Annotated in this window: 83 protein-coding genes and 10 pseudogenes; 50 read left to right on the top strand and 43 right to left on the bottom strand. The window is 60.0% G+C overall.

Features of this window, described 5'->3' with window-relative positions:
- Positions 1 to 81: 81 nt before the first annotated feature.
- Positions 82 to 447, bottom strand: coding sequence for a type IVB secretion system protein IcmH/DotU (icmH, locus tag AACY42_RS21590; RefSeq protein WP_339482169.1), 366 nt, complete (start codon positions 445 to 447; stop codon positions 82 to 84).
- Between the two features lie 134 nt (positions 448 to 581).
- Between icmH and AACY42_RS21585 the strand changes: the two genes are divergently transcribed.
- From AACY42_RS21585 to AACY42_RS28785, 4 genes and pseudogenes are all read left to right on the top strand, one after another.
- Complete coding sequence (locus tag AACY42_RS21585; protein WP_339482161.1) at positions 582 to 965, top strand: hypothetical protein; 384 nt, start codon at positions 582 to 584, stop codon at positions 963 to 965.
- A 344-nt stretch (positions 966 to 1,309) separates the two neighbouring features.
- Complete coding sequence (locus AACY42_RS21580; protein ID WP_339482168.1) at positions 1,310 to 2,134, top strand: EAL domain-containing protein; 825 nt, start codon at positions 1,310 to 1,312, stop codon at positions 2,132 to 2,134.
- An 84-nt stretch (positions 2,135 to 2,218) separates the two neighbouring features.
- The gene (locus AACY42_RS21575; protein ID WP_339482160.1) at positions 2,219 to 2,704 is read left to right on the top strand and encodes an AAA family ATPase; all 486 of its coding nucleotides are present in this window, start codon (positions 2,219 to 2,221) and stop codon (positions 2,702 to 2,704) included.
- Positions 2,705 to 3,269: 565 nt separating this feature from the next.
- A pseudogene (locus tag AACY42_RS28785) lies at positions 3,270 to 3,676 on the top strand (LysE family transporter).
- A 38-nt stretch (positions 3,677 to 3,714) separates the two neighbouring features.
- On the opposite strand, the gene AACY42_RS21565 reads toward AACY42_RS28785, so the two are convergent.
- Positions 3,715 to 4,167, bottom strand: coding sequence for an Lrp/AsnC family transcriptional regulator (locus tag AACY42_RS21565; protein ID WP_339482158.1), 453 nt, complete (start codon positions 4,165 to 4,167; stop codon positions 3,715 to 3,717).
- Positions 4,168 to 4,265: 98 nt separating this feature from the next.
- Here AACY42_RS21565 and AACY42_RS21560 point away from each other — a divergent pair, with 98 nt between their 5' ends.
- The 5 genes and pseudogenes from AACY42_RS21560 (at position 4,266) to AACY42_RS28770 (ending at position 10,008) form a co-directional block, all read left to right on the top strand.
- Positions 4,266 to 4,877 carry a LysE family translocator gene (locus AACY42_RS21560; RefSeq protein WP_339482157.1) on the top strand — a complete coding sequence of 204 codons (612 nt, stop codon included), beginning with the start codon at positions 4,266 to 4,268 and terminating at the stop codon, positions 4,875 to 4,877.
- Between the two features lie 210 nt (positions 4,878 to 5,087).
- On the top strand, positions 5,088 to 6,260 hold the full coding sequence (locus AACY42_RS21555) for an ABC transporter substrate-binding protein (RefSeq protein ID WP_339482156.1): 1,173 nt from the start codon (positions 5,088 to 5,090) through the stop codon (positions 6,258 to 6,260).
- A gap of 31 nt (positions 6,261 to 6,291) precedes the next feature.
- Positions 6,292 to 8,604, top strand: a pseudogene (locus AACY42_RS28780) (sensor histidine kinase); the annotation flags it as partial.
- Positions 8,605 to 8,655: 51 nt separating this feature from the next.
- A pseudogene (locus AACY42_RS28775) lies at positions 8,656 to 9,151 on the top strand (response regulator transcription factor); the annotation flags it as partial.
- The gene (locus tag AACY42_RS28770) at positions 9,151 to 10,008 is read left to right on the top strand and encodes a sensor histidine kinase (protein ID WP_445261755.1); all 858 of its coding nucleotides are present in this window, start codon (positions 9,151 to 9,153) and stop codon (positions 10,006 to 10,008) included. The pseudogene AACY42_RS28775 and the gene AACY42_RS28770, both read left to right, overlap by 1 nt.
- Positions 10,009 to 10,028: 20 nt before the next feature.
- Here the strand turns inward: AACY42_RS28770 and AACY42_RS21545 are convergent, their stop codons facing one another.
- The 4 genes and pseudogenes from AACY42_RS21545 to AACY42_RS21530 form a co-directional block, all read right to left on the bottom strand.
- Positions 10,029 to 11,102 (bottom strand): DUF2955 domain-containing protein, encoded by a 1,074-nt coding sequence (locus AACY42_RS21545; RefSeq protein ID WP_339482153.1) that lies wholly within the window; start codon positions 11,100 to 11,102, stop codon positions 10,029 to 10,031.
- Positions 11,092 to 12,222, bottom strand: a complete 1,131-nt coding sequence (locus tag AACY42_RS21540; protein WP_339482151.1) for an HlyD family secretion protein — start codon at positions 12,220 to 12,222, stop codon at positions 11,092 to 11,094. The genes AACY42_RS21545 and AACY42_RS21540 overlap by 11 nt, the downstream gene beginning before the upstream one ends.
- Positions 12,223 to 12,295: 73 nt before the next feature.
- Positions 12,296 to 12,814, bottom strand: a complete 519-nt coding sequence (locus AACY42_RS21535) for a transporter suffix domain-containing protein (protein ID WP_339482150.1) — start codon at positions 12,812 to 12,814, stop codon at positions 12,296 to 12,298.
- A 139-nt stretch (positions 12,815 to 12,953) separates the two neighbouring features.
- Positions 12,954 to 13,079, bottom strand: a pseudogene (locus AACY42_RS21530) (Lrp/AsnC family transcriptional regulator); the annotation flags it as partial.
- A gap of 129 nt (positions 13,080 to 13,208) precedes the next feature.
- Here AACY42_RS21530 and AACY42_RS21525 point away from each other — a divergent pair.
- The 3 genes from AACY42_RS21525 (at position 13,209) to AACY42_RS21515 (ending at position 18,222) form a co-directional block, all read left to right on the top strand.
- Positions 13,209 to 13,799, top strand: a complete 591-nt coding sequence (locus AACY42_RS21525; protein WP_339482149.1) for a TetR/AcrR family transcriptional regulator — start codon at positions 13,209 to 13,211, stop codon at positions 13,797 to 13,799.
- A 128-nt stretch (positions 13,800 to 13,927) separates the two neighbouring features.
- Entirely contained in the window at positions 13,928 to 15,115 is a 1,188-nt protein-coding gene (locus AACY42_RS21520; protein ID WP_339482148.1) for an efflux RND transporter periplasmic adaptor subunit, read from the top strand.
- Positions 15,112 to 18,222 carry an efflux RND transporter permease subunit gene (locus AACY42_RS21515; RefSeq protein WP_339482146.1) on the top strand — a complete coding sequence of 1,037 codons (3,111 nt, stop codon included), beginning with the start codon at positions 15,112 to 15,114 and terminating at the stop codon, positions 18,220 to 18,222. Before AACY42_RS21520 ends, AACY42_RS21515 begins: the two co-directional genes overlap by 4 nt.
- A gap of 103 nt (positions 18,223 to 18,325) precedes the next feature.
- On the opposite strand, the gene AACY42_RS21510 is transcribed toward AACY42_RS21515, so the two are convergent.
- The 5 genes from AACY42_RS21510 to AACY42_RS21490 form a co-directional block, all read right to left on the bottom strand.
- Positions 18,326 to 18,511: a hypothetical protein gene (locus tag AACY42_RS21510; protein ID WP_339482145.1), complete on the bottom strand. Its 186-nt coding sequence runs from the start codon at positions 18,509 to 18,511 to the stop codon at positions 18,326 to 18,328.
- A gap of 72 nt (positions 18,512 to 18,583) precedes the next feature.
- Positions 18,584 to 19,942 carry a hypothetical protein gene (locus AACY42_RS21505; protein WP_339482144.1) on the bottom strand — a complete coding sequence of 453 codons (1,359 nt, stop codon included), beginning with the start codon at positions 19,940 to 19,942 and terminating at the stop codon, positions 18,584 to 18,586.
- On the bottom strand, positions 19,939 to 26,247 hold the full coding sequence (locus tag AACY42_RS21500; RefSeq protein WP_339482143.1) for an AAA domain-containing protein: 6,309 nt from the start codon (positions 26,245 to 26,247) through the stop codon (positions 19,939 to 19,941). The genes AACY42_RS21505 and AACY42_RS21500 overlap by 4 nt, the downstream gene beginning before the upstream one ends.
- A gap of 14 nt (positions 26,248 to 26,261) precedes the next feature.
- Positions 26,262 to 26,906 (bottom strand): 4Fe-4S single cluster domain-containing protein, encoded by a 645-nt coding sequence (locus AACY42_RS21495; RefSeq protein ID WP_339482142.1) that lies wholly within the window; start codon positions 26,904 to 26,906, stop codon positions 26,262 to 26,264.
- Positions 26,907 to 26,908: 2 nt separating this feature from the next.
- Positions 26,909 to 28,741 carry an AAA family ATPase gene (locus AACY42_RS21490; protein WP_339482140.1) on the bottom strand — a complete coding sequence of 611 codons (1,833 nt, stop codon included), beginning with the start codon at positions 28,739 to 28,741 and terminating at the stop codon, positions 26,909 to 26,911.
- Between the two features lie 429 nt (positions 28,742 to 29,170).
- On the opposite strand from AACY42_RS21490, the gene AACY42_RS21485 reads away from it, so the two are divergent.
- Positions 29,171 to 29,536 (top strand): histone-like nucleoid-structuring protein, MvaT/MvaU family, encoded by a 366-nt coding sequence (locus AACY42_RS21485; RefSeq protein WP_339482139.1) that lies wholly within the window; start codon positions 29,171 to 29,173, stop codon positions 29,534 to 29,536.
- Between the two features lie 141 nt (positions 29,537 to 29,677).
- Here the strand turns inward: AACY42_RS21485 and AACY42_RS21480 are convergent, their stop codons facing one another.
- Positions 29,678 to 30,181 carry a MarR family winged helix-turn-helix transcriptional regulator gene (locus tag AACY42_RS21480; protein ID WP_339482137.1) on the bottom strand — a complete coding sequence of 168 codons (504 nt, stop codon included), beginning with the start codon at positions 30,179 to 30,181 and terminating at the stop codon, positions 29,678 to 29,680.
- Positions 30,182 to 30,569: 388 nt separating this feature from the next.
- Between AACY42_RS21480 and arsQ the strand changes: the two genes are divergently transcribed.
- Positions 30,570 to 31,793, top strand: coding sequence for an arsinothricin export permease ArsQ (gene arsQ / locus AACY42_RS21475; RefSeq protein ID WP_339482135.1), 1,224 nt, complete (start codon positions 30,570 to 30,572; stop codon positions 31,791 to 31,793).
- 247 nt (positions 31,794 to 32,040) lie between these two features.
- On the opposite strand, the gene AACY42_RS21470 is transcribed toward arsQ, so the two are convergent.
- The 4 genes from AACY42_RS21470 to AACY42_RS21455 all read right to left on the bottom strand — a co-directional run bounded on the left by AACY42_RS21470 (position 32,041) and on the right by AACY42_RS21455 (position 36,438).
- Positions 32,041 to 32,973 carry a bifunctional 5,10-methylenetetrahydrofolate dehydrogenase/5,10-methenyltetrahydrofolate cyclohydrolase gene (locus AACY42_RS21470; RefSeq protein WP_339482134.1) on the bottom strand — a complete coding sequence of 311 codons (933 nt, stop codon included), beginning with the start codon at positions 32,971 to 32,973 and terminating at the stop codon, positions 32,041 to 32,043.
- Between the two features lie 646 nt (positions 32,974 to 33,619).
- The gene (locus AACY42_RS21465) at positions 33,620 to 34,546 is read right to left on the bottom strand and encodes a sugar ABC transporter substrate-binding protein (protein WP_339482132.1); all 927 of its coding nucleotides are present in this window, start codon (positions 34,544 to 34,546) and stop codon (positions 33,620 to 33,622) included.
- An 81-nt stretch (positions 34,547 to 34,627) separates the two neighbouring features.
- Complete coding sequence (locus AACY42_RS21460) at positions 34,628 to 35,419, bottom strand: TIM barrel protein (protein ID WP_339482130.1); 792 nt, start codon at positions 35,417 to 35,419, stop codon at positions 34,628 to 34,630.
- Entirely contained in the window at positions 35,416 to 36,438 is a 1,023-nt protein-coding gene (locus tag AACY42_RS21455) for a Gfo/Idh/MocA family oxidoreductase (protein ID WP_339482129.1), read from the bottom strand. Before AACY42_RS21455 ends, AACY42_RS21460 begins: the two co-directional genes overlap by 4 nt.
- Positions 36,439 to 36,629: 191 nt before the next feature.
- On the opposite strand from AACY42_RS21455, the gene AACY42_RS21450 reads away from it, so the two are divergent.
- Positions 36,630 to 38,621: a sigma-54 interaction domain-containing protein gene (locus AACY42_RS21450; RefSeq protein WP_339482128.1), complete on the top strand. Its 1,992-nt coding sequence runs from the start codon at positions 36,630 to 36,632 to the stop codon at positions 38,619 to 38,621.
- A 26-nt stretch (positions 38,622 to 38,647) separates the two neighbouring features.
- On the opposite strand, the gene AACY42_RS21445 is transcribed toward AACY42_RS21450, so the two are convergent.
- Genes AACY42_RS21445 through AACY42_RS21435 form a run of 3 tightly spaced genes read right to left on the bottom strand, consistent with a single transcriptional unit; the run spans position 38,648 to position 40,386 of the window.
- Positions 38,648 to 39,892, bottom strand: a complete 1,245-nt coding sequence (locus tag AACY42_RS21445) for an MFS transporter (RefSeq protein WP_339482126.1) — start codon at positions 39,890 to 39,892, stop codon at positions 38,648 to 38,650.
- Between the two features lie 48 nt (positions 39,893 to 39,940).
- Entirely contained in the window at positions 39,941 to 40,252 is a 312-nt protein-coding gene (locus AACY42_RS21440; protein WP_339482125.1) for an ester cyclase, read from the bottom strand.
- Entirely contained in the window at positions 40,192 to 40,386 is a 195-nt protein-coding gene (locus tag AACY42_RS21435) for a hypothetical protein (RefSeq protein ID WP_339482123.1), read from the bottom strand. The genes AACY42_RS21440 and AACY42_RS21435 overlap by 61 nt, the downstream gene beginning before the upstream one ends.
- Positions 40,387 to 40,455: 69 nt before the next feature.
- On the opposite strand from AACY42_RS21435, the gene AACY42_RS21430 reads away from it, so the two are divergent.
- From AACY42_RS21430 to AACY42_RS21420, 3 genes are all read left to right on the top strand, one after another.
- Positions 40,456 to 40,881 carry a YciI family protein gene (locus AACY42_RS21430; protein WP_339482121.1) on the top strand — a complete coding sequence of 142 codons (426 nt, stop codon included), beginning with the start codon at positions 40,456 to 40,458 and terminating at the stop codon, positions 40,879 to 40,881.
- Positions 40,882 to 40,904: 23 nt separating this feature from the next.
- Positions 40,905 to 41,312 carry a VOC family protein gene (locus tag AACY42_RS21425; protein ID WP_339482119.1) on the top strand — a complete coding sequence of 136 codons (408 nt, stop codon included), beginning with the start codon at positions 40,905 to 40,907 and terminating at the stop codon, positions 41,310 to 41,312.
- Between the two features lie 199 nt (positions 41,313 to 41,511).
- Positions 41,512 to 43,254 (top strand): OPT family oligopeptide transporter, encoded by a 1,743-nt coding sequence (locus AACY42_RS21420; RefSeq protein WP_339482117.1) that lies wholly within the window; start codon positions 41,512 to 41,514, stop codon positions 43,252 to 43,254.
- Between the two features lie 109 nt (positions 43,255 to 43,363).
- On the opposite strand, the gene AACY42_RS21415 is transcribed toward AACY42_RS21420, so the two are convergent.
- Positions 43,364 to 43,501 (bottom strand): hypothetical protein, encoded by a 138-nt coding sequence (locus AACY42_RS21415; RefSeq protein WP_339482116.1) that lies wholly within the window; start codon positions 43,499 to 43,501, stop codon positions 43,364 to 43,366.
- A gap of 224 nt (positions 43,502 to 43,725) precedes the next feature.
- Between AACY42_RS21415 and AACY42_RS21410 the strand changes: the two genes are divergently transcribed.
- The gene (locus AACY42_RS21410) at positions 43,726 to 44,088 is read left to right on the top strand and encodes a hypothetical protein (RefSeq protein ID WP_339482115.1); all 363 of its coding nucleotides are present in this window, start codon (positions 43,726 to 43,728) and stop codon (positions 44,086 to 44,088) included.
- On the opposite strand, the gene AACY42_RS21405 is transcribed toward AACY42_RS21410, so the two are convergent.
- On the bottom strand, positions 43,983 to 44,432 hold the full coding sequence (locus tag AACY42_RS21405) for a substrate binding domain-containing protein (RefSeq protein WP_339482167.1): 450 nt from the start codon (positions 44,430 to 44,432) through the stop codon (positions 43,983 to 43,985). The two genes, AACY42_RS21410 and AACY42_RS21405, sit on opposite strands and share 106 nt — an antisense overlap.
- Positions 44,433 to 44,508: 76 nt before the next feature.
- A complete protein-coding gene (locus AACY42_RS21400) occupies positions 44,509 to 45,483 on the bottom strand; it encodes a quinone oxidoreductase family protein (RefSeq protein ID WP_339482114.1) in 975 nt (324 codons plus the stop codon).
- A 461-nt stretch (positions 45,484 to 45,944) separates the two neighbouring features.
- On the opposite strand from AACY42_RS21400, the gene AACY42_RS21395 reads away from it, so the two are divergent.
- Positions 45,945 to 46,964, top strand: a complete 1,020-nt coding sequence (locus AACY42_RS21395) for a substrate-binding domain-containing protein (RefSeq protein ID WP_339482166.1) — start codon at positions 45,945 to 45,947, stop codon at positions 46,962 to 46,964.
- Positions 46,952 to 49,972 (top strand): EAL domain-containing protein, encoded by a 3,021-nt coding sequence (locus tag AACY42_RS21390; RefSeq protein WP_339482113.1) that lies wholly within the window; start codon positions 46,952 to 46,954, stop codon positions 49,970 to 49,972. Before AACY42_RS21395 ends, AACY42_RS21390 begins: the two co-directional genes overlap by 13 nt.
- A gap of 387 nt (positions 49,973 to 50,359) precedes the next feature.
- Here the strand turns inward: AACY42_RS21390 and AACY42_RS21385 are convergent, their stop codons facing one another.
- From AACY42_RS21385 to AACY42_RS21375, 3 genes are all read right to left on the bottom strand, one after another.
- Positions 50,360 to 51,160: a helix-turn-helix transcriptional regulator gene (locus AACY42_RS21385; protein ID WP_339482111.1), complete on the bottom strand. Its 801-nt coding sequence runs from the start codon at positions 51,158 to 51,160 to the stop codon at positions 50,360 to 50,362.
- Between the two features lie 79 nt (positions 51,161 to 51,239).
- Positions 51,240 to 51,824 (bottom strand): anthranilate synthase component II, encoded by a 585-nt coding sequence (locus AACY42_RS21380; RefSeq protein ID WP_339482110.1) that lies wholly within the window; start codon positions 51,822 to 51,824, stop codon positions 51,240 to 51,242.
- A complete protein-coding gene (locus AACY42_RS21375; RefSeq protein WP_339482165.1) occupies positions 51,821 to 53,302 on the bottom strand; it encodes an anthranilate synthase component I family protein in 1,482 nt (493 codons plus the stop codon). Before AACY42_RS21375 ends, AACY42_RS21380 begins: the two co-directional genes overlap by 4 nt.
- 645 nt (positions 53,303 to 53,947) lie before the next feature.
- Here AACY42_RS21375 and AACY42_RS21370 point away from each other — a divergent pair.
- The 8 genes and pseudogenes from AACY42_RS21370 (at position 53,948) to AACY42_RS21335 (ending at position 60,401) form a co-directional block, all read left to right on the top strand.
- Entirely contained in the window at positions 53,948 to 55,300 is a 1,353-nt protein-coding gene (locus AACY42_RS21370; RefSeq protein WP_339482109.1) for a phenylacetate--CoA ligase family protein, read from the top strand.
- Between the two features lie 8 nt (positions 55,301 to 55,308).
- Positions 55,309 to 55,854 carry an acetyltransferase gene (locus AACY42_RS21365; protein ID WP_339482108.1) on the top strand — a complete coding sequence of 182 codons (546 nt, stop codon included), beginning with the start codon at positions 55,309 to 55,311 and terminating at the stop codon, positions 55,852 to 55,854.
- Between the two features lies 1 nt (position 55,855).
- Positions 55,856 to 56,539 carry an iron-containing redox enzyme family protein gene (locus AACY42_RS21360; protein ID WP_339482107.1) on the top strand — a complete coding sequence of 228 codons (684 nt, stop codon included), beginning with the start codon at positions 55,856 to 55,858 and terminating at the stop codon, positions 56,537 to 56,539.
- Positions 56,540 to 56,542: 3 nt separating this feature from the next.
- Positions 56,543 to 57,154, top strand: a complete 612-nt coding sequence (locus AACY42_RS21355; RefSeq protein WP_003200650.1) for a flavodoxin family protein — start codon at positions 56,543 to 56,545, stop codon at positions 57,152 to 57,154.
- A gap of 5 nt (positions 57,155 to 57,159) precedes the next feature.
- The gene (locus AACY42_RS21350; RefSeq protein ID WP_339482099.1) at positions 57,160 to 58,065 is read left to right on the top strand and encodes a DMT family transporter; all 906 of its coding nucleotides are present in this window, start codon (positions 57,160 to 57,162) and stop codon (positions 58,063 to 58,065) included.
- The gene (locus AACY42_RS21345) at positions 58,052 to 58,933 is read left to right on the top strand and encodes an alpha/beta fold hydrolase (RefSeq protein ID WP_339482097.1); all 882 of its coding nucleotides are present in this window, start codon (positions 58,052 to 58,054) and stop codon (positions 58,931 to 58,933) included. The genes AACY42_RS21350 and AACY42_RS21345 overlap by 14 nt, the downstream gene beginning before the upstream one ends.
- 139 nt (positions 58,934 to 59,072) lie before the next feature.
- Positions 59,073 to 59,243: pseudogene (locus AACY42_RS21340) on the top strand (DSD1 family PLP-dependent enzyme); the annotation flags it as partial.
- A gap of 108 nt (positions 59,244 to 59,351) precedes the next feature.
- Entirely contained in the window at positions 59,352 to 60,401 is a 1,050-nt protein-coding gene (locus AACY42_RS21335; protein ID WP_339482164.1) for a M28 family peptidase, read from the top strand.
- A gap of 9 nt (positions 60,402 to 60,410) precedes the next feature.
- On the opposite strand, the gene AACY42_RS21330 is transcribed toward AACY42_RS21335, so the two are convergent.
- Positions 60,411 to 61,052 carry a LysE family translocator gene (locus tag AACY42_RS21330; protein WP_339482096.1) on the bottom strand — a complete coding sequence of 214 codons (642 nt, stop codon included), beginning with the start codon at positions 61,050 to 61,052 and terminating at the stop codon, positions 60,411 to 60,413.
- Between the two features lie 210 nt (positions 61,053 to 61,262).
- Here AACY42_RS21330 and AACY42_RS21325 point away from each other — a divergent pair, with 210 nt between their 5' ends.
- Positions 61,263 to 61,532, top strand: a complete 270-nt coding sequence (locus AACY42_RS21325; RefSeq protein WP_339482095.1) for a YceK/YidQ family lipoprotein — start codon at positions 61,263 to 61,265, stop codon at positions 61,530 to 61,532.
- A gap of 49 nt (positions 61,533 to 61,581) precedes the next feature.
- Here AACY42_RS21325 and AACY42_RS21320 read toward each other — a convergent pair whose 3' ends face one another.
- Positions 61,582 to 62,499, bottom strand: coding sequence for an EamA family transporter (locus tag AACY42_RS21320; RefSeq protein ID WP_339482094.1), 918 nt, complete (start codon positions 62,497 to 62,499; stop codon positions 61,582 to 61,584).
- A 108-nt stretch (positions 62,500 to 62,607) separates the two neighbouring features.
- Here AACY42_RS21320 and AACY42_RS21315 point away from each other — a divergent pair, with 108 nt between their 5' ends.
- Positions 62,608 to 63,390 carry an AraC family transcriptional regulator gene (locus AACY42_RS21315; RefSeq protein ID WP_339482093.1) on the top strand — a complete coding sequence of 261 codons (783 nt, stop codon included), beginning with the start codon at positions 62,608 to 62,610 and terminating at the stop codon, positions 63,388 to 63,390.
- A gap of 113 nt (positions 63,391 to 63,503) precedes the next feature.
- Positions 63,504 to 64,118 (top strand): LysE family translocator, encoded by a 615-nt coding sequence (locus AACY42_RS21310; RefSeq protein ID WP_339482091.1) that lies wholly within the window; start codon positions 63,504 to 63,506, stop codon positions 64,116 to 64,118.
- 207 nt (positions 64,119 to 64,325) lie between these two features.
- Here the strand turns inward: AACY42_RS21310 and AACY42_RS21305 are convergent, their stop codons facing one another.
- The gene (locus AACY42_RS21305; RefSeq protein WP_339482090.1) at positions 64,326 to 64,784 is read right to left on the bottom strand and encodes a winged helix-turn-helix transcriptional regulator; all 459 of its coding nucleotides are present in this window, start codon (positions 64,782 to 64,784) and stop codon (positions 64,326 to 64,328) included.
- Between the two features lie 311 nt (positions 64,785 to 65,095).
- Between AACY42_RS21305 and AACY42_RS21300 the strand changes: the two genes are divergently transcribed.
- A complete protein-coding gene (locus AACY42_RS21300) occupies positions 65,096 to 66,337 on the top strand; it encodes an MFS transporter (RefSeq protein WP_339482089.1) in 1,242 nt (413 codons plus the stop codon).
- Here AACY42_RS21300 and AACY42_RS21295 read toward each other — a convergent pair.
- Positions 66,262 to 66,797: pseudogene (locus AACY42_RS21295) on the bottom strand (LysR substrate-binding domain-containing protein). The gene AACY42_RS21300 and the pseudogene AACY42_RS21295 overlap by 76 nt on opposite strands.
- Between AACY42_RS21295 and AACY42_RS21290 the strand changes: the two are divergent.
- Positions 66,789 to 67,279: pseudogene (locus tag AACY42_RS21290) on the top strand (OprD family outer membrane porin); the annotation flags it as partial. The pseudogenes AACY42_RS21295 and AACY42_RS21290 sit on opposite strands and share 9 nt — an antisense overlap.
- 435 nt (positions 67,280 to 67,714) lie before the next feature.
- Here AACY42_RS21290 and AACY42_RS21285 read toward each other — a convergent pair.
- The 6 genes from AACY42_RS21285 to AACY42_RS21260 all read right to left on the bottom strand — a co-directional run bounded on the left by AACY42_RS21285 (position 67,715) and on the right by AACY42_RS21260 (position 74,005).
- On the bottom strand, positions 67,715 to 68,638 hold the full coding sequence (locus tag AACY42_RS21285; RefSeq protein ID WP_339482088.1) for a fumarylacetoacetate hydrolase: 924 nt from the start codon (positions 68,636 to 68,638) through the stop codon (positions 67,715 to 67,717).
- On the bottom strand, positions 68,638 to 69,903 hold the full coding sequence (locus tag AACY42_RS21280; protein WP_339482087.1) for an MFS transporter: 1,266 nt from the start codon (positions 69,901 to 69,903) through the stop codon (positions 68,638 to 68,640). The genes AACY42_RS21285 and AACY42_RS21280 overlap by 1 nt, the downstream gene beginning before the upstream one ends.
- A gap of 132 nt (positions 69,904 to 70,035) precedes the next feature.
- Positions 70,036 to 71,085, bottom strand: a complete 1,050-nt coding sequence (locus AACY42_RS21275; RefSeq protein WP_339482163.1) for a type III polyketide synthase — start codon at positions 71,083 to 71,085, stop codon at positions 70,036 to 70,038.
- A 158-nt stretch (positions 71,086 to 71,243) separates the two neighbouring features.
- Positions 71,244 to 71,684 carry a Zn-ribbon domain-containing OB-fold protein gene (locus AACY42_RS21270; RefSeq protein ID WP_018600485.1) on the bottom strand — a complete coding sequence of 147 codons (441 nt, stop codon included), beginning with the start codon at positions 71,682 to 71,684 and terminating at the stop codon, positions 71,244 to 71,246.
- Positions 71,685 to 71,694: 10 nt separating this feature from the next.
- Positions 71,695 to 72,891, bottom strand: a complete 1,197-nt coding sequence (locus AACY42_RS21265) for a thiolase family protein (RefSeq protein WP_339482085.1) — start codon at positions 72,889 to 72,891, stop codon at positions 71,695 to 71,697.
- Positions 72,892 to 72,922: 31 nt separating this feature from the next.
- Positions 72,923 to 74,005 (bottom strand): hydroxymethylglutaryl-CoA synthase, encoded by a 1,083-nt coding sequence (locus AACY42_RS21260; protein WP_339482084.1) that lies wholly within the window; start codon positions 74,003 to 74,005, stop codon positions 72,923 to 72,925.
- Between the two features lie 424 nt (positions 74,006 to 74,429).
- Here AACY42_RS21260 and AACY42_RS21255 point away from each other — a divergent pair, with 424 nt between their 5' ends.
- The gene (locus AACY42_RS21255; RefSeq protein WP_339482082.1) at positions 74,430 to 75,056 is read left to right on the top strand and encodes a TetR/AcrR family transcriptional regulator; all 627 of its coding nucleotides are present in this window, start codon (positions 74,430 to 74,432) and stop codon (positions 75,054 to 75,056) included.
- 19 nt (positions 75,057 to 75,075) lie between these two features.
- Here AACY42_RS21255 and phlG read toward each other — a convergent pair whose 3' ends face one another.
- Entirely contained in the window at positions 75,076 to 75,957 is an 882-nt protein-coding gene (gene phlG, locus AACY42_RS21250) for a 2,4-diacetylphloroglucinol hydrolase (RefSeq protein WP_339482081.1), read from the bottom strand.
- Between the two features lie 214 nt (positions 75,958 to 76,171).
- Here phlG and AACY42_RS21245 point away from each other — a divergent pair, with 214 nt between their 5' ends.
- A complete protein-coding gene (locus AACY42_RS21245; RefSeq protein WP_339482079.1) occupies positions 76,172 to 76,663 on the top strand; it encodes a TetR/AcrR family transcriptional regulator in 492 nt (163 codons plus the stop codon).
- 210 nt (positions 76,664 to 76,873) lie between these two features.
- Here AACY42_RS21245 and AACY42_RS21240 read toward each other — a convergent pair whose 3' ends face one another.
- The 6 genes and pseudogenes from AACY42_RS21240 to AACY42_RS28760 all read right to left on the bottom strand — a co-directional run.
- Entirely contained in the window at positions 76,874 to 77,092 is a 219-nt protein-coding gene (locus tag AACY42_RS21240; RefSeq protein ID WP_339482077.1) for a tautomerase family protein, read from the bottom strand.
- A gap of 138 nt (positions 77,093 to 77,230) precedes the next feature.
- Positions 77,231 to 77,644, bottom strand: a pseudogene (locus AACY42_RS21235) (dihydroxy-acid dehydratase); the annotation flags it as partial.
- A 119-nt stretch (positions 77,645 to 77,763) separates the two neighbouring features.
- Positions 77,764 to 80,859, bottom strand: a complete 3,096-nt coding sequence (locus tag AACY42_RS21230) for an efflux RND transporter permease subunit (protein WP_339482076.1) — start codon at positions 80,857 to 80,859, stop codon at positions 77,764 to 77,766.
- 3 nt (positions 80,860 to 80,862) lie between these two features.
- Complete coding sequence (locus AACY42_RS21225; RefSeq protein ID WP_339482075.1) at positions 80,863 to 82,032, bottom strand: efflux RND transporter periplasmic adaptor subunit; 1,170 nt, start codon at positions 82,030 to 82,032, stop codon at positions 80,863 to 80,865.
- A 95-nt stretch (positions 82,033 to 82,127) separates the two neighbouring features.
- Positions 82,128 to 82,724: pseudogene (locus tag AACY42_RS28765) on the bottom strand (methyl-accepting chemotaxis protein); the annotation flags it as partial.
- A gap of 261 nt (positions 82,725 to 82,985) precedes the next feature.
- Positions 82,986 to 84,179, bottom strand: a pseudogene (locus AACY42_RS28760) (PDC sensor domain-containing protein); the annotation flags it as partial.
- A 517-nt stretch (positions 84,180 to 84,696) separates the two neighbouring features.
- Between AACY42_RS28760 and AACY42_RS21215 the strand changes: the two are divergent.
- The 4 genes from AACY42_RS21215 (at position 84,697) to AACY42_RS21200 (ending at position 90,420) form a co-directional block, all read left to right on the top strand.
- Entirely contained in the window at positions 84,697 to 86,145 is a 1,449-nt protein-coding gene (locus AACY42_RS21215; RefSeq protein WP_339482073.1) for an APC family permease, read from the top strand.
- An 84-nt stretch (positions 86,146 to 86,229) separates the two neighbouring features.
- Entirely contained in the window at positions 86,230 to 87,651 is a 1,422-nt protein-coding gene (locus AACY42_RS21210) for an aldehyde dehydrogenase family protein (protein WP_339482072.1), read from the top strand.
- An 11-nt stretch (positions 87,652 to 87,662) separates the two neighbouring features.
- The gene (locus tag AACY42_RS21205; protein WP_024619773.1) at positions 87,663 to 89,012 is read left to right on the top strand and encodes an aminotransferase class III-fold pyridoxal phosphate-dependent enzyme; all 1,350 of its coding nucleotides are present in this window, start codon (positions 87,663 to 87,665) and stop codon (positions 89,010 to 89,012) included.
- A gap of 82 nt (positions 89,013 to 89,094) precedes the next feature.
- A complete protein-coding gene (locus tag AACY42_RS21200; protein ID WP_339482070.1) occupies positions 89,095 to 90,420 on the top strand; it encodes a hypothetical protein in 1,326 nt (441 codons plus the stop codon).
- 178 nt (positions 90,421 to 90,598) lie between these two features.
- Here AACY42_RS21200 and AACY42_RS21195 read toward each other — a convergent pair whose 3' ends face one another.
- On the bottom strand, positions 90,599 to 91,351 hold the full coding sequence (locus tag AACY42_RS21195) for an IclR family transcriptional regulator (RefSeq protein ID WP_339482069.1): 753 nt from the start codon (positions 91,349 to 91,351) through the stop codon (positions 90,599 to 90,601).
- Positions 91,352 to 91,626: 275 nt separating this feature from the next.
- Between AACY42_RS21195 and AACY42_RS21190 the strand changes: the two genes are divergently transcribed.
- The 10 genes from AACY42_RS21190 to AACY42_RS21145 all read left to right on the top strand — a co-directional run bounded on the left by AACY42_RS21190 (position 91,627) and on the right by AACY42_RS21145 (position 102,061).
- Positions 91,627 to 93,168, top strand: a complete 1,542-nt coding sequence (locus tag AACY42_RS21190) for an acetolactate synthase large subunit (protein WP_053187581.1) — start codon at positions 91,627 to 91,629, stop codon at positions 93,166 to 93,168.
- 10 nt (positions 93,169 to 93,178) lie between these two features.
- Positions 93,179 to 94,669: an aldehyde dehydrogenase family protein gene (locus AACY42_RS21185; RefSeq protein WP_339482067.1), complete on the top strand. Its 1,491-nt coding sequence runs from the start codon at positions 93,179 to 93,181 to the stop codon at positions 94,667 to 94,669.
- Between the two features lie 26 nt (positions 94,670 to 94,695).
- Entirely contained in the window at positions 94,696 to 95,490 is a 795-nt protein-coding gene (locus AACY42_RS21180) for an SDR family NAD(P)-dependent oxidoreductase (protein ID WP_339482066.1), read from the top strand.
- Positions 95,491 to 95,502: 12 nt separating this feature from the next.
- Positions 95,503 to 96,543: a YCF48-related protein gene (locus AACY42_RS21175; RefSeq protein ID WP_339482064.1), complete on the top strand. Its 1,041-nt coding sequence runs from the start codon at positions 95,503 to 95,505 to the stop codon at positions 96,541 to 96,543.
- 11 nt (positions 96,544 to 96,554) lie between these two features.
- Positions 96,555 to 97,004: a VOC family protein gene (locus AACY42_RS21170; RefSeq protein WP_339482063.1), complete on the top strand. Its 450-nt coding sequence runs from the start codon at positions 96,555 to 96,557 to the stop codon at positions 97,002 to 97,004.
- 13 nt (positions 97,005 to 97,017) lie between these two features.
- Positions 97,018 to 97,620, top strand: a complete 603-nt coding sequence (locus AACY42_RS21165; RefSeq protein WP_339482062.1) for an amino acid synthesis family protein — start codon at positions 97,018 to 97,020, stop codon at positions 97,618 to 97,620.
- 27 nt (positions 97,621 to 97,647) lie between these two features.
- Positions 97,648 to 98,511, top strand: a complete 864-nt coding sequence (locus AACY42_RS21160) for an alpha/beta fold hydrolase (RefSeq protein WP_339482061.1) — start codon at positions 97,648 to 97,650, stop codon at positions 98,509 to 98,511.
- Positions 98,512 to 98,513: 2 nt separating this feature from the next.
- Positions 98,514 to 100,121: a bifunctional 3-(3-hydroxy-phenyl)propionate/3-hydroxycinnamic acid hydroxylase gene (locus AACY42_RS21155; protein WP_339482060.1), complete on the top strand. Its 1,608-nt coding sequence runs from the start codon at positions 98,514 to 98,516 to the stop codon at positions 100,119 to 100,121.
- Entirely contained in the window at positions 100,118 to 100,882 is a 765-nt protein-coding gene (locus tag AACY42_RS21150) for a 2-keto-4-pentenoate hydratase (protein ID WP_339482058.1), read from the top strand. The genes AACY42_RS21155 and AACY42_RS21150 overlap by 4 nt, the downstream gene beginning before the upstream one ends.
- Before the next feature lie 237 nt (positions 100,883 to 101,119).
- Positions 101,120 to 102,061: a helix-turn-helix domain-containing protein gene (locus AACY42_RS21145; RefSeq protein WP_339482056.1), complete on the top strand. Its 942-nt coding sequence runs from the start codon at positions 101,120 to 101,122 to the stop codon at positions 102,059 to 102,061.
- Positions 102,062 to 102,435 lie beyond the last annotated feature (374 nt).

Here is a 102,435-nt window from a genome sequence, read left to right as displayed (position 1 = left end):
GCTTTATTGTTTTTTAGGCAAGTTTTGGCTGAATTAATAATGTCTGGGGATTACGGAAAACAGCGAATTGGTGTACAGCTCTCAACGTAACAAGATGGCTTCCAGCGATTGCATGACTTGCTGGGTCATGGTGTTCAGGCGTATGGCAAAGAATCCATAGGCCCCCAGGCAAATCGCCCCGGCTGCCGCCCAAGGCGTCCACCACGGCCATTGCCGGTTCATCTGGTAGTGGCGCGGCGCAACATTGTCCAGCGGGCGGGTCAACTGCGCAGGCACCGGGTCGTGCAGCGTGCCGATCACGCCCTGCAATCGGCTGATCAACTGCTGCAAGACCTTGTCGCCCTGGGTTTGCACGCTGTACTGGCCCTTGAAACCCAGGCACAAGCACAGGTACATGAGCAGCAGCACGTCGCGGTATTGCTCCGGGTGTTGACGCCGATGCCGAATAGCTCCACGTGCCGATGCAAGACTGACCCATCTTCAAATCCGCACAAATCCAACACAGTATTGGTTCGCGAGGAATCAGGCTGGGTCAGTGACATCTCGGTAACTGGGTCAATTCGGAGTCGGCGCCAACAATCTTGTCGCTTTTTGACCTCTCGGTTTCAGCTTTTGGCGAATTGGTGCGTGCCACCGATCCGGACTTTCATTACTTTGCCTTGCCCGGCATGCAGACCGACCGCGGCGACGATACGTTTCTCCTGAGTCTGCCGATTGATCCGGCGCGTCGGGAACTTCTCTTGGCGATCTCGTCCGATCTCGTGCTGCCTCTTATGGATTGGGCCGAGCAGAGCGTTTACGACATTTTGCGCTGGGTGTGGGAGACGGATGGTGTGCTAGCTCCCGCGGCGTCGTTGCATGCGGTGGCCTTGCAGCGGTTGAGTCGCTCCGATCCGGTTGCACGACGTTTGCGCGCCGCCGCCCTCCCAAGGCCGCCTCCTTCATGGGCGAGGAAGACGACTTGAAAAACGGGCGCATCGGTCGCGGTATAGAGAACGTTAACGATTCGCCAGGTCATCTCGGCCTGCCAAATGTGGCGGCGACATTTACCTGGGCGCGTCTTGCGCAGCGGCTCCCGGTTCGTATCCCTATCGATAGGGTGCCACCGGCGTTGAACGGGCGGCAGGCATGAGCGCGAGTGTTGAGATCATCCCCCCCAACACAGTTCGATAAGCATTCCGTACCGCCCAGGATGAGCGTTGGGGGCCGAGAGCGCTTCAGAAACTTCGGCCCGCGCCGACTCAGATGGTGTCGGCTACAGTTCCTTGTAACCGCAGGAATGTATCACGACCGCCACGGAATATTGATCATGACGAAACGCCCTCCGTTCCAATCGCTTGGCTGCGCCGAATGCCGCAACCATGAGGCGTTGGGGTTTGATTTCACCATGGCCTTCCAACCTATTTTCAACGTCCGGACACGCGCTGCGTTTGCTTATGAGGCGTTGGTCAGAGGCGTCAATGGCGAGTCGGCTGGCCACATCCTAGGGCTCGTGAACGACAGCAATCGCTATCGATTCGACCAGGCTTGCCGGGTGAAAGCTATCGAGGAAGCCGCAAGGCTGGGCCTGCTGGACATTCCCGATTGCTTGCTGAGCATTAATTTCCTGCCTAACGCCGTATACCGGCCAGAGACGTGTATCCGGGCCACCCTGGAAACGGCGCGCCTGACCCATTTCCCGCCAGAAAGGCTCATGTTCGAAGTGACCGAAGGCGAGAAGGTGGTAGACCCTGAGCACCTCAAATCGATTTTCGTGGAGTATGAGCGCCAGGGTTTCATTACCGCCGTCGACGATTTTGGCGCGGGCTATTCGGGCCTCAACCTGCTGGCCATGTTCCAGCCGCAGGTGCTGAAGATTGACATGGCACTGACCCGAGGTATCGATCGAGACTCGGTCAAACAAGCAATCGTCGAAGGCATCATCCTGGTTGCCAGGCGCTTGAATATCCTGGTCATCGCCGAAGGTGTCGAGACCCGTGAAGAAAGCTCGACGCTTCTAGGCATGGGGATCGAGCTGATGCAGGGATATTTGTATGCAAGGCCCGAGGTCGGTCATCTCCCGGCTGGATGCTTTGACTGGGGGGATGTATCCAAGCCCTTCATCATGTCTCCTGATGGGTGTGAACACTGCTAGTCCGTTGCCCATCTGCCATTCACCGCATTGTGTCCATGATATTCGATGGGCCATTATCGGGCCTCGACATTAAGGACACGTCCCATGCCCACGCCTGTACTCCACCTCTTGTGCGGTAAGATTGCTTCGGGAAAATCCACGCTGGCCCGATCGTTAAAGGCTGAGCATTCAGCCATTTTGTTGAGCGAAGATCACTGGCTTTCAAAGCTTTACCCTGATCAGATCAAATCGGTAGCGGACTACATCCTGCATGCGCACCGGATCCGGGATGTCCTGGGGCCGCTGGTCATCGATATGCTCTCGACGGGGACTTCGGTGGTTCTCGATTGTCCTGCCAACACCCCAGCAGATCGTCATTGGCTACGCAGCCTGGCTGACGCTGCGAAAGTCCCTCACCGTGTTCACTACATCGAAGTGGAAGATGACATCTGCCGTCAAAGGCTGCACCACAGAAATGCGCGTGCCGAGCATGATTTCGCAGCCACTGATGCTGAATTCGACCTGATCACGAGCTACTTTCGTGCACCAGACCAAGCGGAAGGGCTAGATATTGTCATACACCGAACGTGATCCGTTGAAAATATCGGGGCATTAAAGGCGGGCTTGCAGCTCGCAAAATACGGGGCATCGAATCCGTGGGGTCACTACGACAGGAGCGCCTCTGATCCCATCCAGTTATCCAAGAAATCCGTGAGTATGTCTGTGGATAACCACGCCGATGCCAGGTAGGCAGAGCGTTTTAACGGGCGCTCAAAAAATGTACAGGCAGGTTGGCATCACCGCCCGCCGTAGGTCATTGAATTTAAACAGGGCGCTGAAAGTCGGGTTCACCTTGCATGCAAGTTCCTCATGTCGAAGGCGATCAATCCTGTTAACCGTCGACTACGTTATGACGCAGGCTGGAGGGGCGGCGTCAGGTTCTCATCACGCTGACCAAGATCCGGGAGGAGGCAAGGGATATGGAGAGACCTAAAGAAAAGAGCAGGGACTATCGATTTGGAGGGCGGGTTAAGGCTTTCCCCTATGCACGGTACTGAGCAACTGATGTCTGGCCTAGGCTGAGTAGAACCAGACATTCCGAAGTCGCTAATGAGAGTGAATAGCCGTACGGCTGCCGACTGCCATGGAAATCCAAATGAGCGACTTATCCCTGCTGCTTGCCTTCATCGCTGCTGCGTCAGTGCTCACGGTTACCCCCGGCGTGGACACAGTCATAGTGCTTCGCGCTACAGCGACTGTGGGACGACGTTCGGCGGCGATGGCCTCTATCGGTATTGGGCTTGGGTGTCTGGTGTTAGGTGTCTTCTACATCACGCTCCTCCCCCAGTTTGTCCCGAGTGGCGCGAGCGTGGCCGTTACTCCTTCTTCCTTGCGGTGTTACACGTGCTGTTGACGCTGGCCTGGTTCGGCATTCTGATAGCGGCGACGGTGCCGCTGAGCAATTTCCTGAAGCGCCCGGCGGCCCTGAAGGCCCTTGACCGGCTCACGGGCGGTGTTTTTGTCGCGTTTGGGCTCAAGTTGGCTGTTTCCAATCCGGCTTGAGCCGACGCTCTATGTATGGCCGCCCGCGGTCTCCAAGCTTAGGCACGGTCGTTCTTTGGTGTGTCCATTACGATGTAGCTCGTAATCGACGAAACATGCGGCTGCGTACCCAAGACCTCACTGTGGAATGTCTTGTAAGCCTTCATATCCGCCAGCTCGACACGCAGCAGATACTCAAACGTCCCGGTGACAGTGTGAAACTCAACCACATCCGGACAGGCGCAGATCGCTTTTTCAAAAGCCCGAAGGGTGTCCTTCGTGTGGTTGGAGAGGCCTACGGTCACGTAGGCCACAAACCCTGCTCCCAGGCGAGATCTATCGATGACTGCTCTATAGCCTGTGATGACCCCAGATCGCTCTAGTTCTTGAACCCTTCTCAGGCAGGCGGAGGGAGACAGCCCGACTCGTTCGGCCAGCTTCAAATTGGTCTGGCGAGCGTCTCGCGAAAGCTCGCGCAATATCCTCCTGTCAATTTGATCGAGTTCGGTCATTAGTTGTGTTTGTCCTGAATTTGTTCGTCATTATGCAACCATTGTGCGTGCGCGGCGCTATAAGATTTCCGCACTTCCCAACCAGGCTTACCCTTTTCATGACCGATCTCACGCTCCTCATTCCATTCATGATTTTTGCCATAGTAATGACCGGTACACCGGGCCCTAATAACGCCATGGTGCTGGTTTCAGGTGCGAAGGTTGGCGTGATGCGAACGATGCCCTTGGTCAGTGGTATCGCCCTTGGAGTCAGCTTGCAGTTCGTGCTGCTTGGACTGGGGCTAGGTACCCTATTTGACGCGGCGCCAGGTTTTCATACAGCGCTTGGCGTTGTCGGCGCAGGCTATATTCTTTGGCTGGCCTGGAAAATTGCAACCAGCGGCCCGCTGGAAATCGGTCAAGACAGCCGGCCTCCAATGGGGCTATTAGCGGGTGCGGCATTTCAGTGGATAAATCCGAAAGCGTGGGCGCTTTCAATTAGCGCATCTGCAACGTATATACCCGTCGAAAACCATGTCCTGAACCTATGCATAGCAGGTGCTCTATTGGCGGCTCTGTCGATGCTATGCGTGGGAATCTGGGCAGTGGGTGGGGCTGCATTACGCCAGGTGCTAACGCGCCCCAGCTATTCGTTAGCCTTCAACGTCTCTATGTCCATCATTTTGATACTGACTACGATGCCTGCGATTCTGCGGTTGGCCCTTTCATAACCGTAGCGGATGGGCTTGTGCGCAATGTGTAGGCATGCGTTCAGATACCACGCCTCCCACCCAGGTGTCGTAGCCGATGTGACCTTGTGTATCGCTCAGCTGGTGAAATCCTTCCATGGCCGCGCGAAGCGGGCACGTTGAGACTATGCTCATTGCCACTGCAGGCAATGTACTGGTTTCACTTGTCGCCCACCAAGGAAAGGAGTCTGTATGTGTCTGGTTCTTAATGTCCGGTTCCATTATTTGAATGGTCGAATACGCAGTCTGGTAGCGCGTGTCCATCGGCGTATTTCGATCACCCAAAAAATCTTCTGGCGCTTGGCCGGCTGCGCGACCGGGCTGGCGCTGGTTGCTGTCAATCCAGCCCACGCTGTCGACGGCGGCATCGCCAGCGGCCCTACCGCAAGCTATAGCATTGCCTTCAGCAACTCCTACGCGGGCAGCGATTTTCGCAAGGTAATGGTGCGCAACTGGCAGGAGATTGCGGTCCAGGCGCAAAGGGATGGCTTGATCCGCGAGGCGCCGGTGGTCAGCGCCAATAACTCGGCGTCGGAACAAGCGGCCCATATCCAGCAGATGATCGTTCAGGGCGTCAACGCCCTCGTCATCCTGGCCGCGTCCGACACGGCCCTCAACGGGGTGATCCGCGATGCTTGCAACGCCGGCATCGTGGTGGTCGTCATGGCCAGCCTGGTCACCGAACCCTGCGTCTATACCGTCGACTACAACTGGTCCGCTATGGGCCGCGTGGAAATGGACTATATCGCCGAACGCCTCAAGGGGAACGGGACGCTGCTGGAGATCCGCGGCATTGCCGGTGATGCCACCGATAAGAACATCAGCGACGGCATTCGCAAGGCCGCCAGCGACTATCCGGACCTGAAGTTCGCCAAGACGGTATACGGGAGCTGGACGGCTTCTGTCGCACGCAAGGAGGTGGCCCTGGCGCTGCCGTCGCTGCCCAGCATTGATGCCGTCGCGACTCAGGGCGGCGACGGTTATGGCGCGGCCATGGCCTTCAAGGCGGCGGGACGCCCTTTGCCAATCATCGTGATGGGGAACCGTCAGGACGAACTCGCCCTGTGGAAACAGGAGCGCGATGCCAATGGCTACGAGACGGTCTCTGTCTCCGCTTCCCCGAGCGTCTCCCAGGTGGGTTTCTGGGTGGCCCAGCAGATTCTGGCGGGCAAGCAGGTGCCGACGTTCGTCGAAGTGCCGCTGGTGCGTATCGATTCGAAAGACCTGGACACCTGGCTCGCCACGATGCCGGTGGGCGGCGCTGCCAATCCTCTCTACAGCCAGGCTTCCGTTGCGGCGATGATCGACGCGGCCGCCAGCAATACGGCGTCGCCGACGCCTTTGCCGGAGGTGACGAAGCCGTAGTGGCAGGCGTGGAGCGAGGAGGCGAGGCACCATGTTGACATTCAAACCCTCCACGGACAGGCCCATTGCCGTCAGGATTGGCCTGGCGGTCGCCGCACTCGTGTTCCTGATGCTGGTGGTATCGCTGGTGAACCTCTATGGCCTGCGAGGCATGGTGCGTGCGGTGGATTCCGCCAGCCATTCCGCGGAAATTCTGGCCTCGGTCAACGGCGCCACGGGGCGGGTGGAAAACTTCATCGCCACCCGCGACCAGGAAAGTCTGTCCCAGGCCGAAGGCATGGTGGCGACGGCTATCGCCGGCCTCACCACCATTGCGGTGGCAGAAGCGCAATCGCTCAAGGGCAGCCTGGAAAGGCTCGCCGCGGCGATCGCTGCCTTGCGGGTGGCGACCCTGACCATGGATGGTGAAACGGAGAACATGACATCCCATTACAGCCGGATGCGAGAGGCGACGATCCTCGTCGAACAGGGCATCGCCGATGGGCTGAAGGGGGTTGATGTCCGCGCCGCTGAGCACGAGGCGCGGGAGAGCAACATCGAAAGTGCTCATCGCATTCTGGATATCCTGCGCAACGGCGAACGGATCATCATCGCCAATGTGGCCAAGATGCTGGTGACCGGTAATGGGGCGGCCGCCATCGCGGCGCGGAACGCCAGCGCGGCACTCCCGCCCGTGGTCGAGCAATTGCGCGAGTTGATGACGGCGCCGCAGGAGCGAGAGAACGTGGGCCAGTTGGCGACGGCGGTCGCGGCGGTCAGCCTGGCGGTCGAGCACCTTGGCGAGGCGCCCAAGCTCCGGGGAGACGAGGCTTTGCGGCAGCTCGTCACCGTCGGGGATGTGGTCGAGCGCCTCGAGGCAATGCTGGCTGAAGTGGACGGGCAGGTTGTCCATGACGCAAGCGACATTCAGGCTGCAACCGGTTTGCTGCACAATGCCGCCGCGTTGTCCAAGCGTTTTGCCGAGCGTGTTGCCACCCTGGAGGCGCAGACCCTGTTGTTTCGCCTGTCACCCTCGGCCGAGGTCGCCGGCTCGGTCGGCGGCATCCTGGACGAGCTTACCCGTCTCTCTCGTGTTCTCCCGTCGTCCGTGGGGTTGCAAGCCAAGGTCACACCCCTGACTGTCACCGATCAGGTTGCCGGCTACCGGGCGGCATTCGCCAGGTTCCATCAGGCGAGCAGCGCCTTGATCGGCGCGCGCGACCAGGTTCGCAACGAGGCACGGAGCGCCGGTCTGTTGGTGGCGCGTTTCGCTGGCCAGGCGCGCGCCGACGCCTTGGTCCACAATGATCGCGGCATGCTTGCGACGATACTTGCGGGTAGCGTCGCAATCCTGTTGGCCGGCGCCATCGCCTGGAGCACGTCGCGATTCATCGCCCAGCCCATCGTGGCGCTGGCCTCGGCCATGCGCCGGCTTGCGGCCGGCGACCTGAACGCCGAGATCGCCAGCGCCGAACGCGGCGACGAGATTGGCATCATGACCCGCGCCGTACGGGTGTTCCAGGAGAATGCCCAGCGCCTCCGGGTGCTGGAGGCCGAGGCCGAAGCCGAACGACAGCAAGTCCAGGCCTCTTTGGAGAGAATGGTCGCCGAGCGGACCGACACGCTGCATCACCAGACCGAAGTGCTGGAGGCGCAGGCCGTCGAACTCATTCAGGCGCGCAACCAGGCCGAGACTGCTAACCAGGCAAAGAGCGATTTCGTGGCCACGGTCAGCCACGAACTGCGCACCCCCCTGACCCTGATTCTCGCTCCCCTGGAGCAACTCTCGGCGGCGACCATCCCGCCTGCGGACTGGCATGTGCAAGTCGATCGGGCTCAACGCAACGCGCTGCGCCTGATGAACCGGGTGAACGACATCCTCGATTTCTCCAAGGCCGAAGCGGGCAAGTTCGAGTTGTGTCCGATGCCAGTTGACTTGAACAAGACGGTGGGTGTGTTGGCCGAGGATGCCGCCATGGTCGCCGAGGGCAAAGGCTGCACCTTGACCTGCAGCATCGATCCCACGCTTGGTACGGTGTTCCTGGACCCCCGACATTTCGAGAAGATTCTCCTCAACCTAGTGAGCAATGCCATCAAGTTCACGCCCGCTGGCGGCACCGTGCACCTGGCAGTGACCGCGATTGATGGCGAGCGATTCGAGCTCGCGGTGCAAGACTCGGGGATTGGCATTGCGCCTGACAAACTGCCGCTGCTGTTCCAGCGATTTTCCCAGATCGATAATTCCGCCACGCGCCATTACAGCGGCACCGGCATCGGCCTTGCCCTGGTCAAGGATCTGGTCGAACTGATGGAGGGCGAAGTCGGCGTCAACAGCGAGCCCGGACGGGGTTCGTGCTTCTTTGTTCGACTTGCGCTGGGGACTGAGCAAAACACTGTACCGACCGAAGTCAGCAATATGCACGAGCGATCGTCACCGAGCACAGCAAGCACAACCGAGCAGCGCCACCTGCGTTTCGACGACGGTCGCCTTGGCAGTCGCAATGACCGGGCGCCGATGGACGACGCGGACGAGCAGCACTCGGAACACGCTTTGCGATCCAAAGTGCTCGTGGTAGATGACAGCCCGGAAATGCTTGGCTATCTCCGCGAGCTGTTGCGCGACGACTACAGCGTCGCCACCGCAACTGATGGAGAGCAGGCCTGGGCACTCCTGCAGCGTCGGCCCATCGATGTTGTCGTCTCGGATGTGATGATGCCGAAGCTCGACGGCTTCGGCCTGACCGCCAGAATCAAAGCCAGCGCCGGTTTTGCCCATTTGCCCGTGATCCTGGTGACCGCCCGCGGCGGTAGCGAGGCCTGCGTCTCCGGGCTGGAGAGTGGCGCCGACGACTATATCGCCAAACCCTTCTCGCCGCTGGAACTCAAGGCACGCGTACGCGCGGCGCTGCGCATGAGCCGGGTGCAAACTGAACTGAATGTAAAATCCCGTCAAGCGGGTATGGCCGAAATCGCCACGACTGTGTTGCATAACGTCGGCAACGTCCTCAACAGCGTGAACGTATCGGCAGAACTGGTCAGCAGCCAGATGCGCACCTCCAAAGCCCAGGGGCTGGGCAAGGTGGCGCAAATGATGAACGATCACGTCCATGACCTGAGCGATTTTCTCACCAAAGACTACAAGGGAAAGATGCTGCCCGACTACCTGCTTAAGCTGGCGAAAGTGGTGGCGCAAGAGCAGCAGGGCATCATCGAAGAACTCGAACAGCTCACCAAGGGCATTGACCACATCAAAACCATTGTCGCTGCCCAGCAGTCCTATGCCGTCGCCGTCAGTATTGTTGAGACAGTGCCGGTCGCAGAGTTGATCGACGATGCCTTGCGCATGAGTGCTGGATTACTGGCGCGCGAGGAGGTGACGGTGGTCAAGGACATTGCCGATTTGCCCCTGCTGCCGCTGGACCGGCACCGGATGCTGCTGATTCTGGTGAACCTGATCAACAATGCCAAGCAGGCGTTGGACGGCGTGATCGATCGCAGCCGATGCGTGACGTTCGGCGCGTCTCTCGCTGACGGGTCAATATTGCGTATCACGGTGGCCGACAACGGCAATGGGATTGCGCCTGAGCACATGGGGCGCGTCTTTTCCCATGGCTTCACGACGCGCAAAGACGGTCACGGTTTCGGCCTGCACAGTTGCGCGCTGGCCGCACAGGAAATGGAGGGCAGCTTGAGCGTGCGCAGCGACGGGGCAGGACAGGGCGCAACCTTTATCCTCGATATTCCCCTTGATGCTCCGCTGAGTAAATGATGAACAGTGGACCTCGGATGCTACTGGTCGACGGACGATAGGTTGCGATGGGCGTTGGCCGCCTCGGCCGGCATAACGCCCGCCCTTGGCCACAGCAGCGCGGCCAGGCCAATAGCATAGACAACCGCAAACAGCACGTAGGCGATACGGGTGGAAAACAGCTGGGGCGTTTCTGTGGGCAACGGTGATACACCAAGCCCGAACAGAATAAGGAAGGTCATGAGCCCCCCGCCGAATACTTTGCCAGCGGTGTTGCCGATGGCGGCTTTGCCGGCAAACAGCAGGCTTACCAGCAGCAGGATCAGCGCCACCAGCCACAAGGTCGGCCGCAGTTCGAACAGGGTAAAGGCCAGGGAAGCCACCACCCCGCCCAGTAGGTTGATCATCACCAGGCCAAGGGCGGTGCGGCTGCTCATGCCTAGCGAAAACTGGCTAAGCAACGAGGCCACCGTGATGGGGACGACCATCGCCGTGGCCAGCCGCGGGTCGCTCAGGCACAGGGCAACCATGGCCAGCAGAATCGCCGCGCTGGACATGGCCTGGTGAATCACCAGAGTCAGCTCGCGCGGCTGTGCGATTTGCTGGTCGGTGTATTCACCAGCAGGGTCGGGCAGCAGCGCATGGGCGCCCCAAGTCAGCAGCAAACCCAGGCTGACCGCCTTGACCAGCACTAGCACGATGGACTCGCCCAGATCGCGCTGCACGATATCGAGCATCGGTACCACAATGGCAATGACCAGCATCAGCGCCGGCCCCGCGCCGCCCAGCTGTTGGCCTTGCGCGGTAAAACAGGCGAAATAAAACAGCCACAGCACTGTCAGGAGCACCCACGGCCGCTCACCGAGCATGCCGGTCATACACACCAGCAGTGCGCCGGTCAGCATACTCACCAGCAACGTTATCAATCCCTGAGACAACGCTGGTGCGCGGCGGCTGGCCAAGAGGAACTGGATGGCGAACAAGGGCGCGAGAAAAGGCAGGATGTTGCCCAGGGCCAGACCCGTGCACAAGCCCACGGTCGCTGCCAGGGCGACGCGCAATCCCTGGCGTTTTATTCGCAGCAGCTCCAGCGCAGCTTGCCCATCAATTGACATAATTCAGCCAGGCGCCCAGGCGTGTCATAAATGCCCCCAGCGCGTTCGTCATGCGGTTGTCATCGGTGTAGATCACCACGGTCACTTGCGAGCCGTAGCGCGGGCCGATCGGGTGCGGTTCCTCCACGAGCAGGCGCACCGGAAAGCGCTGCGGATCGCGCACCCAACCACTCTCGTTGCGCACCGAGGGCAGGGCGGCGTTGCTGCTATCCTGTTGCGCGACACCCCAGCCGACGCTTTCAACGCGGCCCTTGAACACGCGACCTGGCAATACATCGAACACCAGTTCCGCCGGGTCGTCAGCCTGCACATGCTCCAGGCTGTTTTCCTTGAAGGCGGCAGACACCCATACGGTGCCACTGTCGATGAAGGTCAGTGCCGGTTGGCCAGCGCTGACGACCTGACCCACGGCGAGCTGGAGATGGGTGATCACGCCATCGGCGGGGGCAATGACTTCGGTACGCACCAGGTCGAGCCGGGCTTTTTCCAGTGCGGCCAGGGCTTGCTTGAATTGCGGGTTGTCGTTGCCTTTGGGCCCTAACTGCTGACGCGCCCGTTCCAGGTCGGCTTGGGCTTTGCTCACGGCCGCCTCGGCGGAGCTCAGCGAGGCCTTGGCTTCATCCTGGCGCGCCGGGGCGAATACACCGCGCTCGACCAATTGGTTCACCCGCCGGGCTTGCTCGCGTATGTTGTCACGCTGCGCGCGCGCCGACACCAACTGTGCCTGGGCGGCATCCACCGAGGCGGTGCTGGCACCTAATGCCTGTCCGGTTTCTTCCAGCCGCGCTTCGGCCTCGCTGACGACAAGCTTGTAGGGTTGCGGGTCGATACGAAACAGCACCTGGCCAGTCTTCACCCGGGCATTGTCGAGCACCGCAACTTCTGTCACACGACCACCCACCTCGGCAGCCATTTGCACGACATAGGCTTGCACCACGGCTTGCGACGTCGAGGGCGTGCGTCGTTCCATAAAAATGGAGAGGGTGAACAGCACGGCGATCAAAACCGCCACACCTAGTGCAATGCGCCGCAGCGGATTGGCTGGCGCAGGCTTCTCAAGAGGCGGTTCAGTTTGGCGCTCAGGCTCGACGGAAACGGGAGAGTTCTGTGTTTCGGGCATATCGGCACCTGTAAGTCATGGCGCTTCAAGAACAACTGACAGCGCGCCGGGGGGAGGCGATCCGGGCGTTGGCTCAGACCGGGTCGGAGGCAGTGACCCGTGCGGTTCGGATAAAAAGCGCGCGCAATTTCTCCCAGAAATTGCCACCCAGTACAAAGAAGCTACCAACCAACAGTGCATCGCCCAGCAGTTGCAATGCCCAGCTATTGGGGCGCAGACCGGGCGCAAGGGTGTCGACATAGGGTTCGAGAAAGGAACACACCAACGGTAAGCAGAACATCACCAGGCCAATACGGTGGCGGGTGACGCTTACCTCTTGCTCAGCGCTGGGCACAAGGCCCGACACATAGCTGAACACATGCTGCTTGAGCTCTTGGAAACCCGCCTTGCCCATCACGGCGATCACCAGCAGCAACAACACCTTGTTGACGATGAACAGGGCGCCGGTGATAGCGGCGATGGTGGAGCGGGGCACATCCGCGGCCGCTGCCAGCGGCACCAACAACCACAACGTGAGCATTAGACAAAGAATGGCGATGCCTAATTTGAAGCGCCATTGCGCGGACGTTGCCGGAGACTGTGTCGTGGCCATGCTGTCTTACCTTTCTTTTACGTTGGTATTGGTTAGAGGCTGGAGCGAAATTGAGCTTAGCAGCTGGATTGCCAACGCACTCAGTCCTGTCAGGCTTTCTGCGCATGCCCCCCGATGCCTGCTCGCTCTGAGTGGAGCCTCAAAGGGGGATGTGGGGTGTCGACAAGACCTGGCGCAAACCCATGAACGAGCGAATCTGACGAACCCCGGGCAGGTCAAGCAATTGCTCGGCGTGGAGCCGGTTGAAACTGTTGCTGTCCTTGGTGTGTTGGCGCTGATTGAAAACTGACCTTTCGTATTGTCGCTTGACTGTGCCTGGGGTTTTTTAAATACTAGACTAAGTAGTCGGTCTAATGAAGGGGCGAACATCAACACCTGCCTCTACGGAGAAAAAATGAGAAAAGTTGATCCTGAGAAGCACCAGGCCAAGCTGCACCAAATCCTCGAAGCAGCGATCATGTGCTTTGCCGAAAAAGGCTTTCGCGGCACATCGACCAACGAAATCTGTGCGGCAGCGGGCATGAGCCCTGGCAACCTGTTTCACTATTTCCCCAATAAGCAGGCGGTGATTGAGGCCATTGCGGAGGAGGACCGGCGCGAAATGAGTGAGCGCTTTGCTCAACTGGCCGATGAACCCGATGCCATTGTGGCGGTTGAGCGGTTGGTAAAAGACCTCTTGAAGCAGTGCGCCGATCCTATCTACGCCAAGATCGGCGTTGAAGTGGTTGCCGAGTCCATGCGCAACCCTGAAATGGCAGCCTTGTTTGCTGTCAGCGAGGCTTCGATCAAGGGTGATCTGGTCGCGCTTCTCCAGCGTGGGGTCACCCAAGGTCAGATCGATGCGACCTTGGATCCGAAAGTCGCGGCAACCTGGCTAATCGCGCTGATCGACGGCGCGGTCTCTCGTTCTGTGCTGGACCGGGATTTCAAGCTCAAAGCTTATACGCCGACGCTGATGCGCATGATCCGGCGATTTCTTGAATAGATCGCTTCACTCAGCCCATTGCCTATGGGTCGTCCCTTCTCCAGTAAAAGCTGGGGCCGTGGGGGGGCAGGCTCACGGTTCTCCTGTGTTCCGACACGCTTTTTCGGACGACCTCAATGAACTCTCCGATGAACCCGAACCTCGCCTTTGCGGGGGCGCAACGATCTCACCGCCTGTGGCTTGGGGCGGGTGTATGCCTGCTGCTGGTCAGCTTGGGAGCATTGCTGCTTTGGCCTTCCGACGAGCCCGCAGCCTCCGTTGTACCCCCGCTGCGTGTCAGCACAGCCACGGCAGGTCCAGCGATGCTCAATCGTTCTGTACAGGTGAATGGAACACTGGTTGCCCGCGAGGAAATCGCGATCAGTTCATCTGTGCCGGAACAGCGTGTGGCAGAGGTAAAAGTGGAGGAGGGCGACAGCGTCGAGTCTGGACAGTTGCTGGCGCGACTGGAAACTCAAGGGCTGGACGCGCAGATTCGCCAGGCGCAAGCGGCATTGGCACGTGCGCGTGCTGCAGTCGGCCAACAGGAAGCTGTCACTGTTGAAGCCCAAGCCACCTTCAAACGCATCGAGTGGCTGGGGGGAAGTGGGGCGGTCAGTGAGCAGCAGGTCGATGAACGTCGTGCTCAGGCGGACTCGGCAGCTGCCAGCCTGCGTGCTGCGCTTGCAGAAGTTGAGCAGGCGCTCGCGCAATTTGCCGAAGCTCGCCACCAGCGCAGCAAAGCTGATATCCGGGCACCTTTTGCAGGTGTCATTGTGGAGCGTATGGCACGTACCGGCGCGTTGAGCGGTGGCGAGCCCATGTTCCGGCTGATTCGAGAGGGGGCCATCGAGTTTGAAGGGGAGGTGGCGGAAACCGACTTGGTCGACATCACACCCGGGCAAACGCTCAGGGTCCGGATTGCCGGGATCTCTTCTCCCATGAAGGGCACGATTCGACGGGTGGGCCCCAAGGTTGATGCACGATCCCGACTCGGTCGTGTGCGCATTGAGTTGGACTATTCGCCTCTGCTTCGCGTTGGCACCTATGCCCACGGGACGTTGGTCCTTGCGTCGCGCAAGCTCGACGTGACGCTGCCAGCTCGGGCGTTTTCTATCATCGACGCCCATCGGGCCTGGGTGATGCGTATCAATGATCAGGGAGTCATCGCTCGTCAAACAGTGGCAACCGGTCGGCGTAGTGGCGATTTATTGGAGATTACCTCGGGCTTGCAGGCCGGCGAGCGTGTAGTCGCTAATGCATCTGCGTTTGTGCGCGAAGGCGACGTGGTGGCCGTCTCCGCCGCTCCTGCGCCGCTGATTGAGGAGGCGCCATGAGTTTCCAGATATCATCGTGGGCGATTCGACGGCCCATTCCTACGCTGGTTCTGTTCTTCCTGTTGGCTGTTGTCGGTATCAGTGCATTCGTGCGCCTGCCCATCAACGCGAACCCGCGCGTGGACTTTCCGGTCGTCACGGTTGCCGTCACCCTACCGGGAGCCGCGTCGAGCGAGTTGGAAAGCTCCGTCACCCGTCGCGTGGAAAACGCCATTGCCGGGCTTGCCGGTATCCGGCACATGAGTTCAACACTGAGCGACGGCACGTCTCTGACCACAGTTGAATTTCAGCTCGGCGTCGATCCCGACCGCGCAACCAATGACGTACGGGAGGCCGTCACCGAGGTGCGCGTCGAATTGCCGCCAGCCGTGCTGGAACCGCGCATTTCACGGGTAGATGTAGAAGGGGGCGCGATCGTCTATTACGCAGTCGACTCCGCTGAACGCAGTACCGTGGAACTTTCGTGGTTCGTGGACGATGCCGTCAACCGAGCCTTACTCGCGACACCTGGCGTACAGCACGTTCAGCGCATGGGGGGAGTGAATCGTGAAATCCGGATTGAACTCAAACCTGATCGGCTTGCTGCATTGGGCATCAGTGCCGAACAGGTCAACACACAATTGGTGCAGAGCAATGTGGATGTGCCTGGCGGGCGTATTGTCCTCTATGGCCGCGAACAAGCCATCCGAACCCTGGGGAGCGCCGCAAGCGTAGAAGCGCTCGCGGCTCGTCCGATTGCCCTTCCGGGGGGGCGGTGGGCCACGTTGGCCGACTTGGCGACCGTGCGCGATGCCAGTAGCGAGAGTCGGGAGCTTGCCCGGTTGAATGATCGGGACGTTGTTGGTTTTGCCGTTTATCGCGCCAGGGGCTCCAGTGACACTGTGGTAGCTCAGGGTGTTGAAGACACCATCGCCGGTCTCCAACGGAGCTATGGCGATCTCAAGATCCAACAATTCGCCTCCACGGTGGACTACACCCGTTCCAGCTACAAAATGTCGATGATGACGTTGTTGGAAGGCGCAGGCTTGACCGTCATCGTCGTGTTCTTCTTCTTGCGCAACTGGCGCGCCACCCTGGTCGCGGCCATTGCGCTCCCGTTGTCGATTCTCCCGACATTCGCCGCCATGGTATTGCTGGGCTACACCCTGAACAGCATCACCTTACTGGCCTTGACCTTGGTTATCGGTATTCTGGTCGATGATGCGATTGTCGAAATCGAGAACATTGAGCGTCATCTGGACATGGGCAAACGCCCGTTCCGTGCCGCGATCGATGCCTGCGATGCGATCGGCTTCGCAGTCGTTGCCATCACCGCGACCATAGTGGCCGTGTTTCTTCCGGTCAGTTTTATTGGTGGCTACATTGGACGTTACTTCACACAGTTCGGCATCACGGTTTCCGTGGCCGTGCTGGCCTCTATGTTGGTTGCAAGGCTGGCAACACCGCTTCTCGCCGCCTATCTGATGCAGCCGAAGGCAGGTGTGGGTTCAGTCGGTCATGGCCCGCACGCCCAACCAGGCAAGTTGATGGCGCGCTATCTAAGATGGTTGGACTGGTCACTTCGGCATCGCCACATAGCATTAGGGAGTGGGGTGGCGTTCCTTATCAGCTCGTTTCTTTTGATTCCTTTGCTCCCCACGGGGTTCCTGCCCGTTAGCGATCTGAGCCTTACGCAAGTCAACGTCGAGCTGACCCCGGGTACACCACTGGCTCAGACCGACCAGAAGCTGCGAGAAGCCGGCAACCAGATCGCCCTGCGCCAGGAAGTGAATGCGGTATTCACGCTGGCCGGAGGACAAGATGCTGCGGGCGCGAACGATGTCACCAAAGGCATGCTTCTGGTCCGCCTCAAGCCCCCGGGCGAACGGGAACTGGATCAAAAAGGGTTCGAGCAATTGTTGCAGCAAGATCTGAATCAGTTAGATGACATACGATTCACATTCCAGGGGGAAAACGATGTACGTGATGTTTCCATCATCCTTCTCGGCGCGGATCCCGCAAAACTATCAGAGACAGCGAACGAACTTCAGCGACAAATGCGTGGAGTCGCAGGCATTGCCAACGTTCAGGTCAACGAGCCGCTTGCTCGCCCGGAATTGTTGATCCAGCCGCGTCTCCACGAAGCAGCACTGGCGGGAGTCTCTGCGTCCAGCATCGGCAACGTCATGCGCATCGCCACACTCGGCGAAGTCGATGCGAGTTCTGCTCGATTCGACCTGACGGATCGACAGGTACCTATTCGCGTCATGCTGGATGAGCGCTCACGCAGTGACCTGGAGACGCTTCGAAATCTGAGCATTCCAACCGATGACGGCAATAGCGTTCCGCTCCATGCCGTCGCCACTCTCGGATTCGCGGATGGGCCTGCTCGCATCGAACGCTTCGACCGTCTTCGACGGGTGTCGGTGGACGCGGACCTGCGTTCTGGCTCCACCCTCGGCGATGCCCTCGACAACATCAATACCTTGTCTGTACTGCAGACGTTGCCTGAAGGCGTGCGTCGCGTTGAATATGGTGACGCCGAGTACATGAACGAGATGTTCGACAAGTTCGGTGTGGCTATGGGGTTTGGCATCCTGATGGTGTACGCCGTCCTGGTGCTGTTGTTCAAAGATTTTCTGCAGCCCATCACGATCCTCGTCGCGCTCCCTCTGTCCATCGGCGGCGCCATTGCAGGCCTGCTGCTCTATGGCGCAGCACTCGATCTTCCCGCGATGATCGGCATCTTGATGCTGATGGGCATCGTCACGAAGAACTCTATTCTTCTGGTCGAGTTCGCCAATGAAAAGCGCCGGGAAGGGGTTTCGCGTCGGGACGCATTGCTGCGGTCGGGAGCAGAGCGTGCCCGCCCGATCATCATGACCACCATCGCCATGGTCGCCGGCATGGTGCCCGCGGTTCTCAGCAGCGGTGCCGACAGTGGTTTTCGGGCGCCCATGGCGATCGCTGTGATCGGGGGATTGCTAACGTCGACCGTCCTGAGTCTGGTTTTCGTGCCGGTCGTATTCACTTATATGGACGACTTGCGAAGGTATCTCGCCCAAAGATTAATGCGATTGACCTCGGTCACCGAGATGGATAGGAAGGAAAGCGATTCCCTGGTGTGATGTCAGAGCATTTCCACAATGATCGGCACCATGCCACTAGAGGAAACTTCCATAGCGTTCTTGCGGCGCATGTCAGCCTGGGATGTGGTCAGCCGCATGAACATCATGCTGCCAGGACAACGCCCCTTGATTCACTGAACAACTGATCGGCACCACGCTCGATCATTCTTTGACGCTGCTCGATCGTGGCTTTAACTCCTTGGGATTGCTGCATCAATGGCAGCAGGCAGGCACTGAGCGTCATTTGCCGCAACAGCGCCTTGAGGTGATGGCATAAGACCCGATACACGCTCGTCGCAGTCCTGAACCCCAGGCGGCAGAGCATGTTGGCAATAGCTTGCGGTGGGATGGAGTTAGCGGTTCATTTATGAAGTGTCTTTTGCTGACCAGCGATTGTTTCTACGCCCGGCTCGGCAATATTCGTTTCTTTAAGTGGAACCTCACCTACCGAAAGTGCTCGTTCGATGAGTAACTCGCTGCCCTTATCTTTCAATAAGGCCTGCAGCCGCTGGAATTCGCCGCACCAGATGGTCTCAATGTCGCGATCGCGCGCCTTGTCGCGATCGCTGCTGAGGGCTATGGCGCGAACCTGCAGACGGCCATTGTCGGCTTTGCCACCCACCTCCACGCCATAGCCGGGGGTGGCGGTTTTGCGTAGCACGACCTTGCCGGTTTCTGCCCAGGCGGTCACCATGCCTTCGCGCACTTCGTAGCCGAGGCTGGCCAAGCCGCCGAGCACGGCTTCGCGGCGGGCGAGGGCGGCCTGCTCTTGCAAGTGGGCAGTGATAAGCGTTTTACACTGTTCGATCAGTCCGGTGGTTACCGAGAGCTCGGTGTCGGTTGTACAAGCGCCAATATGATCGAGCAAGGTCGCGTGTTCGATGCCTGTGTAGGTTTTGACTTCGCTGGCCAGGTCCTGCAATTGTTCGAGACATTCGCGCTGTCTCTGGAAGTTTCGGGTGGACGTGGCGAGGTCGAGTACAAGGCTGTCGAGCAGCAAGTTGCGTCGCTTGGCATCGGTTTCCGTTTCCGCTCTTTGCAGTGCGAGGAGGAACGGTGCGGCGTGCTCTTCGCCTTGCAGCAACTGCAGCTCCACGATGTGGCGATCGATGCGTAGCAGACGTACGTCCCGCATCGAATCGGGCTCCCGGGCCGCTATCCATTCGCGCAGGGAAACCTCGGGTTCGTCGACCTTGAGTTGCTGCGCCAGGGCGCGCTGGGTATCGCTCAGGGTTGGCTTCTCGTTTGCCTCGCTCAAGTGGGCGAAACCCTTGGCCAGCAGACGTTCGGCATCTTCCCGACGGGCACCGCAGGCCAATCGTGAGAGCGACTTCAGCAAAGCTTGATCGACGCTTGCTGGGGTGGCTTGCAAAGCGTCAAGCAGGGTTTGTGCGTTGTCCTGGATGCGTCGGTCGCGTTGGCGCCGCTCGGCGGCACGGATGATCGCGCGTTCTTCGCGGTCTTCCAAGTCACGGCGCAAGTGCTCGATCTCCACGGGCACGGCCTTCTGCAGTTCCGCCAATCGGTCTTCTGCCAGCAGAGTGCGAAGGCGAGCGTGTCGCTCCAGGGAGGCAGAGCGCTCTTGTTCACTGAGCTCACCAAGCCTTGTGGCCTGTGTTTGCCAGCGCTGCGCGGCACGCTCCAGGCGTTGCAGGTGGCCTTCACACAGGGCGATGATTTCTTCGCGGGTAACAATGCGAACGACCTTGGGACCACTCATTGGCAGATTTCCGTATCAACTGAAGTAGGGGTGGGTGGCAGCGGCTGCTGGACTTGCATGGCCTGTTCGATTGCTTCACGCAGCCGCGTGCGCTCGCTGTCGCGGTTGTGATACCAGGCTTGTGACGACACACGGTGGATGTGCGGGATGGCGCGGTGCAGCACGGACGGGCGCCAAATTTCCCGGGCGCGGGCACGTTCCAGCAGATTGTGGCAAGGCGCATCGCACTCGATGCCGATTGCGTAGAGGCCCGTGCCTGGATTCTCGATGGCGAAGTCGAGACCGAAAGCGTCGCCTTCACTGGCGGGAGCGGCCTGCCATCCCAGGGAATGAATGAATTCACCGACCAGCCTGACAAAGCCATCACGTTGCTGACCTTGCTCACGATGCTGGCTGCTGCGGTCGGTCTGCAGGCGTTCCAGCAACTTGGTGCTGTTGCTGAACTCGCCCGAGGACAGCGCGCGAGCATATTCCAGATAGCCTTGCAGATAGTCTCGCGGGCTGTTGGGGGCACGGTGTGTGTTGAGCATGTCGGAAATATCGGCGATCGGCATCGACGTGATCATCACCACCTTGCGCCGCGCGCGGGTCACCGCCACGTTCAGGCGTCGTTCGCCCCCCGTCTGTCCCAGCACGCCGAAGCTACGGCGGAATGTGCCTTGGCTGTTGCGGCCGAAGGTGGAGGAGAAGACGATGATGTCGCGTTCATCCCCCTGCACGTTCTCCACGTTCTTGACGAACACCGACATGTCCTCGCCGTCTTCGCTGCGCTCGCGCTCTTGGGCGTAGGCGGCGCGGAACAGCTCATCCTGCTCTGCACGCTGCTCCAAATGCTCCTCGATGAGGTCGGCCTGCTTGCGGTTGAAGGTGACGACACCCACCGAGGGGCGCTGCTCGTAGGGCTTCTGCCACAATTCGCTGAGGTACTCGACGACCCGCTCGGCTTCCTGGGCGTTACTCTGGTTCTGATACAGCCCGCCGACCTGGATCAGCTCCAGCGGCTTAATGCGCTGGATGCTCGCCTGCGGGTGACGGACCGGAACGTTCAGGCGATTGCCATAGAACGAGGCGTTGGAAAAACCGATCAGTTCACGGTAGGCCGAACGGTAGTGGATCTGCAATGTGGTGCTGGGCAGGGCGTTGCGCGCCAGTTGCAGCAGGTCGGGGCAGTCCTTGATCTCACGACGGTTCCAAGTGTCTTCGAACGCTTCGCGCTGTTCCTCATCCGCGTCTTCATCCGGTTCGTCGCCGTCGAACACTTCGGCTTCGTCGCTTTCGATACGACTGGAAAAGAATGCCGTCGGCGGCATTTGCTTCTCATCGCCGCTGACAACCGTGACCTGGCCGCGGAACAGGGTCGGCAGGGCGAACTCAACCGGCATCTGTGAGGCTTCGTCGTAGATGACGGTATCGAATAGGCCGGCCTTGAGCGGCAGCACGCGGCTGGCCACGTCCGGGTTCATCAGCCATACCGGGCGTAGGTTCATCAGTCCGAGGTTATTGCCCAGATCGATGAATTCGCGCAGACGTCGAGAGCGTTTGCCAGTCAGGCGGGTGACATCTTCCCATTGCTTGCGACTACCCAGCTGAGCAAGGTTGATGTCGTTGCCCAGTAGCTCGCGATTGAGCAGCCGCATCTGCGCATCGGCTTGCGCGAGGCTGGCGACTTTGGCGCGGGCTTCGTCCTGGCTGAACAGCAGTTCAGGATTGGTTTGCTCGACGCGGTGTTTCCAACCCAGTCGAGCTTCGCGGTTGAGCAGGCGCCGCACCGCGGCTTCAAGGTGTTCGGGCGCAATGCTGTCCAGCTGCTCCTGGCGTTGGCGCAGCAGTGCGAGCAACTCCAGGTCGGCTGTCGTCAACTGACCGGCGCGCCCGCGGAATGTCTGGTAGGCGGCCAGGAAGGGCAGCGCTTCATGCAGCCGATCAAGAGGCAGTTGATTGCTCAGATTGTGCTCGATGGCGTGCTGCAGTTGCTGCACCAGTTCTTCGCCCAGCCAGTCGCCAAGTACCTTGAGTTGCTCGAGGCTGGATTGGCGAACGCCATGGCGCATCAGCGAAGCATCGAGATCGCCGAGCAGCGCCTCGAGATGCTGTTTATCGCCGGCGAGAGCGGCCTCGTCTGCCTGCCGGGCGCGGGGTGATTGCGCCAAGGCCAGGGCCAGTGCCTGGATCTCCAGGAGGTGGCGGATGTCGCTCTTCACGAAGCTGATCAACTCCAGGCAGGCTTGTCTACCCACCGTTTCCAGCTCCAACGCCTGATGCTGGGTACTCAGCTCGGCGCGCAATGGTCGCCACTGGCTTTCAAGGCGGATGGCTGCCTGCAGGGTCGGCAGCGCTTCAATAACACGGCTTTCCCCCTGACCTTGAAGGAAGTTGCGCAGTCGCTTGCGCCGCAACAGATGCAGCGGGTTGATGTTCGCCAACCAGGACCGGGCGGCCATGACCTTGGTGCAGTCTTGATCCAGATGCCTGAGGGCCTTGTTTTCGAGCAGGCAGAGGGCCGGTGACAAGGCGGGGGCGTAGTGGTCCTGATCCAGTTGGTCGAACTGCTGATCCAGTTGCTGTAGTTCGCCGAGAATCGACTCTCCCCGTGGGGATTGGCCCGCTTCGCGGCTGCGGAAAAGCGGTAGCCACCGCGCAAGGCGCAGACGTTGCTCTTGCTTCAGGTCGAGCAGGGCAGCGACATGGGCCGCTATCCAGTTACGGTACGGCACCGGGTCTTCGATTTCGAAGCTGGCAGGGTGTGCTTGCAGCGTGGCCTGACGGTTGTGTTCGGCTTGGGTGAAACTGTGCAGATTGTCGGTGAAAACCTGCAAAGTCGCCCGGTCGGCGGCGAACGACTGCAACTGGGCCAATGGACTGCCTTCGTAGCGTGCGGGCAACCACAGGCGAATCAGAGGGGCGCAGCTTTCCTCCAAACGGGTCAGGCTAGCGAGGTCCAGGGAGGCCAGGCGTTGGCGCAGGGCCGGAAACTCAAGCGGGGCCGGGCCGGATTCCAATTCAATCAACTCGCCGAGCAGCCTGCGATAACTGAGGCCGGTATTTTCATCCAGGCGATGCAGGCTCTGGTGAAAGCGGTCGAGTTCGCCCTCCAAGGTTTCGATGCGGGCCGCGACCTGTTCGCGCTGGCGCTGCCAGCCCTGCGCCTGGCTGCCGTTCGTGAACAGGCTTTCCAGTTGTTCGCGAATGCCGCGGATGACGGGCTCCCGGTCGCGGTTGACGTCGTTGAGCATGACGATGCGCTGGCCAAGGCCTTCGGCGACCAGGCGTTTGTACACCACCTCCAGCGCCGCATGTTTCTGGCAGACGATAAGCAAGCTGCGCTGGCGGCCGATGGCGTCGGCGACCATATTGACGATGGTCTGGCTCTTGCCGGTTCCGGGCGGTCCCTCGACCAGTAATCCCGGACTTTGTCGGGCCTGGATCACGGCCGCTTCCTGGGAGGGGTCGCTGGCTACAGTGAAGTAGCGTTGCAGTTCGCCTGGCGGGGCCTCGTGCTTGGTTTCGTCGGCGGTCTTAAGACGCAGCGCCGTTTCCAAGCCGGTGCCGGCGGGCGAGAGGGTCTTCAGTTGGCGCAGGTCTTCACCGATGGCTTGCCCCATGAAGGTCACGTGAAACAGCACCGCCGCGCAGTCCAGCTCGTCTTGGTAGGGCGCGATCTCCACGGTGCTGGCGGGCAGGTTGCCAAGGGCGCGTGAGCGAATGGTGGCGAGCATGCCGAAGGCGTCCATCACATCCGCCGCACGAATTGACGAGCGGCCCAGCAGTTCATCGGCGGTCTTGCGCCAGCGTTTGCAGGTTTCGGCGCCGAGCACGCTTTCCAGCGCGGGGTTGAGCCGCACTTCCTCACGCTCACTGTCAAACGCCAAGGCGGCGTGACCACGAGAACCCAGCTCCAGCAGTAGCTTCACTGGCCACAGTAGGAGCGGGATGATCCGTGTACGCGTGGTGCCGCGAGGGTCGCGATTGAGCAGGAAAGGGAAGCCCAGGTACAGGCCGTCGATGCCGGTGTCGCGTTTGTACAGCGCGCTTTGCCGGTACAGGGCATGCAGGCGCGATTCCAGCTGGCCGTTGAGCTGAAAACACTCTGGGTCGAGGCTCACTGCCCGGGCATTACGTTGCAGCAGGTGATCGAGCAAAGCCGCGGCCGGACTGCGCTCGCTGTTCAGTTCACTGATGTCGACGCGTGCGGTGGTCTTGCCGATGCTCATACGCACCAGTGGCCCGCGCATCACTGCGGTCACCACCTTCTTCTCGAAGAAGTCGAGGATCTGTGAGACGTACTGTTGTTTTTGTGGTTCCAGCCAGTGACTGGACGGGATGGCCAGCAACACCAGTGCCTGGGCCAGCGGCATTCGTCGCTCCAGACGGAACTGCTCGGCCCACTCGTCCACTACCGGCACGCCACAACGGGCAAAGCCTTGGATGCGCTCATCGACACTGCGGTACAGCTCAAGTCGTGAATGCAACAGCAGTTGAGTCGCTTCTTCGGCGTCGAACCAACCGACATCGGCAGCCCTGGCCAGCTCGGCGGCGGTCTCTACAATCGAGGCCGCCGAACGGAACTGACTGAATGCCGCGCTGAGCAGCACGATCAGATCTTCTTCGGCGATCACCCGGCGCTCCGACAGTGAGGTCAGTCCCGGATGGTCGGTGTCTGGAAACAGGCGTTGGCGCTCTTGCCATTGCGTGGACAGCTTGGCTCGCGAGGTCGATAGCAGGAAGATCCGCAGTTGCTCTTCGACCAACTCGATGTGTTGGTGCAGGGCACGCTGACGTACGTTTTCGGCGCGGGATTTGAGACGCGACAGCCAGTTGTCGGTCTGCAATTGCTCAAGCAGGTCCGGGACCGACCCGCTGATCAGGCGATAGCCTTCCAGTGGGTGCTCCAGTAGCCATCCTGGTGTGACGATGTCGCCACGGTGAATCAACGGGATTTCCGGATTGAGGATTCTCAGTGCCAGCATGAGACGGAAGTCGTCCTCAATCCCTTCGTGCTGAACGACCTGACGCAGGCCGGCGACCAGAGCAGGGGCGAGGCCGACCTGCTCGGCCCACGTCACGATCACACCGCGCAGCAAATGGTCCAGGGCCTGTTGCCAGTTATCCGCCTGGGCTGCCGCCAGGGCGAATACCCCGGGCTTGTGGAAGCAGCGCTCGCCCAGCAGTAGGGTGGCGCCTTCACCTTCGTCCGTTTGCTGGACGGAAGAGGCTGGAGCCTCGACCGTAATACCGTTGAGCCAGTCTTCGACCTGCGACCATTGCCAGCGCTGATGACGGTCGCGTGCCAGCAGACCTCGCAGCAGCAGGTTCAGACGCGGGTCGAGGTCGTCGGGAATCGGTACCCCGTTGGCCAGCACGTGAATAAGAAATGCATTGGCATTGATGCCGTCGAAGCAGGCGCCTTGGGTCAGTTGCTCGAGCAGGATCATGCCCAGGCTCCACCAGTCCGAGGCCGCCGCAACGCCGCCGGCGATGGCTTCGGGTGCCATGTAGCGGCTGGTTTCCAGTGGCGACACGATGTCCAGGTCGAACTCGGACAGGCGTGCCGAGCCGAAGCCGCTGATGACCAGGTCCAGTGGCTCGCGGGAGCGTACCAGCAGGCTGGCTGGGCGCAGGTCACGATGGCGCAGGCCGGCCTCGTTGAAAGCATGCAGCGCCAGGCCCAGTTCGTTGACCACATAGTGCACGCTGTCACTGTCGCGGATCACGCTGCCCAGTTCTGCCAGGGTCCCGCCGGTGAGTTCTTCAATGACCTCATAGGCACGGTCATCCCAGCGGCCGGTGGCAATGATTTCGGGTACGTGCTCGCGTGGCAGTCGGCGGATCACATCATAGATCGCCGGGTCCGGTTCGGCGCCGGGTCGATACAGGGTCAGGACCGCCTGTTGCGCGGTTTCCTCGTGCTCGGCGAGGTAGCGTTCTCGCACACCGTCGGTGCTGCTGATCTGACGGATCAGGCGCCAACCATCGATCAGGGTCTGGGGGATACCCTCTGGTTCGCTGCTGTCTGGCCGGGCGTCGCCGGACGTTGCTCGCGCAGGTGAGCTGCCACATTCAAGGCACATCAGGTCGCCATCGACCATCGGGTGCCCATTTTCGCAGAGCAGCTCGGGGGCATTCCCCTGAGTCGTACTGACCGGCGGGAGGGTTTGCTCAGTGACGACGGCTTGCGGCCGCCAGCCGTCGGCATGAATGGGTTCGCCAGCGAGGTCCCAGCCGCAGGGTTGTTCCTGAACGAGCCCTTCGCAGAACATTTCCTGGAGGGTGCGCTCGGTTTTGCAGTTGGGGCAGAAACGTATCATGGGGTGTGCTCCACTCAGCGGCGTCGCGACGCGTGTGCGCTGATCTGTAAATGATGGCCTTGTTCATGCAGCAGATCGCGTAAGCGCAATAGGTCGTCACGTCGTGGGATGCCGGCCATCCAGACGCTGCCACTTTCGTCAAACATCAGGTCGAGCGCCTTGTCGGCGGGTTCGAGCAAGCGTTCGTAACGACCCAGGCGTGCCCGGCCCAGTGGCGTGAGCAGGCTCAGGCGTTGATTGTCACTGCCGCGCAAGGCCTTGGTCTGGCTGAGTGCTTCGACATAGGGGTCGCTGATCAAGGCATCTATCAAGCCCTTGGTCTGGAGCAGCGGCTCGTCGAGTTGCTCCAGGGAGTAGCCGCTGTAGACCAGGATGTCGAGCTCGCTGAGACCACGCAGGCCTTCGAGCAGCGATCGCAGGGCGTCGAACTGGTCGAACGGTTCCCCTCCGGAAATGGTGATTCCGTCGGCCTCGTGCAGCCAGGGGGTTATCTGTTCAAGCAGTTGCTCCAGTGACAAGCGCCGGTGCCCCGGCCCCCAGGTATCGGCAGAGATGCAGCCTGGACAGCGGATGCTGCAGCCCTGGAACCAGATACCAATACGCCGCCCCGGGCCGAGTGTGGTGACCGGAAAATGCATGCGCGACAGGCTAAGGTCCATGTTCAGCGACGTTCCATCTTCAGTCCGGTGATGTCCAACTCGGTGATCGTGAAGTGCTCGCCCGGTTGCGCGTCCTGATCGAACAGTGCCCGCGACAGGGGATTGAGCAGGCGTGCCTCCAACTGGTTACGAATGCCCCGGCCACCGTTGGACAGATCCTGCAGGCAGAGGTTGTGCAGTGTCTGGCGTGCCTGAGGGGCCAATTCGATAAACAGGTTCTGTCCCAGCAGGTCGTCGAAGGTGGCGTTGACCATCTGCTCGAAGATCTGCACTGCAACGCCTTCGCGAATGAAGTCGAAGACGATGATGTTCTCGCCGATTCGATTGAGGATTTCCGGCCGATTGAGCACGAGCTTGAAATACCGGTCAATCTCGCTGTGCACCTTGTTTTGGACTTGCTCGAAGGCTTCGCCTGGCAGGACGTTGGCAACGCGTTCGCCATTGTCGCCCTGGCGATAGATCCCCAGGTTGGACGTGAACACGATCAGGGCTTCCGAAAAGTACACCCGATCACCGCGGCCTGAAGTCAGCACTCCGTCGTCGAGGATCTGGAGGAACTTGTCGAGAATCCGTGGGTGGGCTTTTTCGATTTCATCGAATAACACCACGCTGAACGGTTTCTCGCGGATAGCATTGGTCAGCTCACCGCCGACGTCGTAGCCGACGTAGCCGGGCGGTGCGCCGATAAGGCGTTGATCGGCATGCTCGGCGCTGAACTCCGACATGTCGAAGCGGATGTATGCACTTTCGTCGCCGAACAACAGGCTGGTAATGGTTTTGGCAAGTTCGGTCTTGCCCACCCCGGTCGGCCCCGCGAGAAAGGCTACGCCCCGTGGACGGTTGCCCTTGCGACTGGCGCCGACGCCTGTCATCGCACGCTTGACGATGTCGAGCATGTGCGTCACCGCATGCTCCTGGCCTTTGACCCGCTGGTGGACGAGCGCGTCGGCATGCCGGATACGCTGACGGTCGATCTTCAGCCACGGGTCCTCGGTGACACCGATCTTGTAGCGGCGCACCGCATCGGCAATCTGCTCCATGGCTACACCCTCGACCCGCGCCAGTTGCGCAATGGCACTGAGATCGAGCAGCAGCAATCCCTCGGTGTTCTGGACAAAAGCTTCCACAGCCTGATGCATCGCCACTTCGCTGGCGCCCTGGTTGCCACTGAGCCCTTTGAGCAGCGCCGGTGCTAATGCTCGGCGGGACAATTGATCGGGTTTGGATACGGGAATGTGGCGCAGGCGCGGATTGTCGACCAGCAACCAGTCGGGTAAATCGCCTTCTTTTTCCACCAGCCATAGCAGGGTATTGAAGAACGGTTTGCGCAGCTCTGTGGCCGGACGGCTGCGAGCCTGATGGGATTGCACCAGGGCCTGGGTGAAGAGCTGGTGTTCAGCCGCGCTGAGGGAGTCGTTGCGAACCACCAGGCGTGAGGCGAAATCGATGATCAGCGCGATAGGTTCGCCAGCACGACCCACCAGCCGTGGCAGGGTGGCGCCCAACAGGTCGATACCTGCGGGTGCTACGCCATTTACCGGAGTCAGGCCAAGCTCCTGAAGTAACGTCTGGCCGGCTTCAGGGGCGGAGCCGGGTTTGTCGACTACCCGGAAACCGGACACGGGATCCCAGGCGATGACCTGGGTGTAGCCGGCATCGAGCAGGGCATTGCAGAGGGTTTGGTTGAAGCTCTGCGCCGTCACCGTGCCGGGTGCCACTTCACTGGCCTGCAGGTCGCGGATGTTGCCTGACAGGACGAATTGGCTCTTCAGCGGCAAGAAGCGCAGAAGATCTCGTAGCCAACGTGGGCTTTCAAATATGGCAATCCCTGACATGTTTCAGCTCGTAACGTTGGGTCGGGACGGGCAGGGTATTGCTCAATGCGTCCATTTGCCAGTGCGCGGCTACGAAAAGTTGTGTTGAGAGAGTGCTTCTGAGGGCGCTCGTTTCACAGGAGGGGTTATGCAACTTGATCGAGGATTCGAGTGCATTTGACACGGTACTAGCTATGGCAGACCGGATTGGGGTCGCTATTTTTGCAGGAAAAAGCTGAGTCAAATGACCGCACAGTGCCTCTGGGTTGAGTGTTTTCCAAGATGATCAGCGATCAGACGATGCTAATTCTCTGCTTCGAGCGGGGCGTGACGACCTAAACGGTATCAGCCACGCGCTCTCAATTAATGTGCTCAGTTTTCGCCAGCAGTCCCTATTGCGCTGACCGATTTGCAATATACTGTTAGGCAACTACTGAAAAGAGATCTCTCATGTCCAAACTCGCAGAATTCCGTCAGCTCGAAAAGCACTTGGCCGAACAGCTCCAAGCACTTGAAGCCCTGAAAGACGATGCTGGCCTCAAGAAAGAAATTGAATTCGAGACCAAGCTGCGTGCACTGCTGGGTGAGTACAGCTACAGCCTCAAAGACGTGATCAACCTGCTTGATCCACAAGCCAACCGTCGAGCACCCGTTACCGAGTCCAAAGCCGGCAGCCGTAAACCGCGCCAAGTGAAGATTTACAAGAATCCTCACAGCGGGGAGGTTGTCGAAACCAAAGGTGGAAATCACAAAACGCTTAAGGAATGGAAAGCCGAATACGGCTCCGATACTGTCGAGTCTTGGCTGGCCAAGTGATTTTGTTTTGAGTGCAAACGGAGGGCCCGCAGAGGGCCCTTTTTGTTGAGGCATGCTCAATGGTGCTTTGGAGCAACGCCAATTCTTGCACAATGCGCTCGAGAGCGAAGTCTGAATAGGCTAAGCCCTGCGCTGATCGCACTATGAGCAGCTAACCTTCGACGGAGTGGGGCAACAGTTTTTTACCAGACCACAACGGATTTCCGCCGCCCTGGTGAGCTGTCTGATGAGTGCTACGGAGGCTTTTCTGACCTCTGGTGAAAGAGCCGCGATCATCGCGCTCTCTTCGGCTACCAGGTCGATTCGGATTTTCTGATAAAGCGCTTCACCCGCCTCTGTAGCCCGTATCTGAATGGCCCGTTTATCTTCCTGATCAACAGATCGCTCGACGTAGCCTTTGCGTTCAAGCGTATCGATAACCCGACTCGCCGTGCTTTTATCAAGAAACATTTCCTCGGCCAGTGCCTGCATTCGCAATGGCCCCTGCTTGATCAGCGTCTCTACCGCGTAGCACTGAGTGACGGAAACGTCATAGCAACAGATTCGGTCTCTGTCTCTAAATTGATAGACGCGTACGAGCTGATTCACTGCTTCAAATAGATTTTCAGCATCACTGATGAGGTCGGTATCGGTGCACTGGGTCATAAATGCCTCTTCTGTTGTCAGTACCAACAGTAGCTTTCAAAGGTTCCAGCTGCAACCACCCCCTACAGGGGGTTGACATCCCTAAAATTGGATTCTTATATTGGTTGCAGGTACCAACAAATGTGCTCGCCAGCTCGACTGGTCGCCAATTGATCCAGGCTTAGGGGCGATGAGGTGTGGAGATGTCTACCCGAATCCTCCTCAAAAATTACAGAACGAATGCTGGAAAACCCATTGAGTACGGGCCGGTGGAATCGTCGAAAAAACATGTCACTTCCTGCAGTCTGCCGATTTTCGACCTCATGCTGAGTTGTATTTTTAATACGCAGAAAACGTGCCCCTGGCGTAAACCGCTGGGTAAATCATCGAATCGTGCAAGGAAGCGACCATGTCCGAATTGGAACTCAGTTCCCCGTCAGCACCCACCTCAATGCGTAGCTCGATAGTCAAGGCTTTCTCCCTTCCGTTCCCTGTTTTTATGATCGTGTTGACTGTCGCTCTAGGGCTCGTGGGCGGGCTGGGGAACAGCGAAATAGTCTCCGTGTTGATCACAGGGTATGGGAATAACCTCGGTTACTTTTGCATTGTACTTCTCAGCGCGTTCTACCTTGCTGCCTGGTTAAGTCATGGACAGGATATTTACCTCGGTAAGGCAGGGGTCGTAATGTCTCCGTTGATGGGGGCAGGGATGGTATGCCCTGACACCGCATATGCGGCGCTATCTCCGCTGGCTGGTCGTTATAGAACTGCGATTGCGGTCGGCAGCTACAGTGGCTTCAAGTTGTTGATACCTGCCGGGCCGCTGATAATCGGCCTCGGTGTGGGGGCAAACGTCGAAGATCACCGATTGATTGTGCTGGGTCTAATTTTGATGGTGACGACTTTTGTGGCTGGCATGATTTGGCTCCGCTTGGTAGGCGACCATTCAGATGCCGTAGAAGCCTCGCCGAGCGAGGGTAGGGGCTTTCAGTGGGCCAGTTCGTCTAGGCTGCTGTTTCCTCTCGCACTGCTATTTGCGCTTTTGTTCATTGGGTACTTCGGTAAACTCTCCGCTGTTCCGGTCATAGGCTTTTTTACCGCTCCAGCCGGTGCGCTTCTGACCTCGGCTATTGTGGCTTATCTGCTGACCAAGCAAGAACACCGTAAGCCGATGTTAGATTCCACAATCAGGAGAACAGCGAATCTTCTATTTATAATTGGTTGCGCGTCCGCGCTAGGGCACATGCTTGCGCGTGTTGTACCTGCTGGATATGCCGTCGAGATCGTTACAGGTGCAAAGTCAGCATCGCTAATGTTGATCGGATTGTTTTCAGTTGCGGCTATTTTCAAGGTGATCAATGGATCATCCTTGGCAACATTTTCAGCCCTTCCTCCCATCCTCGCTCCTGTGTTGGCTAACACAGGAATAGATTTGATACCTGTTGTGTATGCGATCTGCCTGGGATCGTTTGTAGCCATTTTGCCGAATGACAGTTTTTACTGGTTAGTGCGAAATGATGCATTTGCGAATGGCAGTACTATAAATTATGTAAAAACAATAACAGGCGCATCGATCTTCCAGGCTTTTATAGGTCTCTGTGCCTTGTGTGTGATAACTGCCCTGTCTTTCTAGTGAATGAATAAGTACTGCTTCCTGATCTTGTTAGGAAGCACGTACGCCTGTGCCGAAAATTACTTGCAATGCATGAGCTGTATGGATATTCACCTCTATTGAGCGGGGGCATGGAAATGAAAGTAGCAGAGGCGACAACATTTGAAGGTGGTTGTCAGCCACTTACCGAGATATCTGCGGTCACAGCACTAATCGATGCAGGATTTGATGCGCCGTTGGTTGATCGAGCGAGCCGTATGCGTTGTGCTCAACTCACAGACAGATGGCTGGCAGATGCCTGCCTACGGGCCTGGGCCGCGTGCTGCAACTGGCTGGCGATCAGGGTGTTCTTCAGCAGATAAGCAATGGTCATCGGTCCGACACCTCCGGGTACCGGCGTGATTGCGCGGGCGACGGTACGCGCGCAGGCATAGTCGACATCGCCCACCAGATGGCTGCCAGATTCGTCGGTAATACGATTGATCCCGACATCGATCACCACCGCCCCAGGCTTGAGCCAACTGGCATCGATCAGCCCTGGACGGCCTACCGCCGCGACAACGATATCGGCCAGTCGACACAAGGCCGGGGCATCGATGCTGCGTGAGTGCACCACGCTGACCGAGCAGTGAGCTTGCAACAGCAGAGTCGCCATGGGTTTGCCGACGATGTTCGAACGCCCAACGACCACGGCGTGCAGGCCGCTCACATCACCACAGGTTTCCTGCAGCAGACGCATGCAGCCACTGGGCGTGCAGGGGGTAAGAACTTCTATGCCTTGCACCAGACCGCCGACGTTTTCGCGATGGAAGCCGTCTACGTCCTTGATCGGGTCGATGGCATGAATGACGGCCGCCTCGTCGATATGCCCCGGCAATGGCAATTGCACCAGAATGCCGTTCACCGTGGCATCGGCGTTCAGTTGGGCAATCAGTTCCAGCACCTGGTGCTGGCGGGTGTTTTCTGCCATACGGTACTCCAGTGAACGGATGCCGACGTCCTTGGCTCGCAGCAGCTTATTGCGCACGTAAACCTCGCTGGCCGGGTCTTCACCCACCAACAGGACCGCCAGAGCAGGGTAAATGTGCTGCTGCGCCAGGGTCAGAACCTCTTCTCGAACCTCGTCGAGAACCCGGGCGGAGATGGCCTTGCCGTCGATGTCGCGGGCAAGTGCGGGGATGGTGCTGATCAAAAGAGTCACCGTTGTCTTGATGGATAGAGGGCCGAAATAATCACCGAGGCGTCGTTGCGCCTCGATGATTTATCCGCGTTCTGCAGGCAAGGGGGCTCAGACTACCAATTGATGGCAGCCGTACACCACAAGAACACCGGCGATCAGGGTTCCTGTGCCCCAGATATCGGCACATCAGCAACACCTGAGCAGCAGGGTGTTGGCGACCCGTTTGCCGCCGCCGATCCTGTTCGCCATCACTTGGCCGACGCCCTTGGGGCTGTAGTTCGCTGGCGATAACAGGCCACTGTAGAGCGCTGATGAAACCCCTGCACCGCTGACGTCCAGTACGGCCGGTGTCGCCCGTTGACCGGGCCCCAGGCTGCCTTGGAACGCCAGGGTGAATGCCAGGATGCACAGTAGGCCCGCCTAAAAAATCGCCTTGAACGTGTCGCGCTTGGGTCTTTGAATTCCCGGGTATAGCACACCGCCGTTTCGAAGCCTAGGTGGACCACGTCGCCATGAACAGACCGCCGGCCATCAGCGACCAACCGGACAGCCCCAGGGATCGGCGATCACTTCTCCGGACGTATCATGGGCCGGGGGGTATAACGGCAGGAAAACGGAGTCGCCGCTGACCCCAGGCCGGGATCGCGGCGAAGTGTCGAGCGTGTCGCTACTTGTAATGTTGTTCAAACACCGCCAATTGCTCAGGCTTGATCAACTGAAAGGGCACCCAGACGTCCGCTTCCACGGGCTCTCCCTTGATCATCTTGAGCGCTGCCTGTACCGCGCTGGTCGCCTGGGCCTTGGGGTCCTGGAACACCGAGGCGACCAGCATCCCACGCTTGATCGCCGCCAGGCCGTCAGGCAAGCCGTCGATGCCAACAATCGCGATCTCACCCTTGGCTTTGCCGGCCTGCTGCAAGGCCATGGCCGCACCGATGGCCATCTCATCGTTGTTGGCGACGATGGCATCGAAACGGCTGCCCGCCAGTAGCCAGTTACTGGTCAGGTCCATCCCTTTGTTGCGCTGCCACTCGGCGCTTTGCTGCTCGACAATCTTGATCCCGGGATAATCCTTGAGCACCTGTTTGACGCCTTCGGTGCGGTCGTGGGTAGCGTTTTGCGCCAGGTCACCCATGATGATCGCGAGGTTGCCCTTGCCGCCGAGCTTTTCGGCCAGGTAACGCATTTGCAGTTGTCCGGCCTCAATGTCATTGGACGCCACGGTGACGACGCCTTTGGGCAAGTTGCGCTGGTCCGGGTGGCGGTTGACGTAGACCAGCGGGGTCTTCGCTTCGACCGCGGCGCGTGTGATGTTGGGCGTGGCGGAGGTGTCCACCGGCAGGACAATGACCGCGTCCACTTGCTGGTTGATAAAGCCCTGGACCTGGTTGAGTTGGCGCACCACATCGCCTTGGGCGTCCTCGAACTGAATCTGCACGTTTTCCTTTTTCGCGGCCTCGTCCAGGCCGTTACGTACGTAGGTCATGAAGTTGTCGTCGACCCTGGCGATGCTGACGCCGATGCGATAGTCGGCGGCGGCCCATTGGCTGAAGAGCAATAGCAGGGTGGCGAAAAGCAGTGTGCAACGACGCATGATGGTTTTCCTTTTGTTGTTATGAGTTGTACGTCACCAATAGATGAAAATCTGCCGCATGTTGTGAATTCGACGCGAGCTTTATCCATCAAGCGTGAAGGCCTGCCTGAAACGCTCAAGCGCGACCTCGCTGTCACCGCTGGCCCAGCCTTCTAGGCCGATGACACCGCTGTATCCCATGCCGAACAGGGCTCTGGCAATGGCGGGATAATGGATCTCACCGGTGCCGGGCTCCATGCGCCCCGGGACGTCGGCGACCTGGATTTCGCCGATGGCGCTGCCAGCGCGCTGGATCAGTTCGATCAGGTTGCCTGCGCCGATCTGTGCGTGATAGAGGTCCAGGTTCATCTTCAGGTGCGGGCTGCCCACGGCCTCGATCAACGCCAGGGTGTCGTCAGAGCGGGCGAACGGCGTGCCCGGGTGGTCGACTTCGGTGTTGAGGTTTTCCAGCAGGAAAACCCGACCCGCGTCCTCGCCCAGGCGGGCGATTTTTTCCAGCGTCTTGCAGGCGCTCAACCACATGCGGCCGGTGGTCTGGGCAACAGGTTTGACCGGCAATCCCAGGTCACTCAGGCCGGTGCCATGCAGGTTCAGGCTGGGGCAGCCCAATTGAGCGGCGACCGCCAGGGATTCCTGGGCGCTGTCGAGCAGTTGCTGGATGCCCTCGGGATCGGTCAGGTTGCCCGAGATGTAGCCTGTCATGGAGGTGAAGTCCGCGCCAGTCGCCACGAGGGCCTGAATGTCTTTGGTCGTCCAGTTCCATATCTCGACGCCGAAGCCCAGCGCATGGATGCGTTTGACCCGCTCGGTGAAGGACAGGTCGAGAAAGACCATCTCGGCACTGATCGCCAGTTTGAACGGTGTAACACTCATGAAAGAGCTCCTTGCACATGCACCGCTTTGCCCTGTTGGAAGGACTCGATGCAGGCGCGGGCAATGGCCAGTGCCGCCCGGGCATCTTCACCGCTGGCCAGAGGTTTTTCGCCGCTGCGCACGCAACTGACGAAGTGGTTGAGCTCGGCCACATAGGCATCACGCAGCAAGTCGGTGTCCATGCGTTGGGTGTCGGCCTGGACCCCATTGGCCAGGTAGCGCAGCAAGTCAGAGTCGTTGACGTTGCCCATGGTCAGCATGCCAGCGCTGCCGAACACTTCGCCGCGGACATCGTAGCCATACACGGCTTGGAAATTGGCCTCGGCCGTGGCGATGGCGCCGTTCTCGAAACGGAGGGTGACCACCGCTGTGTCGAGAAACCCTTTGTCCTTGTAGGCCGGTGCGATCAGGGCATCGGCCATCACAAAAACCTCAACCGCTTCGGCGCCCGGATTCAGGTAGCGCAGGGTATCGAAGTCATGGATCAGCGTTTCCAGGAAGATCACCCATTGTGGCGATGCGGCCGGGTTGTTCAGCGCCGGGTCGCGGGTCAGCGAGCGCAGCAGTTGTGGCGTACCGATCCGGCCAGCAACCACGTCCAGATGAGCGGTGCGCAAGCTTTTGGCAAAGCGACGGTTGAAGCCGACTTGTAGCGTCACCCGTGCATCGGCAGCGGCGGCGATGGCGCGGTCAGCTTCGTCCAGGGTGATGGCCATCGGTTTTTCACAGAACACCCCTTTGCCGGCCCGGGCCGCACTGATCACCAGTTCGGCATGGCTGCGTGCCGGGGCGGCAATCAGCACGGCGTCGATGTCCGGGTCATCGAGCAATTGCTGTGGGTCGGTATAGACCTTCTGCACGTCCAGTTCTGCCGCCAAGCGTGCGGCTTGGCCGGGGGTCGGGTCGGCGATGGCGGCTAGGCAGGCGCCGGGGATGTGTCGGGCGGCGGTCAGACCGTGAAAACTGCCCATGCGGCCGGCGCCGATGAGGCCAAGGCGAAGGGTCTTGGATGTGCTCATGAACTTGAACTCCCTTTATTGTTTTTACGACTCGGCGGTAAGAATGTCCTCGTCTGTCCAGGCAGGAGCAAGCGCTGTGCCAATAATTAAACAATTGATATTAAAGGGTTTTATTCGCTGCTATTTAAAGTCATGTTCATTTAGGCGACATGTCTATACTGACATGTCGAAAATATGAACATGGCCGGATAATGAATCAGCAACCTGCACCGTTGAGTGCCGAAGACCGCGATTACCTCACCACGCTTGGCCCCGCGTCGTTGAATGAAGGGCCAGGCACTGCGCTGGATGAGGCCTGGCAAGCGTGCTTGCAGGGGGCTATCGATCGGCCTGTCGGGATCCGCCGAGTGATTTGGGAGTCCTGGTTGCGCAGCGTCAGTGCCGGCCTCGATCCGAAAGATGGCGAGTACCGTTTTGTCGCGCCTACTGACCTGGCCGCGAGACTGGCAGCCAACCGGGTGCTGATCGCCGCTGCGGCGCAAGTCATGCGCGGTTTGCTCGCCTATAACCCCCGGGGCCATATCAACCTGACCGATGCCGAAGGCACGACGTTGTATTTCTGTGGCCTGGACCTCACCCCCATAGGCAGTCGACTGCTGGAGTCGGTACAGGGCACCAATTGCACTGGGCTGGCGATCGTCGAAGACCGTTTGGTGTATGTGCTGGCCGAAGAGAACTTCGGGCTTGGCCTGCGCCAGCGCCGCATGCATTGCGCCGCCGCGCCCATCCGCGATGCTCAAGGCCGGACGCTGGGCATGTTGACCTTGACGGCGGAGCCGGGCTGGTTTCACTTCCATACGCTGGGCACTGTCCAGGCCGCGGCCGAGGCGGTCTCGAGGCAGATGGCGCTGCAAGCCTTGCTGGAAGAACAACAAACAGTGCTTGAGGTGCTCAATGAGGGCTTGGTGGTCTTGGATCAGCAGGGCTGCATCAAAGCGCTCAACCATTACGCACGGCAGTTGTTCCGCGTCGGCCGTGACCTGCTCGGCAGTCCGTTCAAGAGCCTGGGCCAGAGCGAATTAACCGATGCAGTCCTGCTCGCGGGTGGGGGTGGCGTGCGTGACCTGGACTGCACCTTTGAACTGCACGACCGCAGCCATTTGGCCTGCCTGGTGTCGGTCTGCCCGCTGGAACAAGGCGGGCGGATTGTGTCGTTGCGCGAGAACCGACGCATCCGGGAAATTACCCGGCGAATCATTGGCACCCAGGCCAGCTACACCTTCGAAACCATCCTCGGTCGTTCGCAGGCGATTGAGGATGTAATGCACTTGGCGCGGATTGCCAGTCGCAGTGATTCGACCACGCTGATCCTCGGTGAGAGCGGCACTGGCAAGGAGTTGTTCGCCCAGGCCATCCATAATGGCAGCGACCGATGTGGCGGGCCTTTCGTGGCGGTTAATTGCGGCGCCATTCCCCGTGACTTGGTGCAGAGCGAACTGTTTGGACATGTCGAAGGCGCTTTCACCGGATCGGTGCGCGGTGGGTCGGCAGGCAAGTTCGAATTGGCCGATGGTGGGACGATCTTTCTCGACGAAATCGGTGACATGTCCTTTGATGCGCAGGTCAGCCTGCTGCGTGTCCTGCAGGAAGGCGAGGTGACACGAGTGGGGGCGAAAAAATCGCTGCGGGTCAACGTGCGCATCATCGCCGCCACCCACCGCAACCTGAGCCAGGCGGTGGCCGAGGGCGCCTTTCGTGAGGACCTTTACTACCGTCTCAACGTGCTGAACCTGACGGTGCCGCCGCTGCGGATGCGCCGCGAAGATGTGCCGTTGCTGGCACGGCATTTTCTCGCGCGTTGTGCCCGGTCGCTACGCAAGTCGATGCAGGACCTTTCGCCAGGGGCGCTAGAGATGCTCGGCGCCTATCACTGGCCAGGCAATGTCCGTGAGCTGGAAAATGTCATTGAGCGGGCCACCAACCTGGCGATGACTGAACTGATCGAGCCGAGCGATCTTGCCCTGGAGGTCAGGCAGCGAGGGCGACCATCGACGTGGGACAGCACCCCTGAGCCGCGGATGGCGCCGGACCTTGGCACCCACGAAATGAATGCCATCATTGCCGCCCTCAAAGACACGCGCGGAAATATCCGTCTGGCTGCTCAACGGCTGAATGTGTCGCGTGGTGGGCTGTACAACAAAATGAGCCGGTTTGGACTCAAGGTTGATGCGTTCCGTTCTTAGCGGGTGACGCAGGGTCAGGGGCGAGGTCAGACAGCGGCTTTGTTGGAGAGGCGAGTGGGCACGCCCCGATAGAACGACAACATGGCGAGCCCCTGCACGACGACCGCTGCTGTCACGACGGCGACGATGGCGTGATTCGGATCGGTGAAGAGGGCGCGCACCAGGCCGAAAAAGGCCGGGGCAAAGGCGTAGCTGGCCTGACTGATCGCGACCATCAGGGCGATCACCCTGGCGGTTTGTTCTCGGCTGAACTCATTCTGGGCTATCAATGGCGGCAAGGAGGTGGGATTGCCAATGCCCGAACCGATCAGCACCACGGCCATCCAGGCCATCGTCGGGTGAAGGTCCAGGCCCAGAAGCGTCAGCGTGCCCAGCATCTGGATGGCATAACCGAGACAGGCCAGTTGTCGGCGGTTCATGCCTTGGATCATCAAGCGTGCGGCGACATATCGCCCGCCCATCGCACTGGCAGTGGCCAGCCCCATGGCGAAGGAGGCGTCATGCGCCCCCATGCGTCCCACCAGGATCGAGTACAGGTGCGCGATCAAGCCGATCTGGGCGAAGAGCCCCAAGGACATGCCGGCTGTCAGGGTGCGGAAATTTGCCGACCTGAGTGTCTGCATCGCGGTCCACTGCATGGCGCTGATCGGCAAGGGTTCCGGCTGGCCTGCATTGTCGGGATGTTGTCCCAGGCTTTGTGGGGTTTTGTTGAAGACCAGGAAAGCCAAAACGCCTATGAGCAACACGGCGACGACGCTGATCACCAGCGCCGCCGTGGCAAAGCCGAAACGCTCGATCAGCAACACCCACAGCGGCGCAAAGATCACGCCACCCAGACTGGCGCCGTTGTAGGCTTTGCCCAGGGCCTTGGGTCTTTCCTTGATGTACCACGGCGCGATCAGGGTATTAACGGCCGCCGCCCCCAATGTCACCCAGCCGATCCCCGAGCAGACGGCGCCGGCATACAGCCCCCCTAGCTGGTTGGCTTGAGCCCAGATGTTTACGCCGATGCCCAGGACGATGCTGCCCAGCAGGGTGATGGTGGGTATCCCGAAGCGTGCGTAAAGGCGTGGCAGGTTGGCGATGACAAGTGTGCCGCTGAGAAAGTGCAAGGTCACGGCAGCCGAGACCTGGGCGATCGGCCAACCCGTGCGTTCCATCACCGCTTGCATATAAATCGGCGGCCCATAGAAGCCGATCCCCCAACCAATAATCGCCAGGATGAATGTGCAGGCCAGTACGGTTTTTCCAAAAAAACGGGTGTGTGTCATCGCCATCTCCTCCCTGTTGGCGCCTAGACTATGGGATCGACAGGTTCCTCACTTCGAGGTGTGTCGAACTATGGATGTCGACACGATTGCTTCTTGGATTTGGTTTTCGGGTAGCTCCGTGACGCGGCGCCAGCGGGGACGATGCACAGATCGTTGAAACTTGCAGCCCTGGAGCATCCGCGACGTTGAATGGCGCTGAGCTTCGATCGCTTCCTTGTCGATAATCGACCAGACCTCGCGGATCCTGCCGTCCTCGAAGGCGTAGAAGACGTTTTCCGTGAAGGCGATCCGTGCTCCATTCACCGCAAGCCCCAGGAGCTCCCCAGCTGGCGTGCAATTGAATGCCAGGCGAGCTGCCACTTGGGTGGATCGATCACCAGAAACTCGACTTTAAAGCGCAAGTCGGGAATGTCCCGATAGTTCGCTTCCAGCATGTTTTGATAGCCATGCAACCCTTCGAAAAATAATCGCATCGATCTGTCGATTTCGGCCATTGCCATTCGATTAAGCCATAGAGCCGCCACACGAACGGCCTAATCCATCCACTCTCAGGAGATAAGCGCATGCGATTTATGGTGATCGTCAAAGCCAGCCCGGAATCGGAAGCCGGAGAAATGCCCAGCACGCAACTGCTGGCCGCCATGGGTGCCTACAACGAAGAACTGGTCAAGGCCGGGGTGATGCTCGCCGGTGAAGGCCTGCACCCCAGTGCCGAGGGCGTGCGCGTGCAGTTTTCCGGCAAGGACCGGACGGTGATCGATGGGCCGTTTGCTGAAACCAAGGAGTTGATCGCCGGTTTCTGGATCTTCAAGGTCCAGTCATTGCAGGAGGCCATCGATTGGGTCAAGCGCTGCCCGAACCCGATGGTCAGTGACAGTGAAATCGAGATCCGCCAGATCTTCGAACTCGAGGCGTTCGGCGAGTCCTTTACCCCCGAACTGCGCGAGCAGGAAGAACGCCTGCGGGCGCAGATGTCCGGTCAATCGTGAAGCCGACTACAGGAGACCCCACCATGAGAATCATTCCTTACCTGACCTTCAACGGTCACTGCAAGCAAGCCTTCGCCTTGTACAAGGAGGTACTGGGCGGCGAGCTGTTTTCCATGTCTTTTGCCGAGGCCCCCGAGGAAACCGGGATGCCCAAGGATCCCAACCTGGTCATGCACACTTGCCTGACCGTCGGCGCTTTCAGCCTGATGGCCTCCGACTGCCCACCCGGCGAGCCGTTTCGCAAGCCGCAAGGCGTGTCGGTCTCCCTCAATGTCGACAGCGTGGAGGAGGCCGAGCGGTTATTTAAAGGCTTGAGTGCAGGTGGCAGCGTGTACATGCCCTTGGAGCAGACCTTTTGGGCGGAACGCTTTGCCATGTTTGAAGACCGCTTCGGGATTGCCTGGATGGTTAATTGCGAGGGGGGAAAATAAGTCGAGCGCAGCCCATGGGTGGACGCCTCGGGTGAACACGCTCCAGGGTTTGTCGCTGTCAGGTGAACCTTGCGCCAATACTGCGTTCACTTATTGAGTTGCCGTTTTAAGTGGTCCTGTGGGAGGTGGCGAGCAAGCTCGCTCCCACAGGGGATCAGTCTGAATTTGGCCGCTGCCTCAGTGCCGATAAGGAATTCGCATGCACCCCATCTCGTCCACATTCCCCTTGAACGCCACCGTCGAACGCGAGCTCAGTCCGCGTGCGGTCAGTACGGGCATCGTCCTCGGTATCCTGCTGACACCTTCCAATGTCTATGCCGGGTTGAAGATCGGTTGGTCGTTCAATATGTCGATCATTGCCTTGCTGGTGGGGTATGGCATCTGGCAAGGCCTGGCGAGTCGGTCGGTGGGTCGATTGCCCTGGACGCTGCACGAAAGCAACATCAACCAGACCGTGGCCTCTGCCGCTGCGTCGATCATTTCCGGAGGGCTGGTCGCGCCCATTCCGGCCTACACGTTGCTGACCGGCCAGCAGTTGGACGCCATTCCCATGGTGGCCTGGGTCTTTTCGGTGAGTTTCCTGGGGATTTGGATTGCCTGGTACCTGCGCCCCTCACTGCTCAATGACAAGGCGCTGAAATTTCCCGAAGGCATGGCGACCCTGGAAACCCTGCTGCATATCTATAACCACGGCCACGAGGCCGCGAAGCGCTTGAAGGTGCTGCTCAGCGCCGCGTTGTTGTCCGGGCTGGTCAAGGCGCTCGACACTTTCATGTGGGCCGTCCCGCGCTGGTCTCCGAGCGCCCAACTGGAGCGCCTGACCTTTACCGCCGATCCTTCGCTGTTGTTAGTGGGGTTCGGCGGAATCATTGGCATTCGCGTGGGCCTGACCCTGCTGCTCGGTGCCTTGCTGGCGTGGGGTGGCTTGGCGCCGTGGCTGCTGGCGCAAGGCCTGGTGCAGTTGCCGCACGGCAGCAGCGGCCCGCAGTTCGCGGCGCTGGTGGAGTGGTTGCTTTGGCCGGGGGTGAGCCTGATGGTCTGCTCGACCCTGGCCTCGTTGGCGATTCGCTTGTGGGCATTGCACCAGTCCACCCAGGTGGGCAGCGGGGCGATCTGGACGATACCCAAGCCTGGGCCTGCCGCCGGTTTCGTAGTGTCGATTATCCTGGTGGTGAGCCTGCAAGTGCTGTTGTTCGGTATCAACCCGTGGATGGCCTTGTTGACCATTCCCTTGGCGGTCTGCCTGGCGGCGGTGGCCGCCCGGGTGGTTGGTGCCACGGGCATTCCGCCGATCGGGGCCATCGGACAATTGTCCCAGTTGAGCTTTGGCATCGTCGCGCCGGGGCAGGTGCCGATCAACCTGATGAGCGCCAACACCGCCGGCGGTTCGGCCGGGCAGTGCACCGACTTGATGAACGACTTCAAGGTAGGCCGGGCGATTGGCGCCACGCCGCGCAAGCAGTTGTTCGCCCAGGCCCTGGGGGTTTTCGTCGGTAGCATCGTCGGGGTGTTGGCTTACCTGACCCTGATCCCGGACCCGCAAACCATGCTGCTCACCGAAGAGTGGCCGGCCCCGGCGGTCGCCACCTGGAAGGCCGTCGCGCAAACCCTGACCCTGGGCCTGGATTCATTGTCAGCGAGCATTCGCTGGGCGATTTTCATCGGCGGCGTGGTCGGTTTGTTGCTGGGGATCCTCGACAGCCTGCTGCCGGGGTATCGGGCCCGGTACCTGCCAAGCGCGGCGGCCTTGGGTCTGGCCTTCGTCTTGCCGGCCTCGGTGTCCTTGATGATGGCCCTCGGTGCGGTGCTGACGTGGCTGGTGAGCTGTCGCTGGCCGAGCCTCACGGAACGCTTCGCCATCACCGCAGCGGCGGGGTTGATCGCCGGGGAGAGCATTACCGGAGTGGGGGCGTCGTTGTGGCAGATGCTTGGGACTGGGTGAGGGCGCAACGATCGAAGTTCGAATGCTGCACGCGCCCTCACGTTCAGGGAACGATTTTCGCGACCAGGGCTGTTTAGCAATTGCTTCGATTGCCCTGTTTCGCAAATTGCTAAGGCTGGCCTGCGGCCTCGGTAGAGACAATTTCGTCGTAACCGTCTACTGGCGCTGTCTCGACCACCCACGTACGTTCGCTGCGACACTTGAACTTCACGCCTTTGTGCGGCGCCATGCCTCTGGCTGTCTCCATGCATATTGCCTTGGAAGCAAAGGTTGGCCCAGGTCTTCGTTCCTCGATACAGCCTTCGGGGCCACTGCAGATCGTCATCACAACAAAATAAACAGTCATCATCTCGGTGTTGCTCCATTGAGTGATGCGATTGAATATTTCCTGTCGTCCAGGTCGGCGGACTAAACGTTTTGCGGGGTTGCCTACGGATGATGGGCTCCGATTTAAACCCCCAGCAATGGCACATGGGTACCGTGCGTCGGGAAAACGTCGCTGCATTAATTTATTTTTATTTCATCGGTTTTTGTGCCAATAAGTTGGCGTCATCCGGGGTGAATGTGGACGTGCATGAGGTGGGCCGTCACCGGGCGGTGAAATGGCGCAGAGAAATGAAACCTGTGGGAGCAACTGTCTTCACCATGCCACTCGTCACCGCCTTCGCGAGCAAGCTTGCTCCCACAGGGTTTTTCTTAACTGGCTGGTATTGTGGCGCTGGCCTGTTTTACGAGGACCTGGCAGTGCCCGTTTGGACAAGCTTGCCCTCGAGCCATTCCTTCAGCGCTAACGTGGCGGAGGAGGCGAATTTCGCCGAGGGCCGGATAAGGTAGATCCCTCCTTTTGCCCCCAACTCCCAGTCCGGTAATACCCTGACCAGTTCATTGTTTGCCAGCGCACGACTGAACAGCCACTCTCCCGCACCGAGAATGCCGGTACCCGCAATGGCTGCGCTCAAAAGCGCTTCACTGTCGTTGGAGACGAGGGAGCCTTGGGGGCGTACGGTCACTTGCTCACTGGCACTGATAAGCGTCCATTCAGGATAAGACGCCAGCCCCGTGAACCTCAGGCAGTTATGCTTGGTCAGCTCCGTGGGTGATGCTGGCCAACCATATCGTTCGATATAGCCAGCAGACGCGCAAAGAAAGCGCCGATGATCGCCGAGGCGCTTGGCAATCAGGCGGCTATCGTTGAGTTCCCCAGGCGTATCGCCACATCACGTGCCCACAGTCTCCAGGCTTGTCAAGGACATCTCAGGGAACGAGCAGGAGAGTACCTGAAGCGCGGCCGCTTTCCAGATCCGCGTGGGCTTGTGCGGCGTTCTCCAGCGTGTAGGTTTTCCAGACGGCGGGTTCGATGATCCCGGCCTGGAGTGCCGCCAGGACGTCATTGGCGCGCGCCTGATATTCCTCGACGCTGCAGGTATGCGCGGCAATCGAAGGGCGGGTGAGGAACAGCGAACCCTTGGCGTTCAGCAGGCCCACTTCGACCGCTTGTGGCGCACCTGACGATGCGCCGAAAGAGACCATCAGCCCACGCGGGCGCAGGCAATCGAGCGATGCAGCGAACGAGGCACGCCCGATCGGGTCGTAAACCACATCGGCCTTCTTGCCATCGGTGATTCGAGCCACCTCCTGCGCCAGTGTCTGTGCATTGAAAACCAGGACCTCATCACAGCCCGGTGCACGTGCCTTCTCGACGCTTTGCGCACGAGAGACGACACTGATCACGAAAGCGCCCAGGTGCTTGGCCCACTTGGCCATGATGGCGCCCACACCGCCGGCGACGCCATACAACACCATGACCATTCCCGACCCCACTGCATAAGTGCTCTTGAGCAGGTATTGGGCCGTGATGCCCTTGAACAGGACGGCGGCGGCATCCTGGAAACGGATCGAATCGGGAAGTGGCACCAGTTCCCCGGCCGGAACCAATCGGCCACTTGCGTAGGCACCCACCGAGCCGGTGGCATAGGCCACCCGATCGCCTACTTTGAGGTGGGTGACACCGGCCCCCACGGCAGCGACCAACCCGGTCCCCTCCAGGCCCAACCCCGAAGGCAGGGCGACGGGAACCGCGCCGTTGCGCTGGGTGACGTCGAGGTAGTTGACGCCAATGGCATGTTGCTCGATCCACACCTCATCGAGGCCGGGCGCAGCAGGATCGTCTTGTCGGACCTCTAGAACGTCCGGCCCACCCGTGGAAGAAAAACCAACGACAGTGACCATTTCAGCGACTCCTCAGGATGTGAAACAGGTGTCACTGGAGAGTGATTGCAGATCAGTGCATGGGCAATACCTTGGATATGCAGGGCATAGCTGCACCTTGTGCAGCCATTCGGTTGATTGAATCAGTGGGTGGGTTGCCCCTGTGGCTGATCGGATCCCTGTGGTTTTTATCACCTGCGTCGCACTTTTAACCACAAAGGACCTGATGGCAGCAGAACCGACTATTCTTTCGGAACACTGCATTCTTGGCAAAAAGGGACGTCATGCCAGACTTTGATCGCGCCACCGGCTCCAGACACACCATCACATACGGCGATCGAACCTGTTCGGTTGAGCCCAGGTTACTAAGGTCCTGGCGATTGCGAATGGCTTCAGTAACGGTTTTCTGTCTTTTCACCGTGAACTTCGGATACGGTCAGGACCTGCCAACCGCAGCGGGTGTTGAAAACCCCACGGTCACGGTGATTCAAGCGCAGGAAATCGTTTCCAAGGCCTCCCTCGGCGCCGTTCGTTGGAGCGGCCCTGAATCCGGCCCGCAAGCCCAGCGGGGCAAGAGCATCGCCCTTGTTGCAGAAGATTTGCGTAACGGAGGCATTGTCGGTGTGGCGCAGGGCGCCCGGGAGGCCGCCAACGCGTTGGGCTGGACGCTGAAGATATTCGATGGTGCCGGCTCATCGGCCGGGCGCGCAAAGGCCTTTTCCGATGCCTTGGCAGCGAACCCCGATGGTCTGATCCTGTGCGGCTCCGATGCCCTTGAGAACAAGGCGGCACTGCTGCGCTTCGCTCGCAAGGAGGTACCGGTGGTTGGCTGGCACGCCGGGGCTAGCCCGGGGCCGATTGACGGCACACCGGTGGCCATGAACGTCACGACCGACCCGCTTGAAGTGGCGCGCCTCACGGCCATGGCGGCAGTGGCGCAGTCAAACGGACGGGCCGGTGTGGTCATCCTGACCGACTCCAAGTACAGCATTGCCATGGCGAAAGCCAAGGCCATGGAAGACGTCATTCGGGCCTGTCGTGAATGTACGTTGCTAGAGGTGCGCGATGTGGCGATCTCCGAAAGTGGCGAGAAGATGCCGGCGATCACCAAAGAATTGCTTCAGCGCTATGGCAAACGCTGGACCCATACGCTGGCCATCAACGATATTTATTTCGACTACTCGATTGCCTCGCTGACCAGCGCCGGTATACCCAGTGACGGCATCAGTCTGTTGTCTGCCGGTGACGGCAGTGCCTCGGCGTTTTTGCGCATACAGGCAAATACCTACCAGACCGTTACCGTGGCCGAGCCGCTCAACCAGCATGGCTGGCAAGTGATGGATGAGTTGAACCGGCTGCTTGCAGGCCAGCCAGTGAGCGGCTTCGTCGCGCCGATTCACTTGGTCAATGCCGACAATATCGCCTTCGATGGCGGGAAAAAATTCCAGTACGATCCAGACAATGGCTATCGAGACATCTATCGCCACCAATGGAACCCCTGACGTTGGACATGACTTCGCGGTTTGGACGCCAGCTATTGCCACAATCGCTGCGCGCACAATTCACTCTGGCGTTTCTGACGCTGGCGCTGCTGATCCTGGCAGGCGCCGCCACAGCGGTCTACGCGTTGCGCACCTCTAACAGCGCCACTCGCCTACTGACGGATGAACGACTGGTGCGCATGCAAAATGGGCAAGACATGGTGCAGCACACCTTGCTGATCGAACGCCAGACCGACCAGCTTCTGACAACCCGCTCCCCCGACATTCTGCGTTCAAGCTACGCGGCGACCGTCGAACAGCTTGAAGCCCTCGATCAACGGGTGCAGCAACTGACTGCCGCGAACAGTGGCGTGGCGATACTCGACATGCATCAGTCGAGTCAGATGTTCCGCAATACCGCCAACATCGTTGCGCAGCTGCGAGAAAGCCTGCTGCAAACCGAGGTCACCTTCGAGCAAGCGCTGGAGGATCACACCGCCCGATTAACGGCGACTCAGACCCGGGTCAGCCTGGAAATGGCGGTGCTTCTTTTCGATCTGCCGCAGGCGGTTGACGGTGAGGCCGTGCAACGGCTGCGGGCCCGATATGAGCGCCTGTCACGCACCGCAGACACGTTGTCCGACGCTGATGTGCAGACGCCGGATCTCTTCTCCCTGCGCCAGACGCTCATCAACCAGCACAACGCCCTGCAGCGCTTCAATGAACAACTCAATCATGAGGCCGGGGTGCTGGTCGCGGTGGCCCGCGCGCAATCGAGTGCCTACACCGAAGACTATCGCGAAGCGGTGCAGCGTCTGGTCGAGGCCTCGAATCGCAGCCAGCAATGGGTGCTGATCATGTTGGGCACCAGCCTGGTATTCGCCTGGTTTGTGACCCGGGTCTTCATGGGCCGCCATGTACTCGTGCGCCTGAATGAAATAAGCCGGCAATTGCGCCAGGAACACACGGACAAAACGCATGTGATGATGGCTGACCATGGGAATGACGAGATTGGCAACATGGCGCGGGCGGTGAATCAATTCCTCGAAGACCGGCTTCAGTTGGAGAAAAGAACGGCCCAACTGAGTATCGCCACCGAACGGCTCGCCGTGCAAAACGATCGATTGGAGCAAGAAGCGATCGTTCGTGCCGGGCAAGGTCATGTCTTGGAACTGATCGCCAGGAGCACCGAGCTTGCAGAGGTCCTCGACAGCCTGGCGCACCTGGTCGAATCCCAACTGGAGGGCATGAAGGTCTCCATCCTGCTGCTGGACGAGGAGGGCAAGCACCTGCTGCACGGGGCTGCACCCAGTTTGCCGAAAGCCTATAGCCAGCTCATCGACGGAATTGAAATCGGTCCGAACGTCGGTTCATGTGGTACCTCGGCGTATCGACGAGAGCCAGTCATCGTCACGGACATCGAGCAGGATCCACTGTGGGAAGCGTACTGTTCACTCGTGGCGCCCTATGGGTTTCGCGCTTGCTGGTCGACGCCGATTCTGTCCCATGAGCGAAAGGTCCTGGGTACGTTTGCCTTGTACGCCAACACCGTGCGCAGCCCCAGCCCGGCCGAGACGCAACTGATCGACATGGCGACACCCCTCGCCGGCATTGCAATAGAACGCCAACTGACCGAAAAGCGCATTCGCTATATGGGCGACCATGACGCACTGACCGGGCTACCGAATCGCACACTGCTCGAAGACCGTCTCAAGCAGGCGATTCTTTATGCCCAGCGCTACGACCGGCTGGTGACGGTGGTGTTTCTCGACCTGGACAAATTCAAATTGGTGAATGACAGCCTTGGGCACAGTGCCGGGGACGAGCTGCTGAAAACCGTTGCCCAGCGCATGCTGGGGTGTGTACGGCGTACCGACACCGTCGTGCGACTGGGCGGCGACGAGTTTGTGATCATCCTGTTCGACCAGCCCTCGGACCTGGACGGCGTGACGCCCGTCCTGCACAAAATCCAGGAAGCCATCCTGCGGCCGATTCAACTCAGCGGCCATACGCTCCACGTCACCTGCAGCATGGGGTTGGCCACTTACCCGGCCGACGGCAGCGACACCGACACGTTGCTCAGCAATGCGGACGCCGCCATGTACCGGGCCAAGGAGCTGGGGCGCAACAGTTTCCAGTTCTATACCAGCGAGATGAATAACAAGGTCCAGGGCAAGCTCGCCATGCAAGACGGGCTGCGAAGCGCACTCAACAACGACGAGTTCCTGCTGTTGTACCAGCCACAGGTGGATTTGCAGTCAGGCCAGATCATCGGCGTTGAGGCATTGATCCGCTGGCAGCATCCCGAGCTCGGCATGGTCTCTCCCATCAAATTCATACCCCAGGCCGAAGAGACCGGGTTGATCGTGCCCATCGGCGACTGGGTGATCCATACCGCCTGCAGGCAGAACAAAGCATGGCAGGATGCCGGCTGGCCACCGATCACCGTGTCGGTGAACATTTCAGCCCGCCAGTTCATCGAAAGGGACCTGATCGACCGGGTGCTGCATGCTTTGCAGGAAACCGGACTGGACCCGATGTACCTTGAGCTGGAGCTGACCGAAAGCCTGATCATGCAAGACCTTCAGCAAGCCATCAGCAAAATGAAGGCCCTGCAAGCCATGGGGATCAGCCTCTCGATCGACGACTTCGGCACCGGCTATTCCAGCCTCGCCGCATTGAAAAGCTTCCCGATCGCGAGGCTCAAGATCGACCAGTCTTTCGTGCGCGATCTGCCCGACAACGAGAACGACAAGGCCATCGCCACCGCCGTGATTTCGTTGGGGCACAAGCTGAACCTCAAGGTCATTGCCGAAGGTGTCGAAACCCAGGAGCAGCAAACCTTCCTGCGTGACAACGGCTGCGATGAAATCCAGGGACACTTTTTCAGCAAAGCGGTCAGCGCGCAGGAGATCGGTCTGTTATTGCGTACGCCCCGGGTGCCTCAAGCGAGCCGCATGGCGAGCCCGGATTCGGTAAGGCAAAAGCGCGATGTAAAACGCCAAAATCGTCCAATGCCTGGGCATTGATGACTCGGCCTTCCGGTATTTCCGGGCTCGGGCCGGGGCGGGCAAATTCAACCATGAGCGAGCCGGCGCGTCGTCATTCACTGCCAGGCCTCAGCAAGTATCCCGTTCATAGCTGCAACCCACATAGAGATCGTTGTCCTTGTTTTCCGTGGAGAGCACTCGCAGGGCGCGCCGTTGCCGAGGCGGCGCTGGTAGTCAACGTAGCCGTCGGTATCCAGGGGCTTTTGCAGTTTCAGGGTGCTGGCGAGCTTCTCTGCATCAGGCACGGGGTATGGTTGCCCGGCTGTACATGGGCCTGCGCTGCAGGTCGCAAGCTTGCCATGGCTGATTTGAATATGCTGTCAGGTTATTCCTAAGGATGGACTGTCCTGGAGACCACGTCTGTGCTCATTTTTGGCACCGGTAAGTCGGCGAGATAAGGGTTGGCATGACCAGCCCACAGGCCACCGCGGCACTGACGGCCTGCTGGCGGCTTACCGAGCCCAGCTTGCGTCGGGCATTGAGCAGGTGGAAGTCGATGGTGCGTTCGGAACAGGTCAGGATGTGGCTGATCTCCCAGGTGGTCTTGCCTTCGCTGGCCCAGTACAGGCAGTCCATTTCCTTGGGCGTCAGGTCCTGGCGCGGTTGGGCAGGTCGTTGTAACTGATGCCGCATTCCGGCGAGCAGGTAGGGGATGAGCATGAACAATTGATAAACAGCGGGGTTGGAAAAACCCTTCTGTTCGGTGATCTGTGTGTCGTCGAAGGCCACACTCAGTGTTCCCCTGAGCATTTCGTAGCGCAGCGGGATACTTACGCCGCTGCGCAGACCGTGTTGCTCGCGTTGCTCCCAGAAGTGCCGGGAGCGTCCCCGGGCGCGCCGTCGCTCGCTGTCCCAGAAAAGCGGCACCAGTTCGCGTCGACAGTGCCTGAGTATCGGGTCGATCTCGATCAGCCCGTCACAGCGATAGTGCTCCAGCCAGTGTTTGGGAAAGGTGGTGATGAGGCCGGCGAGAGGGTCGGTATCCCTCGTTGCTGTCGGCCCCAGGCTGATGAGGTAGCTGCCGAAGCCGAGTTGGCGCAGCACTTTGTTCAGCAGGCGCTCCCAATCGCAACGGTTGGCATCCTTGGCGAGGTTCGTGAAGGCGGTCAGCGTAACGGCACGCTCGGCCTGGGTTCGGGCGCAGGCGGGGGAGTGGTGTTTGTCCATAAACGGATCGCTCTAGTTGTAGCAGGAATGAAACAGTCGGAGCACGGAAAAGAAGGGGCGTGTGCCCCTTCCGGGTGGATCACTTGTGCACGTAACACCGGATGAAACTGCGGAACAGGTCCAGGCCGTTTTCGGTGAGGATGCTTTCAGGGTGGAACTGCACGCCCTCCACCGGCAGGTGGCGATGGCGCACACCCATGACATAGCCGTCGTCCGCGGATCTGGACGTGATCTCCAGGCAGTCGGGTAACGGTTGGTCGCTGATCATCAACGAGTGGTAGCGGGTCGCCCGTATCGCACGTGCCTGCGTGTGGTCATAGACGCCCTTGCCATCGTTCTCAATCGTGCTCACCTTGCCGTGCATCACGTGTGGGGCTCGACAAACCTGGGCACCGAAGGCCAGGCCGATGGCCTGGTGACCCAGGCACACACCCAACAGCGGCAGGCGCCCCTGAAAGTGCTTGATCACTTCGATGTAGCCCACATCGGCCGGATGCCCAGGCCCAGGGCCCAACACGCAGAAATCCGGCGAGAACGCTTCAATGCGCTGGATGAGGTCCGGTGCGTCGTGACGCTCGACGTGGGTTTCCAGCCCCAGTTGTTCCAGGTACTGGCTGATGATGAAGACGAAGCTGTCATAGGCGTCGATCAAGAATACTTTCACAGTGCGATCTCCTGGCCGGTGACTGCCCGGTAGACGGACCCCATCTTGTACAGCGTCTCTTTCCACTCGAGCGCGGGCACCGAATCGGCCACCACGCCGGCGGATGCACGCAAGTGGTACGTACCCTCGTCGAACACCGTCGAGCGAATGCACAACGCGGTGTTGACGCTGCCATCGAAGCCGACCAGGCCAAGGGCCCCGGCATAAATACCTCGGCGGTTGCTCTCCATTCCCTCGATCAGCTCCATCGCCCTGACCTTGGGCGCGCCGGACATGGTGCCCGCGGGGAACGATGCCTTGATCACGTCGTAGGCATCCAGGCCCGGGCGCAGCAAGCCGCGAACGTTCGACACCATGTGGTAGAGGTGTGAGTACTCTTCCACTAGCATGAACTCATCGACCTCCAGCGAGCCGGCCTGGCACACGCGACCGATATCGTTGCGACACAGGTCGATGAGCATCAGGTGTTCGGCGCGTTCCTTCTCGGAGCGGGTCAGCTCCAGGACCAACTCAGTTGGATCGACGCCAGGCTTCTTGCCCACGGTGCCGGCGATCGGGCGCATCTCGATCAAGTCGTCCTTGATCCTGACGAACAGCTCGGGACTGGCGCCGATCAGGTCGATGCCGCCTACGTGGGCCAGGTACATGTAGGGGGAAGGGTTGCGCAGGCGCAGGTTCTGGTACACATCGAACGGCGAAACCTGCGAGCGGATGCGAATCTCATGGCCGAGCTGGATCTGGTAGACGTCGCCGGCGCGGATGTGCTCCATCGCCACTTCGACACGCTCGACGAATTGCTCCGGGGTCACCGTGCGTTCCTCCTCGAAACCCTCGGGGTACGGGCGCGGCGCCAGCGCCTCGGGTGCCGGGGTTGTGCTCAGGAAGGGGTAGTCCTCCAATGTACGGGGCGCCCAGAGATCGTGGTTGTTGATCAGGGTTTCGACAATGCCATTGCTGTGGAAATAAACCAGCGTCTGGTAGACCGACAGGGCAATGAGCGGGTAGTCGTAGGTCTGTTTGGCCAGATCGGGAAGTCGCTCGATCAGGCGAACGCAGTCGTAGGAGAAATAGCCGAAGAAGGCCAGGCTGGCCGGGGCATTGGACGCAGGCTGGAACGTTGCCTGGATAGCCCGGAGCAGGTTCCACGCGGCCTCGCGGTCAGGTAGATGGATCTTGTGTTCCTGATCGACCTGCATGCCCACTTGCCGCAGGCTCGCGGACAGATGTTCGCACAGGGCGGCGCAGCCGCGCAGCTGGGCCTGGCCCTCGTTGATACACACTTCGAAAAGCGGTTCGAGCCCGATGATCGTCGCCCGACGATCACGGCTTGGGCCGGACAGTGATTCAAGAATGAAAACAGATTCTCGACCCAGTTGTTCCAGTGCATTTGCATATATGCCAAGTGCATCCGTAGGTCGACGTTCTTCGCGGCGAAGAACATTCACGCCAATTAAATTTGTATTCACGGTTAATACCATATTCAAGGTGTAACGATTCAGGCGCTCGATTAAGAGAGCGCCACGGGAATATAAAGCGCGCAGGCACTTTAAATACGTGTTGACGGATATTCTGAATAGACGGGGCGGACGCTGTTCATGTCGCGCGCACTAAAAGGCTTGCAATGGATTGCAGCCAATTGTTGCGCAGGGCACAAGGCGTGAGCGCCTTCGATTTCAGAGGGGAAAGATCAGGACGTTGCTGGCAGGCAGCAGACAGGCTCCGGTCTTCGCTAGATTAGCGACGCCAGATATTGCTTTTGAAGATGGCCAGAATGGCCCGGGAACAGCTGTCGGGATAGCTGTGGGAGGAACTGATAGCAGAAAGGTGATAGTACATTTTTAGACATCCCAGTCTTGGCTAAGCACTGCGGGAATAATTGGCAGTGCGGCGAAATTACCAGCGTGCCCTGGGGCTGTCAACTGCTGAGGGAATATTAATCTTTCATTCGTTTCTGAATGTCGATGGGACGAAGAGCTATCCCTACGCGTATGTAACCGCGTGTGCCTTTAACAAGAAACTCGTGCGCGCACAACTGTGAGATAGCACAGCTGGGTATTTGTAAGTTCTGTTACTAACGTAGCGGCCGTTGAGTTCCAGTAACCCATCAATCCTGAGCGGCTGAAATGAAAGAGCATTTAGATACATTCAAGAAGCGGTACGATCCGATTCATCATGCCTATTGGACCGACGTCCTCAGCGACACCGCGCTGGCGGCCTGGCACCAGGAACAGTTGCGAGAAGTGATCGGCCACGTGAAGCGGTCTTCGCCGTTCTATTCCAGGCACCTTGCCCAGGTCGACGAGCGCTCGCTGACCTTGGATGATCTCGCCACCTTGCCATTCACGACCAAGGATGACTTGCGCGAGGCAGGCTTCGACATCTTGTCCGGCCCGCTGGAAGACAGCATCTTCTATTACGAGACCACGGGGACCACCGGGCCCGCTACGCCATGCCCACGGGACCGCAAGGAAAGCTACGCGAGCAATCGCCAACTGGCCATGGCCTACCAGGCCGTGATCGAAAAGCATTTCCCGGGCGAAAAGACTGTGGTCGGCATCATGGGGCCCACCGAGGTCCATTCCTTCGGTGACACGTTGGGCGATGTCTGCACCCAGCTTGACCTGTGCAATGCCAAGATCTGGCCGCACTCACCGGTGATCGGTTGGCCCAAGGCACTGCAACTGCTCAAGGACCTGCGGATCGGCGTGCTCGCCTCGGCGCCGGGGCTATTGCTGGCCATGGCCAAGGAAGCTGAACGCCAAGGCTTGAACCCACGCGAGGACTTCGCTCTGCGCGCGTTCATGATGAGCGGCGAGCTGTGCACGCCTGCGTTGAAGAACAACCTCTACAGTCTGTGGGGCGCGCAGGCCTACAACAGCCTCTATGGTTCCCAGGAAGCGATGATCATCGCGGCCTGCAACGCCAACGACCAGTTGGTGCCTCATCGCCTCAACTACATCATCGAGGTGCTCGATCCCAAGTCCGGGGAAAGCCTGGGCTGCACCGGCGACGGCGAGTTGTGCGTGACCATGCTGATCCCTGGCAGCAAGCCGTTGATCCGCTACCGCACCGGTGACCTAGTCTCGATCCAGTCGCGTCCCGGCTATGCGCAATCGATGCGCCACACCGTCAAGGTCGTTGGTCGGGTGAAGGATGCCGTGCAACTGAACGATCGCGCCTTCTCGGCCGCACAGATCGAGCAGGCGCTGCTTGAAGGTGTCGAACAATGCCTTGGTTACCAGATCATCCTCAGTCGCGCCAATGATCGCGACACCGTCATCGCCAAGCTGGAAATGTCGCGCTTCTTCGAGGGCGATCGTGGACGTCTGGTGCTGTTGATCAAGGAGCGCCTGCGCGAACGGCTGGGGGTCGATGCCACGGTCATGGTGGTGGGCGATCTGGCCGAGCATGTGAACCTTGGCAGTTGGTTCAGCTGGAAAGAAGCGCGCATCGTCGATCAGCGCCAAGGCCAGTGAGGTCACCGATGAGCCTGTCTGTTCGCGTGATCGATCACGCCAATGAACTGTTCGAGTCCGTCCGGCAGCTCAGGAGCCGCTACCTGGGGACCAACCCGGCACGGGAGGATGACTTCGATCGTAGGGAGCAGGTACGCGACGCCTTGTCCTATCACCTGGTCTACCTGGACAAGGACGAAGTGGTCGGGACGTTGCGTGTCACTCCGCTGGGTCATGGCCTGAGCTTCGTCGAGCGGGCGGTCGACGTGCAGGCCTATTTCGAACAATCGACGGACACCTTCGATGCCAACCGTCTGGTACTGGACGAGCGATACCGCGGCGGGCGGCACCTGCGCCTGTTTCTCCTGCAAGCGGCCATCTGGCTGAAAGCCAACACCCACCTGCGATTCATCTCGGCACTGTGCCGCGACCAGTTGGCTGCGCTCTATGTCGGGCTGGGCGGGCGCGTGCTGGTGGATGACGTTACCTGGACCGGGGAACAGGTCGAGCGGCGCTACAGCCTCGTCTACCTGGAACTCGAAAGTGTTTACCTCAATGTTAAAGGAGCCAATTGAAATGCAAGCATTCTTCAAGGAACTCGACGCTATCGTCGAAGCGGGTTGGACCCAGATCAAGCAGGGCGCCTACTGGAAATTCAGCCTGGACAACCCAACGCCACCAGCCCTCTACCAACAGCTCATGCTCCAGGTCTACCACTACACCCGCTATAACTCGGTGAACCAGGCCGCTTGCGCTTTCAGTGCCGATCCAGAGGAGACGACGCTGTTGCGCTTCGTCTACAAGCACGCTTTGGAAGAGTTGGGCCACGAGCGCATGGTGCTGCGTGACCTGGAGTCGGTCGGGCTGCTGCCGCAAGCCATGCCGGCGCCCCTGGCGCCGACCCAGGCACTGATCGCCTTTCTCAACGATGTGGCTATCCGCAAGGGGCCGATCGCCCGCCTGGGCTACAGCTACTGGGCCGAGGACGTCTACGAGCACATCCAACCGATCCTGGAACGCTTCCGCGTCGACCTGGGCTTGAAGGATGAGCAGATGACCTTCTTCGTCGCCCACTCGACCATCGACGAGAAGCACGCCGAGGAAGTGCGTATGGCGATGCAGCGTGCGGTGAAGACCGAAGAAGATCGTCGTCAGATCAAGGAGGTGGCGCGCGTCACGTTGTGGCTGACCGGGCAGTTGATGGAAGAGGCTTTGCGCGCCTACCTGGCTGGCGAAGAAGGGTTGCGGGAGGCGTCCTGAATCATGAATCTGACCATCATTGTCGGGTCAAGCCGACCTTGTGGTGTCAGTGCACGGGTGGTGGCGCTGGTGCGCCGCCACCTGGGCGAGGAGGTCGCGGTCGATGACATCTGGCTCAAGGATTACCGGATCGACTACTGCGACGCCGACAACGCTTGCTCCGACCAGGACTGCCAGGTGCAGGACGACGTCGGGCAGTTGGTGGCGCGGCTGGACCGCGCCGATGCGGTGCTCTATCTCCCCGTCATGCATGCCTACGGCACCAACAGTCGCTTCCAGGCGTTTCTGGAACGAGTCGGCTATGGTTTTCTGCGGCCACGGGAGCGCCCGCTACGCGACAAGCTCGCGGCGATTGCGGTCGTCGGCCGACGCTATGGACACACGGCGGTTTTCTCCCAGGTCGCGTTGAACGTCCTGCTCAACAAAATGATTCTGGTCGGCTCGGGATTTCCGCCGTGCTTCCAGACCCAATTGGCCCACGATCCCGAAGCGGAACAGGCTCTGCGCGAGACATTGGACCGGCTCTGTGAGCATCACTGTCGGCTTAACCCCCCAGCACTTGCGACAGGCAAGCCGGAAAGAATCCTGCGGCCCATTCAATTTCAGAAGGGATAACTGTCATGCCATTGAAAGATTCATTGCTCGCGTTACTGGTCGCGTTTCTCTGGGGTGCGCAAGTCACCGCGGTGAAAATCGGCGGCGCCGAGTTGCCGCCTATCCTTATGGTCGCCATGCGCTACGCAATCATGGCGTTGTTTCTCCTGCCGCTGCTCAAACGCGTCAAGCGTGAACAGTTGGCGTCCGTGGCCCTGATCGCCACGATTACCGGGACCGTGCATTTCGGTTTGCTGTATTGCGGTATCGCTCGGGTAGACGCCTCTACCTCGGCGATCATCTATCAACTGGCGGCACCGTTTACCCTCGTCCTGGCATTCGCGTTATTGGGGGAAGTCCTGAAACTGCGGCTCCTGGCGGGCATCCTGCTGGCGTTCGCCGGTGTCCTGGTGCTACTGGCCACGCCATCGGCGGGCGGGACGTTTATCGGTATGTTGCTGGTGGCGCTGGCAGCCTTGGCATTCGCTGCCGGGTCCGTGTTGACCAAGCGTCTCGGGCCCCTCGATCCGCTGGCCTTGAGTGCCTGGACGGCGATCATCGCCGCACCGCAACTGTTGCTGTGGTCCTTCGTCCAGGAAGGCGAGCAATGGGCACGCGTCTACACGGCCAGCGCCCAGGCGTGGTGGGCGGTGCTTTACACCGCGCTCAGTGGTGGTCTGTTGGGGTTCGGCCTGTGGTTCTGGTTGCTTGGCCGCAACTCGATGCAGCAACTGAGCCCGTACCTGCTTCTGGTGCCGGTGTTCGCGATCGCTGTCAGTCAGGTCATGCTTGCCGAAGGTTTCAGCCAGCGCCTGGTGATCGGCGCCGTGTTGACGCTGTCAGGTGTGGCGCTATGCCAACTGCGCCTGCCGGCAAGATTCTTCCTCAAGGCACGTAGCAAAGGACAAGGAGTGGCGGATGAACCGCGTTGATCGACTGCTGCTAGGCACCTTGCGCCTGGTCCACCGCTGGCAGTTCGGTTTGAAGCTGCGCTGGCACACCGGTACACATGGACGCCTGGCTTATCTGCAAAGCCCTGCACGGCACCCGCGGACGACGCTGGTCATGCTCCATGGCTTGGGTGCCAGCAAGGACCAGTGGGGCCCTGCGATGCTGGGCATGGCGCGCCATCACCCTTGCGTTTTCGTCGACTTGCCGGGGCATGGCCAATCCGTGTACGAGTCGGGTGCAGACTTTGGCCCCCAGGCGATGCTGGCGGAGCTCGAAGGCATGCTGGAAGCGCTCGTCGAGGGCCCCTTCGTGCTGGTCGGCAGCTCTTTGGGTGGGTGTGTGGCCGGGCTGTATGCGGCGAAACACCCGCAGCGTGTCAGTCACTTGGTCTTGCTGGCGCCTGCCGGTCTGGGTGCGCAAGCGCTAGGCCCTACATTGAAAGCCAGTCTGCAAGGGGCGGGGGCGGTGTTTGGCTATCGTACGGTCGAGGAGATGAGGCGCTTCTGGAGCCTGGTGTTCAAGGCGCCGCCTGAGGTAGGAGGGCGCTTGGCCCAGGCCATGGCGGCCAGCGGCAGGTCGAGGTTCGCCGCGGTGCAGCGGGTCGTCGAGGATTTCCGTCGTGAAGGCCTGGACGTGCTGCTCGAACGGTTGCCACAGATTGCTTCAAGGACACTGGTAATCTGGGGGCGGCATGACCAGGTATTCCTGCCGGCGACCCTGGAGACCTTGCTCCAGCAACTGCCCGATGCGCGCGGCGAGTTCATCGAGGATTGCGGGCATGTGCCCTATCTTGAACGGGGCGCCGATGTAGTGGCAGCGATTACACGGTTCATTGCAACGTCCGAGTGATCGGGGCAGCCCTTACGACGAATACTTCCGCGCGCTGAACCAGGCGCTGAAAATCCATGGGCCGATGTGCCCCGTGATGCTGATTGACCTCGACCGGCTCGATCACAATATCAATGTGGTCAAGCAATCCGTCACGCCCTATGGTCGCAGCCCCAATCAGGAAATGGTCAACGGCTCACCCACCGTAGGGCTGAATGTTGAAGACCAGGTGTTTTTACGACCGATCCAGACGGAATCCGTGCTGCTGCAATTTGGCGATTTGCTGGCCGTGCGCGGCGGGAAGATTGTTGAAACCTGGCCGGTGTACTGAATCGGATCTGCCCCCCATGCCTGAGCGTCTACCGAATTTGAACGGATGAACAGAGCTGGCGGTCTACGCTTTTCAAGCGTCGTGACAGGAAAAGAACCGATGCCTTCAATGGACATTCAGCCCTTGCTCGAAGAATTGCTCCTGGCCCGCGGCCCTGGCGGGCAGGAAGATGAGGTTCGGGAAGTATGCCTCAGGGAATTGGGTAAACACTGCGATGAGATCTCGGTCGACGAGGCAGGCAATGTCAGGGGCCTGATCAAGGCCATGGGTGATTCTTCGCAAGCACCGCCCATCAGGGTCATGGCTCACCTTGATGAAATTGCCATGATCGTAAAGAAAGTAAGGCACGACGGTAATCTGGAGGTCGTGGCCCTGGGCGGTGCCCAGCCCATTTGCTTCGGCGTTTGTCCGGTAGACATACTCGGTGATAGCACATGCCTGCCCGGCGTACTGTCTTATGGTTCCATGCACAACAGTGGTGGTTCAGCGCAGGGGCGCGATGTCCTTTCGGGGGCTGTGAAGTGGAGCGATGTCCATGTCATCACCCGGTGTTCGCTGCAAGAACTGGCCGACGCCGGTGTCCGACCTGGGGTACGCGTGGTGCTTAGCCGGCACTGGCGTCAGCCGTTCCAAGTGAAAGATTCAGTCGCCGCCCACTTCCTGGATGACAGGGCGCCCTTGGCGGCAGTGATCACAACAGCACAGCACCTGAAAAACCGCAGGCATGAGCTCAAGCAAGACGTCTGGTTCGTCTGTACGACGCTTGAGGAGGAGTCCAACGCCGGTGCGCTCTATGCCGCTGCCCGCGTGCCGGGGGACACGACCATCGCGGTCGAGGTGGGCCCGGTACTTGAGGAATACGGGACGGTTTTATCGGCAGATCCGATCATCAACACCGGGGATCAGAAGGGCTATTACACCCGCTCTGTCGTGGACGCCCTGATCAAGGCAGCACAACGCTGCGGATATGACCCACAAGTTGCCCTTCTGGTGGATTTCGCCTCCGACGCCAGTGCCATCATGAGCGCTGGAGTGGCGGCGCGAGTGGGGTGCATCGCCATTCCAACGGAAAATACCCATGGGTTTGAAATGGTGCTCCATGAAGGAATCATTGCGTGCGCGGCGACACTCACCGAATACCTGGTACGGGCTACGTGAAAGCAATTCCTAAGCGGCGGGCCGACGCATCGCCAGAATGGCCGTACCGAAGCCGATGAACGTCGAGCCGACGAGCCTGCTGATCCACACGGAAAACGCAGGCCGTTTCAGCACGCCTTTGGCCTGGGCCGCAATGGCCGCATACAGGCTCAAGGACACCAGTGACAAACCGGCGAATATCGAGGTGAGAAGCAGGAACTGCGGCAGCAGTGCGGCGCTCTGGTCGATGAACTGCGGGAACAGGGCGGTGAAGAACATCGTCGCCTTGGGGTTGGTGATGGCTGTCAGGAAGGCCGACTTGTACAGCTTTGAACGCGATGGCTTTCTGGTTTTGCCATCGGCTTGCACATCCTGCGCAAGTATCGGGCTTTTCTTGAACAGCTGCTTGGCGCCCAGGTAGAACAGATAACCCGCCCCTAGGACTTTCACGGCGTTGAACAGCCATTCGGAGCTGGCGAGCAATGCGCCGAGACCCAGCATCGCGGCGGCCGACAAGCAGAACAGCCCGCTGGCGTTGCCCACCGACGACCACACCGCGTAGCGCGGCCCGTAGGCCAGGCTGTTATTGATCGCCATCAAGGTGGCAGGTCCAGGACTGGCGATGGCGATGGCCGCGACCAGGGTAAAGGCGAGAATTGAGTGCAGTTCCATTGTTCACATTCGCGGCTGATTGAGAGGGTGTGCATCCTACCGGAAACCTGGGGTTGTCTGAATACAGCCGCCACAACGTCTCTATCGGTGCAGCCGCGCTCGGGGTGTTCATCGAGTGGTTCGCGACCCTGCTGGGGCCTTGCCTTGAGCGCCGAGCCGTTGGGGCGGCTTCGATGCTACAGCCCGGCCTTTCCTGGGGGAGGGCGCGTCATGCGGATCGTAGTATTGGCTTTGGCGATGGCGTTGCTGGGCGGATGCGCCACGGCCAACGAACCCTTTGACATGGGACAGCTCTGTGGCCGCCATCCTTACTGCGGTGCGGCGACCGATATCGAGATCATCAAGGCTTCGACGAACGACAACGACGTATATGCGCGTGCTCTGGCACCTTTTGCAATCGTTGATCTTCCTTTCAGTATCGTCGCCGATACGCTGATCCTGCCCTATACGATTTTTCATATGAGGCCTGCCGAGGAGTAGTGGTATTGCCTCGACGGGTTGAATCCAAAACTCAAGGCGGCCGGCCGCATTAATCGCCTGCTTTCTGCCGTTTCATCCTCGTCCAATCAACACGTACGATGGCGCAACGCAGCACCTGTAATTGTCCTGTGCTCAAGGCAATCGCCAGTAGAATCAGTAAGATCAGTCCCCAATCAGAGGGGCTTGGGTATTGGCCGAGGATCGCCATTGAACTGAAGATGCCAAACACCGGGATCAACAGTGACAACGGCGCTACGCGTGACAGTGGGTATTCACGCAATAGCAGGTTCCATCCCCAGTAGCTGAAATGCGTCGCGGCGTAGACCTGGAACGCGAGCGAAAGCAACGTCGTTGCATTGAGCTGCGAAGGGAGTGCGTTGAAGGGCGCTGAGCCATGCAACAGCCACGTCAACAGCAAGAGCGGGATGGGTGCAAACAAGCTGGCCCACACCACGAAAGCGAAGACCTCACGCACCTTCGATACCTTGATGACCACGTTGCCGATGCTCCACGCCATTGCGCTGCCAATGACGAGTGCGAAACCGGCCTTCGACGAGTCGCCAGGGCTGCACAGTACGATCCCTCCCAGCCCTATGGCTGCCAGCAAGCTGCCAATCCTTTGAGGTTGTCCCAGGCGTTCGCCAAAGAAAAGTACACCCCAGCCCAGAGTGAAGAATGCACTGCACTGGATCAGCAGCGACGCTGTACCGGGTGGCACCCCCATGGCAATTCCCTGGTTGATCAACGCCCACATGGCCACGCCAAAAATCAGCCCGTAGGCGGCCAGCCATCGGAAGGCAACGCGTGGACGCTCCACGAAAAATACCCAAGGCAAGGCGGCCAGCGCGAAACGCAATGCAGTCAACAGCAGCGGATCAATGCCGGCAAGTCCGAGTTTTGTCACGGGGAAATTCACCCCCCAGACGGCCGTCACCAGAATGGCGAGTAATAGATGCTTCTTTTGCATTGTCAGTCTTTCTCCAGCGCAGAACGGAAGTGTTCGTGCGTGAAGAATATGCAAGCAATCGAGCTGGCCTGCTTTCAGTCACAGGCCAATATTCATTAGAATCGGGCCATGCGAGAAACCATCCTACATACCTACCAGAACACACCGCGCGATGCCGTCGTGACCGAACGTGGCTACGCAGACGCAACGCTGTTCCCAATGCATCACCATCCACGTGGTCAGTTCGCTTATGCCGCAAGCGGGGTCATCACCGTGTTTACCGATGACGGCAACTGGGTTGTTCCGCCCCAACGCGGTATATGGGTTCCGGCACAACTCGCCCACTCCATGCAGATGCGTGGCCCCGTTACCCTGCACAACACCTATATCCGCAAACAAGCGGCTCAGCGGTTGGGGTTGCCGGGGCAGTGTCAGGTATTGGACGTGTCGCCGTTGTTGCGGCAATTGCTGGTCAAAGCGATCGATGTCCCCGCGCGATATGCCATCCAGGGACGTGATGGGCATTTGATGGGGCTGCTGCTCCATGAGATCGCCAGCATGCCCGCGCTTTCGCTCAATGCCCCGTTGCCGGCAGAACCACGCCTTGCGATGGTCTGTCGCGAGTTTCTGACCCAGCCTTCGCTGGAGGTTGGTATCGACGATATGGCCCGCCGTTCGGGGATGAGTCGTCGGACGTTTACCCGCCATTTTCGATTGCACACCGGAATCAGTTATCTCCAATGGCGACAGCAAGCCTGCCTGCTCGAAGCGATGGTTCGTCTGGGGAAAGGTCAGCCGGTCACCGAGGTCGCCATGGCGTTGGGTTATAGCAGTTCAAGTGCGTTCACAACGGTTTTCAAACAGTTGCTGGGGGAAGTACCCAGTCGCTACTTCCCGGTGCGACAGGCTTAGGGCTCCAACGCTTTGAATCTCCCGAGTGTGTAAAAAGCCCCGAATCTGGAGGTGTTGTGTAAAACTCTCGTTTTGGTGACGATCACCGCCTACAGATCTCGCGAGGGACGCACATGATCGACGGTTCCGCTGTCTTGACAGTTTTTTTGGTCTACCTGGCTGGTGTCGTGATTCCTGGACCGAATTTCGTCGCGGTGGTCCATAAGGCGGTGGCTGCTACGCGCTCTGAAGCGCTGGCCTTGGTGGCGGGAATCGTGCTGGTCAACCTGTTCTGGTCCACCTGTGCGATTGCAGGTCTCGGGGTTGTATTTGCTGCGCTCCCTTGGGCTGCGCTGGTTGTAAAGGTTCTGGGTGCAGCCTACCTGATGTGGTTCGGACTCCGACTGCTGATCAATGCGGGGAGGAATGCGCCTGGCCCGCTGAATGATGCCGTCGCCGGTAGTTGCCGCCAGTCCTTTTTTCAGGGGCTGGTCACCAACATTGGCAACCCCAAGTCCATGGCTTTCTATGCCGCTGTTTTTTCAGCCGCGGCTCCCGCCCACGTTTCGCCAGGCACGTTTTTGTCGATGTTGGCAGTTGTGGTGGTGGTTTCAATGGCTTGGTATGCAATGGTCGCAATTGCGCTTTCGCAACCGAGGATTGCTTGCGGCTATCAAGGTAGGAAAAAAGCAATTGATAGACTGTGCGGTGGTTTGATTTTGTCTCTGGGGGTTCGCCAACTGGTTTAGCGAGTAGCCGTTGCTGGCGCAAGCCTTCGTTGCTGCACGCCAGGTTGCTGATCGAGCATCCATCGCTCTCGCGACCCAGGGCGGCACTCCAGATTTTCGCCACGGCGGCACCGGTCAGTGCTTGAGGCCGACCAACTCCAGCGTTACACGGTCCAGGGTCGAAGGTGCCCTGCCGCGTCGCAATTGGTCTTGCAGGGATAAAAGTGCTCACGTCAGGTTGTCGGTAATGAGCCTGACCCTGTGACAATCGGCCGGCCCGAGTTTCTGACCGCTTGAGGAACGAACATCCATCGGCATGAGGGCCTGCCCGGACGTGTTGTCCAACAGCACGGAACGCGATTCTCCCGGCTCGAACAGGAAGCGTTCGCCCCACTGTCGCAGGCTGACCACGACCGGAAAAATCTCCCGGCCTTTGTCCGTCAGGACGTACTCCTTGTAGGCGCTTCCATCTGACGCGGGTCGAACGTCGAACACGCCGACCTCGACCAACGCTTTGAGTCGCGAAGCCAGAATGTTTTTGGCCACGCCCAGGCTCTTTTGAAATTCACTGAAGCGGCGAATGTCGTCGAAGGCGTCGCGGATGATCATGAGCGACCAGCGATCGCCAATCACGTCCAGTGTCCTGGCTACCGGGCATTCGCTGTTTTGTGGTGAAGCGTTTTCCATTTTATTGACCTTCTGAAAAAGGATCGCAAGTCCAGTTGATGTCTGTGGTTGCAAATTGAAACCTGATCGGGCAACAATTCACTCAGGTTTTAAATTGAAACCAGTTTAGCGCCAAGGAGACGTGCATGACAGCAGATGTCGATTGTTTCACCCAGCAGCCTTCGGGAAATCACCCTGGTGGGAGCGCGTGCTCCCCTGTAGGAGCTGTCGAGCGAAGCGAGGCGGCGATCTTTCCCCAGGCACATGAGTCCCAAGAGAAAGATCAAAAGATCGCAGCCTTCGGCAGCTCCTACGCGGGGTCACCGTGTTCCTTGAGTGACGACCAATGCGCGGGGCTTTCACCGGCGCTCACGTTATTGTTTTCCGTGACCTGCGCACTGGCCGTCGCCAACGTTTACTTTGCCCAGCCTTTGCTTGCCTCGATGGCCGAAAGCCTGGGCGTTGCTTCAGGATTGATCGGGGTTGTGGTCACGGCCACCCAGGTGGGGTACGCGCTGGGGTTGCTGTTCATCGTCCCGCTGGGGGACAAGGTCAACCGTAAACGGCTGGTTTTCGCGCAATTGGTGTTGTCCGCGATTGCGCTCGCGGCCGTCGGCGCAGCCCGGCACTGGTTGGCTTTGCTGGGCGCGATGATCGTGATGGGCTTGCTGGCGGTGGTCGTCCAGGTGCTGGTGGCCTATGCCGCCGTGTTGTCCACGCCTTCCCAACGGGGACAGGCCGTGGGAACCGTCACCAGCGGCGTTGTCCTGGGTATTCTCCTGGCGCGGTTTACCTCCGGGTTGATTGCTGATCTGGCGGGCTGGCGTGGGGTCTATTTCGTTTCCTCGGGCTTGATGTTGACCATCGCGGCAGTGTTCTGGGCAGTGGTGCCGATCGCGGTGTCGCCGCCTGACCGGCAGCCTTATCGGGTGCTTATCCGGTCGCTGTTCAAGTTGTTCATGACCGAGCCGGTGCTACGGATCAGGGGGCTGCTGGCCTTGCTGATCTTTGCCGCGTTTTCGGTGTTATGGACCGCCATGGTGCTGCCGTTGAGCGCCGCGCCGCTGTCGCTTTCACACACGGCCATCGGCCTGTTTGGCCTGGCTGGCGTCGCCGGGGCCCTGGCAGCCAGAAGGGCCGGTCGTTGGGCCGATCAGGGCTTTGGACAACGCGTTACCGGCTGGTCGCTGGGACTCCTCACGCTCTCCTGGCTGCCCATCACGTTTACCGAGACCTCCCTGGTCGCACTGGTGTGCGGCGTGGTGTTGCTCGACTTCGCGGTGCAGGCCGTGCATGTCACCAACCAGAGCTTGATCTTCGCTGCACGGCCCGACGCCCAAAGTCGCATGGTCGGCGCGTACATGTGCTTCTACTCGGTGGGCAGCGCACTGGGCGCAACGGCCGCGACCCAGGTCTACGCGCTGTGGGGCTGGATGGCGGTCAGCCTGCTAGGCGCCTTGATCAGCGCCGCCGCGTTGGCGGTGTGGAGACTCTCGCTTCATTGTGGCCACTGTTCAAGCAGGATCGAGACGAACTTCTCCGTGGCCGGGGAGAGCGATGCGCCCCGGCGGTAGACCAGGCCCAGCGAGCGGTTTACCACCGGCTCGATCAGCGGCACGCTAACCAGGGTTGGATGATCCCCGGCCGGCATCGCCAGGCTGGGCATCGCCGACACGCCGAGGCCAGCCTCGACCAATCCCAGCGACGTCGACAAGTGCTGGACTTCGTAAAACCACTGCGGGCGCCAACTCAGGCCCGACAGCGCGTGGTCCAGCAGCATGCGGTTGCCGCTCAGGCGACCGACGCCGATCAACCGATAATCACTGAGTTCCGACCAGGTTGATCGCGCCGGCAAGCCAGCACGAAGGGCTCGTTGACCAGGGGCACAAACTCGATGTCCGGGTGCTGGCCGCTCATCATGATGATGCCGAAGTCGGCTTCGCCGCGCAGTACCGCCTCGAGCCCTTCGTTGGCGCTGAGGTCGAGCAGACGGATGCGGATTTTCGGGTAGCGCTCGTTGTAGAGACGGATCACCGAAGGGTGGCCAAGACCACGATCAAATACGGAACCTTGCTGCCCAAGAGCCCGGTGCTGGTCTACAACGATTCGCGGCTGTTGCCCCAGACTTACCAAGGCACCAGATCAGCAGCAATGATGTCGATAACCTCACCGTCACCGGCGGGTATCTGGAGCGTTTGAAGCTGCGCGATTCGAGCGACAGCATGCCCATCGTGCCCGATGGCTACGGCGGCGATAAGTCTGGTGACTTCAGCTATGCCGGCGCCGACTACAAGCTGGGCAAGCACATCCGTCTGAGTTACTTCTACGGCGAGCTGGAGAATTTCTATCGACAGAACTTTGTTGGCATCCAGCATGATTTGCCCTTGGGCGCAGGGGTATTGACCAGCGACCTGCGTTACTTCAACAGCGTCGATTCGGGTTCGGCCTACAGCGGTAAGATCGACAACGACATGCTCAGCGGGTCGCTGTCCTACGCCGTTGTCGGCCACACACTACGTCTATCGCTCGGAATTTTTCCCGTGGCCGCGACAGCAACCGGATCTATTTCACCTACGATATCGCCCTTCGGTAGGTCATGCAGTTCACCTAAGAAACAACGATGGACCTGTGGCCAGGGATTGCTCCGCTCGGCTCTGTAGGAGTTGGCGAAGCCTGCGATCTTTTGATTTTTGGCTTGAGACTCAAGTGTCTTTGGAAAGATCGCAGCCTCGTTGCACTTGGCAGCTTATGCAGGCGCAGCCCTGCGCTAGCAAGGTTCGGTGGTGCGCGATGTGAGTCGGGTTCTCAACCTCAACCGCATGGCGCAAGAGATCAGCAGGGGCATGCAGGAAATCGGCAATGCCACGGCGCAAGTGGCAATTGTAATGCTTCAGTCAACATAGCCCGGGCCTTTAACGAAATGGCCCGGATTTATTCCATACGTTTGGGGATCAGAACTTTTTCGGCACGGGCAAGGGCCGGTCGATACAACCATGCTCAGGCGCGCGTCGTGCGGGTAGGGGAACCAGCGAAACCAATTCCTCTTCGACGATTTGATTGCTCATGGCCAATTCCAGCTCGGGGCAGTCAATGCTGAGCCAGTCACCGTGCTGGAGCGGCACGTTCGCGGTGCGATGGCTCAAGCTGTGAAACACGTAGTGAACCAGCCCAGGCTCGAGAAACTGCTCATGTTTCTCCAGGAACTCTTGCGAATATCGGCGCAAACTCAGCCAGCGATGCAAACTCATCCGATGGTGACTTGCCGTCAACGGCTGGCCGTCGCGCTCTATCTGGACATTGATGGCCAAGTCCGCCTGCAATTCCCCCACGATCAATGCCGGGGCAATCGCACAGGTGCGCAAGTGCGCATGCGTTGCAGAAGTGGCATCACGGCTGTGCAATACATGATCGTGAATATCGTTGCCCAGGGTAAAACCAATGAAGCGCAGCGCGCCAAACGGGTCGACCCAATAGAGGCAGACAATGCACGGCTCGCTACTGATGCTTTGTGAATGATAAGGCACCTGCAAAGGGTCGCCGTCGGTCTTGAGCAACCGGCCGTTACCTTTGTAATACCAGGCTTGTTCTGTCTTGGCGGTACAGAGCGTGATTTCGCTGATCTGGACCAATAGATTGCTATCAGGCTTGAGCGGCGGCCGGTATTTCATCGCCGTGGGTGTAAGCGGGTAGGGCGTGGACGGCAGGTCCTTGAGATAGGACTCCCAGTCCATATTCCGATCAGCGCAATGGGCCAGGGCTTCATAAAGATTTCCCTGGGGTGGACGCACTTCACGGCTTTGGCCGGACTTGAAGTCAAATACACCAAGGCCTCCTCGCGGCACTGGAGAGTCCAGCAACATTACATAATGGGTCATCACTTATCCTCCAGGGTCAAGCTTACGGACAGGGGGGCGTAGTCCTTGAGTCGGCTGAAAGCCGGGTTTGTCTCTTTGAGCCATAAGGACAGCAAGCCCCCCGTGATACTTCCGGCCAGTGCCAGGAACAGTATTGCGGTGAGTCCCCACGTCATGGCGATGTAGCCGGCGAAAACAGGCGCGACGCCCCCTCCAAGGATCTCTCCACAGCCCACCACCAGGCCCGTCGCGGTGGCCAATAAACTGGGCGGCACTGATTCGCTGGTCAGTGGGCCGACCGTTATGCAGATCAGGCTGAAGTTGATAAAGGACAAGAAAAATAGTTGAAGGAACAGCAGCCAGGGCAGCGGTGGGCTGATGATCAATAAACCCACCAACAGCGCGCTGATCATGAAGCAGGTGGAAACCACGGGCTTGCGACCCAGTTGGTCGGACAGGCCGGGAATGACCAACTGGCCAAAAAAACCACCCAGGCCAATGGCAGAAATGATCATGGCCATGGAGAAGTTGCTCAGGTGCAGAATGTCTGTCAGGTAGCTGGGGAGCAGGGCACACAGAACGAACTGGCACGTCAGTATGCAAAGCATCAAGGCAATATTGAGCCGCACATTCCCGCTGGACAGGGCCGTCCTCCACTGGCTTTTGGAGGTATGCGCAATCGACGCCGTGCCGGGCATCTGGGTCGGTTGATAGGTTCTATACAGGTACCAGGCCACTAACAGGCCGGGTAACGAAATGATGGCGAATACGGCGCGCCAGGATCCGAACACTTCAAGCAGGACACCTGCCAGCAGCGGTCCGAGGCACAGGCCGATGATGGGGAACAAGGCCTGTTGAATACCTAGATTGAGTCCGCGCCGGCAAGGCTGCGAGACTTCATCGGTGACAATGATACTGACTGGCGTGAAGGCGCCTTCACAGACGCCCATCAAGGCACGCAAGAGCACCAGGCCCACCAGGCTGGTGATCAATGCAGACGCACCGGCCAGGAGGGATAACAGGGTGATCGACAGCACCAGTAACTTCTTGGGGCCCAGTACCTTGACGGCGGCGCCCATGAACAGGGCAGAGCCTCCCCATGCAAATGCCAGGATGGCCGACAACATGCTCAAGTCCTGATAGTCCAGGGCCAAGTCACGCATGATCACCGGGAACAGCGGCATGATAATGAACCTGTCCAGTCCTACCAGCCCGAAGCTCAGCGACAGAAGCGTGATCATGCGCCTTTCATAGCCGCCCCAAGGTCGCGCGACCAGATACTTCATCTCCATGTTCCTTCCCCTTCATTCCCTTGCGCTTTCGAAGCCCTCTCGAACGAGGTGAGCGCCTGCGATCCATACTCCGGCAGCCAGGGGCAGGTGTGCCCCTGGCTGGGTGCCGGTGTTTTATCGGGTTTGTCAGGCGACCCACTTGCCCACGGCCATTTCAGCGGTGAAACCGGGGCCGAAGGCCGCCAGCATGCCTGTCGCGCCATCGACAAGCCCGCTGTCAAACTGACGTTTGAGCACATCGAAGACCACCACGCTGGCGATGTTCCCGGCTTCACTCAAACTGTCGCGAGACTGCGCGACCCGGCCGGGTTCCAGGTCCAGTTGCAGGACCAGTTCATCAAGAATTTTCCGTCCGCCTGTATGGAAGATGAAAAAGTCATTTTGAGCGCAATGTTGATTGAAGGTGTCGTAGTTCAATTCCTCCATCATAGGAGCGACATCTTTAATGGAGTTCATGACGGCCTTATCCAGGGTAAAGTGAAAGCCACTGTCTTTGACGTCGTATTTAATGTAGTGCTCGCTGTCAGGCAGGAAGTAAGACCCGGTCTTGGCGATCTTGAAACCAGGCGCCTGGTCATCGGCGCGCATGACGCAGGCCGATACGGCGTCGCCGAATAACGCCGCGGATATGAACGCATGCAACTTGGTGTCCTGGGGTTGATAGCAGAGCGACGAGAACTCCAGGGAGACGATGAGGACATGGTTGTCCGGCGCCCGACTGGCGAAGTCATTGGCTCGATTGATCGCCGCAGCGCCTGCCACGCAGCCCAATTGAGCGATGGGCAGTTGTACGGTTGACGTTCGCAGGCCCAGGTCATTGATCAAGTGGGCCGTCAGCGAAGGCATCATGAAGCCCGTGCACGATGTCACTGCCACCATGCGAATGTCGTCGATGGTCAGCCCGGCATTTTCAATGGCTTGGCGTGCCGCGATAGATGACATGCGGCGAGCTTCGCGCTCATAAACGATGCTGCGGTGGGTGAAGCCGGTGTGCACCGCCAGTTCATCGATAGGCAGAACCAAGTGCCGTTCATTTACCTGTGTGTTTTGAATCATTCGTTTGGCAAGTGCCATTCGTGGGTGATCATCATGCAACTGCTCTAGATGCTCGATCATTTGTTGCTGGGTGATCTTGTATTGCGGAAATAACAAACTGGGTTTGCAAAGAGTAGACATGACAAGTCCTCGGCTAAAAGCCAATAAAGTTAGAAGCACATTTAAGGCAATGACTGCAACGCAGGACTCTGAAAGGCAGAATCAAAACAGCGGGCTGGAGAGCCAAAAAACTTGACTGTTGTTATCGAAAGAACGGGGTGTAGCGGACGCCTTGTTTGTTATTTCACCAATACAAATTTGTAGGCATATTGCCAAGCCAAGTTGCTTTCCCGGACATGTTTGCGAATAACCATGCGCACGGGCGCACCGCTGACGACTTGCCGGGGATCGATGACATCAACGATTTCCGAGGCAATCACCAGGCCATCATCCAGACGCACCATCGCCATGAAACGAGGCACGGTTTCGCCGTAGCCCATGGCCGCCAGTATCGGATTCTCGGCATGGGCGCTGACTTGGATCGTGCCGGTGCGTGCGCAGCGATACGGTTCCACATTTAATGAATTGCACGCGCCGCAGACGGTGCGCCGGGGGAAGAAGATCTCGTCGCAATCCTGGCAACGGCTGCCTTCGAGACGGTATTTGCCGCCGTGCTCGCGCCATTCGCGCAACATGCTGGCAGTGGTCATGCGGTGAATTTGTTCAGGGTAAAGGGACATGGTCGGCTCCTTAATCGTTGGAAAGCACAATGACACTGTTGTGCGCGGCGTAACCGCCCAGGTTTTGCGAGACACCAATACGGGCGCCTTTGACTTGGTTGTTGGACTCGCCGCGAAGCTGTCGGAACAACTCAGTAATGTGCAAAATCCCATCGCAACCGGAGGCGTGGCCGCGTCCGATGTTGCCGCCGTCAGTGTTCAGGGGAAGTTGCCCGTCAAGAGCTATGCCGCCTTCCAATACGAAGTCGCCGGCCTGGCCTGGACCACATACGCCCATGGACTCCATTTGAATCAACCCGGCGCCCAGCAAGTCGTAGACTTGCGCCACATCGATGTCCTTTGCTGTGATACCGGCTTTTTTGTAGGCGATTTCGGCGCAGGCCATCGAGTTGGCGGAAACCGCCATGCCTACATCTTTTGGCAGTCCCGGAAATTGCAACGTCGGGTTGTGATAGCGCGTGCCGAAATAGTGCGATACACCGGTGTAGGCACAGCCACGGATAAATACCGGTTGGGTCGTGTAACGGTGCGCAAGGTGTTCTGCCACCAGGATGGCGCAACCGCTGGCTTCACCCCAGGCCAGCATCGAGCCACAGGCTTCGCTACTCTTGAGTGCTTCGAGGGACGGAATAGGTACGCCATAGCGGGTAGCCGTGGGGGTGTTATGGGCATAGATACGCATCTGCCGCCCAAAAGTCGCCAATACATCCGCTTCGCGTCCTGCATAACCGAATTTTTCAAAATACTCGGCGGTCGCCAGGGCGAAGGCGTCTGTGTGTGAGATGCCGAGGAAATAATCGTATTCACATTCAGTGCTGGAGCCGATGTATTCGGCGTAGTTGATGTGGTCGGTCATTTTTTCAAAACCGCCACACAGGACGATGTCGTATTCACCTGAGGCGACCATTTGGTGAGCCATCTGGAAAGACACCGAGCTACTGGTGCAGTTGGCCGTACTCATGAACGTGGGGGCAGGGCTGATACCCAAGGCATCGGAGATGGTCGGGCCCAGGCCGCCGTATTCAGAAATACCTTCGCCGTGGTAGCCATAGGCAACTGCCTGGAGTTCGCGGGGGTGCATCTTGATGGCGTTGAGCGCTTGGTAGGCTGACTCGACGATCATCTCCTTGAAAGTCTGACGAACTCTGGAACTGCCCGGTTTAGGGGTATAGGCAGCCGAAACGATAGCAACGCGTCGTGCGCACATAAGAAGGTGCTCCTTGCTGGATGGATTGGAATCAGAGATAGGCCGTCAGGGCATAGTCAGGCCGCAAGTATTTGAACTCGTACTTGATCGACGTCCCGTAATCCACGTAGTACTTATCCTCCAGCAGTGTGCGCAGCGGAACGTTGGTCTTTTGATAGGCTTCGATGGCGTCGGTGACAGTCAAGGCAATGGCATCGCTGCCCGCACCAAACCCATAGGAAACCACCAGGATTCTTTCACCGGGACGCGCTTGATCGAGGACGTTGACCAAGCCCAGCAAAGGGCTCGCTGCCCCAGCATCACCGACACTCTGGGCATAGATGCCAGGTTCGATTTGCGCCGTCGTGAATCCCAGGTGCTTGCCGAGAGAGTAGGGGGTCGACACCAGGTTTTGCTGGAAGACGACATAGTCGAAATCAGCGGCCTGCGCATGGATTTTGGCCATCAATCCCGAGACGGCACGACGAGTCTGGTCTTCAAGGCCGATGCTGTTCTTGTCCGAGCCCAGTCCCATTCCCGACCGGATATAGCGATCCCCCTGAGGCCTGATGTTGTCAGCGACATCTGCTGCGCAAGAAAAACTTGCGTCAAAATGCGCGATCACATTTTCTGTACCCAACAGCAGGGCAGCGGCCCCCGCTCCGGCGTAGGATTCTGTCAAATCACCGGGGGCGGTGTTGCGGTTGATCGTATCGGCGCCCACCGCCAAAGCGTTGCCCACCATGCCCGACGCCACCAGGGCGTATGCAATCTGCAGGGCGCTGGTGCCTGATTTACCGGCAAACTGTACGTCTGCGCAAAAGGCGTCGTAGCCGCAGCCGAGCATTTCCAGGATGATCGCGGCCGAGGCCCGGGAGTCATAAGGATTGGTGCAGGTGCCAAGATATAGCGCTTCAAGGGGACGCGGCGGCGCTTTGTCCAGCGCGCGTTGGGCGGCGAGCACGCCCAAGGTGATGACGTCTTCGTCAGGTTGCAGCACAGCCCTTTCAAGAACGCCCAATTGACCCTTTACCAAGCTCAGATCGGTGTTTTTCCACACCTGGATCACGTCGTCCACCTTGAGCCGGCAGACCGGGATGCCCGCGCCGTAGCTCACAATTCCTACTTTATTCATGTGTACTTCCTCCAGATTCCGTTCTTTCACCCGCTGGCAGAAAGCCGTGACAGGTGCATGAAATATTTAGAAACTATCTATTGGTGCTCGCAAAGTGATACTGGCGGTCCTATGCCCCGTAAATCGGGGGGGTTCAGGAGACAGAACCTGTCGGTCAACCTGTGAACAATAGGTTTATTTCCGTCCAATCATTATGTATGATACGAAACGTGCCGTATCGTTAAGGTCGCGTTAAAAAATTATGAATTTTTTTCTCCGATTTCCCTACGTGGAGGCAATAAACGCTCAAGAGACCCGCTGCTAAGCAGAAGCTGAGATCAAATAAACATACAAAACGAAACGAAACGATCCGTTTCATTGCTTTTCGAGAGAATCCTATACCCTGAGTCTCTTTTGTCAAGCGCCATATTGGAGATTTTGATTTATGGCCCGTAAACCATCTCGGAGCTCCATTGGTTCATTGAGGAGCCCTCACACGCACAAAGCGATCATTGTTTCTGCCATAGAAACACTCAAGGAGTGCGGTTATTCGGGGTTGAGCATCGAGGCTGTGGCTCGCCGTGCTGGCGCCAGTAAACCGACAATCTACCGATGGTGGGGTAACAAGGCAGCCTTGATCGCCGAGGTCTACGAGAGTGAAAGCGAGCAGATTCGCAAAGAGCCTGATAAAGGCTCCTTCAAGGAGAACCTCAATTTCTTGCTGCTCAATCTCTGGAAGGTCTGGCGAGAAACGATTTGCGGGGAGGCTTTTCGGTGTGTCATTGCTGAGGCTCAGCTCGATCCCAGCACGCTGCCCAAACTGAAAGACGAATTCATGGAGCGACGTAGGGAGTTGCCTCGCAAGCTGGTGGAAAATGCCATTCAGCAGGGCGAGTTGCCCAAGGATACGTCGCGTGAATTGCTCCTGGACATGATCTTCGGGTTTTGCTGGTACCGGCTGTTGACCGAGCAGTTGGAGGTGGAAGCGGATATCAATGAATTCACGACACTTCTGATGAACGGGGTACTGCGCACGAATTCGGCAGCGGTTCAGGGCGCCGCCGAAGCCTGATTATCGGGTGGGGTTGTCCTTACTTTGTGCCACTGAATTGTGCATGAAGGCTCGGCAGGATGCTGGCCAGGTGGTTGAATTCACACAAGTCATGCACGGCAAATTCATAAGCCAGGGTTTCCAGCTCCACTTCCCCCAGACCGTTTTCTTCCAGTAGCTGAGCGGCTCGCTCGGCGCCTGGAAAACGCTGCATGGCAGGGTGGCTGCCGACCCAGTAACGGCTCGTCAGGTACAAACCTTCCGGGCATTCCTTGAACAAGTGCGCCATCAATGACACTGGCACTTGCGGTTCGTGGGCCAGGCTCATCAAGGCGCTGACGCTGCCGTCTATTTTGGATTCGCGGTACAGATCCGGACAGAAGCCCAGCTCGCAGGGGTCCCTGAAATCAATGTGCAGGTGCATGAGACGGTCACCGACGTACTCAGAGGCGCAAAAGGTATTGCCGTACAAGCGCTCCTCGAAGCTCAGAGAGTCGTCGAGGAGGCGCTCGTGATGAACGCAGGGGTTTTCCACATGGGCATAAGGAAACCACAGGGTGTAGCGTTCAGCCTCCAGTGGATGCCACATGAACCACCACTTGAGCATCTCAGCTGTGCAGTTGGGGAAAAACTTGCGACTTTGCACGTAGGCCATCGGCCCTGGCAGCAGGGCGTATCCGGCCTCTTCGCTAATGAAATCAGCAGCGAGCATGCGGTTAAGGTCTTCAACGCTCGGCGTCAAGGTATCAGCCAAGGCCATGGGGCCTTGCTGTATTTTTTCGACTGCACTGAGCGGCACGCTGATTTTCGAGCGGAAAAAGTCGGCGTAGGGTTTGCCTTGGATGGCCCGCTGATTGGCCAGGAACTGCTTCTGCATTGGCAATGAGAAGTAGGTGAAAGGTGTCATTACGCGCGCTTCCATGACGGTATTTCCTTGGTAGTGCGTGAAAAGCCCGCAGCATCGGCTGCGAAGTCCTCGCGCGGTGTTGTAAAGGGACAATGACGGGACCAAAATAGGTAGGCTGAAATAAAAAGTCAAATTTGAATTAGAACTATAAAGAGATGAGCTCATGGACAATGCCATTGGCAAGCCTTCCCTGCCTCGTGCTTCGCGACTCGATGGGCAGGCAACGCGGTTGCAGATTCTGGAAAAAGCGGGTGAGTTGTTTGCCGAACAGGGGTTGGCCAACACCACCAGCAAGCAGATTTGCGAACGTTCGCAAGCCAACAGTGCGGCGGTGAATTATCATTTCGTAAACAAAGAGGGCCTGTACCGCGCGGTATTGCTCGAAGCCCACGCTCGGTTGGTGCGCATGGAAACTCTGGTTTCGCTTAATGAGCGGCCCGGCTCACCGCAAGACAAATTACGTGCCCTCATCACCGTGCTGGTTGAACGCCTGCACGACCATCCGGATGGCTGGGCGCTGAAAGTGCTCACGCGCGAAATACTTTCGCCTTCTCCTGAGTTTGAGGTGGTGCTCAAGGAGCAGTCGTTTCCCAAGGCGCACATCCTGCGTGGCTTGCTGGGGCAAATCATGAACTTGCCTGCGATCATCCGACAACGTTGCGCAGCGCCATCAGCGTTTTCGCCCCTTGTCTTTTTTTGCTTATCGCCCATCAACCGTTAAAACAGCATGTGCTGCAAGGCTTGAGTCTCGAGCCGCAGGGTTTGATAGATCACATGATGAGTTATGCCCTTGGTGGGCTCCAGGCCGTGGCGGCGACTGCGCACGATGCTGCAAACTGACGCTCCATGGTTATTGGGGGCTACCGATGGCGACGGGTGCCGTCACAGTAGCCAACGGGGAGCGCGATGCATCGTTGATGCTCCACAGGCGCTATTGTCCTTTGGCAGGCAACCCCATCTTCGCCTGCGTCAGCGTTTCATCAGCGCGCCCCCATCCGCCGTCTGCCACCTCTTCGACCAGGACCATGGTGAACGGCCGAACCCCCTCGCCAAAGTACTCGACGAACATTTCCGTGGTGCGATGGATGATCTCTTCTTTGCGGGCGTGGTCCAGGATTCCTTCGGGGAATTTGTAGTTGGCAAATGGCATGGATCGACTCCGTGGGTGTGAGAAAGATGAGGCAGGGCGAAAGCCCCTGGCGCGCATGTTTCTCCTTTACGCCCTTGGAATAAATCCCTCTGGGTTGGCATCAGCATTCAACGTACGTGAACAATCGGCCGTCTGGACTCAGTGTGAATGACGCGGTTCACCACTGCGGGCGATCACGCGCAGCTGCAATGTCGCCGGCTCCAGGCAGCCCCCTGTGGAAAGCTGTCCCACCCGTTGCCGGTACAGTTCCTGCCAGGGCGTTTGCGAGGGTGGGGCATTCGGCGTCCATTCGCGTCGGCGCTGGGTCATCTCTTCGTCGTCGATCAGCAGGTTCACGGTGCGGGTATTGAGGTCCACTTCGATGCGCGCGTGGTAATCCTCCGGACCTTCGAGCACGATGGTCCGGGCTTCGAAACTGTTCTCGGCGCCGGGCTCGGACAGGTAGGTCTTGCGAAACGCTTCGTCCACCACCGGCACCTTCATGATCGCGCTGTCGAAGAAATTGCCGCTGAGCACGATGAAACCGGCGCGGTGCTTGAGCGGGGTGTCGAAGACGCCGCCTTCGCGAGCAGGCCCGCTCCCACAGAAGGACTCCGGATGCACGCGGATATTGTGTCCTCTGGAGATCCCATGTGGGAGCTTGCTCGCGATAGCGGTGCTCCGGCCTAGCCTCACTTGGGATCAACACGCCTGACACGCTTCATCACCACCACAAAAAACACCGGCACAAACACCACCGCCAGCGTGGCGCTGATCATCCCGCCGATCACTCCGGTACCGATGGCCTGCTGGCTTGCCGAGCTGGCACCCGTGGCAATCGCCAGCGGTACCACGCCAAGGATGAACGCCAGCGACGTCATGATGATCGGCCGCAGGCGCAGGCGGGCAGCCTGGAGCGTGGCGTCGATCAGGTCGTGGCCTTCGTCGTACAGGCTCTTGGCGAACTCGATGATCAGGATCGCGTTCTTCGCCGACAGGCCGATGATGGTGATCAGCCCGATTTTGAAGAACACGTCGTTGGGCATGCCGCGCAACGACACGGCCAATACCGCGCCGAGCACACCCAGCGGCACCACCAGCAACACCGAGGTCGGGATCGACCAGCTCTCATACAGCGCCGCCAGGCACAGGAACACCACCAGCAGCGACAGGCCCAACAGGATGGGTGCCTGGCTGCCGGACAAGCGTTCTTGCAAGGACAGCCCCGTCCACTCCTGGCCCAGGCCCGTCGGCCCCAGGGCCACCAGCCGTTCGATTTCGGTCATGGCTTGCCCGGTGCTGTAGCCCGGTGCCGGCTCACCGGAAATGCTCACCGCCGGATAACCGTTATAGCGGGTCAATTGCGCCGGCCCCTGGGTCCAGCGGGCCTGGACGAAGGCTGACAACGGGACCATTTTTCCGCTGTTGTTGCGCACATGAATCTTCAGCAAATCCTCGACTTGGCTGCGTTGGTCGCCCTCGGCCTGGACCACCACCCGTTGCATACGCCCCTGGTTGGGGAAGTCGTTGATGTAGGTCGAACCCACCGCCGTGGACAACACACTGCCAACGTCGGCAAAAGAAATACCCAGGGCATTGGCCTGCTTGCGATCGACCTCCAGTTGCACTTGCGGTGCCTCGGCCAGGGCGCTTTCACGCACATTCATCAGCATCGGGCTTTTGTCGGCGGCGGCGAGCAATTCGCTGCGGGCCTGCATCAAGGTGGCATGGCCGAGGCCACCACGGTCCTGCAAACGGAACTCGAAACCGCTGGAAGTGCCCAGACCGTCCACCGGCGGCGGTAGCACCGAGAACACCATGGCGTCCTTGATTTGACTTAACGCCAAGTTGGCACGGTCGGCAATCGACGCCGCCGAATCATCGGCGCCGCGTTGCGACCAGTCCTTGAGGGTGGTGAAGGCCAGGGCCGCGTTCTGCCCGCTGCCGGAAAAGCTGAAACCGAGGATGATCGTGCTGTCACCGACCCCCGGTTCGCCGGCGTTGTGAGCTTCGATCTGTTCCACCACCTGGACGGTACGGTGTTTGCTGGCACCCGGTGGCAGTTGGATGTCGGTGATGGTGTAGCCCTGGTCTTCCACCGGCAGGAACGAGGAGGGCAGGCGACTGAACAGCACGCCCATGCCCACCAGCAACAGGCCGTAGATCAGCAGATAACGGCCGCTACGTTTGACCGCATAGGCCACCCAACCTTGATAGCGCTCGCCGAATCGGTCGAAACCACGGTTGAACAGACCGAAGAAACCAGTCTTGGCGTGGTGATCACCTTGGGCGACCGGTTTGAGCAAGGTCGCACAAAGGGCCGGGGTCAAGGTCAGGGCGAGAAACGCCGAGAACAGGATCGAGGTCGCCATCGACAGCGAGAACTGCTGGTAGATCACCCCCACCGAGCCCTGCATGAAGGCCATCGGAATGAACACCGCCACCAGCACCAGGGTGATGCCGATGATCGCCCCGGTGATCTGTCCCATGGCCTTGCGTGTGGCCTCCTTGGGCGACAAGCCTTCCTGGGCCATGATCCGCTCGACGTTCTCCACCACCACGATGGCATCGTCCACCAGGATGCCGATGGCCAGCACCATGCCGAACATCGTCAGCACGTTGATCGAGAACCCCAGCGCGAGCATCGTCGCGAAGGTGCCCATCAGCGCCACCGGCACCACCAATGTCGGGATCAGGGTGTAGCGGATGTTCTGCAGGAACAGGAACATCACCGCGAACACCAGCAACATCGCCTCGCCGAGGGTGTAGATCACCTTGGTGATCGAGACCTTGACGAAGGGCGACGTGTCGTAGGGAATCTTGTATTCCACGCCGGCCGGGAAGTAGCGCGACAGCTCGTCCATCTTGTTCCGCACCAGGGTCGCGGTGTTCAAGGCATTGGCGCCCGGCGACAGTTGCACCCCCACGGCGGTGGACGGCTTGCCGTTCAGACGCGTGGAAAACTGGTATTCCTGGCTGCCGATTTCCACCCGTGCCACGTCGGCGATGCGCACCGTCGAGCCGTCGGGCTTGGCTTTGAGCACAATGTCGGCGAACTCCTGCGGCGTGTTGAGCTGGCCTTTGACGACGATGGTCGCGGTGATTTCCTGGGTGCTGCGGCTCGGTAAATCGCCCAGGCTGCCGGCCGACACCTGGGCGTTCTGCGCCACGATGGCGGCATTGACGTCGGCCGGGGTCAGGTTGAAGCCGACGAGTTTCTGCGGGTCGATCCAGATCCGCATGGCCCGTTCGGCCCCGTACAACTGGGCCTTGCCGACACCGTCCAGGCGCTTGATCTCGTTCATCACGTTGCGCGCCAGGTAGTCGCTGAGGGCCACGTCGTCGAGCTTGCCGTCGCTGGAGGTGAGGGTGATCAGCAACAGGAAGCCGGCAGACACTTTGTCCACTTGCAAGCCTTGCTGGGTCACCGCTTGCGGCAGGCGTGACTCCACGGCCTTGAGGCGGTTCTGCACGTCGACCTGGGCCAGTTCCGGGTTGGTGCCGGGTTGGAAGGTCGCGGTGATGGTGGCGCTGCCCAGGCTGCTTTGGGACTCGAAGTACAGCAGGTTATCGGTGCCATTGAGCTCCTCCTCGATCAGGCTGACCACGCTTTCGTCCACGGTTTGCGCCGAAGCACCCGGGTAGACGGTGTAGATCTCGATCTGTGGCGGGGCCACGACCGGGTATTGCGCCACCGGCAACTGCGGGATGGCCAGGATGCCGGCCAACAGGATGAACAGCGCGACGACCCAGGCGAACACCGGGCGGTCGATGAAGAATTGCGGCATGGCTTAGTGTCCTGCCTGTGGCCCGGGAACCTGGGCGAGGGGAAGTGGGGTGTCATCGACCCGGACGTGCTCACCGGGACGGGCGTGTTGCAGCCCTTCGATGACGATGCGGTCGCCGGGTTTCAAACCTTGCGTGACGATCCAGCGATCGCTTTGCACTGCGCCCAGTTGCACCGGTTGCTGGCTGACCTTCTGTTCGGCGTCCAGCAGCAGCACCTGGGCAACCCCGGCGCTGTCTCGCAGGATCGCTCGTTGCGGCACGGTGATGCCCTGGCTGTTGATCGCCTGTTCCAGGCGCACGCGGACGAAACTGCCCGGCAGCAGGTCCAGGTCGGGGTTGGGGAATTCGCTGCGCAGGGTGATCTGACCGGTGCTTGGGTCGACGCTGAGGTCGGTGAACAGCAACTTGCCGGGCAGCGGATAGGGGCTTCCATCGTCCTGAATCAACGTGGCCTTGGCCTGGCCCTGGCCGACCGCTTGCAAAAGCCCTGCGCGAAAGGCCCGGCGCAGGTCGTTGAGTTCGCGGGTCGATTGCGTGAGGTCGGCGTGGATCGGGTCCAGTTGCTGGATCAACGCCAACGGCGTGCTTTCGTTCTGCCCCACCAAGGCGCCTTCGGTCACCAGGGCGCGACCGATGCGTCCGGAAATCGGCGCGGTGACCGTGGCGTACCCCAAGTTCAGTTTCGCCCGTGCCACTGCAGCCTTGCTGGCAGCGACATCGGCGGCGGTCTGGCGCACGCTGGCCCGGGCGTTGTCGTAATCCTGGCCACTGATCGCCTTGTCATCGATCAACTGGGCATAACGCTGGGCCTGCAAGCGAGCCTGGAACGCATTGGCCTCGGCCTTGCGCAACGCCGCCTCGGCACTGTCCAGGTCGGCCTTGAACGGCGCCGGATCGATGCGAAACAGCACCTCGCCCTGTTTGACGTCGCGGCCTTCACGAAACACCCGCTGCAAGACCACGCCGGCCACCCGCGCCCGGACTTCGGCGACCCGTGGCGCGGCGATCCGGCCGCTCAGCTCGTTGCTGATCGACAGCGGCCGGGCCTGGACGGTTTCGACACGCACGCTTGCCAGCGGGTCGGATGCTTGCGGGGTCGAGGCGCTATCACAGCCACTGAGCAGTAGTGGGCCGACCAACAGGCTCAGTGTGACGACAGGAATCTTGGACATGGTGCTTCCCCACTATTGAACCGCCCATGGTAGGGATCAAGGCCAACGACAGGGGTGAAGCTTTGTAGGCGCTCTGTGAAATTGTGTAAGCATCCTTAAACTCGAAAGTGCCCCACCAACTGCTGTTGACGGTTGGCCATGGCATGCAGCGAGTGGCTCGCCTGCGAGGCTTCTTCCATCCGGCTGGTCAAGGTCTCGCTGATCCCGCGAATGTCGCTGACGCGATGGCTGATGTCTTCCACAACAGCGCTTTGCTCCAGGGCGGCGCTGGCGATCTGCTGGTTCATGTGCTCGATCACTTCCACCGCGTCGCTGATGTGTTGCAGCGCCGTTTGGGTCTTTTCGACTTGAACGACGCTGTCCCTGGCCTGTTCGCGGCTCAATTGGGTGCTGTGCACGACTGCCTGGCTCAACTGTTGTAATGCTTCGATCACCGTGCGTATCTGCTCGACCGAGTTCTGGGTGTTGCTGGCCAAATGGCGAACTTCGTCGGCCACCACGGCGAAGCCGCGTCCCTGTTCACCGGCCCTGGCCGCTTCGATGGCGGCATTCAAGGCCAGCAGGTTGGTCTGCTGGGCAATGGCACAAATCACATCCAGCACCTGGCCGATGTGTTGACTGTTGCCGGCCAGCGCCTGCACTTGCTCAAGCGTGGTCTCCAGGCGCTGGTCCAGGCTGTCGATGCTGGTGACTGCATTGGCAAATAATTCGCGCCCTGATCGGCTGGCGTTTTCGGCGACGGTGGCGGCATCGGCTGCCTGGTGGGAATGGCGGGCCACTTCCTGGGCGCTGGTGCTCATTTCATGTAGGGCGGTCGCCGCCAACTCGACTTCCCGGTACTGCGTGTGCATGCCCGCGCTGACTTCCCGGGCCACCTGCGCCGAGGTATCGGCGGTGTTGCGGGTGTCCAGGGAGGCTTGCTGGATATCGCGGATGATGGGTTGCAACTTGTCGAGAAAGCGGTTGAAGCCCTGGGCCAGATGGCCCAATTCATCGTGGCGGTCGTTGGGCAGGCGCTGGGTGAGATCGCCGTCGCCGTCGACAATCGCATCGAGCATGTGCGCCACCCGCAGCAGCGGCCGGGTCACGCCGTAAGCGGTGAGCCAGATGAGCAACAATCCCAGGCCGGCCGCCAGCAAGCCGAGGCTGAGGTTGAACCAGTTGGCCTGGCGATACTTGTCGTCCAACTGCGCCTGCATGTGCTGGGCCGGTGCTTGCACAAGCGCTTTGGGCACGCGTATCTGCAATTGCCAGGGGGGATTGTCGGGGACGGTTTGCACGGCTTGTCGAACGTCGACGGAGATGCCGTCAACCGTGCCGCTTTGGCCCGCAACTAGCCCAGACGGGGAAAGAATGTTGATCTCGCTGTGGCCGGGATACAGGTCGTTGGCAAGGCTGGCGGCGAGTTGCTGGAGGGTCTCGAGGCTGATGTCCATGCCCACCACGCCGATGACTTTGCCCTGGTCCAGCAACGGTATGGAGATGCTGCTCATCAACGTCTTCTGGCCTTCAACCTCGATCGCGTAGGGCTCTGTCACGCAGGTGCGCCCCAGGGTCTGCGGGCAGACGTACCAGGCGTTGGCCGGCTCGCTGCCCGGAGGTGCGGTGTTGGCGCTGATCTGGGCTTCGCTGAGCACCTCTTGCACCAAATGGCCGGGTTGGCTTTGCGACCAGTACAGGGCAAAGCGACCTTTTTCATTGCCGGCCAGATCGCGTTGACCAGTGAAACCCGCATCTTCACCGACCAGCGCGTCGGGCAGCAGCACCACGTAGAAACCGAGGACTTTTTCGCGGTTCTGAAGGGCTTGGCGGGTCGCGACGATCAGGTCCCGGCGCAGTTGCCCTGGCGTCAGTCGCCCGTTCAGTGCCTGGGCGCGCAGTTGCAGAACCTGTTGGGCAAAACCTTCTCCATAGATCGCTGTTTCGCTGAAAAAGCGTTCCACCCGCTGACCGTGGGCCAGGCCCTGCGCCTGTAAACCTTCCAGTGCCGAGCGCCCGAGCAGTTGACTGCTTTGCTGCTTGAGCAGCGTGGCGCCTTGCTGGTTCTGATACAGGGAGGCGCCGGTCAACGCCCCGACGACGGCGAGCAGGCACAGGCCACTCAAGAGCGTGATCCGCCATTGGATAGAGAGACGAGCCAAGAACATGCTGAAGTTTCCTGCGCTTAGGGGCTTTTATTTGTTTTGGGCCCAGCACTGTTTGAAGGGCGGGCGAGGCTATCTTGCGGCAGGAAGCGCCTGCCGGTTATCCCGAATCGGCAGCCGTTGTGCGCCGACAGCGGACTAATGCGGGTCACTCAATAAAACGCTGAACCCCGGGTCACAGAATGCCCTCTGGCCTGCGGTAGGAGCTGCCGAAGGCTGCGATCTTTTGATCTTTATCTTGAAACTCAATGGTGCTGAAAAGATCGCAGCCTCGCTTCGCTCGACAGCTCCTACAGCGCCATCCAGACCCAGCGGGAGACGGGTTTGTCGGCGTTACAGCATTGGACTGACCTGTTTTGGGGCGCAGTCTTGGATGCTGCCGTTTTGGGATAGCGAAGGGTTTCGGCCAGGGCCTAGCATCGAATCCAGCGTGCAAGCAGAACAATAAGCTTTTGGAAGTCGGCGAAGCTGGCCGTCTGCGATCCAGCAACAACTGCCTCATACAATAAGGTCAAGAACAATGAGCGTATCTTTCCCGATCAGCAGCTCGACGGAGCTCAAGCGCGGCGCCTTGGGTGTCGGTTTCATCATCTTCTTTGTGATTTCGGCGGCGAGCCCCTTGAGCGTCATCGCCGGCGGCTTCCCTATTGGCATTATGCTGGGCAACGGCGCTGGCACACCGGCATTGCTGATCCTGGCCTTGCTGGTGTTACTGGCGTTCTCGGCGGGCTACACCGCCATGTCCCGTCACATGACCAACGCCGGTGGTTTCTATGCCTTCACTTCCCGCGGCCTGGGTGGCCTGGCCGGCGGAGCGGCGGGGGTGTTGGCGATGTTTGCCTACAATATTCTCCAGGTCGGCCTCTACGGCATGTTCGGCGGCGTGGTCAGTGGCACGATGGCCAGTGTCTTTGGCCTGGACTTGCCTTGGTGGACGTATTCGCTCCTGGCGATGGCGAGCATCGCGGTGCTTGGCTATCGCAAGATCGACCTGTCGGCCCGGGTGCTGTCGGTGGTGGTTATTGCTGAGTACCTGGCGATCCTGACGCTGGATTTTGCCATTCTCAAGACCGGTGGCGACAGCGGTATCAATCTCGATTCGTTCGAGCGCAGCCATGTGTTCAGCGGCACGCCGTCAATCGGCTTGCTGTTCTGCTTCGCGGCGTTCATCGGCTTCGAGGCCACCACCATCTACGGCGAGGAGGCCAGGAATCCGCATCGCACGATTCCCATTGCCACCTACAGCTCGGTGCTGTTGATCGGTGGCTTCTATGCCCTGTCGGTCTGGGCGATGGTGATCGGCATTGGGGCCGACAAGATCGTGCCGACCTTGCAGGCGCTCCAGGATCCGACGACGTTCATCTACGGCATGTCCGATCACTTTGTCGGCCCGCACCTGACCCAGATCATCCGCGTGCTGTTCATGGTCAGCATCTACGCCGGGCTGCTGGCGTTTCACAATGCTGCGGCCCGTTACTTCTATGCCATCGGCCGCGACGGTTTGCTGCACAGCCGATTGGGCACCACCCATCGCGTGCACCAGAGTCCGCACATGGGCTCGGTCCTGCAAAGCCTGATCGCGGCGGTGGTGGTACTGATCTTCGCCGCGCTGGACGCCGATCCGATCCTTCAGCTGTTCGCCTGGTTTTCCAACCTGGCCACGCTGTGCGTGATCTTGCTCATGGCGCTGACCTCGGCGGCGGTGTTTGTCTATTTCCGCGCTCACCCGGAGCTGAAGCTGGGGCTCTGGCGCGGTCGGATTCTTCCGGTCTTTTCGTGCCTGGCATTGCTGGCGGTCCTGGCCCTTGCGGTGATTCATTTCGACGTGCTGACCGGCGCCAGCCAGCTCTTGTCCTATGGCCTTTGCGCGGTGATTCCCGCAGCGCTGATCGTCGGCGTGTTCCTCGCGGCTCGATTGCGCAAGGCATCACCTGAGCGATTCACGGCGCTGGGAAGCCACAAGCTCTAAGGCGTTACGCACAACGTCAATCCACCCAGAAAACAAGTCCGCTGTCGTTCGGCACGGTTCGTCAGCGCGTGAAAGGAAGGTGCTATGCACGATTATCAAATGCTCATCAATGGGGCTCGGGTCGACGGTGAGAACGGGCACTTTGATGTGCTCAATCCGGCGACCGGTACGGTGTTCGCTCGATGCCCGGCCGGTTCCCTGGCCCAGCTGGACCTCGCTGTCGAAGCAGCGCAATCGGCCTTCATCGAGTGGCGACACAGCACCCATGAAGATCGCCGTCAGCGCCTGCTGAGCATCGCCGCCGATCTCGAGCAGGAAGCCGAAGCATTGGCCCGGCTCATTGTCCAGGAACAGGGCAAGCCACTGGAGCTGGCGTTCTCTGAAGTGATGGGCGCGGTGGCCTGGACGCGCTATGCCGCCGAGCAGCAGATTCCCGTGGAGTTGGTGGAAGACACCCCGACCCAGCGCATTGAACTGCACCGCAAGCCGTTGGGTGTGGTCGCGTCGATCACGCCTTGGAATTGGCCGTTCATGATCGCTGTCTGGCACATCATGCCGGCGTTGCGGGCCGGCAATTGCGTGATCAGCAAACCGTCAAGCCTGACCCCTTTGAGCACCCTGCGCCTGGTGGAAGTCATCGCTCGCCACGTGCCTCGGGGCGTGATCAATAGCGTGACCGGTGAACAAGGGTTCGGCAGCGCGATCACTGCCCATGCCGGCATCCAGAAGATTGTCTTCACCGGTTCGACCGCCACCGGCCAAAGCGTGATGCGCGGCGCCGCCGGCAACCTCAAGCGCCTGACCCTGGAGCTGGGCGGCAACGATGCCGCCGTCGTGCTGCCAGGCACCTCGGTCGAGGCGGTCGCCGAAGATATTTTCCAGGCTGCATTCCTGAACATGGGGCAGACCTGCGCCGCCCTCAAGCGCTTGTACATCCACCACTCCCAGTACGAGGCTTTTGCCGAAGCCCTGACCCTGATCGCCCGACGGCAGGTGGTGGGGGATGGCCTGGCGCCCGGGGTCACGTTTGGCCCGGTGCAGAACCTCGAACAGTTGGCGCTGGTGGAGGAGCTGGTGGCGGATGCCCGTGCCCAGGGCGCACGCGTGTTGTGCGGCGGTGCTCGTCTGGACCGCCCGGGCTTTTTCTATCCGCCGACGTTGGTCGCCGATGTGACCGACGGGCAGCGCCTGGTGGATGAGGAGCAGTTCGGGCCGGTGTTGCCGCTGATTGCCTACCAGGATGTCGAGGATGTCCTGCGTCGCGCCAATGCGGGCGACATGGGCCTGGGTGGATCGATCTGGGGACGCGACAGCGAGCAGGCACAGGCCCTGGCCAGTCGCCTGGAATGTGGCATGGCTTGGGTCAACTGCCATGCGCAGATCCAGCCGAATACGCCGTTTGGCGGCAGCAAGATGTCCGGGTTCGGCGTCGAGTTCGGCCTTGAAGGGTTGCTGGAGTTCACCGGCCAGCAACTGCTGTACGTACGCAAGCGTGAAACAGAGTGAGGACTGCAACCATGTACGAGCACTACAAGACAGCACAAAAAAAATTCTGGCACCCGATGAGTTCTTCGGCGCCAGCCAACCGCTCCAAGACGTTGATCATCGCCCGTGGCGACGGTAACTACATCACCGACATCGAAGGCCATCGCATGCTCGATGGTGTCGGCGGTTTGTGGAACGTGAACGTGGGCCATAATCGAGCTTCAGTGAAGGCGGCCATTGCCGCGCAGCTGGACGAACTGGCTTATTACCAGACCTTCGACGGCATCGCCCATCCGCGGGTGTTCGACCTGGCCGAGCGGCTGACGTCGATGTTCGCCCAGGAAAACATGACCCGGGTGTTGTTCAGTTCCGGCGGTTCCGACGCGGTCGAGACGGCCCTGAAAATGGCCCGCCAGTACTGGATCGCCAGCGGCGAGCCAGGGCGCACGCGCTTTCTCTCATTGCGCAATGGTTACCATGGCGTGCACGTGGGCGGTACATCAGTGGGCGGCAATGGGGTTTATCACTACAACCACGGGCCGCTGTTGGCCGGCTGTCATCTGCTCGACACGCCGTGGCTGTACCGCAACCCCTGGGACTGCCGCGATCCGGAAGAACTGACCGCGCACTGCATTCGTCAGTTGGAAGACCAGATCGCGCTGCTCGGCCCGCAGACCATTGCCGCGCTGATCGCCGAACCGGTGCAAGGTGCCGGCGGTGTGATCGTGCCGCCGGCGTACTACTGGAAGGGGCTGCGCGAAGTCTGCGACCGCCACGGCATCCTGTTGATCGCCGATGAAGTGGTGACGGGTTTCGGCCGCACCGGTTGCATGCTCGGCAGTCGTGGCTGGGGTGTCGCCCCGGACGTACTGTGCCTGGCCAAGGGCATCACCGCCGGTTACATCCCCATGGGCGCCACGGTCTTCAACCAGCGCATGGTCGATGCCATCGAGAACGGCCCGGGCTTCAGCAACGTCATCATGCACGGCTACACCTACAGCGGGCACCCGACTGCCTGCGCGGCGGCCCTGGCGGTGCTGGACATCGTCGAGGCCGAGGATTTGCCGGGCAACGCCGGGAAGGTCGGTGCCCAGTTGCTGGAACAACTGCAACCGCTGACCGAACGTTATGCGGTAGTGGGCGAAGTGCGCGGCAAGGGCTTGATGATCGCTGTGGACCTGGTGGCGGACAAGGCCACGCGCGAGCCGCTTGATCCTGCTACGGGCCTGGCCTCGCGCATCGCCGAGCAGGCGCGCCGGGCCGGTGTATTGATGCGCCCGATAGGCAACAAAATCGTGATGTCGCCGCCGCTGACCCTCACGTCCGACGAGGCCGCCATGATGGTCGGCGCGTTGGACAGCGCGCTTGCCGACTGCCGCTAGCCTGCAAGCCGGCGCAGCGTGCTGCGCCGGCTCCTGAATACAAAGACAGCCTTCAAAAGGCGCACCACAAGGAGCTCCCGCCATGCGGAACCTATCGCGTATGGAATTTTTCGGCAGTGGCCTTGCCTGTACGCTGGCGCTTTGCGCCGCGAGTCAGGTCCAGGCCTATGAGTTGTATGCCGATGACGACACTCACCTCAACGCCGACATGCTGGCCGTGTTCGGTCATTTCAACAGCCGCAAGAACTACGACGGCAGGCCAGGTGGTTCAACCTGGCGCGAAGGCTTCATCAAGTATGGCGTCAGCGGCGACCAGGGCCTGGCCGGCCATGGCACCGCCTACGGGGCGTTCAGCCTGGTCAGCTCCGCCACCTGGGGCGATGGCGACGCGGCCGGCAATACGCTGGGCAGCGAGCGCACGACGAAGATTGAAGACGCTTACCTGGGTTGGCGTTCCGCCGATCTGTTCCCCGTACTGGGACAGGACGGCGTCGATATCTCCGGCGGCCGCCAGGTGGTCAAGCTGGGCAGGGGATTCTTGATCAACGATGACGGGCCGAACCTGGGCAAAGGGCCTGCCGATGGTCGCTTGAATCGCGGTGGCGCCTATTACCTGGCTGCCCGCCACGCGTTCGATCAAACCGCCGTATTACGTCTGGGCGGGCAGGATGGGCTGCATGGCAGTGTGGTGTGGCTCAAATCCGATAACCGCGCCCAGGCCGAAACCGAACTGGCCGCCGGCACGCTCGATTACACCGCCAAGGCGGGCACGTTGGGGCTGACCTGGATACATGGCATCGACGTGAACGAGCAGTGGGCCAGCGATGTCCAGAAGCAACGCAAGGGCATGGACGTCTACAGCATTCGTGGTGAGGGCGACGCGGGCATCGAGAACGCCAGCCTGGCATTCGAATACGCCTGGCAGGACAAGGACGCCGGCCCGCAGAACGCCTGGTACGCCGAGGCCGGCTACACCTTTACCGATCTCGCCTGGGCCCCGAAACTGACGTACCGCTACACCCGCTATTCCCAGAAGTGGGACTCGCTGTTCACCGGGCTCAGCACGGGCTACGGCACCTGGTTCCAGGGTGAAGTCGCGGGCAATTATGCCGGGCCCTTCAACAGCAACACGGGCATTCATCATGTCGGCCTGACAGCCACACCGTTGGAGAACCTGACCCTCGGGGCGTTGTACTTCGATTACAACACCGTGCGTAAAGACAGCGCCCTTAACCTGGATGCCCGCGAGCTGGATCTGTATGCCGAGTGGGCCGTCAATGAGCACTTGATCATCACGCCGCTGATAGGCCTCTACAAGCCGGATCGGGATGCAACGACCGGGGGCAATCAAGTGGCGGGCAATGGCACCAACGTGTACAGCCAGGTGACGGTGGTCGTGCCGTTCTGAGGCAGGGGCTGTTCGATAAACTTTGTGGCGAGGGAGCTTGCCCCGTCGGGACCTGTAGGAGCTGCCGAAGGCTGCGATCTTTTGATCTTTCGTTGAGACTCAATGGGGGCGAAAAGATCGCAGCCTCGCTTCGCTCGACAGCTCCTACAGGGCAGCGGTAAGGCCGCACCTCCGGTTTCTAGCCGATGGCAGGCGGATTCTGCATTCTCTCGGCAATCCGCCGGGTGGTGTCCATCACCATTTCAATCACGGTTTCCTGGCGCAGCAGTTTGAAGCTGTCGGTGCTGCCGACGGCTGAAAGGCTGCCTACCACCTCGTCGAGCCCGGGGTTGATGATCGGCGCCGCGATACCGGTGAGCCCCAGATTGAGTTCATCGTGGGTCAGGCAATAGCCGTCCTTGCGGATCTTTTTCGCCGCTTTGGAAAAGCTTGCCCAGTCATAGCCGTTGTCGGGGTCCTTGGCCATGTGTTCTTCGAACAGGCGTTGCAGGCGCCGTCCCTTTTGGAAGGCGATCAACACCTTGGATTGCGCACCGCGAAAAAACGGCAGCGGCTGGCCACGACCGAATGCGAACTGGTAGGTGTTATCGGGTTCGGCGATGTAGGTGTTGATGATGTGGCCGTCATAGAAAACGCTGGCGAACACCGCCAGGCCAGTGGCTTCGGACAGCTGGTGCATCAACTCGCGGCCCGCCACGAGGATTGGGTCGTATTGGCGCATCATCCAGTCGAGCTCGATGATGCGTGGCCCCAGGCCGTAGCTGCCGGCATCCACCCGGACCAGCAGGCCCGCATCACACAAATCCTTGACGTAGCGGTACACCGTCGCCCGTGACAGGCCCATGCGTTCGGCGATGGTGTCGGGGTCGATCTTCAGCGTGGCCGGGCCGAACAGGTCCAGCACACTCAGCATTTTGCTCAGACTGCTCATTTCGCTCCTAAAGGGGGAATGGCGCGTAGGTGGTCGTTTGGGTGAGCACTATAGGTAGGTGCGCCGATGATGGAAAGCCCGCTCGTTAGGCGGACAGGGCGTTGCCACGATACGCCAGTGCTTGAGAAAAACAAACGGATTGATGGCCTTATTCCCGTGGTAATTCTGCATAAATCTCAAAATAAGAGCTTTTATGTGTAAAAAATGCTTGAGTGGAGGATTCTTCTATGTGATAAATCTCAGCCACTGCAAACGCTCGATCAAGAGGGCTGGAAATGAATGGTGCGCAACTGATAGTGAAAGCGGCGGTGGCGAGCGGTATCGAATACTGCTTCGCCAATCCCGGAACGACTGAAATTCCCCTGGTGGCAGCCATGGCCAGTGCGCCAGCCCTCAAGCCGGTGTTGTCCTTGTTCGAAGGGGTGTGCACCGGTGCTGCGGACGGCTATGGCCGGATTGCCGGCAAGCCGGCGATGACCCTCACTCACCTGGGGCCAGGCTTTGCCAATGGCATTGCCAACCTGCACAACGCGCGTCGCGCCAACACCCCGATCGTCAACGTCATCGGTGATCACGCGTCCTGGCACGTCAATTACGATCCGCCGTTGGCCAGTGATATCCAGGCGTTGGCCGGCAGTGTTTCCAAGTGGGTACGTACCTCGCGCACGGCATCGGGCGTTGGTGAAGATTTCCAGGAGGCGGTGCGTGCCGCCTGGCAGGCCAACGGCCAGATCGCCAGCCTGATTCTGCCGATGGACCTGCAAGCCAACACGGTGCAGCACGAGAAAGCCTTCACCGCATTGCAGGCCCCGGTTCGGCGTTTTGCCGGTGACCGGATCGAGGCGGTCGCCCAGGCCCTGCGTGATGGTCGGCGCCTGGTGTTTATCGTCGGCGACCAAGGCTTGTCGGTCGCCGGGCTCGAAGCGGCGGGGCGCCTGGCGCAACTGCCGGGCGTGCGCCTGTTCGCCGAAACCTTTCCGCGCCTGAGTTATCGCGGCGGTGGTTTGCCTGACCTGGATCGCCTGCCGTACTTCCCCGAAGTCGCCATTGAGATCCTTGACCAGTACGACGCGGTGGTGTGCGCCGGCGTGCCGGAGCCGATCAGTTATTTCGGCTACGAAGGCATCGCTTCTCGCCTGGCCGAACGTGAACGCCTGCTCTGCCTGGCGGAAGTAGGGGACGATGTTGCCGGCGCACTCACGGCGCTTGCCGATGCGCTTGAAGCGCCGGCTTATGTGCCAACGCCAACCGGTATCGAGCTGCCGCCAAGCGAAGCTACGTTGACCCCGCAGTCCGTGGGTCAGGTGCTGGCTGCGTCGCTGCCGGACGACTGCATCGTTTCGGTGGAAGGCGGGACGTGCGGCTATCCATTCTTCACCGCTTCGGCCCATGCCGCACGGCATCGGGTCTTGACCAACACCGGTGGGGCCATCGGCCAGGGCATCCCGGTGGGTTTTGGCGCCGCCATGGCCGAGCGCGGCAACCGCGTGTTCTGCCTGCAATCGGACGGCAGCGCCCAGTACACCATCCAGACCTTGTGGAGTATCGCCCGCGAGCAACTGCCGGTGGTGATCCTGATCGCGGCCAACCATCGCTACGCCATTTTGCAGAACGAGCTGCGCCGCTTCGGCATGACCGACCTGGGCCCCGAGGCCCTGAGCCTGACGGTACTGGACCGGCCACGCATCGATTGGAAGGCTCTGGCCAAAGGCTACGGCTTGCCGGCCAGCACCGTGCACACCAACGGTGAGTTGCAGCGCGCCCTGGCCAACGCCAAGGCCGATGGCGGCCCTTGCCTGATTGAAATGGCACTGTGAAGGAGCGGATATGAACCCGATTCAATTGTTACCTGCCGTCGAGAAGTTCCTGTCGCAACCGGGTCGGCTGTTTATCGGTGGCACTTGGCAGGACGCCGCCGATGGCCGTCGGTTTGCCGTGGAAAACCCGGCCACTGAACACACCCTGGCGCAAGTCGCCGAAGGTGGCGAGCGCGACGTCGATGCCGCCGTCGCTGCCGCCCGCGCGGCCTTCACCGGGCCTTGGGCGCAGCAGTCACCGGCCCAGCGCGGGTTGTTGCTGTTTCGCCTGGCGGAGCTGCTCGACCAGCATCGCGAAGAGTTGGCGCAACTGATCACCCTGGAAAACGGCAAGCCGATCGGCGCGGCCCGGGGCGAAGCAGCCAGTGCGGCCAATATCATTCGTTACTTCGCCGGCTGGCCGACCAAGATCGAAGGCAGCACGCTGCCGGTCTCGCCCTCCAGCGGCGCCCCGATGCTCAACTACACCTTGCGCGAGCCGGTGGGCGTCTGCGCCTTGATCGTGCCGTGGAACTTCCCGCTGACCATGTGCGTGTGGAAGCTTGGCCCGGCGCTGGCGACCGGTTGCGTCGCGGTGCTCAAGCCCGCCGAGCAGACGCCCCTGGTGGCGATTCGCCTGGTGCAGTTGATCGAGGCCGCCGGTTTCCCGGCTGGTGTGGTCAACCTGCTCACCGGCCTCGGCGTGCATACCGGCGCACCGCTGGCCCAGCACCCGGACGTGGACAAGATCGCCTTCACCGGTTCGACTCAGGTGGGGCGACTGATCGCCCAGGCGGCCACCGGCAATATGAAGAAGGTCTCGCTGGAGCTGGGTGGCAAGTCCCCCAACATCATCCTGCCGGACGCCGATATCGTCCGTGCCGCCAAAGGCGCCGCCGACGGCATTTTCTACAACCAGGGGCAGGTATGCACCGCCGGATCGCGTCTCTACGTGCACGCCAGCGTTCTCGATCAGGTGCTTGAAGAACTCCAGCGCCACGCGGCCGCCCATGTGTTGGGGCCCGGCCTGGATCCGGCCAGCAGCATGGGCCCGCTGGTCTCGGCCCGGCAATTGGGCACGGTGCGTGGCTACCTGCAACGGGGCCAGGAAGAAGGCGCCGAGCTGATCTGCGGCGGTGATCGGCCGGCCCACCTGGAGCACGGCCACTTCATCCGCCCCAGCGTGTTTCTCGACCGCGCCGAGCGTGCCTGTGTCGCCCGGGAAGAAATCTTCGGCCCGGTGCTGACCGTCATGAGCTGGACCGAAATCGATGAACTGGTGCTGCGCGCCAACGACTCGCCCTATGGCCTGGCGGCCGGTCTCTGGACCCGTGACTTGCGCTCCGCCCATCGCGTGGCGGCGCAGTTGAAGGCCGGCTCGGTGTGGATCAACTGCTGGAACGTCGTCGACCCGGCCTCGCCATTCGGTGGCTACAAGCAATCCGGCTGGGGCCGGGAAATGAGTAAGAACGTGATCGATGCCTACACCGAAACCAAAAGTGTCTTCGTCGATCTCGCCTGAGCCGAACAATCACAAGAGGAACTGCTATGGATCTGGAATTACAAGGCCGCGTGGCAATCGTCACCGGCGGTGGCATGGGCATCGGCAAGGAAGTCGCGCGCTTTCTGTCCCAGGAAGGTTGCAAGGTGGTGATCTGCGCGCGGCGCATGGAATACCTCCAGCAAGCCGCCGAGGAAATCACCGCAGAGACCGGCAACGAGGTGCTGCCGCTGTTCTGTGACACCAACCAGATGTCGGCGGTGTCCGACATGGTGGAGGCGGCCCACAAGCACTTTGGTCGCATCGACATCCTGGTCAACGGCGCCGCCGCACCGTCCGGTGTGGTGCGCAACGACATCGAGCATGCCGGCGACGACGAATTGCTCTCGGACCTCAACACCAAAGTGATCGGCTATTTCCGTTGCGCCAAGGCCGTGACGCCGCACATGAAGGCCGGTGGCTTCGGTCGCATCATCAATATCGGTGGCCTGACCGGGCGTGGCAGCAAGGTCCTCTCGGGTATGCGCAACCTGGCCATCGCCCACATGACCAAGACGCTTTCCGACCAACTCGGCCCCTCCGGCATCACGGTCAATCTGATCCACCCCGGCGTTGTGGACACCCCGCACATCCAGGAGCTCTACGAGCGCGAAGGGATCAAGCAGGGCAAGACGCCCGAGCAGGTGGAGCAGGGCTACATCGACGCGACGCCGATCCGGCGCACCTTGGCGCCTATTGAAATGGGCTGGCTGATCGGCTTCCTCGCATCCCCCAAAGCCGGTGCGGTGACCGGGGAATCCATTGGCATCGACGGCGGCTTGACCCGCGGCATCTTCATTTGAGGAGCAGCAGTGATGAGTAACGGAACCCTTTTGGTCGCCACCGTAGGGCAAGCGGTGATCCGCAGCGCCGACGATGGGCGTACCTGGCATCGACTGGGCCTGGGCCAGGACCTGGAATTCGACGCGATCACCCGCTCCCTGAGTTTCCATCCGGGGACGCCTGAGGTGATCTACGCCGGCACCGACGTCGGCCTGTGCATCAGCCTTGATACCGGAGGTCATTGGCAGCGGTTGGATTCGCCATTCAATGGGCAAACCGTCTGGAAGGTGGCCGTGGATCCTCAGGATGCACAGCGCATTTTCGTCGGTACGGGTGCTCCGTCGCGCGCGGTGCTGTGGCGCACCCTCGACGGTGGCCAGAACTGGGAACGTGCCCCGGTGGAGATCCCGGAGTTCTGCGACGGCGTCAGTCGTCCGCGTTTGCTGGCCTTCGCCTACGACCCGACGGATCGCAACCAGCTCTGGTTCGGCCTGGAGGAGGGCGGGTTGTTCCACAGCCGTGACGGTGGCGATAGCTGGACCCGTGTCGACGATCGCTTGCTGTGGGACTACAACTCGGACGTGCACAACATCGTGGTCCTGCCCAACCATGGGCAAAAGGTCATCGTGGTGGTGTGCGTCAACGCCGTTTACCGCAGCCTTGACGAGGGGCAGACCTGGACCGGCATCGTCGCCCGGGAAGCCTTCGGCCTGTACTACGTGCGTGCCATGAATGCACCGTTGGGCAGCGAGGATACGCTTTACCTGAGTATCTCCGACGGTACCCCTGGTACGACCAGCAAGGTGCTGGTCTCGCGCAATGCCGCCCTCAGTTGGGAAGTGCTGCCGCTGCCACAACAGCCCAACTCCTGTGTCTGGGCGATTGCCTTGAACCCCGCCGACCCTCGCCAGATCGTCGCCGGTACCAAATATGGGCATCTGTTCACCTCCGAAAATGGCGGTGACGGCTGGCAGAAGCAGTGGCGTGAATTCAGTGAAATCGCTGATGTGCTCTGGACGCCCGCCGTGGCGCAGATCAAGTCCGGGCATCAATCCATCATCAAGAAAAACTGAGGGACCGCGCGATGAAAGTCGAAGTCGTTCGTACTCACCTGTCGCTATCCGTGAGCGACCCTGAAGTGTCGGCGCGTTGGTACGCCGACGTGCTGGGCATGCATGAAAGCGCCCGGGGTGAAAGCTGGATCATGATGGCCTTCGGTGCCAAGCATCACGACATCGCGTTGCTCCGCGCAGCACCCGGGGCCCACCAGGGCGGGCTGGGCTTGCAGCACTACGGGCTGGAAATCGCCGGCGACATGACCACCCTGCGCCAGCTCTACGGCATGTTGCTGAGCAAGGGCGTCGAGGTGGTGAAAATCACCGACCACGAGATCGGCAACGGTGTGTACTTCAACGACCCCGACGGCAATCGCATGGAATTTTTCCTCGAGACCGAACACGACGATGCGCGTGGCAAGGCGCGTTTCAGCGCCGCTGGAGCGCCTAGCCGACATTTCGATCTCGACCCACTTTGAAGAGACTGCTCTTATGAAAACCGCAAATTTCGCCAGTTACCACATCCGCAAATGGTATAGCTTCGTCGAGGAAACCCTGGCCAACGAAACGGGCCAGTTGGCCGATGGTGAGCCGCTGTTCAAGTACGCCATTGGCGCCGTGATCGCCAACCCTTATGCCGGCCGTTTCAGCGAAAGCCTGGCCGAGCTGGTAGAGCCGTCACCCTTGCTGGGCCAGGAGTTTGGTCGGCGTATCCGGGTAATGGCCGGCCAGCGCGAAATCGTCAGCTACGGCAAGGCGTGCCTGGTGGGCAGTCAGGGCGAGTACGAGCATGGCAATGCACTGTTGACCAACCCGGCGGCGGATCCGATCCGCGTCGTCTTGGGCGGCGGCAAGTCCTGGGTGCCTTCCACCGGCAAGCGTGGCGGGCCTGGCGTGACCATCGATGTGCCGCTGGCCCACAAGGATGCGCTGTATGTCCGTTCGCACTACGACAGCATTTCCCTGTCGTTCGGTGACGGTCCAGCCGCCGACGAGTTGATCATCATCTGGGCCTTCGCCACGCGCGGGCGTTTGCATGCACGGCTGGGTGGCCTCAAGGCTGCCGACGTCAAGGGCAATGACGGCTTGTATTGAGGTGCGCTGATCGTGGGAAGCAAACGAATGTCTGCAAACAGCCAGTTCTTCATCAATCGCTCGCAGATGCGCCTGCACTATTTGTCGTGGGGCAACCCGTCGGGCATTGCGGTGGTGCTGCTGCACGGGCTGCGCTCCTATGCCCAGACCTGGGATGGTTTGGCCAATGCACTGGGCGAGCGCTACTGCTGCTATGCCCTTGACCAGCGCGGTCGTGGCTACAGTGACTGGGCGGATGCCTCCAGCTATCGGACCGAGGCCTACGTCAATGACCTTGAAGATCTGGTGGCGCATTTGGGGTTGCAGCGTTTCGTCCTGGTGGGGCATTCCCTCGGTGGCACCAATGCACTGGAGTATGCGCGGCTCAATCCGGGACGACTGCAAGCGCTGGTGATCGAGGACATCGGCCCTGGTTCTTCGGTCAGCGGTGATGGCGCCGAGCGCATTCGGCGCGAGATGAGCCAGACACCGTTGTTGTTTCCTGACTGGGAGAGCGCCGCCCAGTTCTGGCTGCAAGCGCGACCTGGCCTCTCTCAGGAGGGGCTGGCTTCCAGGTTGATGTATTCCATGAAGGAAACCCTGGCTGGAATCGAATGGCGTCACGACCAGCAAGGTATCGCCCAGGCGCGCCTGAGTATTGCCCCGACAGACTTGTGGCCGGCGGTACGGGCACTGGATTGCCCGACGCTGTTCATTCGTGGCGCCCGTTCCGATTTCCTGCCGTTGGCGATCCTTGAGTCGATCAAGCAGGCCAATAAGTGGGTGCGCACAGAGGAAATCGCCGACGCCAGCCATTACGTCCATGATGACCAGAGCGAAATGTTCAACCTTGTCGTCATGGACTATCTGTATGACCAGTGCCTACAACCACAACAACAAAGCGGTGAATAGCGATGAAGCAGGAGAAAACCCAGGTTGTCATCGTGGGCGGTGGCCCCAACGGAATCACGGCCGCTCATTACATGGGGCTGTACGGCATCGACTGCATCGTCCTCGAGTTGGCTGACGGCGTCCTGCCGTATCCCCGCGCCGTGGGCATGGATGACGAAGCGCTGCGGGTGTTGCAGGGCATCGGCATCGCTGAACTGGCCGCGCGTGACATGATCTGCAACGTGCCCCTGCGTTACTACAATGCGCGAGGCGTGTGTTTTGCCGAGGTCAAGCCGAGCACGGCCCACTATGGTTGGCCGATGCGCAACATCTTCATGCAACAGTTGCTGGAAACGACATTGCGCGAGCAACTGGGCAAGCACGCCAGTGTCGAGTTGCGCCAGGGCCATGAAATGCTCGATCTTGAGCAGGATGCCGAGGGCGTGACCTTGCAGGTGCGCGATGCCCAGGGTGAGCTGTATCAATTGCAGGCGCAGTACGTGATCGGCGCCGATGGCGGACGTTCCAGCGTGCGCAAGAAACTCGGCATCGAACTGCTGGGGTTGACCCATCCGCGCAAATGGGTGGTGATCGACACGGCCAACGACACCCTGGATGCACCGTATACAGCCCTGCATGCCGACCCTCAGCGACCTTTCGTGTGCATTTACCTGCCGTATCAGCAACGGCGCTGGGAGTTCATGCTCCTGGAGGGTGAAGACGAGAGCCGGATGTGCGAAGAAGCGACGATCCGGGACTTGATTCGTGGGCATATCGGCGATGCGGTCGATCAACTGGAAATCATCCGGATCCGCGCCTACACCCATAACTCTCGGGTCGCGGCGCGCTTTGTCCAGGGCCGTGTGGCATTGGTGGGGGATGCGGCGCATATTTCCCCGCCCTGGGCCGGGCAGGGGCTCAATTCGGGCCTGCGTGATGTCGCCAACGTCACCTGGAAGCTTGCCGCGATCCTCCAAGGGCGGGCGTCGCCGGCGATTCTTGCCAGTTACGACCAGGAGCGCCGCGGGCATGCCACCGATCTCATCGCGTTGGCCGACAACATGGGCGCAGTGCTGGGGCTGACCAACCCGCTGATGGCCGGTGTGCGGGACTGGTTGTTCCAGGCCGTCAACAGCGTCGACAACCTGCGCTCGCACTTGCTGGAGTTCAAGTTCAAACCCAAGGCAACCATCACCAAAGGCCTGGTTCATCACGAGCGCGCCGAGCTGCATGAGGATGATCTGGTCGGGCAATTGTTCATCCAGCCATCTGTCGAGGACGCCCAGGGTCAGCGCCGGCGCCTGGACGATGTGCTGGGGCATTCCTATGCGGTGCTGGGGTATCGGGTCAATCCGAGCGAACAGCTCAGCGAGCAAACCGCCGCTTGGTGGGCGCGCTGGGAGACGCGTTTCATCCAGATCAATCGCTCGCGCAGTGGCGTGGGGCGTAACCAACCCTTGTCCGCCAATGGCGCCATTTGCGTCGAGGATGTCGATAACCGCTTGGGCGAATGGTTTGCCAAGGTGCGTGACTGCGTAGTGGTGGTGCGGCCGGATCGGTTCGTCGCCGCGATCACCACACCTGAGCGGCTCGAAGGCGTCTTGCGCAAATTGGCGGAGCAACTCTCATGAGGCGCGAAGATGATTTCCTGGTCCGGCTTCAGGATGCCGCGCAGGCCGTACACGCCTTGCCTTCGTTGGAGCCACAGGCCGTTGACCTGCCGGCGGGCTACACCTTGCAGCGCGAGGCATTACGCCGACGCCAGGCCGCTGGTGAGCAGTTGACCGGATGGAAAGTGGCCTTCGCCGGCCGCCCCGCCCAGGACCGTTTCGGTATTGATGAACCGGTGTTGGGCGCACTGACCGATGCCATGGCCGTGGAACCTGGCCGTTCCGTGTCGCTTGCCCGGCTGATTCAACCCAAGCTGGAAATCGAGCTGGCGTTTGTTCTGGGGCGTACGTTGCTGCCAGGTTTCTACAGCGATGATGACATTCTGGCCGCCGTGTCCGAGGTCGCGCCGGCGTTCGAAATGGCCGATTGTCGCTGGCAGGGCTGGCGTTTCGGCGTTGGGGCGTTTCTTGCCGACAATGCCGCGGCGGGGCTGTATTGCCTGGGTTCGCGGGTCAGGTTCCATCCCGAGCAACTGCCCCACGTGAACTATCGCCTGGAGTGCGACGGGGTGCCTTGCGGCGAGGGCAATGCCCAGGCGCGCGAGGACACACCCCAGGCCAACCTGTGCTGGTTGGTCCGCAGGTTGCTGGCCGATGGGCAGTGCGTTGAAGCAGGCCAGGTGGTGCTGTCCGGGTCTTTATTGGCGCCCTTGGAGATCAAGGCCGCTGAGTACCGGTTGTACATGCTTGGCATGGAACTGGCTTTGGTTTTCCGGCAATAAGCACGGTTCACTGTAGGAGCTGCCGAAGGCTGCGATCTTTTGATCTTTTGATCTTTTGATCTTTTGATCTTTTGATCTTTTTTCTTTCGCTTGAGATTCAAGTGTCTGGGGAAAGATCGCAGCCTCGTTGCACTCGGCAGCTCCTACACAGCGTCCGACACAGCATCGGCACAGCGTCTGGCACAGCTCCTATACAGCACCGGGCAATAAGCACAGTGTCACCGAGGAACAATGATCATGTTCGCCGAAGTCCGTACCTTCAATGATCCTCAGCAACACGCCGGTTCGATCCTGGGCTGGCAACAGGTCTATGACCAACTCGGGCGTGGCTGCCTTTCCAGCGAGCTGCGGCAGGTGTGCGCCGAACGTTTCCAGATATTCCAGGAGGTGCTGGATAAACGGGTGGTGCAGCGCGGTAGCGCGCCAAAAGGGCGCTTGTGCATTGCCATGTCGCTGGGCGGTGCGCCAGTGGTCCAGGGGCACCAAGTGGGCGCCCACAGCGTCGTGCTGTTGCGCGATGGCGAGGACTTCGTCTTGCACGCCCCGGAAGGCACGCATTTTTTCGCGGCGAATGTCGACACGGTACGGTTCGCCAAGCTGGCGGCCTACGAACTGTCGAGCGAACAGCTCAATCGTTTGAAAAGCGTGTCCCAGGTCAGCGTGGATGAGGCGGTGCTGCGCCGCGTGCAACAAATGATTCACCCATTGTTTCGTCACCTTTTGGAACAGACGGACGCGGTCAATCCAGCCTCGGAAAAAATCCTCGAGGACGTTCTGCTCAACGCCTTTCTCGACCTGTTCAGTCACGCTTCGGACGAGGTGCGTGGCCGGCGCGGCAATTTTGCCGTCAGTGCCTATTTGGTCAAGCGCTGCCAGGAGCTGGTCGTCGCCAGTGCAGAGGTGCCCTTGAGCATCCTCGATTTGTGCGAGCAATTGCGGGTGAGCCGCAGGACCCTACAGAACAGTTTCCAGGCGGTCACCGGGATGCGTCCGGTGGAGTACCTGCGCAACCTGCGGCTCAATGCCGTGCGCCGGCGTCTGATCACGACCCATGCGGCGGCACTGAACGTCAGTGAGATCGCCGTGGCGATGGGGTTTTTCCACCTGAGTCATTTTGCGGCCCATTACCGGGCGCTGTTTGGCGAGTCACCCTCAGATACGCCTAGGGCGCCGGCCTGATGGGCGACTGTTTGCGGTGTTAGCGCTGCTGTTCACTTAAGAACGCAGGCGAATCTGTGGCGAGGGGATTTATTCCATAAACGCTCACCAACCCCCTCATTCCACAACTCGGAGCAACCTCACGCCTGACAGCTCTACATCGGCCCGCACCGCCGTTTCGTGCATCGAACAATCCGTGCTCAGATCCATCAATAGTCAGGCGGTTCAGGTTGCGCGGCTATCCCCCCGCCGCAATACGCCCCTCAAGAAATACCTGCCCCGGCAACGTAAACCCTCGTAGCCTGAGCAACGCCATCGGCCCGGCGTCCAGTTCGGTGCGCAGGTGCCAGGTCAAGCCCAGCCCATCGGGGGCCTTGAGCACCATGCGGTAGCGG

This window comes from Pseudomonas sp. RL_5y_Pfl2_73, assembly GCF_963970515.1.
Lineage (GTDB): Bacteria > Pseudomonadota > Gammaproteobacteria > Pseudomonadales > Pseudomonadaceae > Aquipseudomonas.
This window is presented reverse-complemented; position numbering and strand designations above follow the sequence as displayed.

Bases quoted from the DNA above. Each gene is read 5' to 3' on its own strand.
- AACY42_RS21580 (WP_339482168.1), top strand. From the start codon at position 1,310: ATGACGAAACGCCCTCCGTTCCAATCGCTTGGCTGCGCCGAATGCCGC.
- AACY42_RS21575 (WP_339482160.1), top strand. From the start codon at position 2,219: ATGCCCACGCCTGTACTCCACCTCTTGTGCGGTAAGATTGCTTCGGGA.
- AACY42_RS21565 (WP_339482158.1), bottom strand. From the start codon at position 4,167: ATGACCGAACTCGATCAAATTGACAGGAGGATATTGCGCGAGCTTTCG.
- AACY42_RS21560 (WP_339482157.1), top strand. From the start codon at position 4,266: ATGACCGATCTCACGCTCCTCATTCCATTCATGATTTTTGCCATAGTA.
- AACY42_RS21555 (WP_339482156.1), top strand. From the start codon at position 5,088: ATGTGTCTGGTTCTTAATGTCCGGTTCCATTATTTGAATGGTCGAATA.
- AACY42_RS28770 (WP_445261755.1), top strand. From the start codon at position 9,151: ATGAGCCGGGTGCAAACTGAACTGAATGTAAAATCCCGTCAAGCGGGT.
- AACY42_RS21545 (WP_339482153.1), bottom strand. From the start codon at position 11,102: ATGTCAATTGATGGGCAAGCTGCGCTGGAGCTGCTGCGAATAAAACGC.
- AACY42_RS21540 (WP_339482151.1), bottom strand. From the start codon at position 12,222: ATGCCCGAAACACAGAACTCTCCCGTTTCCGTCGAGCCTGAGCGCCAA.
- AACY42_RS21535 (WP_339482150.1), bottom strand. From the start codon at position 12,814: ATGGCCACGACACAGTCTCCGGCAACGTCCGCGCAATGGCGCTTCAAA.
- AACY42_RS21525 (WP_339482149.1), top strand. From the start codon at position 13,209: ATGAGAAAAGTTGATCCTGAGAAGCACCAGGCCAAGCTGCACCAAATC.
- AACY42_RS21520 (WP_339482148.1), top strand. From the start codon at position 13,928: ATGAACCCGAACCTCGCCTTTGCGGGGGCGCAACGATCTCACCGCCTG.
- AACY42_RS21515 (WP_339482146.1), top strand. From the start codon at position 15,112: ATGAGTTTCCAGATATCATCGTGGGCGATTCGACGGCCCATTCCTACG.
- AACY42_RS21505 (WP_339482144.1), bottom strand. From the start codon at position 19,942: ATGAGTGGTCCCAAGGTCGTTCGCATTGTTACCCGCGAAGAAATCATC.
- AACY42_RS21500 (WP_339482143.1), bottom strand. From the start codon at position 26,247: ATGATACGTTTCTGCCCCAACTGCAAAACCGAGCGCACCCTCCAGGAA.
- AACY42_RS21495 (WP_339482142.1), bottom strand. From the start codon at position 26,906: ATGGACCTTAGCCTGTCGCGCATGCATTTTCCGGTCACCACACTCGGC.
- AACY42_RS21490 (WP_339482140.1), bottom strand. From the start codon at position 28,741: ATGTCAGGGATTGCCATATTTGAAAGCCCACGTTGGCTACGAGATCTT.
- AACY42_RS21485 (WP_339482139.1), top strand. From the start codon at position 29,171: ATGTCCAAACTCGCAGAATTCCGTCAGCTCGAAAAGCACTTGGCCGAA.
- AACY42_RS21480 (WP_339482137.1), bottom strand. From the start codon at position 30,181: ATGACCCAGTGCACCGATACCGACCTCATCAGTGATGCTGAAAATCTA.
- arsQ (WP_339482135.1), top strand. From the start codon at position 30,570: ATGTCCGAATTGGAACTCAGTTCCCCGTCAGCACCCACCTCAATGCGT.
- AACY42_RS21465 (WP_339482132.1), bottom strand. From the start codon at position 34,546: ATGCGTCGTTGCACACTGCTTTTCGCCACCCTGCTATTGCTCTTCAGC.
- AACY42_RS21460 (WP_339482130.1), bottom strand. From the start codon at position 35,419: ATGAGTGTTACACCGTTCAAACTGGCGATCAGTGCCGAGATGGTCTTT.
- AACY42_RS21455 (WP_339482129.1), bottom strand. From the start codon at position 36,438: ATGAGCACATCCAAGACCCTTCGCCTTGGCCTCATCGGCGCCGGCCGC.
- AACY42_RS21450 (WP_339482128.1), top strand. From the start codon at position 36,630: ATGAATCAGCAACCTGCACCGTTGAGTGCCGAAGACCGCGATTACCTC.
- AACY42_RS21445 (WP_339482126.1), bottom strand. From the start codon at position 39,892: ATGACACACACCCGTTTTTTTGGAAAAACCGTACTGGCCTGCACATTC.
- AACY42_RS21435 (WP_339482123.1), bottom strand. From the start codon at position 40,386: ATGGCCGAAATCGACAGATCGATGCGATTATTTTTCGAAGGGTTGCAT.
- AACY42_RS21430 (WP_339482121.1), top strand. From the start codon at position 40,456: ATGCGATTTATGGTGATCGTCAAAGCCAGCCCGGAATCGGAAGCCGGA.
- AACY42_RS21425 (WP_339482119.1), top strand. From the start codon at position 40,905: ATGAGAATCATTCCTTACCTGACCTTCAACGGTCACTGCAAGCAAGCC.
- AACY42_RS21420 (WP_339482117.1), top strand. From the start codon at position 41,512: ATGCACCCCATCTCGTCCACATTCCCCTTGAACGCCACCGTCGAACGC.
- AACY42_RS21415 (WP_339482116.1), bottom strand. From the start codon at position 43,501: ATGGAGACAGCCAGAGGCATGGCGCCGCACAAAGGCGTGAAGTTCAAG.
- AACY42_RS21410 (WP_339482115.1), top strand. From the start codon at position 43,726: ATGGGTACCGTGCGTCGGGAAAACGTCGCTGCATTAATTTATTTTTAT.
- AACY42_RS21400 (WP_339482114.1), bottom strand. From the start codon at position 45,483: ATGGTCACTGTCGTTGGTTTTTCTTCCACGGGTGGGCCGGACGTTCTA.
- AACY42_RS21390 (WP_339482113.1), top strand. From the start codon at position 46,952: ATGGAACCCCTGACGTTGGACATGACTTCGCGGTTTGGACGCCAGCTA.
- AACY42_RS21385 (WP_339482111.1), bottom strand. From the start codon at position 51,160: ATGGACAAACACCACTCCCCCGCCTGCGCCCGAACCCAGGCCGAGCGT.
- AACY42_RS21375 (WP_339482165.1), bottom strand. From the start codon at position 53,302: ATGGTATTAACCGTGAATACAAATTTAATTGGCGTGAATGTTCTTCGC.
- AACY42_RS21370 (WP_339482109.1), top strand. From the start codon at position 53,948: ATGAAAGAGCATTTAGATACATTCAAGAAGCGGTACGATCCGATTCAT.
- AACY42_RS21365 (WP_339482108.1), top strand. From the start codon at position 55,309: ATGAGCCTGTCTGTTCGCGTGATCGATCACGCCAATGAACTGTTCGAG.
- AACY42_RS21360 (WP_339482107.1), top strand. From the start codon at position 55,856: ATGCAAGCATTCTTCAAGGAACTCGACGCTATCGTCGAAGCGGGTTGG.
- AACY42_RS21355 (WP_003200650.1), top strand. From the start codon at position 56,543: ATGAATCTGACCATCATTGTCGGGTCAAGCCGACCTTGTGGTGTCAGT.
- AACY42_RS21350 (WP_339482099.1), top strand. From the start codon at position 57,160: ATGCCATTGAAAGATTCATTGCTCGCGTTACTGGTCGCGTTTCTCTGG.
- AACY42_RS21345 (WP_339482097.1), top strand. From the start codon at position 58,052: ATGAACCGCGTTGATCGACTGCTGCTAGGCACCTTGCGCCTGGTCCAC.
- AACY42_RS21335 (WP_339482164.1), top strand. From the start codon at position 59,352: ATGGACATTCAGCCCTTGCTCGAAGAATTGCTCCTGGCCCGCGGCCCT.
- AACY42_RS21330 (WP_339482096.1), bottom strand. From the start codon at position 61,052: ATGGAACTGCACTCAATTCTCGCCTTTACCCTGGTCGCGGCCATCGCC.
- AACY42_RS21325 (WP_339482095.1), top strand. From the start codon at position 61,263: ATGCGGATCGTAGTATTGGCTTTGGCGATGGCGTTGCTGGGCGGATGC.
- AACY42_RS21320 (WP_339482094.1), bottom strand. From the start codon at position 62,499: ATGCAAAAGAAGCATCTATTACTCGCCATTCTGGTGACGGCCGTCTGG.
- AACY42_RS21315 (WP_339482093.1), top strand. From the start codon at position 62,608: ATGCGAGAAACCATCCTACATACCTACCAGAACACACCGCGCGATGCC.
- AACY42_RS21310 (WP_339482091.1), top strand. From the start codon at position 63,504: ATGATCGACGGTTCCGCTGTCTTGACAGTTTTTTTGGTCTACCTGGCT.
- AACY42_RS21305 (WP_339482090.1), bottom strand. From the start codon at position 64,784: ATGGAAAACGCTTCACCACAAAACAGCGAATGCCCGGTAGCCAGGACA.
- AACY42_RS21285 (WP_339482088.1), bottom strand. From the start codon at position 68,638: ATGACCCATTATGTAATGTTGCTGGACTCTCCAGTGCCGCGAGGAGGC.
- AACY42_RS21280 (WP_339482087.1), bottom strand. From the start codon at position 69,903: ATGAAGTATCTGGTCGCGCGACCTTGGGGCGGCTATGAAAGGCGCATG.
- AACY42_RS21275 (WP_339482163.1), bottom strand. From the start codon at position 71,085: ATGTCTACTCTTTGCAAACCCAGTTTGTTATTTCCGCAATACAAGATC.
- AACY42_RS21270 (WP_018600485.1), bottom strand. From the start codon at position 71,684: ATGTCCCTTTACCCTGAACAAATTCACCGCATGACCACTGCCAGCATG.
- AACY42_RS21265 (WP_339482085.1), bottom strand. From the start codon at position 72,891: ATGTGCGCACGACGCGTTGCTATCGTTTCGGCTGCCTATACCCCTAAA.
- AACY42_RS21260 (WP_339482084.1), bottom strand. From the start codon at position 74,005: ATGAATAAAGTAGGAATTGTGAGCTACGGCGCGGGCATCCCGGTCTGC.
- AACY42_RS21255 (WP_339482082.1), top strand. From the start codon at position 74,430: ATGGCCCGTAAACCATCTCGGAGCTCCATTGGTTCATTGAGGAGCCCT.
- phlG (WP_339482081.1), bottom strand. From the start codon at position 75,957: ATGGAAGCGCGCGTAATGACACCTTTCACCTACTTCTCATTGCCAATG.
- AACY42_RS21240 (WP_339482077.1), bottom strand. From the start codon at position 77,092: ATGCCATTTGCCAACTACAAATTCCCCGAAGGAATCCTGGACCACGCC.
- AACY42_RS21230 (WP_339482076.1), bottom strand. From the start codon at position 80,859: ATGCCGCAATTCTTCATCGACCGCCCGGTGTTCGCCTGGGTCGTCGCG.
- AACY42_RS21225 (WP_339482075.1), bottom strand. From the start codon at position 82,032: ATGTCCAAGATTCCTGTCGTCACACTGAGCCTGTTGGTCGGCCCACTA.
- AACY42_RS21215 (WP_339482073.1), top strand. From the start codon at position 84,697: ATGAGCGTATCTTTCCCGATCAGCAGCTCGACGGAGCTCAAGCGCGGC.
- AACY42_RS21210 (WP_339482072.1), top strand. From the start codon at position 86,230: ATGCACGATTATCAAATGCTCATCAATGGGGCTCGGGTCGACGGTGAG.
- AACY42_RS21205 (WP_024619773.1), top strand. From the start codon at position 87,663: ATGTACGAGCACTACAAGACAGCACAAAAAAAATTCTGGCACCCGATG.
- AACY42_RS21200 (WP_339482070.1), top strand. From the start codon at position 89,095: ATGCGGAACCTATCGCGTATGGAATTTTTCGGCAGTGGCCTTGCCTGT.
- AACY42_RS21195 (WP_339482069.1), bottom strand. From the start codon at position 91,351: ATGAGCAGTCTGAGCAAAATGCTGAGTGTGCTGGACCTGTTCGGCCCG.
- AACY42_RS21190 (WP_053187581.1), top strand. From the start codon at position 91,627: ATGAATGGTGCGCAACTGATAGTGAAAGCGGCGGTGGCGAGCGGTATC.
- AACY42_RS21185 (WP_339482067.1), top strand. From the start codon at position 93,179: ATGAACCCGATTCAATTGTTACCTGCCGTCGAGAAGTTCCTGTCGCAA.
- AACY42_RS21180 (WP_339482066.1), top strand. From the start codon at position 94,696: ATGGATCTGGAATTACAAGGCCGCGTGGCAATCGTCACCGGCGGTGGC.
- AACY42_RS21175 (WP_339482064.1), top strand. From the start codon at position 95,503: ATGAGTAACGGAACCCTTTTGGTCGCCACCGTAGGGCAAGCGGTGATC.
- AACY42_RS21170 (WP_339482063.1), top strand. From the start codon at position 96,555: ATGAAAGTCGAAGTCGTTCGTACTCACCTGTCGCTATCCGTGAGCGAC.
- AACY42_RS21165 (WP_339482062.1), top strand. From the start codon at position 97,018: ATGAAAACCGCAAATTTCGCCAGTTACCACATCCGCAAATGGTATAGC.
- AACY42_RS21160 (WP_339482061.1), top strand. From the start codon at position 97,648: ATGTCTGCAAACAGCCAGTTCTTCATCAATCGCTCGCAGATGCGCCTG.
- AACY42_RS21155 (WP_339482060.1), top strand. From the start codon at position 98,514: ATGAAGCAGGAGAAAACCCAGGTTGTCATCGTGGGCGGTGGCCCCAAC.
- AACY42_RS21150 (WP_339482058.1), top strand. From the start codon at position 100,118: ATGAGGCGCGAAGATGATTTCCTGGTCCGGCTTCAGGATGCCGCGCAG.
- AACY42_RS21145 (WP_339482056.1), top strand. From the start codon at position 101,120: ATGTTCGCCGAAGTCCGTACCTTCAATGATCCTCAGCAACACGCCGGT.